The sequence below is a fragment of the Halorubrum trueperi genome (genome assembly GCF_042662525.1).
GTDB lineage: Archaea > Halobacteriota > Halobacteria > Halobacteriales > Haloferacaceae > Halorubrum > Halorubrum trueperi.
The window spans coordinates 577,100-687,529 of the sequence record NZ_JBHSXI010000001.1 but is presented as its reverse complement, the minus strand read 5'-3'; the positions used below and the strand labels follow the sequence as shown (position 1 = coordinate 687,529).

The window sequence follows — 110,430 nt, the reverse complement described above, 5'->3', positions numbered from 1 at the left end:
CCGCGCTCGCCTATGAAGACGGCCACAGCGAGTTGTACCCGCTCAACTGCTTGAAACAGGACGACTACTACTTCAGCAAGCGGATCGCTCGGTGTGACGACTCGGACTCCGAGCAGGCTACTCGGCTGAATCAGAAGAAGTCGACCCGCCGTACCCATTACTTCCACACCCTCTCCAAGCATATCGTCCAGCGGTGTGTTGAGGAGGAAGTTGGAACTATCGTGGTGGGCGATCTCTCCGGCATCCGTGAGGATGAGGAGAACAGCGAGTCAACAAACTGGGGCAAGCATGGTAATCTTGACCTGCACTCGTGGGCCTTTGACCGGTTCACCGACCTTCTCGAATACAAAGCCGAGATGGAAGACATCACAGTCGAGCACGTGTCTGAGCGGGATACCTCGAAGTCGTGTTCGTACTGTGGCCGGAAGCGTGAGGCCAACCGTGTTGAACGCGGACTGTATGTCTGCGATGAGTGCGGTACAGTGGCGAATGCAGATGTGAACGGGGCCGAGAACATTCGGCAGAAAGTATCTCCGAGTTCACCGAATCTCTCGGTGAATAGGAGTAACGGCTGGTTGGCACAGCCATCGACGTTCTTGTTTGACAAGGAAACTGGCGCATTCGCGCCTCAAGAACAAGTAACGTCGTAAACCACAATATCCCAACCCAGCGGTACGGTGCCGTGGGAATCCTTGCGCTTTAGCGCGGGGAGGATGTCAATTATAAACGGAACGTGCGGTGCGGTGGCGTCGCCGCACCACGTCCGGCTAGCAGCCGGAATCCGTCTGAGTCTGGCGACATTACCGGAACGCATTGCGGTCCGGTTAGCAGTCAGAACGCTTTGCGTTCTGACGACATCGCCGCACCCCGTCCGGCTAGCAGCCAGAATCCTTCGGATTCTGGCGACATCCCGAAAATCCTTGATTTTCGGGCGACAGCGAGCGTGCGCACTCCTCGCGGCGGGGATTTAGGAGTGTTCACCGCCGATCCGGCGACAACCATTTATAAGCAAGCGGCTGGGCGTTGGAAGTGGTCACCGCAGCGGCCACGGTTTATAAGTGAAGGACACGGAACACACGGCTATTCACCGCGCGATCAACGCCGACCCCTAACTATTACTACATCAATTGCGAATAGTTGGGTATGGCAAGAACCGTCGCGGATGGCAGACGGGTCCTCTGCGCCGGTGGGGATCAAGTGACCGCCGATCGCATCGAGGCAGTCCTCGAACGGGAGGCCGGCGGTTGGACCGTCGAGACCGCGACGGACGCATCGAGCGCGCTCGAACGAATTCGGTCCGAATCGTTCGACTGCGTCGTCTCCGAATACGACCTGCCCGATAGCGACGGAATCGAACTCCTCGAACGCACTCGGACGGTGGATCCCGATCTACCGTTCGTTCTCCACGTGATGGACGGCTCGGAGGCGATCGCGAGCGAGGCAATCTCCGCGGGCGTCACCGACTACGTTCGTCGGAGCCGTGACAGCGACGGCGACGGCGACAACGACAGCGACGGCGACAACGACGGCGACGGCGCGGCCCTCACGAGGGCGGTGCGAAAGGCCGTTTCTGGCCGTCTATCCCCTCGCACGAACGGCGCAGAGGGGACGAGCGCGAGCCGACACGCCCGACGGATGGAGACGCTCATCGGCAACCTCCCGGGAATCGTCTACCGCTGCCGGAACGAGCCGGAGTGGCCGTTTGAGTTCGTGAAAGGCGAGAGCCGATCGCTCACCGGCTACAGGGCAGCGGAGTTGGAGAGCGACGAGGTTGCGTGGGGCGGGGACATCGTGCATCCCGACGATCAGGACGCGGTGTGGGAGGCGGTGCAAGAGGCGGTCGATCGCGGCGAGGGATTCGAGGTCACCTACCGGATACGCACGAAGCACGGAACGACGAAGTGGGTATGGGAGCGGGGGGAGATCGTCGATCCGACGGTCGACGGGCGGGCGATGCTGGAGGGGTTCATCACCGACATCACTGAACGGAAGCGGTACGAGCGGGAACTCGAACAACGAAACGGGGAGCTCGAACGGTTCACCGACATCGTCTCGCACGACCTCCGAAACCCGCTGAACGTGGCGCGCGGGCGGGTCGAGCTGGCACAGGACGGGTGCGAGAGCGAGCACCTCGATCGGGCGATCGCGGCCCACGATCGCATGGAGGAGCTCATCGACGACCTGCTCACGCTCGCGCAGAGCGGCGAACGGAAGACCGAGACGGAACGGATCGCGGTGTCGGTGGTCGCCGAGCGGGCGTGGCGAAACGTCCCCACCCGGGACGCGACCCTGTCGACGTCGATCGATCGGACCGTCGAGGCCGACCCCGGGGGGCTCACGCAGCTCTTCGAGAACCTCGTGCGCAACGCGGTCGAGCACGGCGGCGACGACGCGGCGGTGACGGTGGGCGAGGTCGACGGCGGCTTCTACGTGGAGGACGACGGTCCGGGGATCCCCGAAGACGACCGCGAGGATGTGTTCGACGCCGGATACTCGACTGCCGACGACGGGACGGGATTCGGACTGGTCATCGTCGAAGAGATCGCGGCGGCGCACGGATGGAACGTCGAGGCGGTCGACGGCGAGGACGAGGGCGGCGAGGACGAGGGCGGCGAGGGCGGCGGTGCCCGGATCGAGGTGACGGGCGTGTCGTGGGCGCAAGCGTGAGTTCACCCCGGTCACGCGACTGAGAACGCCCGGATCGCGCGCGGCGGTCGCCGATGCGGCTGCGCGCACACCGTCGCCGCCACGCCGTTTAAGCCCTCGCCGGCACAACGGTATCGTATATGCCATCCACGATGGAGGTCGCGTGCGAGGACGACGACTGCGAGCTCGACATGTTCGAGAACCACTACACGTACGACGTTCCCGACGATCACGCGGTCGAAGACCTGACGTGTCCGTACTGCGGCGGAAGCGATCTCGCCGAGATCGAGGTGTAGCCCGTGACCGGACTCGTCGAGGCGGGACGGTCAGCCTTCCGGAGGGCCCTCGCACGCGTCGGGCGTGGCTGGAGCAAGATGCAGGAGCGTCGGCCGCTCTCGTATGACCTCCTCGAAAGCGACGATTCCTACCTCGTCGTCTTCGACGCTCCCGGCGTCCGGGGCGAGGACCTGAACGTTACGTTCCTCGACCGCACCGTCGAGGTGCAACTCGACCGGTTCCGCGGCTTCTACGACGGCTACGAGATGCTGTTTCCCGGCCGCGGCGTCTCCCTCTCGGGGAGCGCGGAGCTCCCGCGAGACGCGGACGTGACCCCGCAGGGCGCGAACGCGACGCTCACGCGGAACGGGACGCTCCAGGTGGAGATCCCGAAGACCGAGGACGCGCGGGACGTCGAGGTCGTCGAGGAAGACGGCCCCGACGAAGAAGACGATCCCGTCGAGGAGGACGCCCTCGACGACGAGGACTGAGTTCCCGCTACTCCCGCGGGCGCTCTTCCCCGGAAAATCCGTCCGCGATCGCGACCGTCTCGTCTCCGTCGAAGCGTCCGGGATCGAAGGCGGCGATCCACGGCGACTCGGGGTCCCCGGGAACGACGCCGCCGAGCGACGCCAACACGCCCTCGGCGACGAGTTCGCCGATCGCCGGTGCCCGCATGAACCCGTGTCCCTGCCACCCGGCGGCGACGAACACCCGGTCGGCGGGGACGGTACTCGGATTGTGAGCGGTGTCGGTACACGGATCGTGAGCGGTGTCGGTTCCCGTACCACGGCCGGCGTCGGCTGCCGTTCCGTCCAGGGGCCCGACGAGGGGGTCGCCGTCGGGAGTCGCCGTGCAGAGCCCGGCCCACGCGCGCTTCGCGTCCGAGGAGCGAGCGCTCACGGCGTCGATCCGCTCGCGGAGCGTCGCCGAGACGGACTCGACGAACCAGTCGTCGGCGTCGCGATCGTAGTCGTCAGGGTCGGCCGGAACCGGCTCAGTCCCGTCGCCGGCGAGCAAGCCGGTTGCGTGCGGTCGAAGGTAGACGCCCGCCGTCGCGTCGTACACCATCGGACCGTCGTACGGAGTCCGGACCGTCACCGCCTGCACGCGGTAGGGGACGACGGGGACGGCGATCCCCGCGTCGCCCAGGAACCCGGCGGTGTGGGTGCCGGCGGCGACGACGATCGCATCGAACTCGCGGCGGTCGGGTCCGGAACCGTTCCCCTCGACGAGCCGCAGTTCGGCCCTCCGCTCGGCGAGCGCGACCTCGATCCCCGTTCGGATCGCGACCCCCTGGCGGCGCGCCCGCTCGCCCATCGCGTCGACGTAGCTCGCGGAGTCACACCACCCGGCGTTCTCCGCGACCGCGGCGACCGCGAGGTCCTCGGTGGCGATCGGGAACCGGTCGCCGAGGGCGGCCGGTTCGACGAGCGAGACCGCTCGTCCGTGCGCGCGCATCCGATCGACCATCGCCGGCAGGGCATCGGCGTCGGGGTCTCCCTCGCGGACCGCGATGACGTACTGACAGGGGGTGAACGAGAATCCAGGGAGCGTCCGGTCGAACGCTCGAAATCGCTCCATCGCGCGGGCGGCGAGCGCGGCGTCGACGTCCTCCGCGTACGCGTCGTACAGCACGCCGGCGGCGCGTCCGGAGCTCTCGCCGCCGAGAGGGCCGCGTTCGAAGAGCGTCACCTGGGCACCGCGGGCCGCGAGGTCGGCGGCCGCGGTGACGCCGACAGCGCCGCCACCGACGACCGCGATCGTCGGTGAGGCTCGCACCGGCAGAGACCCGGAGCGATTCATACACCCACCATTCACCGAGGATGATTAAAAACAACGAGCCCGCTTCTCGAGAAGCGATCGGACGGATCCGAAATCCGCTGACACAGTTGTCGTAGACGAAACTCACGTCGCGATCGTGCAGGGATCAAGTTGAACGATGAACTCGGTGTCACTCGTGATTACGCCCGAAACTGGCGTGTTGTCCATCGTGGACGTCCGTTCGAGGTCGTCCTCTGAAGCAGTGATCACCTGTCGGACGTCCTCGACGAGCCATCCGACAGCGCCGTCACTCTCCGTCAGCTCGTCGGTGTCGAGCACGACGATATGTGAACGATCGCTGTCGTAATCGACATCCAGCACGACGCTCGGGTCGATGACGGTCGTGGTTCGCCCTCGGAGATCTGTGACGCCAACGACGTGTTCCGGAGCGGTCGGAAGCGAACGAATCTCGTCCATGTTGACTATTTCGTCGATGTACGCGATGTCGATACAGTACCGCTCGCCTCCCAATCGGAATTCGAGGAGCTGACCCAGCGGCTCAGTCATGTGATGATTCCCCCGCAAGCAGCTCCTGGAACCCCTCGTTGACCTCCGAGACCATTGATGACTGTTCTTCGACGGCAGCGCTGATGTTATCCGTCTCGCCGCTGATCTCCTCGGCGTTGGATGCCGTCTGATCGATCATCGAAGCAATCTCCTCGGTGCTCGCCGCCTGTTCGTCGGTCGCGTGTGCGACTTCTTCGATACCGATATTAAGCTCACCGACCGAATCGCCGATCTCCTCGAACATCGTCAGCGTCGACTGGACCTCCGAGATCCCATTTTCAACCGCTTTCTCGTTGTCTTCGAGCCCCTCGACAGCCCGTTTGGTGTTGTGTTGTATTCCGTCAACGAGCTCTTCGATGTCGTTTGCGCGCCGCTGAGACTTCTCTGCCAGCGATTTGATCTCCTCCGCGACGACCGCGAACCCAGCTCCAGCCTCACCGGCGCGTGCGGCCTCGATCGAGGCGTTGAGTGCGAGGAGATTCGTTTGGTCCGCGATATCGTTTATCACTGCGACCATGTCGTCTATCTCTTCGACGCTATCGTCGATCCGATGGACCCGCTCGTTTATCTCGGCCGAGGAATCGTCGATTCGAGTCATTGCCGTCCGCGTGTCACGTGCGGCCGAGCGACCCTCAGAGGCAAGCTCGTTTACCTGTTCGCCCTCACTTGCGACCTCTTCAGCAGAAGACGCGATCTGCTCAACGGCAGCGCTCATGTCCGACACCTCGTTTTGGACTTCCCCCATGCCGTCGGCTTGCTCGCGGGACAGCGCAGCGATTTCCTCAGTTCGAACGGCAATATCCTCCGACGCGCTCTGTAGCTCCGCCAGCGCGTGTGCGGCGTTTTCGATGTCGTCGTCCTCGTGATCTCGTGCGACCTCAACGGTTTGTTTGGTATCTTCTGTCGTAGCCATTGCGGTCGCAACATAGAATAATTTGTATTTAGCTATGTCTGTCGAATTGATATGTATGATAACCATTGCTTAATGACTGAGACACGATATCAGAACAGATACCTCGTTTTGAGGATCGAAAGCGGCTGGCGAACGGCGTCTCACAAACTATTTCGGGCCCTTAGACGATCGACGAAAGCGGTGACGACCGCCTAAAATCGACTGCGTTAGGTCCCGTCGAACAGCATCGAAAGGAGTGCATTAGTTCCTCGACGGAGTCGTTGGGAAACTGCCGAATCGGAAACGTCCAGTTCGTCGCTTAGCTCCTTGAGCGAACTCTCTCGGGGGACACAGAAGTACCCGGCGTCACAGGCGACCCGGAGCGCAACCTCCTGTTGCGGCGTGAGAACGGCGTTGAGAAGCCCCTGGTCACTGGCTGACTCGTACACACGTTCGACGTGAACGCCGTGGTCGTTTCGTTCACACCGCTCGACGAATTCGTGTAATATTTCGTAGTTCGGACACCGAAGCCGAAATAGCCACGTTTCAGACGTCTTGACCGCCTCGACGATTTCGACGCGCAAGTTGGCAATGTTCCCCAGCAGTGATCCGGTACGTAGCGGAAGTTCGAGCGAGACGAGCAGCGCGTTTGCAGGTCGATCGACGATCCGTATCGAGGTTATGGTGTCCTCTTTTCTGAGGGAGTCAACACTCTCCTCGGCTCCGTCACCAATAAAAACGCTATAACAGACGATCGAGCGTTCGAGGGTGAGCAGCAGCGGAACTCTAATCACGAGTTCGGAATTAGATTCCGCGATCGATTCCAATACGGAATCCGTCGGTGTGAATTCGAAATCAACGAATAGATTCATTGAAGTTGTGCGTCGGTATCGTAATCGATCTTCGCATTTTCGTGATACTAATAGACATACCATTCGCATACAAAACAGTTGCTTACGGAGAACAAATACGCGACCAGACCAACGAAACCAGTGTTTTCGCGCAATCAAATATTCTCCCGGTGGTAATTGGGAACTCTACAAAGGCTCGAAGAACTCACTCACAACCATTCCACAATTCCCGGAGGAGCTGAGCCTGTCGATCCGGGCGGTGACCCGCACGTCCCCGGCCACGTTATGAGGCTCGCGCCCGTTGGTCCGGTATGAACAAACTCGTCGACGGCGAGTGGCGAACGGACGCATACGAGACCACGAACGAGGACGGTGCCTTCGAGCGCGGCGAGACGACGTTCCGGAGTTGGATCGCCGGCAGCGACGTGCCCGACCACGTCGACGACGAGCCGGACGAACGGTTCCACCCCGAGGCGGGCCGGTATCACCTCTACGTGTCATACGCCTGTCCGTGGGCCCATCGGGCCCTGCTCGCGCGGTCGCTGCTCGGGTTGGAAGACGCCATCGGCGTGAGCGTCGTGGATCCGTGGCGGGGCGACGACGGCTGGCAGTTCTCCCCCGAGAAGGACGGGTGCACCCGGGATCACCGCCGCGGCAGCGACTACCTCCGGGAGCTGTACGTCGCGGCCGACCCGGACGCCACCTGCCGCGTGACGGTCCCCGTGCTGTGGGACACCGAGACGGAGACGATCGTCAACAACGAGTCTCGCGAGATCCTGCGAATGCTCTCGACCGCGTTCGACGACCTCGGCAACAACGTCTCGCTGCTGCCGGACGGTGGCGGAACGGAAGAGACCGACGAGGCGACCGTCGAGCGCGTCGACGAGGTCGTCACCGAGATCTACGAGCCGATCAACAACGGCGTCTACCGCGCCGGGTTCGCGACGTCCCAGGGGGCCTACGACGAGGCGATCGACGAACTGTTCGGAGCGCTGGATCGCTGGAACGACCGCCTCGCAGACCGGCGCTACCTCGTCGGCGACTCGCTCACGGAGGCCGATGTCTGCATGTTCACGACGCTGGTCCGTTTCGACCAGGTCTACCACACGCACTTCATGTGTAACCGGCGATTCATTCACCAGTACGAGCACCTCTGGCCGTACCTCCGGGATCTCTACCAGACGCCGGGGGTTGCCGAGACCGTGAACATGGACCATATCAAGGAGCACTACTACACGACTCATCCCGACGTGACGCCATCCGGTATCATCGCGCGCGGACCCAATCTCGACTGGGAGGCGGAACACAACCGCGATCGACTCGGCGGCGACGCACCGACGCCGAACGCTGCGGACTGAGTCCGCGAGGACCCGCCCAGCGGCGACGTTCGCGTCCGTATCACCTCGACTGCGACGAGTGAGACGCAGCGGCGACGCGGCGGACACGCTCGCCGAATCACCGAATCACCGACGGAAACGACGGAAACGACAGAAAAGCAGTGACCCGGCTTCCGACGATGCCGAACGCGTCTATTCGTCTCCCTGCGCGTCGACGATGACGACCTCGCCGTCCTCGACGGAGACGTTGATGAGGGTCTTGACGTTGTAGTCGGTGTCGTCGAGCTCGTTCTCGCCGGCTTTCTTGATCACGGCGACGACGTCGACGACCTCCGCGCCGACCTCGTTCGTGAGCGCGTCGAGGATCGCCTTCATCGTGCCGCCGGTCGAGAGCACGTCGTCGAGCACGAGGACGCGGTCGCCCTCCTCGACGTCGTTGATGTACATCTCCGACTCGGAGTAGCCCGTCTCCTGGAACAGCGGGACCTCGCCGTCGAGGCCGTACTGGCGCTTGCGGATGACGACGAGCGGGATGTCGGTCATGAGCGAGAGCGCGGTGGAGATGTGGATCCCCATCGCGGCCGGAGTGACGATCTTGTCGACGTTCTCCAGCTCCGCCTTCCGGATGATCCGGATGACGATCTCCCGGAGCAGTTCGGGTTCGAGCATGGGAACGCCGTCGCTGATCGGGTGGACGAAGTACTGGTACTCGCCTTTCTCGATGATCGGCGCGTCGAGGAGCGACTGCCGCAACTGGTCCATGTCGCCGGTACTCGGGCGGATTAATAAAGCGTGGCGATCCCCCGATTCCGTGGACGCCGATGGCACGGCCCGTGATTGTGACGTCGCTGGGGCGGGCCGAGGTGCCGCGGTCGAGATCGTCGTCACCCTCGACCGCGACCTACTCGAACTCCGGCTCGCGCTTCTCCAGGAACGCGCGCATCCCCTCGCGCTGGTCGTGCGTGCCGAACAGTCCCGACCACGCCCGGCGCTCCAACGCGAGTCCCGCCGACCCCGTTCCTTCGTCGGCCGCGTTCAGTGCCTCCTTCGCGGCCCGCATCGCGAACGCCGGCTTCGCGGCCAGCTCCGCCGCCAGCCCGTCGATCCGAGCGTCGAACTCCCCGTCGGGGACGACCTCGCCGACGAGGCCGATCTCGGCCGCCTCCGCTGCACCGATTCGCTCGCCAAGGAAGACAAGTCGCTTCGCGGTCTCGTCGCCGACGAGCCGCGAGAGCCGCTGGGTGCCGCCCCAGCCGGGGACGATGCCGAGGTCGATCTCGGTCTGCCCGAGCACCGCGCTCTCGGCGGCGACCCGGAGGTCGCAGGCCAGCGCGAGCTCGCAGCCCCCGCCGAACGCGTAGCCGTCGATGGCCGCGATCGTCGGTGCCGGAAACGACTCGATCGCGTCGGCGACGCGGTGGCCGAGCTCGGCGTACGCCTGCGCCGCCGGGGTCGACAGATCGACCATGTGGGAGATGTCCGCGCCAGCGACGAACGCGTCGTCGCCCGCGCCGGCCAGCACGAGCGCGCGGACGTCGGCGGACGCGGCCTCGGACAGGGCCGCCTCGATCGCTTCGAGCGTCTCGACGGTGAGAGCGTTGAGCTGGTTCGGTCGGTCGACGGTCAGGGTCGCGACATCGCTACCGGCGTCGACGTCCAGCGTGATCGTGTCCCACGTCATACCGGCCCCTCGCGGAGGAGGGTGAAAACGGTTCGCCAGCCGGAACGACTGCGGCGTCGCCGCCACCCGACCGCGACCGGGTTACGTTCTGATCACTGCTCAGGTCTCCTCGCGGCTGTCAATCTCGCTGTAGATGAACCACGCGGTCGCGTAAGCGCCGACGAACAGCAGGTACCCGACGACGAGTCCGACAAGCTGGCGGTCGCCGAGCCCGTCCGGCAGGGTCGTCGAGAGGATCGCCAGCGCGACGACGAACACGACGAGGGAGAACAGTCCGGAGAGGGCGTACACGCCGAGGTCGGAGGTGAGGCGATCGCGCACGGCTAGACGATCGCGGCCCGTTGATAAACTACCACCGGTCGCGGCGACGGAGCGGGAGTCGTCGGGCTGACCGCTCGCGCGGATTGCAATCCCTATATGCCCTCGGCTATACGGTCGGGTATGAACGGGAATCGGTTCGGTCGGCTCTTCCAGCTGACGACCTACGGCGAGAGCCACGGCGACGCGATGGGCGTGACGGTGTCCGGCGTGCCCGCGGGCGTCGAACTCGACGAGGAGGCGATCCAGGCGCAGCTCGACCGGCGCAAGCCGGGCCAGTCGATGATCACGACCTCCCGGGGCGAACCAGACGAGGTCGTCGTCAACTCCGGCGTGCAGGACGGGTACACCACCGGGACGCCGATCGGCATGGTGATCCAGAACAAGGACGCGCGCTCGGGCAAGTACGAGCCGTACGTCACCGCGCCGCGTCCCTCGCACGGCGATTACACCTACTCCACGAAGTTCGGCACGCGCAACTGGGGCGGCGGCGGACGCTCCTCAGCGCGCGAGACGGTGAACTGGGTCGCGGCCGGCGCGGTCGCCGAACAGGTGCTCGACGCCTCGGCGCACGACGTCGAGATCAAAGCGCACGTGAACCAGATCGGTGACGTCGAGGCCGCCGACGTGAGCTTCGAGCAGATCCTCGCAAACAGCGAGGAGAACGACGTGCGCTGTGCCGACCCCGAGGCGGCCGCCGAGATGCAGGAGCTGATCGAACGGTATCAGGAGGAGGGCGACTCCATCGGCGGCTCCATCTACTTCGAGTGCCGCGGCGTCCCGCGAGGGCTCGGCGCGCCTCGGTTCGACGGCTTCCCGAGTCGACTCGGACAGGCGATGTTCTCCATCCCGGCGACGACCGGCGTCGAGTTCGGCCTCGGCACGGCCGCCGTCGACGTGGCCGGCAGCGACCGGAACGAGGACTGGACGTTCGACGACGGCGAGTCGTTCGACCACGTCGAGAGCGAGGAGGGCGACCCGGTCCCCGTCGGCAACGACCACGGTGGGCTCCAGGGCGGAATCACCACCGGCGAGCCCATTTACGGCGAGGCGACGTGGCACGCGCCCACCTCGATCCCGAAAAAGCAGCGCTCCGCTGACTGGGAGACGGGCGAGGAGAAGGACGTGCAGGTCGTCGGCCGCCACGACCCCGTCCTCCCGCCGCGGGCCGTCCCCGTCGTCGAGGCGATGCTGTACTGTACCGTCCTCGACTTCATGCTGCTCGCCGGCCGTATCAACCCCGATCGCGTCGACGGCAACCCGGGGCAGTACGACACCGACTACCACCCGAGCAGCCCGGACAACGAGTAGCGAGCGACGGTCGTCCGGTCCGTCGGTGCTCACTCCTCAGGCGACCACTCGCAGGCGTCCCCCGCGGTGAGGTCGTTATCCTCGACGTGCGCCGAGAGGCAGGCGTAGTTGCAGAAGTACGTGGGCGAGCCGCAGCCGTCGTCGCAGTCGCGCACGCAGATCGGGTCGTGGTCGAAGATCCGCGAGCCGCAGTGCGCACACGTCTCGTCGGCGTCGGGCGTCGACACGGTCGTGGACATGTCCGGAAGAAGGACACGCTCGGTTGAAAAGCCGTCGTGGTCCTGCGCGACTCACACCACGACGAGTTCGTCGACGACGACGAGTAGCACGAACCCGACGAGGAACGCGCCGGTCGCCGCGTCGGCGTGGCCGTGTCCGTGCGAGGAGGGGATCAGCTCGCGGAAGACGACTGCGAGCATCGCGCCCGCGGCAAAACCGGAGGCGACGGGGAAGAGTCCGGCGGCGAGCGAGACGAGCGAGAAGCCGAAAGCCGACGCGACTACCTGCGGGACGACCCCCGAGAGCGTGGTGTACCAGAGCACCCGAAGGTTCGACATCCCGGTGTCGGCCATGGGCACCGCGAAGGCGAATCCGTCCGGCACGTTCTGGAGGCCGATCACGACCGCGAGCAGCAGCGCTACCTCCTCTAATCCGGACGCGAAGGCGACGCCGATAGCCAGCCCCTCGGGCGCGTTGTGGAGGGTGATCGCGCCGCCGATGAGCAGCGCCTTCCGGAACGTCACCTCGCGGGCGGCGCGCTGCTCGCGCTCGGTGTCAGCCGCGGCGGCCGTCCCGGTGTCAGGTCCGTCGGCCAACTCAACGGGTCCGTTTGTCAATTCCACGGGTCCCGAAGCGAACGGACTCCCGATCGACGCCGCGTCGTCGCTCGTCGCGCCTCCTTCCGGGAGCCAGGCGCGGTACTGGGCGTGGAGGTGTGGGATCGCGTAGTTCCCGCCGAGCAGCGCGCCACCGCCGAGGAGCAGTCCGACCATGACCTCCCCGAGGGTCCCCTCCTCCATTCCGGGGAGAATCAACCCGAAGACGCTGGCGGCGACCATCAATCCCGCCGCGAGCCCCAACGCGGCGTCGTAGATCCGGTGGGTGACGCGCGCGCGGACGAACACCGGAAGCGCTCCGAGACCCGTCGCGACCCCCGCCACGCCGCTGATGGTCACGACAGCCGGAAGGGTGGTCATGTGGCGCGGTTTCGGCCGCTTGTATTTAAATTCGGCCACGGCAGACTCACCGCTCGATCACGCTTCGGAGGTCCCGCCCGTACGCGCCGGCGGCGACCGCGGCGGTCGCCAGCGCGCCGGAAGGAATCACCGCGAACAAACCGGACGTGGTTCCGACGCCGAACCGCGCCGCGAGGCCGACGGACACCCACAGGCTCGCGGCCGCCGCGAGTGCGAGCAGCCCACCGGTGACGCGCCGGTCCTCGCGGTCGAGTGCCACGCCGGCGGTCGCGCTGGCCGCGGCGAGGAGGTGGAAGCCGATCGCGAGAGGCCACGCCCGGATCGACGCCGGGAGCGACGCGAAGGGACGCGACTGATCGAGGAAGTAGGTCCACACCGAATACCCGCCGAAGCTGAGCGACCCGCCGACCGAGCCGGCGGCGGACCCGCCGGATTCCGCCGCGGTGAGGAACCCCCAGAGGCTCACGACCGTGAGCCCGTCTCCGACGGGGACCACCACCATCGGAACGGCGAGCAAGCCGACGACGAGGACCCACCCCAGTCGGCCGTCGATCCGCCGGTCGTCCTCACCGGTGGATCCCGCCGAACCCTCGAGCCGACGTGGACCTCCGGACATGATGTCGTCTCGAGCGGCCGTAGATAAGTATCGCCCGGGACGCACTCGTCCGTTCGGAATCGGGACGGTACCCACCCGAGAGGGCACAGTTCGTCTCGATCGGACGCGCAACGCTCTTTGAGTCGGGGGGCGCGTACTGTAGTATGCAAGTCACAGTCGTCGGAAGCGGGTACGTCGGGACCACCCTCGCGGCCTGTCTCGCCGATGTTGGCCACGACGTGACGGCCGTCGACATCGATCCGGACGTCGTCGCGGCGGTGAACGACGGCCGCGCGACGATCCACGAACCGGGACTCGACGACCTGCTAGCCGATCACGCGAACGACCGGCTTCGCGCGACTACCGAGTACGACGGCGTCCCCGACGCCGCCGTCACGTTCCTCGCGATCGGGACCCCCTCCCGCGAGGACGGGAGCATCGACCTCGGCCCGCTCACCGCGGCCGCCGAGATGACCGGCGAGGCGATCGCGGCCGCGTCCGAGGACGACGGGGCGACCCCCGAAGGCGACCGCCACCTCGTTGTCGTCAAGAGCACGGTCACGCCGCCGGGGGTCCGCGAGATCCGGGAGGCGCTCCGTGCTGGCGCGGGCGAGGCCGCCGATCGCGTCGAGCTCGCGACCAACCCGGAGTTCCTCCGAGAAGGGTCCGCCGTGGACGACTTCCAGCACCCGGACAAGCTCGTCTTCGGGACCGAGTCTGGGTGGGCCGCGGAGCGGTTGGAGACCCTCTACGATCCGCTGCTCGCGTCGACCGACGCGGACGTGCCGATCGTCCGAACCGACCCCGAGACGGCCGTGATGATCAAGTACGCGAACAACGCCTTCCTCGCGTCGAAGATCTCGCTCGCGAACGACCTCGGGAACATCTGCAAGCGGTTCGGAATCGACGCGTACGAGGTGATGGACGCGGTCGGGCTCGACGACCGAATCGGGGCGAAATTCCTCCGGTCGGGGGTCGGCTACGGCGGGAGCTGCTTTCCCAAGGACGTCGACGCCATCCGGGCCGCGTCCCGCGAGGCCGGGTACGAGCCCGCGCTCCTCGACGCGGCCGTCGCGGTGAACGACGGGCAGCCCGAACGCATGCTCGACCTCCTCGACTCCCACGTCGACGTCGCGGGCGAGCGCGTGGCGGTACTCGGCCTCGCTTTTAAACCCGGGACGGACGACGTCCGGAACTCCCGGGCGATCCCGATCGTCGAAGGGTTGCGCGAGCGCGGCTCGGAGGTCGTCGGTTACGACCCCGTTGCCGCCGAGAACGCGCGCGAGCTGTTCCCCGGGATCGAGTACGCGGACTCGGCCGACGCGGCCCTCGACGGCGCGGCGGCCGCGCTCGTCGTCACCGACTGGGACGAGTTCGCGGCGCTCGGCGACGCCTTCGACGCGATGACGATCCCAAACGGAGCGGACGGTCCGGTCGTGATCGACGGGCGGCGAGTGATCGAGCGGCGCGAGGGGCTGACGTACGAGGGGCTTACGTGGTGATCGAGCGGTTCACGAGGTGATCGGGCGTTGGGAGGGCGGTCGACTGAGCCGGATTTATATACCAGCCGAGAAAGTATTTCGCATGGCGGCCCTCCAATCCATCCGTCCGGCAGTCAGTGGCGTCGTTCGCAACCCGATCCTCGTCGCGGTCACGGCGCTGTTCGGGCTCTCACAGCTTCCCAACCTGCTCGTACAGCCCGGGCAACCGATCCTCGCAGGGGTGTTATCGCTCGCCACGTTCGGCGTCATGGTGCTCGCACTTCCGTTCTTCCAGGGCGGGGTGCTCGGCATGGCCAGCGAGGCGCTCGCGGGGCGAACGAGCCTCGGAACGCTGGTAGCGACCGGAAAGGCGAACTACGTTTCGTTGCTCCTGGGCTACTTCGTCCTGCTGGCGCTGAACCTCGTCTTCGGGTTCGTCACCTTCATGGGCGTGCTCATCGCCGTCGTCGGCGGCTCCGTCGGCGGCGTAGACGCTGCGTCGGGCTTCGGGGCGAACACCACGCTGCTGGTGGTCGCCGCGATAGTCGGCGTCGGTCTGCTCCTCGCGTACATCGTGGTCACCGTCTTCATTCAGTTCTACGCGCACGCGGTCGTACTCGACGGAACCGACCTCGTCGCCGGCTTCCGTCGGAGCGCCGGACTCGTCCGCTCGAACCTCCTGAGCGTGATCGGATACACCGTGATACTCGGCGCGGGAAGCCTCCTCGTCGGCACGCTGGCCGCCGCCGCGTCGTTCGTCTTCACCCCACAACCGCCGGGCAGCCCGGCGGTGTCGCTCATTTCCATCGACCAAACCCCGGCGCTCCTCGTCGCTGGCGCGGTCGGATACATCCTCCTGACCGGGGTGTTCGGCGCGCTCTACGCGACGTACTCCGTCGCCTTTTACGAGCGGATCAGCCCCGGCCCGGTCGCGGGCGACGCCTGATCGATCGATACCAGGCCGCCGGCGGGGAACTGTTGCTGTGTCGTTGATGATGCGATGAATTGGCATCTGCCGGCTATACATCGCGACTAACTCGACGCTGACACGGTGACCGCTTCCAACGCCCCAGTCGCCGGCGACAGGACTCGTTTATTTATAAGCAGCCGTCGCTGTCGCGCTCGGTTCTTTCCGTGGCATAGCGGCGGCGACGGTCTGTAACACTCGCTCCCGCTAGCGATTTTCCACCATCGATCCTCCGTCGGACTGAGCGGTTCGCGCGGTCGGTGACACCGACGTGAGTCAGAGCCCCGCAACGCGCAGCCGCTCGGGGACGAACGTCCGCTCCGCGAGCGCAACGATGCCCGTCCCGAGCGCCACGCCGGCGAGGAAGCCGGGGCCGTACGGGAAGAGCCGCGGTGCGAACGCGAGCGCGACGCCAAGCCAGACCGACGCGACGAGAAGCCCGACGCCGAAGGCGACGTACATCAGCGTCGCTCGCCGGTCCGCCGAGAGCCTGTCTCGCGCCAGCCATGCGACAGGCCCGAGGACGAGGGCGGTGGCGACCGCCCACGCAGTCGCGAGCCCCCACGGTTGCGGATCGGCAGCGTAGAACTGGACCGCCGCGAAGGCGCAGACCGCGACGAGCGCGGCGGACCGTCCGAGTCGCCGTCTGCGAGAGGACGCTTCGGAGGGCATCATAGAGGGTACAAGCGTCGGTTTCGGCCGAATCCTCATAAGCGATCTGGCGAGCCCACGTGTTCCGCACGCTTTTCCCGTCTCGGCCGACTACGGTGGGGCAACATGACCGATTCGCCCGCGTCGGATCGGGGCTCGCTCCCGCCCGACCCGAACGACCTCTCCGTCACCATCGTCGACGGCTACGTCGACGAGCCGGCGCACTTCGGCGTCCCGCCGTACATCTCGACGTATCCACGGTACACGGCCGGCGCACTCGTCGACGCGGGCGTTCCCGAGACGCAGATCACCTACCACACCATCGACGAACTCCGGGAGGATCGGGGCAAGCACGCCGACGTCGCCGACGCCGACCTGTTCGTCTACGTCGGCGGGATGACCGTTCCCGGCAAGTACGTCGGTGGCACCCCTGCAGAGCCCGACGAGGTGCGCGAACTGGGCTGGACCGCGGACGGCGTCACCCTGCTGGGCGGTCCCGTGCGGTTCGGCGTCGGCGAGGAGAACGCGGGCGCTCAGGAGACGGAGCGCGACGACCTCGACTACGACTTCGTCGCCATGGGCGACGTGGAGGCGGCGGCCCACGACCTCGTCCGCGAGGGGTTAGAGGGGTTCGGTAACCGGATGCGGGACAACCCGGAAATCGACCGGTGGGCCGAGAAGGGGGCGTTTGTCGTCGAACAGCACCCGAACCACCCCGACTACCTCATCTGCGAGATGGAGACCTCTCGCGGGTGCGCGTACCGCTGTTCGTTCTGTACCGAGCCCCTCTACGGGAGCCCGGCGTTCCGCGAGGCCCAGTCCGTCGTCGACGAGGTCGACGCGCTCTCGAACCGGGGAGTCAAACACTTCCGTCTCGGCCGACAGGCCGACATCCTCGCGTTCGGCGGCGACGGCGAGGCACCGAACCCCGACGCGCTTCGCGAGCTGTACGGCGGGATCCGCGACGTCGCGCCCGACCTGCGGACGCTCCACCTCGACAACATGAACCCGGTGACGATCACCGATTACCCCGAGGCCTCCCGCGAGGCGATCCGGGTCATCGCCGCGCACAACACGCCCGGCGACACTGCCGCCTTCGGGCTCGAATCGGCCGACCCGATAGTCCAAGAGCAGAACAACCTGCTCGTCACCGCCGAGGAGTGCCTGGAGGCCGTACGCGTCGTCAACGAGGAGGGCGGGTGGCGGCCGGGCGACGCCCCGGAGACGACGCCCGGTACCGACGACCGGGTGACGGGGCCGTCGACCGGGCCGGACGCCTCGCCGCGGCTCCCGAAGCTGCTCCCCGGGATCAACCTCGTCCACGGGCTCGCGGGCGAGCGGCCGGAGACCTACGAGCACAACAAGGCGTTCCTCCAGACCGTCTACGACGAGGGGCTGATGCTCCGCCGGATCAACATTCGGCAGGTGATGGCGTTCGCGGGCACGGAGATGGCCGAGACGGGCGCGGACATCGCACAGGAGCACAAAGACCAGTTCCAGGCGTACAAACGCGAGGTCCGCGAGACGGTCGACAACCCGATGCTCGACCGGGTCGTCCCGCCGGGAACGGTCCTCCCGGACGTGCACCTGGAATACCACCAGGACGGCAAGACGTTCGGTCGCCAGCTCGGCACGTACGCCCTCCTCGTCGCGGTCCCCGGCGAACGCGAGCTCGGGACCGCGATCGACGTGGCGATCACCGACCACGGCTACCGCTCCGTGACGGGGGTCCCGTACCCGCTCGACGTCAACGCCGCGTCGATGGACGAGCTGACCGCGGTCCCCGGGATCAACCGGAGCACGGCCGGGGACGTCGTCGTGGGGCGACCATACGGTTCGCTCGACGAGGTCGACACCGGCGTCGCGGACCTCTCGCGATTCGCCGTCGTCGACGACGTCGACGTTCCGATTCCCGGCCGCGACCGGGCCGGATCGGGTCCCGGGCCGGCGGCGCGCTCCGGACTCGATCGCGGCGAGTCCCCGGCCGACCGCGGCGATCGCTCACCCGCCGGCCGCGGCGACTGAGACCGATGCCGTCGTCCGAAGCGTCGCTGCCCGAATCGCCGCCGTCGATCACCCGCATCGAGGTCGAAGTGGATACCCGCGCGCCCGAGGGGACGACGAACGCCTACGTGATCGGCGGGCTCCTCGTCGACCCCGCGGCCCGCACGGGAGCGTTGGACCGTGCGATCGGCGTCCACGGATCGAGGTCCGCCGACGGGGACGCCGATGTCGACGAGACGGACCCCGCTGGAGTGGACGCGATCGCGGTGACGCACACCCATCCGGATCACGTTGGCGCGGTCGCCGAGTACGCCGACCTGACCGGCGCGACCGTGTTCGCGCACGCCGACCACGTCGATCGGTTCGCGGACGCGACGGGGATCGATCCGGACGGCACCTTCCGAGACGGCGACCCGGTCGGAGGGGCCGGCGTGCGCGCGTTCGAGACCCCCGGGCACGCGCCGGACCACGTCGCGTTCGCGGCGGAGGTCGCGGTCGAGGAGCCTGGGACTCCCCGCGACGGTACCGCCGACGGCGACAGCGACGATGGCAACGAACCGCACCGCGAACTGGTCTGCGGCGACCTCGCGGTCGCAGAGGGGAGCGTCGCGGTCGGTGCGCCGGACGGGGACCTCCGCAACTACCTCGCCAGCCTCGAACGAGTCCGTGACGCCGGATTCGATCGACTCCGACCCGGCCACGGCCCGCCGATCGACGACCCGGACGCCGTCTGTCGGCGGCTTATCGATCACCGGCTCTCGCGGGAGCGAGCGGTCCTCGACGCGGTCGCCGGCGGCGCGAACGACGTGGACGCCGTCCTCTCCTGCGCCTACGAGAAGGACCTGACGGGCGTCGAGGACCTCGCGCGGGCGACGGTGGTCGCCCATCTCGAGAAGCTCGTCGCGGAGGGGGAAATCGGAGGGGAGTGGACGGCGCGGATCGGCGGCCGATAGACCGACGGAGGGCGGGGCCCGGCCGCGCGGTCAGGGCTCGGGTTCAAGCTCAGCGGCGACCGCCGACAGGGGGGTTTCGGTGACGTCGACGAACCGTCCGCCGACGTCGACGACGCCGCCGTCGGTCTCCGGGTCGTCGCCGACGTGGACCAGCGTCTCGGATGAGACTTCGAGCGCGGCGGCGACCGCCTCGAACGCGTTCGGGTGCGGCTTTCGCCAGCCGCAGCCGACGCTGGTCGTGACCGCGTCGAACTCCCCGCGGAGTCCGGCGCGGATCAGCGTCTTGGGAACGAGCTCCGGCACCGCGCAGTTCGAGAGCAGGCCGACTGGGCCGTGCGCCGCCACGTCTCGGACCGCGGTCAACGCGCCGTCGCGTCGGGTCACGTCTGGATCGAACGCCGCTACCACGGCGTGGCGGACGATGTTCCCCGGGGCGTCGACGCCGCGGGAGTCGAGCGCGTGCGCGACGTGGGCCGGGAGCGGGACCTCTGCGCCGGTCGGAGCGTCCACGTGCCGCTCGCCGTACGCGACGTGCCAATCGTCAGGCACGGCGACGCCTCGCGACTCGAGTTCGCGCGCGACGACCTCAGCGGGGTCGACAGGGTACTCGACGTCGACGAGCGTCCCGAACAGATCAAAGGTGACTGCCACGATATCGTCCCTAGGACGAAAACGAGATTGAAGCTGTCGGTCCGCGCGAAGGCCGATCAGCCGGTGGTCACGGCCGACCCGGCACGTCACAGAACTGGTGCGACGTGAATGGAGTAGAACCGATAGAGTCCGGTGACCCACGCGCAGAGCCAGAGGAGCAAGAACCCGGCCACCCCGATTCGGAGCCGGGCTCGCCAGTGACCCATGTTCTCGTGTAACTCGTCGATGTCGGCGTCGGGGTTCTCGTACGCGTCCGCGTTGCGCTTCGCCTGAAAGATCCTCACGATGCCGGTGAGCGCGAACGCCAACAGCGCGTACGCCTGGAGGCCGAAGAACGCGTGGATCACGGCGAGGCCGGTGAGGCGTCTGAGGACCCGCGGTATCATCCACGCGACGATCGGAACCGTCGTCAGCGCTAGCCCGACAGCGATGTACCGCAGGTGGTGCGTGAGGACGTTCCATGTCACGGTCTCGGCGTCGATCATGATCCACGCCCCGTACAGGAGAAACGGGAGGCTCGCCGTCACGGACAGCCCGGCCAGCGTCGCGATAACCGACGGATCCACCATTGATCGCCGCTACGATCCCCGGCGCGTAAAGCTCCCCGATCCCAGCGCCTCCTCGCGAGGATCGGTTGCAGTAGTCGTCGATCGGACGCGGTTTGTCGCGGTCGGTCGCGGTAGTCGTCGATCGGACGCGGTTTGTCGCGGTCGGTCGCGGTAGTCGTCGATCGGACGCGGTCGGTCGCGGACGAAAACAGTTAGCGTCCGGAGCCCATACACCCGAGCAATGGAGGACACCTCGACGGGATCGGAGCCGGATCGGCGGCCGGATCGGGTACCGGACGAGCCGGATGGAGACGTCGACGACGACGGTCTCGGCGACTCCGACGCCCCCGAGAACGCCGACAACGCCGACGACCTCGACGAACTCCGGGAACGGGTCGAAGCGGAGTACGACTTCGACGACTTCGGGCCGTCGGACATGGCGCGCATGAGCGCCGAGGAGTGGGACGCCGCCTTCGATCCGGATTCGTGGATCACCGGAGATCGGTTGCTCGACCGCGTCGAGGCCGAGTTGAAGTCTCGGATCGCTCGACGAGAGGTGTTCGGCGTGCTAGAGCGCGTCCGCGCCGACGGTGACGAGCGGATCCTCGTGTACTCCGACGAGGGATACGCGATCGTGCGGCCGACCGGCGAGGTGGCGGGACAGGGAACCGTCCTCAGAGATCTCGAACCGATCGTCGCGCTCGCGGCGATGGAGTCGTACGACGTGCCGGAGCCGCCAGACGACTGGTCGCTCCCGCATCCCGACACGGTTCCCGAGGGCTCCGGCGAGTTCGGGAATCTGATCGTTCAGATCGTCGCGACCGTGCAGGTTCTCGCCGGCGGTGCGCTTCTCGTCGCCTCGGTCGTCACCGATCTGAACACCATCGTCGCCCCCGCGGTGGGGATCGTGTTCCTCCTCGTCGGCCTGTTCCTGTTCGTGATGGTGGCGAACGCTCGCCTCTCCGATCGGTTCCGATCCGAGGAGTATCGCGAGCGGCTTCGGGCCCTCCGCGAGGCGAAGGAGCGACCCGACTTCGTGCCGGTCGAAAACGGTGTCATAGAGGAGAGCGAACTGGACGAATAAACCGCCGATATCGGCGGGCACAGACCGTGTAAACCCTTCCACGTCGGCGGGTTCAGTCGGTGGGTTTAAGCGCACCCCGTTCTGAGTGAACCTGTATGAAAAGGCGGGATTTCGTGCGGACGGCCGGCGGTGCGACCGCCGCGGTCGCGGCCGGGGCCGGGGCGACCGGATCGGCCGCCGCACAGGAGGAGCAGCCGGACTGGCCGAGCGGGGTCACCAACGGGAACCTCGGCGAGTACGTGGACGCCCGCGGGGAAAGCGAAGTGACCGTGGAGGTCGGCGCGGGCGACGACGGGCTCGCGTTCAACCCGACCCAGCTGTGGGTCGATACGGGCACGACGATCACGTGGGAGTGGACCGGCAGCGGCGGGAGCCACAACGTCGTCACCGTCGAGGGCGCGGCCGACCTCGATAGCGGCGACGCCGTCGGCGAAGAGGGATACACCTACGAGTACGAGGTGACCGAAGAGGACGCCGGCATCACTCACTACCACTGCGTCCCCCACGACACGACGGGGATGCACGCCGGCATCGCCGTCGGCGAGGACGTCGAAACGGTCGAAGTGGGCGGCGCGTCGACCGGATGGCCCGAGGACATCGCGTACGTCGGCGTCGTGCTTCACCCGCACTGGATCGGGATCGCGGCGATCCTCGGTGTCGGACTCTCGTTCGTATTCACCTTCTACCTCCTGAAGTACGGCGAGTCGTCCCACACCGGCCACGGAGGGTCCCAATGAGTTCCGGCGACTCGTCGTACGGCGACATCCACCGGTACGAGCCGGCGAGGGAGAGCACCGCCGCCGCGATCGCGATCGTGCTGCTCACCGTCATCGAAGTCGTGTTGGTCTCGCTGTTCGTGTACGGGCTCATGTCCGCGTGGGCGTCGACGGAGTTCGGGAACATGTTCGCCGGGGCACTCTTGGCGATGATCTTCATCGACCTCGCGTTCATCCTCCTGTTGTACCGCAAAGAGTTCCTGCCGGACGTGATGATCGTGAAGAAGCGTCGCCGCAAGTGGGAGGACCTCTACGTCCGCGAAGACGAGAAAGACGGCGTGACGATAGATACCGGCAGCGCGATGGAGACCCTCAAGCGGACGGTGTACCCGTACTACAAGAAGTGATCCCACAATGAGTCTCAAAAAACAGGACGAGATGGACCACAACGCGTGGCTCAAAACGCAGGATCTGACGGTTATCGAGACCGCGTTCCTCACCACGCTCATCTGGCTGGACAAGCGGCTGCGCATCGTCGACTACCTCGAACTGCTGGAGACGATGTACTACCGCGCGAACCTCCAGATGCCGAAGAGCCACACCGAGCAGTACGATCTAGACAACAAGTTCTGGTACTGGTACCCCCTGTACTCGCTCGGTTCCCTCTCGATCATCGCGTACTTGGTCGCAGCGGTCACCGGCGCGCTGTTGGGGTTCTACTACTCCCCGTCGACCGCCGGTGCGGCGGCACAGGGTGACCCGACCGCCGCGTACGACTCGCTCGTGATGATCATGACCGACGTTCAGTTCGGCTTCATGCTCCGGTCGATCCACAAGTGGGCGGCCCAGTTCATGACGGCGGCGGTGTTCCTCCACATGCTCCGCGTGTACTTCACCGGGTCGTACAAGGAGCCGCGCGAGGTCAACTGGGTGCTCGGGGTCGTCCTCATCGCGCTGACGCTGCTCTTCGGGTTCTCCGGTTACGTCCTCCCGTGGAAACAGCTGTCCTTCTGGGCGGCGCAGATCGGCGTCGAGATGGCCCTCGCGACGCCCATCGTGGGCGAGTGGGTGGCACAGCTCATGTTCGGCGGCTTCACCCTCGGACAGGCGACGCTCGTGAGAATGTACATCCTGCACGTATTCGTGTTGCCGTTCGTGGTGACCGGGCTCATCGCGCTCCACGTCGGCATCGTCTGGGTGCAGGGAATCGCGGAACCGCACTAATCCAATGACTGACGACGACACTCTCATGACGGACGGCGGCACCGACGAGAAAGCGCGAACAGACGGCGGCCCGCCGGCAACGGTCCCGTCGGACGACGAGACGCCGACCTGGTCCGAGCGCAAGGAGCGCTCGCAGGGGCTCGCGCAACTCACCTACCAGTACTTCGAGCGTTCGCGCCGGGAAGACGAGGATCTTCGCGCCGAGTCGACGTACGTCGAGCGCGACGTGCTCGGATTTCCCGCGTGGCCCCACGAAACCCTTCGGAACCTCGCCATCACGAGTTTCTTCGTCGGGATCATCATCCTCGTCGCGGCCGTGCTCCCGGTTCACTTCGGAGCCCCGGCGAACCCCGGATCGACGCCTTCGGTCATCCTGCCCGACTGGTACCTCTACTGGTCGTTCGGGCTGCTGAAGCTCAATCCGATGAACCCCGAGCTCGCGGTGCTGGGCGGGAACATCCTCCTCGGAAACGAGTTCCTCGGGATCATCGCGCACGGCGTCATCTTCGGAGCCATCACGCTCGTTCCCTTCCTCAACAAGGGGAGCGCTCGCCGTCCCGTCGAGCAGCCGTTCTGGGCCGCGATCGGCGTGACCGGCGTGGTCCTCTCGATCACGCTGGCCGCGCTCGCCATTCAGAACTTCTTCCCCATTCAGCTCGATCTGCTGTTCACGCTCACGTTCCTGCTGCCGGCCGCCGGCGGCATCATCACCTACGCGGTGTTGAAGACGATGCGTGAAGGGTACATGTACGACCTGAACCGCCGGTACTACATGCTGCGGCCGCCGAAGTAACGCCGCTCGGAACCCCCTCCAGCGACCGTTCGCAGTGTGCACTGTCCATGTCATCATCCTCCGACAACGACGATCCGCAGGCGTTCGACGAGACGGGCGACCCGATCGCCGCGAACGACGCGGACGATCCGCGCAACGAACCGACTGGTCCGCGAACTGGCCCGGCGGGTCGCGAGGTCGTCGTCCCGTTCAGGCTCTACAAGGTCGTTACCGTGTTCTCGACGCTGGCCGCCGTCCTCGCGTACATCGTCGGATTCACGCTGATCGACGCGGCGACGCTACAGCTGAGCGTGGTTCGGACCGTGATCGTGTATCTCCTCGGCAGCGTCGGTCTCGCGCCGTCAGACGACATGCTCGTCGCGGGTCTTTCGATCGCTGGAGTGGCGTTCATCGTCGGCGGAACGGCGGTGTACGTCCTCGGAACGCGCTTCCGCGGACGCGGGATGGGAAAGTCTCAAGACGGGTCCAACGAATCATAGGGTAATGGCAGACGAGTTCATCAAGGGCTTCACCCTGTTCGCGATCGGGGCGCTCGCCTGGTTCACGTTCGGCGGGTGGTACCGGACGCCGTCGTACTACGAAATCGTCCAGCTGGTCAACCCGGCAGAGGGCGTCAACACCGCCTACGGGCAGATCGGCCTCCTCGCCGGCGACGTCGCCTTCTGGCTCATGATCGTCGGTCCGCTCGTGTTCTGGGTGCTCGTCCCGGCCAGCCGCGAACTCCGAGACGCTCTCGACGACGACGCCGAGGCGGCGAACTGAACGACCGGTAAGTCTTTCTGCACGATCGGTCACCGACAACTTCCGTCGGGCTCCGTCGCGTTCGTACAACGCTGTTCCGTATTCGCCGGGATTTTCACAATTTCCGACGACACGATAGTCCTCACAGTCCTGCAGTTCGGCCCGGTCTCTCGCAATCGGCGCGTCGCCACCGGCGGTGCCGGTCCCGTTTGATAGTAGTCGCCGGTCCGTTCCGCTCCGAGACGAGAGTTCTCGGCGCACCGATCGAGGGTCGCGGTGCGGGCCGAGTTCGTTGACGGTGCCCCGCTCCGATTCCGCCGCCGTCCGCTCCCCGGATCCGGCCGCGATCCGCTCGCTCCGACCGCGTCACGGCGCGCCCGAGAACGCTGCTATCCGAAGTTCGAAAAAGTCGGTGAACCGCAGTCGACGCCGAACGTCCGACTGACCGTCCGCTTTCCGGAGCAAACGGCGGGGGAGAAACGGGAGCACAGAGCGCCTGTCGTCAGACGTAGCGTCTCACGCGACGTGGCGTCTTACGCGACGATGTACTGGTTCCAGAGCCCTTCGACGAGGAAGAACAACGCGTAGTAAGATGCGTACACCAACACGAGCCCAGACGCGGCGATCGCACTTTTCGGGGCCTCGATCCGCATATCGTTGCGCGCCTCGACGTTGCGCGCCTCGAGTTCAAACAGGTCGGCGATGAGCATCGTGATGACGAGCACCGAGAGGATAACGCCGCTGATCGGCGAGTCGAGCACGAACAGGAAGCTTAACAGAACGAGTCCGACGTTCGTGAACGCGTGGGGCGCGTACGGTTCGACGCTCTCGCCGTCGGTTCCCTGCTCGACGTGCCGTCGGTGCGCGAGGTGGCGCGTCGCGAGATTCGCGATCGCCATCACGAATATCGCGTACGGCAGCATCGGTCCGACATCGGCCAGCCAGCCGAGTGGCACCAGGAACTGCAGTGGGTCCATACCGACAGATCAGTTCACGAGTTATTAGAGTGTTTCCGATCGTCGCGCTCGCCGCGACGCCGTTGCGGCCGAAACGACGATCTCGACTCGTTCGACCGCTTCGATCTCGATCGCTCGGTGCGGCGCGACGGTTCGGCGTTTCGTTCCGTCGACGACGAGCGACACCGGTTCGGTCTCTCGCTCGACCGAGAGCGTCGCTCGGTCCGCGGCGACCCACGCGTCGGTGTGGGTGCTGAACGGAGCGATCGGGACGACCGAGAGCCCGCCGCCCGGTTCGACGACCGCACCGCCGGCGGCGTTGGCGTACGCGTCGCTCCCGAGCGGCGTCGCGACCACCGCCCCGTCCGCGCGGAACGACTCGGTTCCACCCTCCGGGAACGAGACCGCAAACTCCGAGATGCGCGCCGGTTCGTCGGTGACGAGCGCGACGTCGAAGGCGGCTCGGCAAGCACTCCCCGAACCGCCCTCGGAATCGACCGCGAGGATCGGATGCGTGACGCGCCGGAGTCCGTCGGACGGTTGGTCGCCATCGTCGCGTGCCGGATCGTAATCGTCGAACAATCGACGAGCGCAACGCTCCGCGTCGGCGACGTCGAGCGCGAATCGAGGTTGGCCGACGGGGATCACCGGCGCGGCCGGCGCGTCGACGAGCACGTCGCGGACCGCGCGTTCGCCGACCGCGACGACCGCAGCGATCGCGTCAGCAGGCGGGTTCGCGTCTGCGATGTCGCCGACTCGCCAGCCGAGGTCTCGGATAGCCGTCCGGAGCTTCGCCGTCCGGTCGTCGTCGCCGACGACGACGACTCGGCGTTCCGCCCGTTCCATACGCGAGGAGTGCGCCGGCACGCGTGAAAACCTCCCGGTTCGCGTCGGGGCAACGACGGTCAGAACGGCCAGTCGCCCGTGATCTTCATCCCGGTCGCCTTCCCCTCACGTTCGAGCGCCGCGGCGATCTCCTCTCCGCGCTTCCGCGACGTGTTCACGTCGTCGGCGGCGAGTTCGACGACCAGTTCGGTCAGCAGGATCGCCTGTTCTCGGAGGTTTCTCGACTCCAGTTTGTCGAGCGTGTCCGCGCCGGTGTGGCCCCACCCTCGCCCGCGTCCCTCCGTCTCTCCGGAGACCATGTATCCCGGGATTCCCCGCTCGACGAACGGCCAGTGGTCGCTGTGCGGAACCAGTTCCCCGCCGAGCGCTATCGGGTGATCGAACCGGTCGCTCACGCGCTCGGCCGTCGCCTCGAGCGCGTCGAATCCGTGGTGATCGAGTGTAAGCGTGCGACCGAACACGTTGCTGTCGACGTTGACGACGGCTTTGACGCGCTCGGGATCGACCGCCTCGGCGAACAACGACGAGCCGACGAGGCCGACTTCCTCCGCCCCGAAGCCGACGAACCGGACGCGAGTATCGAGTTCGTCCTCGCGAGCGGCGAGCGCGCGGGCGACCTCGACGATCGTCGCCGTGCCGGCTCCGTTGTCCATCGCGCCCTCGGCGATGTCGTGTGCGTCGACGTGCGAGGACGCGACGAGGTAATCGTCGGTGTCCGGACCGACCTCCGCGACGACGTTCCCGCTCGTGGCGTCGGGGATCTCACAGTCGACGTCCACGAGGAGTTCGTCGCCTTCGTATCGCCGAATGAGGCGGGAGCCGGTTTCCTTGGAGACGCCGACGGCGGGGATCGCACCGATCGGATCGTCCGCGGTGCCGACGCTCCCGGTCGGCGGAAGGGTTCCCTCGACGTGGTTCACGAAGACGAACGCCGCGGCACCCGCCTCGACCGCATGGTAGTACTTCTCTCGGCGGTGGACGAATCGATCGACCGAATCGGGCGTCGTCGAGGAGACCACCACGACCGCGCCCGCTACCTCGCCGTCCTCGAAATCCTCGGGGAGTCCGTATCCGAGGTCGACGAGCTCACCGGCCGCCTCCCCGCTCGGGCTCCGCGGAAGGGCGATACAGGCGCTTCGACCGCTCGCGACGGGCTCGCCCCCGCGACGGATCTCGCTGTCGCCGCGCTCCCACCCTTGGATGTCGAACGCTTCGATTCGCGCGTCACGCGCGCCGGCGGCGGCGAGCGCGTCTCGGGTCAGTTCGAGTCCGGCGCGCTCACCGTCGGATCCCGCCATCCGGTTCCCAACGTCGACGAGGGATTCGAGGTGGGTCCAGCCGACGTCGCTCGTGAAGGTGTCGCCGATCCAGTCGGTCATGCGTGTGGGTGACCGGGGCAGGGGTCAAGCGTTTCGGTGACGGCGGCGACAGCCTATATCCCTGAAACCGCGGGGAAAAGCACCGCCGCGGCCTCCGCGGCCGCGAACGTCGAGTCGTACAGGTGATTGAGGAGGAGGTAGGTGACGACGCCCAAGATGAGCGAGAGGAGCCACGCGCCGGCGGCGATCCGGCCGACGCGTCGGTGGGGGGTCGCGTTCCGGAGCTCCGCCTCGGTGTGCGTGAGCCCGAGGACGAGGGCGTAGAGGACGACCGGGACGGCGACGACGGAGAGCACGATGTGGATCGCGAGCATGATCAGGTACGCCGGGTACACCCACTCCCACAGCGGGACCCAGCCGTACGCCGAGTCGAGGACGAACTCCCGCGTTCCACCGCCGGCGACCTTCGGGAGGTACATTCCGAGAAACAACAGGATGAGGACGAACGAGGTCGTCATCGCCGCCGCGTGTTTTTTCACCTCGCCGCTGCGGATCCAGTACCAGCCGAGCGAGAGCGTGGCGATGGTGACGGTGTTGACGGCGGCGATCGCGTGCGCGAGCAGGTCGACGGTTCCTCGGGTCAGCGTCGGGAACAGCGCCTGGAACTGCGGGACGAGGAACACGCCGCCGACGGCCCCGTAGCCGACGACGGTGAGGAGCAGGGTGATCGCACCGGCCCGCTCCTTGGCTCGGTCGCGAACGCTAGCGGTGGACATACGCGGGGTTATCGCGGGACCGTTAACTCGCTTTCGAGCGCGGAATGGGTCGCCGGCCGTCAGTGGTTCGGTTCGCCGACGAGTCAGGTCACCCGTCGATGACGCCGGTCGCGGTCGCGACCTCGATCGCGGCTTCCTCGTTGATCCCGCCCTGGAGGATCGTGTAGCGGTCGCGGATCTCGTGGGCGCTGGTGAGCGCCGCGATTAGCTCCGAGTCGTCGATCCCGAGCTCCGCGGCGGTCGTCGGGGCGTCGAGCTCGGAGAGTGCTTGTCGGATCGCGGTCCACTCTCCGTTCTCGCCGCTGTGAAGGTACTCGGTCACGATCGAGGCGACGCCGACCTGATGGCCGTGGAGCGCCCTCCCCGGCGCGATCCGGTCGAGCTGGTGGGAGATCAGGTGTTCCGCGCCCGAGGCGGGCCGCGAGGAGCCCGCGATCGACATCGCGACGCCCGAGGAGACGAGCGCCTTCACGACGACCCACGCCGACTCCTCTAACCCTGGGCGGATCATGTCGGCGTTCTCGACGAGCAGCTCCGCGGTCATCTCCGAGAGCGCGCCCGCGTACTCGCTGTATTCGACGTTTCGAAGCCGGCGGGCGAGCCGCCAGTCCTTCACGGCGGTGTAATTCGAGATGATATCCGCACAGCCCGCGGTGGTGAGCCGCCACGGGGCGTCGGCGATCAGCGTCGTGTCCGCGACGACCGCGAGCGGCGGGTCCGCGGCGACCGAGTGGCGCGTGTCGCCCTCGGGAATCGACGACCGGCCGGAGACGATCCCGTCGTGGGAGGCGACCGTGGGGACCGAGACGAAGCCGACACCGAGGTGGTCAGCGGCCATCTTCGCGATGTCGATCGGCTTCCCGCCGCCCAGGGCGATCAGGTAGCCGGGATCGATCGCCTCCGCGGTCGCGGTGAGCCGCTCGACCGCGTCGAATGAAGCCTCCTCGACGACGGCGGTCGCGGGGTCGTCGAACTGTGCCCGCACCCGGTCGCCGGCGATGTCGTTCGGCGTCGGGCTCGTCACGATCAGCGGCCGTCCCGTGAGGTACAGCTCCCCGACCGCCTCCCCGAGGTCGTCGACGACGTCGTGGCCGACGAGGACGTTCCGCGGGAGCTTGATCCACGTGGACTTCTCGAACATACGTGGCCTTCTCCGTAGAAATATTTAGAAGATGAGGTCTCGGTCCTGAGATGTATTTTCCGTGACGACTGCGCTCTTCGACGCTGTTGGATTCCTCGGTGATCGGTACAGTTTGCCAGTGTGGGGGTCAAGGCAGGTGTGGCGATGGGCGACGTTGTCTGTAAGAGAGCGAGCGCAAGCGCGACGACTGCTTATAAATGGACGGTGCGGCGCTGTGCGGTGGCGCGCCTCCGAGCGCCCGCAGGGCGCGAGTAGGGAGGGACCGGAGGTCCCTCTGACAGCCGGCGGCGAAGCCGCCGGCGACACCGCAGCGAGTGAGCGAAGCGAGCGAGTGAGGCGCGCAGCTAGGCCACCGAGTCGTCGCGGCTGGGGCTTTGTGAGTGTTCACCCCGCCAGCAACGATATATAAACAGTCGTCAGCAACACCACTCGATCACTCATAAACAACCGCCTCATCCCACCGAGACACCCACTCCTGCTATCGAACTAACACCTCGGATTCAACGCACACATTCAGAGTGCCGTCAGCGTCGTCGCAGCGTCGTACAGAAAGAAGACGCCGAACCCGGCGAGCACGGCGGCGGAGCCGACGGCGACGGCCGGTGCGAACGTCTCGATCCGGCGCTCGGCGGCGACGAGTCCCGACGGGAACCCGACGATCCACGTCAACACGCCGAGGAAGAAGCCGCCGATGAGCGCCGGCGATCCGGTGGCGACGACGAGCGTCCCGGCGAGGTCGTCACCGACGACCGGGAGCCGCGCGAGCACGTCGAGCTCGCCGGGGCGGAGGAGACCGACCCCAATCGTCAGCCAGAACAGCACCTGATAGGGGTTCGTCAGCGCGAGCACCAGCGCCTTGCGGAATCCCTTCCCCTCCGTGAGGACGGGCTCGTCGCCGGAGGTTGGTCGAAACGATGCCCGGGCTCCGCGAGCCGCGCCGACGGCGAAGTACAGCATCAGGACGCCGCCGACGGCGATCATAGCGCCCTGTAACAGTGGGAACGACTCGACGACCGCGACGACGCCGAGGTACGCGAGGACGAGGAAGATCGCGTCGGCGGTCGCCGCGCCGAGGCCCGCGCGGAAACCGGCGAGCCGACCGCGAAGCACCGATTCCTCGGCGATCACGGCGTTCATCGGCCCGGGCGGAGCCGCGAGCGCCAGTCCGAAGACGACCCCTGCAGCGAGCGTGACGAGGAGGTTCACACCGCTTCTGACGGCCGGTTTCGTGAAAAAGATCGCGAACGAAACGTGACCGTCACGGTCGGGGAACCCCCACAGATGGACACGTCTGGGCGGTGGATCTCACGTGTCGGGGTCGCGACCCTCCGCCCGCGTTCAGTCGGTCGTACCTCCGCCCGCGTTCAGTCGGTCGTACCTCCGCCCGCGTTCAGTCGGCGTCCTCGACGCGGATCGATTTGGCGATCTCGGCGGGGAGGCTCTGCTCGCCGGTCGCCGTCGACACGGTCACCATCCCGAACGGAGCGACGTCGACCACGTCGAGTTCGGTCCCGGGCGTGATCCCGGCGTCGGCGAGGTACGCCAGTTCGGCCTCGTCGCGGTCGGAGACGCGCGTGACCACCACTCGGTCACCCTCGTCACGATCCGAGAGCCGGGAGGACCCGCCCTCGTCGACCGGTTCGAGGTCCGCGCTCGGAATCGGGTCGCCGTGGGGGTCGACCGTCGGGTCGCCGAGCGCCTCGGCGACGCGCCGTTCGAACTCCTCGGAGATGTGGTGTTCCAACGCGTCGGCCTCGTCGTGGACCTCGCTCCAGTCGTAGTCGAGCCGCTCCGCCAGGAACGCCTCCAACAGCCGGTGGTGGCGGACGATCTCCAGCGCGACGGCCTCCCCCTCGGGCGTGAGTTCCGCGCCCTGATACGGCTCGCGCTCGACCAGCCCGCGATCCTCGAGTTTTCCCAGCATGTCCGTGACGGTGGGTGACGTTTTATCGAGGTACTCCGCGATCGCGGACGTCGAGACCGGCGGGCCCCGCTCGGACTGGAGGACGTAGATAGCTTTTAAGTAATCCTCCATCACGTCGCTCAGCATTTATAAGCGATCGCGGCCGGCCGCGGAAATAGCTACCGGGAATCGACGAGGGAGCGGTCTCGCGGACCCGCTCGCGTCACTCCTCTTGGAGTTCCGCTTCGCGCAGCGCCTCATTGAGGTCCTCGCGGACGCGCTCGCCGGTCTCGCGGTCCATCGCGGTCGTGACGATCCGGTTCTCCTGGACGCTGGAGCCGTCACGCAGGAGGAGACGGACGTTCCCGTTGGTCCCCGCGCGGGTCGCCTTCGCTCGCAGGCCGGTCCGCGATCCGGTGCCGCCGGCGTCGATCGGCCCCGGCACGATCTTCTTGACGTGCGGGTGGTTCGCGACCGTGCTGACCGCCTTCCGTCCCTTGCGGTCGCCGATGAGCGTCGAGTGCGAGCCGCCAATCTTCTCGCGCGGCGGCGTCTCGACCACCTCCAGCGTGCGCTCGCCGCGGCGGTCGAGGACCCACGAGACGACGGGACTCGCGTCGCTTTCGGGATCGCTCCCTCCGTTTCCGGTGTTCGATGTCGCGCCCGCGTCCGGCACGCGGTAGAACTCGTGGTGGAGTTGCGCGCGGGTCTCGCGGAGGGGCTCGCGTTCGCCGGCGGCGTAGACCGTCTCGGGCCGTTTACGGCGGATCTCGTCGGCGACGCGTCCCGCGAAGTTCCGGAGCTGGATCTCGCTCAGTCGCTCGTCGCGCTCGGGTCGCGTCGTCACCGTCGTCTCGCCGACGACGTCGTCCTCGTCGAGCATCGAGAGCCGGGCGCGGTCCGCCGCGAATTCGGCGACGACCGCGTCCGCGTTAGCGGTGTTGCAGGTGAGACAGTAGTCCCCGGGCTTGCGAAGGGGAGTCCCGCACCGCCGACAGTTCATATCGATCGGAGGCGCGTGTCGGATAAAAGGGCGTCCGTTCGGTGCGCGTCACGGAGCAACCCATATTAGTGCCCGCCGTCCCCACGGTCGGTATGGACACCGACCGATCCGCGACGAATCCCGCCGGCGAAAACGGTGAGTTCGATGCGGACGGGACCGTCGGCACCGACGCGGGCGACTGGAGCGACGAGGAGCGCTCCGACGAGCCCGATCCCGAGGTCCCCAACGGGTTGGAGCCCGACGTTCCCGACGGCACCGCCATCGAGGACCGGCTGGCACGGCTGTTCCGCAGCGGGCGGACGAACGCGCTCGTCGCGTGGGCGATGGTCGCGGTGCTCGTCGGGGTGTTCATCGAAAGCCTGATCGCGTTCGACCTCCTGCCGCTCCTGCTCGTCGTCGCCATGAGCGCAGTCGTGGTCGCCCCGGCGGTCTCGGCGCGCGATCCGCGAGTGATGCTCCCGTGGGAGGTGCTCGGTCTCGCGCTGTTGCCCGTACTGGTTCGCGCGCTGTTCGGCGGCGAACTCGGCGTCTTCGCGACGTACCTCGCCATCGCGGCGCTGGCGCTGGTCATCACCGTCGAACTCCACATGTTCACCACGCTGCGGGTGACGCCGTGGTTCGCCGTCGTCTTCGTCGTGATGACCACGATGGCGACGGCGGCCGCGTGGACGATCGTCCGGTGGAACGCGGACCGGCTGCTCGGGACGACCTACCTGACGACGAACGACGCGCTGATGATCGAGTGGATCTACGTGACGCTGGCCGGGGTCGCCGGAGGCGTCCTCTTCGAGTCGTACTTCCGGCGTCGGGGGCTGCGACTCCGCCGCGCGATACGGCGGGTGGTGCGGCGATGACGCGACGATCGTTCTCGCTCCGGCCGTCCGTTCGGAACCAGCGGCGACTCACCCGCACGATGCAGATCGTCCTCGTCGCCATCGTCGGCTACGGCGTCCTCGCCGGGGTGCCGAAAGCGATCACCAACGGAAGCCTGGCGCTCGCAGTCACGTTCGTCCCGGCGGCGCTCGAACGGAACTACGACATCCCGCTCGATCCGTGGCTCGGCGTGTGGATCACGGCGGCCGTGTTCCTACACACTCTGGGGTCGGCCGGGTTCTACGCCCGGGTTCCGTGGTGGGATCACCTCACGCACGCGCTCTCGGCGACGCTGATCGCCGGTGCCGGCTACACGACGCTCCGCGCCGTCGACCTCCACACCGACGCGATCCGGATCCCAACGCGCTTCGCGTTCGTGTTCATCGTCGTCGTCGTGCTCTCGTTCGGCGTCCTCTGGGAGCTGTTCGAGTTCGGCCTCGACATCGTCGCCGACGAGACCGGCGTCTCCATGCCGCTGGCGCAACACGGGCTCGACGACACGGTGCTCGACCTGACGTACAACTCGATCGGGGCGCTCGTGGTTGCGGTCTTCGGGCAGGCGCACCTCTCCGGCGTCGCGGAGCGCGTCCGTGAGGGGCTGTTCGGAACGACAGAAGAGTGAGACCGCGCTCCACAGGGGAGCCCCGACTCACCGAAGACACGCCGCGACGACCCGCAGCGCGGCTTCTCCGCGGACCTCCTTCGCGAGCAGCGGCACGCGCTTCACGTCGCGGCCGCGGAAGAGGTCGGTCGCCCGCCGGAGCGCCGCCTGCTGGACCTCCCAGCGGCGGGCGCAGAACTCGCAGGTGTCGGGATTCGGCTCGACGACCCACTCGGAGTCGACCGCGGTCGCGTCGGCCACGTCTCCCACGCCCTCCATCACTCGGTTGACCACCAGCGTGTTCACTGGAATGCCGAACTCGTCGAGTCGGGCGACGAGCCGCTCGGACTCGACGACGCTCATCTCCTCGGGAATGGTCACCACGCGGAAGTCGGTCTTCGAGGGGTCCCGCAGGACGCTCCGGAGGCGCTCGATCCGTTCCCGGAGCTCGTCGAGATCGGCGGAGGGGTCGGGGTCGCCACCGCCGCCGAACATTCCCTTGAGCCCGTCCATCATCCCCGAGAAGCGCTGTCGGAGGCTCATCACGCGCCCGATCATGGAGTCCATGATCTCGGGGAGCTGCAGAAGACGGAGGGTGTGGCCGGTCGGCGCGGTGTCGACGATCACCCGGTCGAACCGCGGGTCGTCGAGGTACTCGAGGAGCTGGCGCATCGCGGCGGCCTCGTCCGCGCCGGGCATCGTCCCGCCGAGCAGCGATCCGAGACCGCCGTCTGCGTCGCCCGCTGCCTCTCCGGTCGCCCCGCCGGGCGCGTCCCCGGCCGCATCGCCGAAGCCGCCTTCGTCGCCGGCGCTCCCCGCCCCGCCCAACATCTCGCCCATCGCACCCATCCCGCCAAGCGGATCGCCGTCGGCCCCGAACATCCCCTCCTCCATCGCGTCGTCGGGGTCTATCTCGGCGGCGAAAAGCGGCACGTCCTCGCGGATGCGCGTGGGGTGGGCGGGGATGTCGGTTCCGTAGGTGTCCGACAGCGAGTGGGCCGGGTCCGTCGAGACGACGAGCGTGCGGACCCCGCCCGCGGCCGAGGAGAGTCCGGTCGCCGCAGCCATCGTCGTCTTCCCGACGCCGCCTTTCCCGCCGTAGAGGACGTACTCGGGCGCGTCGACGCCCGCCGGAAGGTCCGTCTCGGACTCGCCCTCCGCGAGGCGCGCCGCTCCGTTCGGCGACCGCTCCTCGACGTCTTCGCCGCCTTCGCTGCCATCGTCGTCGCTGCCGGCGGTTCCGGCGGTGCCGTCGCCGTCGGGGTCCTCGACGCGATCCACGGGCTCGACGTCGATGTCGTCCATGCCGGATGATGGGCGGTGCGGGTTTGTGTACCCGTCGGTCCGGTCGAGCCCACCGACACCGAACTCCGCCTGAGCCTAACACCGATCCTCGGCCCGGAGCGCTTATTCTCGTGCGAGCGTCAGCCACGGTATGGCACCGACGCTGGTCAGCGCGGCCGTGGGTGCGCTGCTCGCGGCGGCCCTGCTCGGGGGCGCGTTCGATCGACGGTCCGTCGCGGTCGTCGTCGCGGCCGCGGTCGCTCCCGACCTCGACGCCGCCGCGAGCCTCGCGGTCCCCGGTGCGACGAACGCGGTCCTCCACAACATCTGGATTCCCCTCGCCGTCGGCGGAGCGCTCTACTGGGACACCGCGGTGCGCGACCGCTCTCGACTCCGCGAACGGGCCGGTCGGGAGGGCGTGCGAGTCGCGTGGGTCGCGCTGGCGGCCTTCATCGTCGCCGGCGTCGGTCCCGACCTGTTCTGGCGGGAGGGGGCGAATCTCCTGTACCCGATCCACGACGCCTACTACCTCGTCGCGGGGCGATTCGTCCTCTCGACGCAAGACGGAATCGTCCAGACGTTCGTCGCCCTCGGCGCGCAGGGTCCCGGAATTCTGCCCCTGGAGAGCCTTGGGACGACCGCGTCGTACGCGATCCCGACGTGGGTGAACCCCGACGGGCGACCGGGGCTCTCGCTCGACGCCGACAGAGATCTGTACCTCGTCCGAACCGGCTGGCAGTTGGTCGTCGTCGCCGCCGCGGCCGCGACGCTCGCGGTCAGATTCCGTCGGCCCGGCAGCGAGAGCCGCAGGCGGCCCGGCGGTGAGAGCCGCAAACAGCCCGGCGGTGAGAGCCGCAAGCGGCCCGACGGCGAGAGCGGCAGGCGGCGTGACGGCGAGAGCGCCGGTCCGCCTGGCGGTGAATATGACGACGCACCGAGTGGGGAGGCGGCACCGTAGATGCCCTCGACGATCGTCCACGCCGGCTTCGCGCTCCTCATCGCCGCCGCGCTGCTCGGCGACCACTACGACCGGCGGGCGCTTGCGGCCCTGCTCGTCGTGGTCGTGCTCCCCGAAGCGGACAGCCTTCTCGGCCCGATCATGCCGGGAGCACACCGGACCGTCGGCCACACCCTCGTGATCCCCGCGGTCGCGGCGCTCGTTCTGTACTACGATACTCAAATCCGGGATGACTCGCTCATGCGCGATCGTCTCTCGGAGCGGTGGATCGCCGTCGCGTGGGTCGCCCTTTTCGTCCACGTCTTCGCGCACGTCGCGCTCGACTGGACACACCTCGACGGGGTGAACGCGTTCTGGCCGCTCCGCGACCAGTTCCTCCAGCTCGACGGGGAGATCCTCGTTTCGACCGCCGACGGGTTCGTCCAGACGTTCGTCGACGTCCGGATTGACCCGGAGACGGGGAGTCGAGCGATCGACGCCGGCGAGACGGGCACCACCGAATCGATCCACGTCAACAATCCGGTCGAGCCCCGGGATCCGGCGGACGTCACGGACGAGCCGGTCGACCGGCGGTTCCCGATCGCGAACAGCGGGTGGCGGCTCTATCTGACCGCCCTCGGGTGCTTCGCGCTGATCGCGCGGCGGTTCCAGACGGAGCTCTGATCCGGCGACCACGGACGAGTCTCGGGGGCGCAAGGGGCGAGAGAGCGCGAGGGTGCGGGGGGAGAGGGAGTGCGGGAGTGCGGGGACGAGAGAGCGCGAGGATGCGGGGGGAGAGGAAGTGCGGGGTGCAGGGGCGCGGAGGCGGCTACGGCGTGATGACGGCGCGTCCGTCGATCTCGCCGTGTTCGAGCTTCTCCGCGACCGTGTTCACGTCGCCGAGATCGTACCGGCTCGTGTGAAGATCCACGTCGCCCTGTTCGACGAGCGCGACGAGTTCCTGTAACTCGGCGTACCGGCCGACGATATTGCCGACGAAGGAGAACTCACCGTTTACGAGCGCCTGCGCCGGCTCGTGAATGTGACCGCCATAGCCGATGATGTGGTGATCGCCGCCCGCGGCGGTGATGTCCGGTGCGTACGCGGTCGTCACGTCTTCGCCGACGAAGTCGAGTACCTGTGCTGCGCCCGTACCGTCTGTAATCCCGTCGATCTCGGCCCGTACGTCGTCCTCACTCGGGTTGACGACGTGGTCTGCGCCGTATCCCGTCGCGAGATCGAGCGCGGATTCCTTGAGGTCGACCGCGGTGATCCGGGCCGCGCTCATGGCGCTCAAACACTGGAGTCCGATGTGTCCGAGCCCGCCGACGCCGACGACGACGGCGTGGTCGCCGGGATTCAACTCGGCGGCCGCTTTCTTGACCGCGTGATACGCCGTGATTCCGGCGTCGGCGTGCGGAGCGATGTCGATCGGCTCGACGTCGCTCGGCAGCGGGATCACCGAGCGCTCGCTCGTGTGGAGGTACTCGGCGAAGCCGCCGTCGGTTGTGAGTCCGTTGAACGCGTCGTTCTCGCAGTACATCGTCTCGCCAAGCCGGCAGGGACGACAGGTTCCGCAGGTCTGCACCGGGTGACAGATCACCGGATCGCCCTCCGAGACGATGTCGACACCGTCGCCCGTCTCGACGACCGTTCCCGCGTTTTCGTGTCCGAGCGTCAGCGGGAGATCCTGCGGAACGTACTCCGTCCACATACCCTCGATAATGTGGTTGTCGGTCTGACACCACCCTGCCCCCTCGACTTCGACTATTACGTCGCTCCCGCCGGTCACTTCCGGACGATTGACATTGTCGATCGCGAGCCCTTCGGTCATGTCGTCGGTGTACTCGTGGAGCCTCGCTGCTTGCATATGTGTATCATCGTCACGGTTCCTCGCTCATAAACGTTCGTTATAGTTTGGCCGGATCGGGGGAGACGGCCGCGGCAGTCGTCGAAAACGGAGAATATACTGAGTTTCGAACCGTAATTATCTTGAACGATCCTTATAGTTATACGTCACCACTCCTCACGATGATACGTATGTACGAGAAGGACGGCGAGGAGATATTCGTCATCGACGGCCACGTTCACCTGTGGGACGCCCGACGAGAGAACATCACGCACGAGGGGGGTGAGCAGTTCATCCAGTGTTTCTACGATTACCACACCGGATTCACGCCGGAGGAGAATCAGTGGGACATGGACGAGTACCGTCATTACGGTGCCGATCGGATGGCCAACGACCTCTTTTCGAACGCGGCGGTCGACATGGCGATCTTCCAGCCCACGTACCTCACGGAGTTCTACGACGAGGGGTTCAACACGACGGAACAGAACGCCGAACTCGCCGAGGAGTATCCCGAGCGGTTCGTGCTCAACGGGAGCTTCGATCCGCGCGACGGCGAGGAGGGCCTGCGGTACCTCGAAGACCTCAACGAAGAGTACGACATTCCCGGCGTGAAGCTGTACACGGCCGAGTGGCGCGGTGACTCCAAGGGGTGGCGGCTCGACAGCGACGACGCCTTCGAGTTCTTAGAGAAGTGCGCCGACCTCGGCATCGAGAACATCAACGCCCACAAGGGACCGACGATCCGACCGCTCAACCGCGACGCGTTCGACGTGAAAGACGTCGACGACGCCGCCTCGTCGTTCCCGGAACTCAACTTCATCGTCAACCACGTCGGGCTACCGCGGCTCGACGACTTCTGTTGGATCGCGGCCCAGGAACCGAACGTGTACGGGGGACTCGCGGTCGCCTCGGCGCTGTCCACCCACCGCGATCGGAAGTTCGGCGAGATCATGGGCGAGCTTCTCTTCTGGCTCGGGGAGGATCGGCTGCTTTTCGGTTCCGACTACGCGCTGTGGAACCCCGACTGGCTCGTCGACCAGGTGATGAACGCAGATCTCACCGACGAGCAGAAAGACGAGTACGGCGTCGAGCTCGACGTCGACACGATGAAGAAGATCATGGGCGAGAACGCCGCGGAGCTGTACGACATCGACATCGAGGAGAAGAAACGGCAGTTCCGCGAGGACTCCATCACCGAGCGGTTCGACCTGGCCGACCACTACGGCGGCGACGCGGGGGCCGCGGCGGACTGATGTCGGGGAGCAGCGCGGACGCGGCTGGCGATCCCACCGGCGTTCCGGCCGTTAGGAGCCGACTGGACCGCGTCGAGGACCCGGAGCTCGCCCGCTCCATCGTCGAACTCGACTACGTCGACGCGATCGAGATCGACGGGGGTCGCGTCGAGGTCCGGTTCACGCTGCCAACCGCGTGGTGTTCGCCCGCCTTCGCGTGGATGATGGCAACCGACGCCCGCGACGAGATTGAGGACCTCGGCTGGGTGAGCGAGGCCCGGATCGAGCTGTGCGACCACATGCACGACGGGGAGATCACGACGGGGGTGAACGCCCGCCAGACGTTCGGCGAGACGTTCCCCGACGCGGACGGCGGCGTCTCGGAGGTCCGGGCAGCCCTCGCCGACAAGGCCCGCGTCTCCCGACAGCGCGCGGCCGTCGAGAGCCTCCTCGACGCCGGCGTCGACGCCGAACAGGTCGTCTCGCTGGAGCGCGCGGACGTGACCGTCGACGGCGACGCGGTCCAGGTCTCGCTCGACGGGCTGTCGGTGGTCATCGACCGGGATCCCGTCGAGGAGTACTTGCAACGCGCGACGGAGAGCGGCCACGTCACGGAACCCGAGGATGCGCTGTTCCTGACGCCGGAGGGCGAGCCGATCCGAGCCGACCGACTCGACGTCGTCCAGAAGCGCTCACGGCTCGCCGACGTCAACATGGACGGACAGGGTGCGGTGTGCGACGCGCTCCACGAGGCCAGACGCGGCTCGGGCGGCTCGAACGATTCGGGCGGCTCGGGCGATTCAGGCGGCTCGGGCCGCTCGGACGGCTCCGATACGTAGCGACGCCTCGCGCCCTCGACTCCCGCGTCGCCTCCGAACCGTCGGTCTCCTCACAGAATCGGGCCGAGTCCCCCGCTCCGGCCGCCCCCGCCGCTTCCGTCCGAACTCGAGCCCCGCTCGGGTTCGCCGTGTCCATCCTTCTCCAACCCGTGCCGGCCGCGTGCGACCCAGTCGTCACGGGTCCACCCACACTCGGGGCACGCCCCGTCGTCCCAGTCGAACGGCTCGCCGCAGCCGAGACAGGCGTTCTCCGCGTTCATAGGCACTGATACGCGCGGAACGACAAAAGCGATCGCTCGCCGAACGTACCGCGGAGTCTCGCCAGCGAGTCCCCGATCATCGACCGAACCCGGTCGGCGGGTCGGAGCGGTCGGTGCGGCGGACGCCCGTCGCGCGGGCGGTTCGGGCGGTGCGCCCGTCGACCTCGCCGACGTGGTTGCGCGCGGTCGCGTACGCCTCGCGGACGCGCCGAAACGACTCCTCATCGCCGCCCCGATCGGGGTGCGTCTCCTTGACTCGCGTGCGGTAGGCGCGCTTCACCGCGTCGGCGTCGGCGTCGCGGGCGACGTCGAGTTCGGCGAACGCGGCGGCGACCGGGTCGCGTCCGGACCCAGCCGTGGCACCTCCTCGTCGCGGTCCGCGTTCGGGTTCGGGTTCGACCACGTCGAATGGAAGTCGTCGACCGAGCCCGCGGCCGGGCATCTCGTGCTCGCAGAGGACGGTGTACACGCCCTCGCCCTCCAGTCTGAAGTAGTCGTGCGCGTCGAACGTGACGGCGACCTCGCGCTCGGGGAGGTAGAACGGGACCGCCACGTCGCCGAGCGCGTGTTCCTCGCGGAACCGTTCGCCGATCGCCGTCAGATACGCGCGGATCTCCCGTCGCCGCCGCTCGTCGACCGTTCGTGTCCGTCCGTCGTCGCTCGCCGCGGTGTTCGGGCCGATGAACCGGTCTCCGAGGTAGAAGGCGAGCGCGACGAGCGCGGACGCGAGGAGACCCACCGCGACCCCGAGGAGGACCCACGTCGGTAGCGCGCTGAGAGACTCGGCGATCACGCCCGCAGTAACCGCTCCGCGCGTATCAACCCCACGCCAACTCGATCTCCTCGACCATCTCCTCGGCCACGCAGCCGCTCAGTCACCCGGTCGACGTCACGGCGATCGCACCGCCGCTGTCGATCGAAGGGACGTGATGGAGTTGTGGAGGAGTATCGCTAGGACGGACCGGTCAGATCATGCCCTTCGCTTCGAGCCCGTCGAGGATGTCGTCGACGAGCGACTCGGCGTCGTCGTAGGGGAACTCCTGTTCGCTGCCGAGCTTCGCGGCGAGCTCCATCGCGGTGAGGCTCACGTCGCCGGCCTCGAACTTCGTCGCCGGGCCGTCCGGCAGCGCGGGGACGAGGTCCATCTGGTTCTCGACGGGGTAGTCGGCACCCTCGAACGCGTCGAGGAACTGTTCGCGGAGTTCCGCTCTGACATCACTCATACACCCTCCTCCCGCGAGGGGCCGCAAAAGCGTTCCGGAACAACGCTAAACTGGTTGTGGGTTCTTGTCTGATGCCGGCGAGGACGAAGCCCGCAGAACGGTGTCGATAGCGGCCGCTCCCCGGGATGTCGTCACCCCCAGGCGATGGGTCGAGGGCGTGGGATACACACGCGTACCGTTCCCTCTGCGACACGGACCTCAGTCGAACGGGTACCGCGCCGTCGACCCGCACTCGCGACAGCGGACGACGACGCGGCTGGACTGCAGCCGGACGCGGCTCGTCTTTCCCGGGCGGAGGTAGACGTCGCAGTCGTCGCAGGTTCGCCGGGAGAACGCTGGAGGGACGCCGCAGCGGTTCCGCTCGGCCACCCGCCGCGCGAGCGCGACGTACTCCCGCGCGCGCTCGTACTCGTCGTCGACGACGGCCTCGCGGGCGAGCGCGAACAGCCGCTCGATCCGTTCCGACGGGATCCCCATACCTCGCTCGGCGTGACGGACCGGCAAAGACGTTGCCATCGACCGTGGGTCCGCCTCCGGCGACCCGCACGCTTTTTTACCGGTCCGCGCGAATCGGACTGCATGAAAGAATCCCTGATGGACGTCGTCTGCTGTCCGCTCGACAAGGCCGACCTCGACCTCGACGTCGCCGATCGAGACGAGGAGGAGATCCTCGACGGGACGCTCACCTGCACGGAGTGCGGAGAAACGTACCCCATCGAGGACGGGATCCCGAACCTCCTTCCGCCGGACATGCGCGATGAGGCGGCCGCCTGAGCGAAAACGTACTGCATCTTTTTTTAGTGTGGGTTCATCGACCCACACGTGCCGACACTCGCCGTCGAGTTGAACGGGGACGCGGTCCACGCGATCCGGGCACCAGACCGGTTCGCGACGAGCGGACCGTTCGCGGTCGCGTTGGAGAACGAGGGTCGTTCAACTCACGTTCACTTGCACTTCGACGACGAACTCGATCGGGTCGCCTCGATCGACGAGACGAACCACTTCGTCGACGACGAGGCGACGAGACGCGTCCACGTGTCGGTCGCGGCCGCCGACCTCCGGGAACCGATCCAGGGGAAGCTGAAGGTAGTCACCGGCTACGGCTCCGAGACGCGGTACGTCGACGTCAGGATCGACCCGCCGCCGGAGTCCGCCCCGGACGAGGTCGCCGTCGACGAGACGTTCGCGAAGCCGCCGGAACGCCCGCCGGAGGCACCGCCCGCACAGCGCGCCGCGACCGCGATCGATCGGCTGATCGAACGCGGCGGCGTCGCCGCGGCGCTCCTCGCGTTCGTCGCCGTCATCGCGGGCGTCGCCGTCGCGCTTGCGATCGACAGCGCGGTCGTCTCCGTCGCCGTGGGACTCGTGGTCGCCGTCGCGCTCGGGGCCGCGCTGCTGGCCGTGTGGTGAGCCGGACGGATCGGCCGCTCCGCACCGAGTCTCCCGCACTACCCTGTCCGTTCAGCTTCGGTAACCGACCTCTCCGTTCGGCCTCGCCGGCGGTCACCTGTCGCCCCGGATCCACGCGCTTTTAACCGTCCCAGCGGAACGAAGACGCATGAGCTTCGAGAAGGAAGACGAGGTCGTGCTCCACGACAAGCACAGCGAGTACGACGGCGAAGCGGGCACGATCACGCAGGTCATGGAGACGATGTTCGGCGACGCGACCTACACGGTCAGCTTCGAGGACGGTCAGGAGACCGGCGTCCCCGAGGACGCCCTCGACGCCGTCGAGAGCGAGGAGTAACTTCCCCCTTTTCCGACCCGCATGCCAACAGTCCCGTTCCACTACGTCGATCTCCGGGCGTTCGCGTACGCCACCGAGGACGAAAAGCGGGTCGAAGACGCACTTCGGACGTTCCTCCCCGAGGACGTCGAGATCGACCGCGTCGAAAACGTCGGCCACCACGGCGACCGCATCGTCGTGCTCTCCGCCCGAATCGAGAACGCCGACGGGATGCGCCACGTGCTCGACCGGCTGTCCGCCCTCGACGACGTCGACCGCCTACTCGACGAGCTCGACCAGCGGGTCGACGACAATTGTGCGCTGTTCATGCGCGTCGACAAGCAGGCCGCGTTCCGCGGAGACGTCCGCCTCGGACCCGGGATCACCGTCCGCGCGAAGGTCGAGGCGTACCCGGCGAAGAAGGCCGCGGCGGTCGAGAACGCCCGGAAGACGCTGTCGCGGCTGGCTGACGGCGACGGTGGCGACGGCGGCGACCCCGGCGAGTGACCGACGGCGAGTGATCGACGGCAATACCGGTAGCGCGCACACGACGCCGAACGCGGAACTGCGCGCACTCGATGACGAACGCGGGACGGCGTCCGACCCGCATCCCCGGCGTGGCTTTTTGTGAGTGTCCGCCGTCGATACGTCCATGAGCGATCCGTTCGTCGTCGTCGGTGCCGACGCGGCAGGGCTGAGCGCGGCCAGCAAGTTCCGCCGCGAGGCCCCCGATCGCGACGTCGTCGTCTTCGAGAAGGGCCGGTGGATCTCGTACGCCTACTGCGGGATGCCGTACTTCATCGAGGGACGCGTCGAGCGCATGTCGAACCTCCTCTCGCTCTCTCCGAGCGATGTCGACGAGCGCGGGATCGACCTCCGACGGGGTCGCGAGGTCGTCGCCGTCGATCCGGACGGGAAGACCGTCACCGTCGAGACTACTGAGGGCGACACCGTCGAGCAGGCCTACGGCGACCTGCTCGTCGCCACGGGCGGGCGCGCGACGACCGGTCCGTTCGACGTGGAGGGGGTCGACGGCGCTTTTACCCTGCACGACATGGACACCGCGGCCGCGATCGACGCGTACGTCGCCGAACCGGACGCGTACGACCCCGGCCGCGCGGACGTGAGCGCGGTCGACCGCGGCCGCGTCGAGCGCAACGCCGCGATGACGGCCCCCGAGACGGCCGCGATAGTGGGCGGCGGCTACGTCGGCGTCGAGATGGCCGAGGCGCTCCGCGGGCGCGGGCTCGACGTCCACCTCTTCCAGCGCTCCTCCCACCTTCTCCCGCCGTTCGGCGAGGCGGTCGGCGAGCGCGTCGCGGATGAACTCGACGCAAAGGGCGTGACAGTCCACGCGGGGACGCCAGTCGAGGAGCTCGTCGGCGACGACAGGATCGAGGGGGTCGCCGTCGGCGACGGATCCGGCAACAGAGGCGATCCGCTCTCAGTCGACCTCGCGATCGTCGGCGTCGGGATCCGCCCGAACACGGAGCTGCTCGAGGGGACCGGGGTCGGCCTCGGCGAAGGTGGCGCGATCCGCACGGATGAGTACGGGCGCACGACCCTTCCGGACGTGTACGCCGCCGGCGACTGCGCGACCGCGATCCACGCCGTCACCGGCGAGGAGGCCTGGATGCCGCTGGGCCTCACCGCCAACCGCGCCGGCCGGGCGGTCGGCAGCACCGTCGCCGGAAACCGCTCACCCGTGGGCGACATCGCGGGCACCGCGGCCGTGAAGGCGTTCGACATGGAGGCCGGCCGGGTCGGACTGGTCGAGGACAAGGCGGCCCGAGAGGCCGGTTTCGATCCGGTCCGGGAAACGGTGACCGCCGGCTCCCGATCGGGCTACTATCCGGGCGCGTCTCCGACCGACGTGACGCTCGTCGCCGATCGGGACTCGGGCCGGGTTATCGGCGGCAGCATCGTGGGTCCCGACCGCGCCGCGGTGCGGATCGACACGCTCTCGACCGCGCTGGAGGCGGACATGACCGTCGCCGAGGTCGAACGCCTGGATCTGGCGTACGCGCCGCCCTTCTCCCCGGTGTGGGACCCGGTCCTCGTCGCCGCGAAGGTTCTCAACGGAACGCTCGACGGCGACTGAGTCGTTCGCGTCAGTCGTCGCGTCAGTTGGCCGCGTCAGTCGTTCGCGTTCGCGTCAGCGCGCTCTTCCGCTTCGGACGCCCGCTCGGTCTCGCTCGGGTCGCCGGCTCCTTCTCCGGCGCTTCCGACGCCGGCGACGACGCGCCCGACCGCGTAGCCGGCGACGCCCACCGCGACCGCGGCTGCGACGGAGACGCCGAGCGGTTCGACTACCGCGGCGAGGAAGGAGACCGGGGCGGCGAGCGGGAGCGCGTACGGTTCCGGGCCGATCGTCCGCAGGAGAGCCGCCGCGAAGGGGCCGTACGCGAGGAGGATCGCGGGGACCGCGCCGCCGCCGGTCGCGGCGAAGGCGACGACTCCAACCGCGGTCAGGGCCGCGACGATCCCGAAAACGGAGCCGGTCAGGGTCTGTGGAACCGTCGTCGCCCCCAGCGATACCGCCGTCCCGACCGCGATCTCGGCCATATCGAAGGCGACGTACGAGCAGGCGAAGCCGACCGCGCTCCAGACGGCGGCCCGCTCGAACCCGGTCTCCCCGAGGGCGATCCGAGCGAGGTGGGCCGAACGGCCCGATCGCGTTTCGCGGCTCATTCCGGCCGAGTCGCGCCCCGACCCTCCCGGTCGGGGGTGAGGGCTCCGTGCTCGTCGATCTCGCCGGCGACGATCCGCGTCGAGGAGATGCGATCGCCGTCATCGGCCTCGACGTGATCGACGACGACGACTTCGAGTGGGTCGTGTCCGCGCGCCGTCCGGATCTCGTTGATGCGCTCGCCGCCGTCTCTGGTCTCGGGTGAGACGATCAGCGCGTCGAACTCGGGCTCGACGGCGATACCGGTCGGCTCGGTCAGTTCGCGAATCGCGAACTCGCGACCGTACTTCTCTGCGCGCGGTGCCAGTTCGGCTTCGAGGTCGCGCTTCCGGCGGTCGTACGGACGGACGTACCGCTCGACGTGTCGGGTCTTCGGCGCGAGCTCGTCGGAGGTGAGTCCCACGGTCACGTCCCCCAGCTCGAACGCCCGTTCGAACAGCTTCCGGTGGCCGTCGTGAACGGGATCGAACGTACCACCCAGCGCGACGTTCATGTACGTGAGTTGCGCGGCCGCAACTTAAATGATCCCGAACCGCGAGCGGGAGCGAGAGCCGCCCGATCGGGCTGGAGCGTTAGCTGTCGGTGTCGCGGCCGTCGTCACTGTCGCCGTCCGCGTTGTCACCGTCCACGTCGTCACCGTCCACGTCGTCGCCGTCCACGTCGTCGCCGTCCGCGTTGTCGCCATCCGCGACGTCGCCGTCCACGTCGTCGACGGGACCATCGTGATCCCCGTCGCCTTCCTCAGCATCGCCGACCGAAATTCGCACCGGCTCGGCGTCACCGTCGGGCGATTCTCCCCCGAGCCGGCGGTCGAGGTTGAAGACGGCGTTCAGCTCGCGCTGGACGTCACCGACGACACCCTGGACCAGCTCGCTCGGCGCGATGGCCTCGTACTCGTAGGGGTTGTTGCCTGCGCCGCTCGCCTCGCGCTTGTCGCGCTCGACGGTCCCCTCATCGTGGAGCTCCGCGAGCGCCTCCCGGACAGTGCTTGGATAGAGGCCCGTGCCGTCGGCGATTTCGTCGCTCGTGCTGTGCGGGTTTTCCCGGAGGAAGACGTAGATCCGCGCGCGGGTCTCGGTGTCCAGCAGCCAAGACAGGAGGTCGACGATGTTGTCGTCGAACCCCTTCACGGCCTTGTCGGCTCCCTCGCCGATCCGCTCTTTCGTCTTCCGGAGCTCCTCGCGAGTCCGCTCCGCCGGCGATTCGTCGTCGGAACCGTCGGCCGGCTCGGAACCGGAGCCATCGGGGTCGTCTACGGGATCGTTCGTGGTCATGTCCGAGACTGGGGTCCGCGCGCCCAAAAGCATTTCTCGTCGTTTCCGTTCCGACGAAACTGTTCGTACGACCCGGTCGCACGACCGGTTCGCACGAACGAGCCGAGCGGCGGCCGCTACGGCGACACGATCAGGTCGGCACACAGCGCGTCGATCCCCTCCTCGTCGCGAAGTCGCCGCTGGCGCTCGCTTCCGCTCTCGGCCGCGTACACGTCCCGAATACCGTCGATTCCGAGGCGGTCGCACTCCTCGTCGACGACCTCGGCGAGCGAGACCGTCTCCTCGCCGTCGCGGGCGACGAAAGAGGCATCGTGGCCGTGGCGGATCGCCCGCCACTTGTTCTCGTCCAGCAGCTCCCGGCGGAGCGTCGGGACCGACTCGCCGTCCGCGTAGCGCTCGGCGTAGTCGACGACGAGCGCGTGGACGTACTCGACCAGCGCGAGCGTGACGGCCGGGTCGCGCTGGGCGTCCGGCGCGCGCACTTCGACGGTACCGTGACCGGTGTGGGGACGCACGTCGAACCAGAGCTCGCCGCGGTCGGCGATCGACCCGAGTTCGACCATCCGGCGCTCGTACCGCTGGAAGGCGTCGAAGTCGTCGAACGCGGAGGGGATCCCGGTGTTCGGGAGGTTCTCGAACACCTTCGCGCGGGCCGACGCGAGCCCGGTGTCGAAGCCGTTCCAGAACGGGGAGTTCGCCGACAGCGCGAGCAAGACGGGACAGTGCCACCGGAGCCGGTTAGCAATCTGCACGGCCTTATCCGCGTCGTCGACGCCGACGTGGACGTGGAGTCCCGCCGTGGTGTTTCGGTGTTGGGGGTACTGAATCCGGTCCAACTGCGCCCGGTACCGCGGCTTTTCGGCGTGATCCAGCTCGCGCCAGTTCGCGGCCGGATGGAGTCCCGCGGCCGCGATTCCGTAACCGTCGGCGGCGGCGTGGTCCACGAGCGCCTCCCGCACCGTCGAGAGTGCGTCGGCCGCGTTCGTCGGGTCCTCGATCAGCTCCGTCTGGGCCTCGATGGTGCACTTGAACAGCTCGTGATCGAAGCCGTCCGGGACGGCCGCCGGCGGGTCGCGACCGTAGACAAGATCGTCGGTCCCGGAGGTCGGGCGGCCGTCGGCATCGACGATGTAGAACTCCTCTTCGATGCCGAGGGTCCCCATCCGGGCGAACGCGTCCCGCGAACCGAGTTCCATTACCGCTCCGTATCGGCCGCGCGGTCTTATAAGGATTGGAACCCGAAACGGAGCGCCGGTGTCGCAGACGGGTATTTGAATAGTCGACGCGATCGGGACGACCGCGGTGGCGTCGCCGCCCTCGCGGCTGGGACGTTGGAGGTGGTCACCGCCGATCTCTGCTCGCCCGTTTAGAAATCGGCAACCCGTACCGCTCGCTACTCGCTGTCGAACGCGCCGAACCGCTCGTCGAAGACGGCGATCACGCGCCGCTCGATCTCGTCGCGAATCTGACGGACCTCCTCGATGGGACGCTCTCCCGGGTCGTCGAGGTCCCAGTCGTCGGTGTCGACGCCGGGCAGGTCGAGCGTCGAACAGCCCATCGTGGCGACGAAATCGGACGCGGCGAGCGCCTGCTCGGAGACGTGCTGCGGCGTCCGCCCGTTCACGTCGAGGCCGACCTCCACGAGCGCCTCCACGACCACGTCGTGGACGCCGTCCGCGGGCATCGTTCCGCCCGTCACGATCTCGACGCGGTCGCCCAGTCCGCGGCGGTCGCGCTCGCGCTCGGCGAACGCCGTCGCCATCTGGCTCCGGCCGGCGTTGCGAACGCACATGAACGTGAGAGTGGTCGCCATCAGTAGATCAGCTCGTCGTCGTTCTCGACCATGTACAGGGTGCGAGCGGCGATGTTGACCGCGTGGTCCGCGACCCGCTCGAGGTCGCGTACCGCGAGCAGCGCCCGAGAGACCTCGTCGAGGGACGCCTCCAGCGCGTCGGTGTCGGACGCCTCGTCGTGGGCGTTGAGCGCATCCGCCGCCTCGGCGCGTTCGCGGTCGGCCGCGAGAAGCTCCCGGACCACCGCCTCGCTCGCCACCCGACACCGCTCGTCGAAGTCGTCGTCGCGCGCGGCGATCTCCCGACAGGCGTCGGTGTCGCCCGCCTCGTAGGCGGCGACCGCGTCGCTGACCATCTCGCCGGCCCGGTCGCCCAGTTCGCGGAACTCGACCGCCGGGTGAACCCCGCCGTCCGGCCCGCCGTATCCGGCGAGGTTCGTCGCGAGATCAGCGACGCGTTCGAGGTCCGTGATCACCTTGAACGAGGCCGCGACGAGCCGCAGATCGCCCGCGACGGGCTGCTGGAGCGCGAGGAGGTTCGTACACTCGTCCTCGATCGCGAGGTACTGCTCGTTCACCTCGTAATCGCCGCCGATGACCTCCTGTGCGAGCTTCTCGTCACCGACCTCGGCGGCCTCGACCGCGGCGTCGTACCGTTCGCCGACGAGCTCGCCCATCGCGACCACCTCGGCCCGGAGATCGTCGAGCCGCCGTTGGTAGTTCTCGCGGGGCATCTATCCGAACTTCCCCGTGATGTAGTCTTCGACGCGCTGTTCCTCCGGGTCCTCGAAGATCTTCGCCGTATCGTCGTACTCGACGAGCTGGCCGCCGGTGAGGAACACGGCGGTCCGGTCGGAGATTCGCGCTGCCTGCTGCATGTTGTGGGTGACGATGATGACCGTGTACTCCTCGGCCAAGTCGTCGATGAGATCTTCGATCTTCGAGGCCGCGACGGGGTCGAGTGCCGACGTCGGCTCGTCCATCAAGATGACCTCGGGGTCGGGCGCGATCGCCCGGGCGATACAGAGCCTCTGTTGTTGCCCGCCGGACAGATCGAGCCCCGAGGAATCGAGCTGGTCTTTCACCTCGTCCCAGAGCGCCGCCCCCTTCAGCGACGCCTCGACGCGCTCGTCGACGTCGCCGTCGTATCCCTGAATCTGCAGGCCGTACGCGACGTTATCGCGGATCGATTTCGGGAACGGATTCGGCTTCTGAAACACCATCCCGATCTTCCGGCGTAGCGCGACGGGGTCGACGTCGTCGTCGTAGACGTTCTTCCCGCCGAACTCGACGTCGCCCTCGACCCGGCAGACCTCGATCATGTCGTTCATCCGGTTGATACATCGGAGGAACGTCGACTTGCCGCAGCCGGACGGACCGATGAGGGCCGTCACCCGCTTTTCGGGGATCTCGATCGACACGTCGTCGATCGCCTGTTCCTCTCCGTAGAAGACGTTCAAGTCGCGCGCCGCGACCGCGGTCGCCTCCGCGCCGGTCGGTCGGTCGGTCGACTCGGTCTGTACGTCCGTCGTGATGAGCGAATTGCTCGATGGTGTGTTACTCATGTTAGGTCCCTCGCTCCGCACGGTTCCGGAGCAGTATCGCCGTTCCGTTCATGCCGACGAGGATGATCAGAAGCGTGATCACGCCGGCCGCGACGACGCCGTACCGGAACTCGGCCTGTGGGAAACCGGCCCACGCGTAGATCTGCATCGGCATGGCGCTGAATCGGCTGAAGAGGCTGTCCGGCGCACTGAACACGGTCGTCGCCGCACCGATCATGATGAGCGGCGCGGTCTCGCCTATCGCCCGCCCGAGCGCGAGGATCGTCCCGGTCAGGATACCGGGCAACGCCTCCGGCAGGACGACGTTCTTGGTCGTCTGCCAGCGCGTCGCGCCCATCGCGTCCGATCCCCGCCGGAGGTCGTCCGGGACCGACCGGATCGCCTCCTGCGCGGAGATGATCGTGATCGGGAGGATGAGGAGCGACAGCGTCAGCGACGCGGTCACGGCCGTCCCGTACCCGAGCCCGAGGAGATTGGCGAACAGCCCCAGCCCGAGCAGTCCGTAGACGACCGACGGGATGGCGGCGAGGTTCGCGATGTTGACCTGCAGCAGCCGCGTCAGCGACCCGACGAGGCCGCTCCCGGCCGTGTACTCCTCCAGGAAGATCGAGGTGCCGACGCCGAGGACGAACGACAGCACCGCGACGAGCGCGATGATGATCACGGAGCCGACGATCGCCGGATACAGCCCCGCTTCGAGGGCAGTCCGCGACGGTGACTCGGTGACGAACCCGACGTCGAGCCACGGGTCCGGCGCGGGAACGCCCAACGTTTCGACGACGAGCGCCCCCGCGAGCGCGCCACCGACCAGAAGCGCCGGCAGCGCCATTCCGACGAGCCCCTCGCCGGCGTCGACCACGCGGTGAACGTAGACGGCGGTCGGCACGCCGGTCACGACGAGCACGATCAGCGCGGTGGAACCGGGGATTCCGACGCTTCTGGCGAGGAATCCACCGGCGGTCGCGACGGCAAGCGGAACGCCGCCGGCCGCGGCCGCCGCGGTCCGACTTCCGCGATCGTCGACGACGAGCGCGCCGACGGTCGCGATCGGGACCGCGAGCGTCCAGAGGTAGATGATGAGATCCGACGGGTACGTCCGAACCACCTCCCGGAGGATCACCGCGACGACGGTGCCAGCGAGCCAGACGGGTATCGCGGCTGTCGTCGCTCGGTCCGCCGAGCGCCAGCGGCCGTACGCGTACAGCGCCGCGGCCGGGAGAACGCCGAGCGTGTACGCGAGGAACCACACCAGCTCGTCGAACACCAAGAACAGGGTCCCGACGGCGAGCCCGATCGCGATCCCGCCGATGAGTCGACCCAACAGTCCGAAACCGACGGTACCGGCGCGCCCGCGGCTCCCGACGTACGCGAGGTACGCCGTGACTGGCGTGGCGACGACGAAGAGATACGCGAGCTGCCAGGAGAGCCGCGGGATCTCCGCGACCAACGCTTCGACGGCGGTGAAAAGCACCGCGACGACGACGAGGCCGCCGCCGAGCACGCCGAGCGCCCGTCGGGTCACCGCTCGGTCGTCCGCGCTGTACAGACAGAATGCGAGGAACGGGACGACGAGCGTGAGGAAGTACGTCAACAGCCACTCCGGACTGGCGTTCGCCAGATCAAAGGCGTCGATCGCGACGTACACCAAGAGCACGCCGAGCGCGACGAGACCGGCGACGCTCGCACCGAGCGAGAGGTATTCGAAGACGACCCCTCGGATCCGGCTCACTTCACCGAACCCGTCCGCGTTCGCGTTGTCCGTCGCCATCAGTACTCCTCCCGGTAACGTTCCGCGATGATATCACTGAACACGTTCATTACGAGCGTCACCACGAACAGCGTGAGTCCGAGCGCGAACATCGAGTCGTACGGGATCGTCCCGCCGGTGAGGTCGCTCTGGGCGATCTGCACCATCGCGACGGTGATCGTCATCCCCGACTCCAGGAGGACGTCCGCGGGATTGATGTACGGGATCCCGAGGGCCGCCTCTCGAACCGCCGGCATCCGGGCCTGCGCGCCCATCGCGACGACGACGATCATCGTCTCGCCGATCGCGCGCGAGACGGCGAGGATGTACGAGGAGGCGATCCCGGAGATCGACGCGGGGACGACGATCCCCGTCGACACCTCGAACTTGGTCGCGCCGAGCCCGTACCCGGCCTGTCGAAGCTCGTCGGGAACGGCGCTCATCGCGTCTTCGGAGATCGACGACACCATCGGGATGGTCATGATCCCGACCATGATCGACGCCGACAGCGCGTTGAAAGTGCTCATCTCCGGGAACAGCGTCGCCTTCAGCGCCGGCGTGATGTACACCAGCGCGAAGTACCCGTACACGACCGTCGGGATACCGGCGAGGATCTCCAAGAGCGGCTTGAGTATCGAGCGCGCGTTCGGCGTCGCGTACTCGCTGAGGTAGATCGCCGTCAGCGTCCCCACGGGGAGCGCGATGCACGCCGCCGTGATGGTCACGGTGAGCGTCCCAATCAGAAGCGGGATGATTCCGAAGGCCTGCCCGCCGCCGGCCGGATTCGGGCTCCAGTTGATGCCGGTCAGGAACTCGGCGATCGCTATCTCTCGGAAGAACACCGCCGCGTCCGACAGCAGCGTCACGAAGATCGCGACCGTCGTGAGCAGGGTGACTGCCGCGCACGCGGCGAACAGTCCGCCGTAGGTCCCTTCCTTCAATCGTCTGAGCCCGCTCCGTCGCTGGAGATCGGGACTCTCGGTACTATCTGTCACAACCGATAAGGTATCGCACGCTGTCGTAAATCAATACACCGGTTCATCGCGCTGAGTCAGCCCTGCGCCTGTTCGATGGCGTCCTCGAGGATCTCCATTTGCTCTTCTTGTGTCTCCTCGGTCGCGGGGACGTATCCCACGTCACCGGCGACGAGGTCCTGGTTGGTCGTCTGCTCGACGAAGTACCGGGCGAACTCCGCGATGTGCTCCTCGCCGAGCGACTCGATCGAGGGGTAGGTGAACAGTGACCGCGAGAGCGGGCTGTACTCGCCGCTCGCTGCGGTTTCGAGGCTCGGCTCGACCGGACCGTTGCCGTCGTCGATACCGAGCGCCTTGAGCTGATCGGGGTTCTGGAAGTAGTACGCAAAGCCGAAGTAGCCGATCGCGTACTCGCTCCCCATGACACCCTGGGCGATGCTGTTGTCCTGCTCGGTCGCCTGGTAATCGCCGGTGTGGCCGCGCTCGCCCATGATGTTCTCGATGAAGTAGTCGTACGTTCCCGAGGTGTCGGCAGCGCCGAACCGATCGATCTCTTCGTTCGGGAACTCGTCGCGGACCTCGTCCCAGGTCTCGACGGCGTCGGCCTCCCAGATCGTCGCGAGCTCCTCGACGGTGAGCGAGTCGATCCAGTCCGCCTCGGGATTGACGACGACCGTGAGCGCGTCCGTCGCCGCTATCAGTTCGACGTACTCGACGCCGTTGTCGGCACAGAGCTGCTCTTCTTCCTCCTGGATCGGCCGACTGGCGTTGTTGAAATCGGTCTCGCCGACGCAGAAGTAGTTAGAGAAGCCGCCGCCCGACCCGGTGGAGCTGATGTCGGGGTCCACGTCGGGGTGCTGTTCGGCGAAGTCCTCCGCGATGGCGCTCATCAGCGGAAAGACGGTGCTCGACCCCGCGATGTTGATCGACCCGGACAGCGACCCGCCCCCGGAGCCGCCGTCGGAACCGTCTCCGGAGCCGCCGTCGGAGCCGTCTCCGCCGTCGGAACCGTCTCCGCCGTCGCCCGTGCTCTGCGTACATCCCGCGACCGCCAGCGCCCCCGCGCCGGCGAGTGTCGCGAGCGATTTCCGACGAGTGATCCCCTCGGTATCCGCGTCGTGGCTTGATGCCATCACCAGATTGTGGACGTTTGCCGGTTAAGTAGTATGCTATGAGCGGTACGGGTCCGGCGATATCCCTCGATTGTGACACGGATTCATGTTTGTTGTATATATCACTATATAGATTCGCTGACGATGCGCGAAGTGGGTGCGAGGCGACTGCGCTGGTCGGGACGAGACGACCGCGCGCGTCGGTGATCCGACCGGTCGCACCGACCGGGAGCGCGGGCGTATTTTTAAGACCCTCCGTGCGAAGACGGGGACGATGTCCCCCTCGACGAACGGGAACCGGAGCGCGCTCTCGCTCAGCCGCGAGGAGGCGTGGGTCGCTCACGCCGCCCTGCTTGACGCGGGCGCGGCCGCCGTCGACGCCGGCGACGACGCACCTCCCCAGTGCCGACCGATCCGGCGCATCGAGCGCGGCGGAGCGCTCGCGCCCCGCGGCGTCCGCCTCCTGCGCGACGCGCTGGTCGAGTACCTCGGCGACGCGCCCGTCCGCGACCGCGCGCCGGGGCGGTCGCTGCTCCGCCGGATCGACGACGCGGTCGGCACGCCCGACGCGAACGAGTCGGTCGATCCGGACGAGACCGTCAATCCGGACGAGACCGTCAATCCGGACGAGACCGTCGATCCGGACGAATCGGTCGATCCGGACGAATCGGTCCGCAGATACTGAGACGCACCTGCCCGCGTTCAACACGTTGAGCCTCCGCGTCCGCGATACGCCTCTCAGCCCTCCACACCCGCGTTAAGGCCGGGATTACGCCTCCACCGCCTCGATCAGTAGCTCCGCGACGTCGACGATCTCGACGTCGTCTTCGAACCCGCCGGTCTTCCGTCCGTCCTCGAACATCGTCGTACACATCGGGCAGGCGACGACGAACTTCTCGACCGCGTCGCCAGCGGCGGTGTCCTCGAGCGCCTCGCGGAGCCGCTCCTCGCTCGGCTTGATCTCCTCGTCGTGTTCGGTCCAGAGCCCGCCCCCGCCGCCGCCACAGCAGAACGAGTCCTCGCGGGAGCGCGGCATCTCGTGCAGGTCCGCGCCCGTCGAGCGAATCAGCTCGCGGGGCGCGTCGTACTCGTCGTTGTACCGGCCGAGGTGACACGGATCGTGGTAGGTCACGGTGTAATCGAGCTCGTCGCCCGAGAGGCCGAGCCGCCCGTCGCTCACCAGGTCCTCGACCACCTGCGTCCAGTGGAACACGTCGATCTCGCCGTCGGCGTTCCACGACTCCTCGCGGTCGAACGGCATCATCGGATCGTCGGCGAACTCGGCGAAGTCGACCTCGGGGTACTCGTGTTTGATGGTGTTATAGGAGTGCGGGTCGGTACAGACGATCGAGTCGAACTCGCAGTCGGCGAACGTCTCGACGTGGTGGCCGGCGAGTTCGAGATAGAGGAATTCCTCGCCGATCCGGCGGATGTCGTTGCCGTCGGTCTTCTCGTCGTCGAAGAGGATACCGAACTCGACGCCGGCCTCGTCGAACAGCCGGGCGAGCGCGCGGGCGACCTTTTTGTTCCGATCGTCGAAGCTCGGGTAGTCGCCGACGTACCAGAGGTACTCCACCTCTCTCTCGCGGGCGTCCGGGACGTCGACGTCGTCCAGTTCGTCGGCCCAGTCGCCGCGAGTCGCCTGCGACTCGCCGAAGGTGTTGCCCTTCTGCATGACATCCTGGAACACGCCCTGGAGGTTCGAGTCGACCGCCCCCTCGTCGACGAGCTGACGGTTCAGCTTCGTGAACGACGTGAGGTGTTCGATATCGACCGGACAGGCGTCCATGCAGGCCATACACGACATACAGGACTCCATCGATTCGCTGGCTATCACGCCGCCCTCGTCTGCGACGATGGGGACCGTGCCGCCGTCGTTGACGGCGGCGGAACCGGCCACGCCGCCGTCCGTCGCGACCGAACCGGATCTGTCCGTCCCGACCACCGGGTCGTCGCTCACGGACTCGCGGTACGCCTTCAGATCGAGGATTACGTCCCGCGGGTCCAGGTTCCGACCGACCGTATCGGCCGGACAGGCGTCGGTACACCGACCGCACTTCGTGCAGGCGTCGCCGTCCATGAGCTCCTTCCACGTGAAGTCGTCGAGGGACTCGGCGTTGGTGTGATCGAGGTCGGCGGGGACGTTGGGGAGCCGCGCACCGGCCTTCTCGTCGCGGGCGACGACGTTGGCGAACGAGGAGATCATGTGGAACGGCTTCGCGTACGGGATCCACGCGATAAAGGCGAACGCCAGAAGCGAGTGGCTCCACCAGACGACGCCGTAGATCGCCTCCGCGCCCGCGGGGGTCAGCCCGGCCCACCGGAACACGGCCGCCATCGCCATGCCGACGAAGCTCACCGTCTCCGTCGCCCGCGCGGGCTGCCCGACGATGCCGAGCGCCTGCACGACGAACCCGCCCACGCCGAGCGCGAAGAGGGTCCAGACGAACGCGTCATCCTCCAGCGAGGTGTGTTTCCCCCACAGCCGCCCATCGCGCTCGCGGTAGCGGCGGTACGCCGCCATGCCGACGCCGACGACGAACAGCAGGCCGAACGCGTCGACGGTGAACTGGTAGGCCAGGTAGAAGTCGCCCACCCAGAACGACTCGCCGGCGAGCGGGCGGTACACGTCGATGTCGAACCCGAGGATCGTCGTCGCGACCAACAGGACGAGGAAGCCCCACAGCACGAACGTGTGCATCACGCCGGCGTACAGATCCCGGTCAAACTGGTTCTCGTTCGTGAGCACGGTTCGCGTCGCCGCGACGGTGCGCGTCGGGAGGCTCGACAGACGGTCGCGCGGGTCCTCGCTCCCGCGAGCGTACGCCGCGAACCGGGCGTACACCCCGTACAGGAACACGAGGATCGCGACGGCGGCGAGCCAGTAGAACGCGGCCTTCCCGACCGGGCCGATCGTCCAGAACGTCTCCCGGGTGGCCGCCTGCAGCGGAATCATGATAGATACGCGGGATACGTCCCGGTTAAAGCTTGTCACAACGAGGAGCGCGCAGCGGGCGGTTTCTACTCGCGACCGACGAGCCGACTACGGGCCGCCGATCGCCGCCGCCAACAGCCCGCCGGCGACCGCGAGCGCGACCGCGTCGGCGCGCCTGAGTTCGAGTCGAGGCAGCGTCGGATTCCACGCGAAACACCGGGCGGAGAGCGCGATCCCCAGCCGGTCGGCTCGCGCGAACGCCCGGTTGAGTCCGGCGGCCGCGACGATCCGCATCCGCTCGCGGACCGGGAGCGCGCCGCCGCCGCGAGCGCGGACCGCCTCGCGAGCCGTCACCAGGTCCCGCTTCAACAGCGGGAGGAACCGAAACACGAGCGCGACCCCGGTTCCGAGAAAGTGCCCGGGTCGCCCCGGCACGGTGTGCTGGATCGCCGCTCGCGACTCCCGGACGGGCGTCGAGCGAACGTAGCCGGCCGCGACGACGAGGATCAGCGCGACCCGGTAGCTCGCGAGCGCGGTGTCGCCGGCGGGGCCGACTCGGAACCACGGCGTCCCGAGCGTCGCGCCGGCGACGAGGGGGGCGACGGCGAGTACCGGGAGCGCGAACCGGTACGTCCACAGGTCACGGGGGCCGCCGCCGGTGAGGCGCAACCACCCGACAGCGACGAGCGTGAGCGCGGCCAGCCCGCTCGGACTCGTGTACGCGTACGCGGCCGCCGCGAACGCGATCTGCACGAAGAGCTTCGAGCGCGGATCGAGCCGGTGGGCGAGCGACTCGGAGTGAACGTACGCGAGGGTCACGGGTCGGCTCCGAGATCCCCTGCGGTCCCGCCTTCGACTCCGAGATCCTCTGCGCTCCCGCCCTCGGCTCCGAAATTCCCTGCGCTGCCTCCCTCGAGCGAGTCTGGCGCGCGCACGTCGAGCCCCGGCAGCTCCGCGACCGCCTCCTCCGGGGGCGCGTCGACGGCGACGCGTCCCGCAGACAATCCCACCACTCGATCCGCGAGACCGAGCACGTCTCGGAGGTCGTGTGTGACGACGATCGCGCTCGTTCCGGCGTCCCGGAGGTCCCGGAGGCGGTCGAGGACGGAACGACGGGCCGGTTCGTCGAGCCCGGTGAACGGCTCGTCGAGGACGAGGTGATCGGGGTCCATCGCGAGCGCGCCCGCGATCGCGACCCGCTCGCGCTCGCCGCCCGACAGCGATTGGATCCGGTCGGCCCCGCGATCGGCCATGTTCACGGCCGCGAGCGCGTCGGCGACCCGCCGGTCGATCTCCTCGTGAGGGAGTCCGAGGTTCTCCGGTCCGAAGGCGACGTCAGCCCCGACGGTGGCCGCGACGAGCTGGTCGCGCGGGTCCTGGAACACCATCCCGACCGCGGTTCGGGCGGCGACGAGATCCGCACCCACGGGCGTCCCGTTGACGGCAACCGTCCCCTCGTCGGGCGTCACGAGCCCGTTGAACGTCCGGACGAGCGTTGTCTTGCCCGAGCCGTTCGCGCCGGCGACGACGAGGAACTCGCCGTCGGGGACCGACAGGGTCACGTTGTCCACGGCGACGACGTCGCCGTCGGCAGCCCTTCCGGGGGCCTCGAACCGACACGTGACGCCCTCGACGTCGATCACGGTCTCACCTCGGAGCCGATCACGGGCTGGGTCACGCGGCCGCGACCGCGTCCGATCTGACGATTCCGACGGCGGCGGCGATCTTCAGCGCCTCGGCCGGGAGGAACGCGGCGGCCCCCACCGTGACCGCCTCGACGGGGCCGAGCGACAGCACGAGCGCGAGCCCGGCGACGCCGAGTGCGTAGATGACGACGGTACCGAGGATCATCGCGCCCGCGAGCGTCGGGACGCCGACGGTATCGAGGTCGCGGAGGGTCGCGCCGCGGTGGACGACCGCGCCGACGACCGCCGCGGCCAGCGGGTACGACCAGAGGTAGCCCGCCGACTGGCCGACCAGCTGGCCGACGCCGGCGGAGCCGCCCTGGAACACGGGCGCGCCGAGCGCCCCGGCAGCGAGGTACAGGACGAGCGACGCAGGACCCCACACCGGACCGAGGTAGATCCCGGCGAGGAATACCCCGAGGACCTGCAGAGTCACGGAGACGGGCGAAACGGGGTTCGGGAACGTCACGTACGCGAACGCGCCGACGAGCGCGGCGAACAGCGCCGCGCGCGCGAGGTTCGTCGCGGCCTCGTCGCCGACCAGATCGACGGATTCCGTGTTCGTTGCCATGTCCACGACACGCTCGTAAACCGACTTGAATATACTGGTTTACAAAAGGGCGCTCCTTCGAATCTGGAGGCCGATCCGCCGCCTCCGCTCCCGCGAGGCAGTCGAAATCGGGTGCAGGGCAGCGAAACCGGACGCAGGGCAGCGAAACCGGACGCAGGGCAGCGAAACCGGACGCGGGGCTTTTCTACCGGGAGCGCGTATCTCCGCGTCCATGGACGAGAAGACCTCGGATCTCCGCGACATCTTCGTCGACGCCACCGGGTCAGACACCGTCACCGAGCGGCAGTCGGAGTCCCGCGGGACGCTCACCGGTCGCGACGAGGCGGCGGTCGACGATCGCGTCCGCGAGCTGATCGCGACGATGCGCGACCGATACGGCTTCTCGACCGGCCTCGACGACGGGGCCTACGCGCGAATCGCTCGCGGTCGATTCGAGTTCGACGACGATGAGGCGCTCTCCGCCGCGCTCGCCGCCGATGACTCGCTCGCTCTCGACGTCGACTCTGACGCTCTCGACGCCGATGACTCGCTCGCTCTCGACGTCGCCCCCGCGACCGTCCGCGACGCCCGGCTCGACCTCCACCTCGTTCGCGAGACTGACCGCGAGGTCGACGACGCGGCCTTCGAGTACGCGGACCTGAAGGCGTTGACAGCCGAGGGGAACTCGATCGTGGAGTGCGCGGACGAGCTCGACGCCGACCCCGACACCGTCGCTAAGTATGCGCGGGTCGCTCGCGTCGATCTGACGTCGACGCGCGCGAACGACCGGTACCGCGACGAGTTCCGCGACCTCCTTACGGACGCCGAGATCGAGGGATCACACGCCGCCGCCGCTCGCGAGGACGGCCTGAAGGAGGCGACCGAGGATATCGAGACCGACGTTTCACTCTAGATCGAGACCATTTCACAGTCTAGAAACCGAAACCACTTCACAGAAACCGGTCCGGTGCGCAACGCTCCGTCGGCATCGCCGAGTGCGGCGGCCGATCGAACGGCGCTCGTCGTCGATCATATCTCGATCCGCATCCCGTCCGTCGCGCACTCGTGCTCGACCTCGTCGAGGTGATCGAGCATCGGGTTGCTCATGTGCGTCAGGACCACCCGATCGGCGTCGATCTCGTCCTCGTGTTCGAGGAGCGTGGTGTACGTCATGTGGTACGGGATGTCCGCGTCGAAGGCGTACGCTTCGCAAACGAACAGGTCTGCGCCCGCAGCGGCCTCGACGAGGTCGTCGGTCCACTCCGTGTCGCCGGAGTAGGCGATCGTCGCGTCGTCGACGTCGACGCGGAGCGCGTACGAGGGGGCACCGCTCGGATGGACGGCGGCGTACGGCCGCACGTCGATCGCGCCGACCCGGGTCGCGTCGCCGGTCTTGATCTCGACGAAGTCGACGTCGAACGCCTGGTCGACACTCGACAGCCCCGGGAACAGCACCTCCATCGCCTCCGTGACTCGCGTTTCGGTTCCGGGCGGCCCGACGACGGTGAGCGGTTCCGTGCGCTCCGACGCGAACTGCGCGTCTAGGACGAAAAACGGGATGCCGCCGAAGTGGTCGCCGTGGAGGTGGGTGAGGAGGATCGCTTCGATCTCATTCCGGTCGATGTCGTAGCGGTTCATCTCGGAGAGCGCGGACGCGCCGCAGTCGATGAGAAATCGCGTCGAACCGGTGTCGACGTGGATGCTCGTCTGCAGTCGTCCGCCGCTTCCGAGCGGGTCGCCGGTGCCGAGGAACCTGACCGTCGTCTCGTCCATGGCGTCGGGATGCGACCGAGACTCAAATAGGTATCCGCCCCGCGTCGCCCGCGTTTCGACCCGTTTATAATCGCCGGCGCGCGCCTCAACAGTATGACCGACGACGAGCGACGACGCGAGCTCATCGCCGCGCTCCGGGCGGCCGACGCCGTCAGGTTCGGCGAGTTCGAGCTCTCGCACGGCGGTACCAGCGATTACTACGTCGACAAGTACCTCTTCGAGACGGATCCGGACGCGCTCACCCTCGTCAGCGAGGCGTTCGCCGACCGGCTCGCGGGGACGGACGCGAAGCTCGCGGGCGTGGCGCTCGGCGCGGTCCCGCTCGTGGCCGTGACCGCGGCCGAGATGGGTCGCCCGTACGTCATCGCCCGCAAGCAGGCGAAGGAGTACGGCACGGGCAATCGCATCGAGGGCAGGCTCGACGAGGGGGAGGAGGTCGTCGTGTTGGAGGATATCGCCACGACCGGGCAGTCAGCCGTCGACGCTGTCGAGGCGCTTCGTGAGGCGGGCGCGACGGTGAACCGCGTGCTCGTCGTCGTCGACCGCGAGGAGGGCGCGTCCGAGCTACTCGCCGACCACGGTATCGAGCTCGAGTCGCTGCTCACGGCGACGGAGCTGCTGGCGGAGCGAGACGCAGAGTAGCGCACTCCTTTTTTAAGCTCGTTTGGCTTCGTTGAACTCACTCGCACGTCCACACGCGCCCGCGGTCGTGCAAGCAACGGTGGCGATTGATCTCGGGAGTGGGTATTGCAGTCCGCCGCTGGCGACGTGGTATTTAAGGAAGAGAGCCCGGTATCGATGTCTACTTATAAATGATCGAGCGGTTGGCGCGCCTCCGAGCGCCCACAGGGCGCGAGGAGCCCGCGAGGGACGCCGTGAGCGCCTTTATAAGGCGCGAAGCGGCGAGGTTGGGGAGGCGTGAGGTGCGGTTGCGGTGCTGTGCGGGGTGGGATTCAAAGGGGGCAGCCGCGAGGCGGACGCAGGCGACACAAGCACCGCAGCGAAGGAGCGAACGAAGTGAGCGACGGAGTGAGGAGCGCAGCGAGCGTGCGCCCGCCTCGCGGCTGGGGCTTTGGAAGTGGTCACCGCACCAGCAATGATTTATAAGCGAGCGGCGGGGGCTTTGAAGAGGTTCACCGCGCAGTCAACCTCTTATGAGCGATCGACGCCAGATACACAGCAGTTTACCGCGCCAGCAACGATATATGAACAGCCGACAGCAACACCACTCAGTCATTTATAAACGATCACCCCAACACAATGAGATCCCTACTCCCGTGTTCGATCAACAGATCGTCGTCGATGACTGATTAGTTCGGGTGAAGACGGAGCCGAAGAAGCTGAGATCGACGGAGGCGCGTATCTGGAGTCACACGAACCAGCTCCTCGCAGGTGAAGCAGGCGGATCGACCCAACCGACCTTTCCCGATCGAAACGCATAACAGCGGTACCGCTCAACGTCGAAGTGAGCCGAGGTAGCCTAGCCTGGCCAAGGCGGTAGATTCGAAATCTACTGTCCATTCGGACACCGGAGTTCAAATCTCCGCCTCGGCGCTTCTTTCGCGTCTCCGACCGAGAGCGCAGCCTTCGGTCGATCCCGCGCGTCGATCCGGCGCTCGGCGTCAACCTCAGGGGTGATGCGTCCGGCATCGTCACCCCTGTCGACACCGGTAGCGAAGATGGTCGGCGAGGAGGGAGACGACCATCGCGAACGCGTTCGCTTCGGAATCCGAGCCACTGGGAGCTGGAACAAGGGTCTTTAACAACCGTCCGCAGATTCGACCGTGAACGAGCACACGCTCTACGAACGGCTGGGCGGACGCGAGGCGATCGGCGCGGTCGTCGACGAGTTCTACGACCGGGTCCTAGACGACGACCGGGTCGCACACCACTTCGAGGACGTCGACATGACCGCACAGCGGGCGCACCAGACGCGATTCCTGAGCGCCGTCGCCGGCGGTCCCGTCGAGTACGACGGCGACGGTATGGACACCGCCCACGACGGGATGGGGATCACCGAATCGGAGTTCGGTGCGATCGCGACGCATCTCGACGGTGCGCTTGCCACGTTCGACGTCGACGGCGAAGACCGATCGGCGGTGATGGAGGCGGTCACTGAATACGAAGACGTGATCGTCGAAGTGCCGGCCAAGTAGCGGTGAGGCGGCCGCAAACGACATCGTCGCGGCCGGAATCTATCGCAGTTGATACCGTCGCGGCCGGAATCTATCGCAGTTGACGACGCTACGACTGACTGCCGAGCGACTCCTGCTCGGGTGCGGGACCCCCTCGGAGCCGCCGGCGACGCTTGTCGTAGGCCGCCTCGAGCTTCGCGTTCGTCGCCCGCGAGACGAGGTACAGGTCGGCGTCGCCGTCGTCACGGGGATGCGCGCTCGCGACCCAGACGTGGCCGTCGCCCGTCGAGAGGTCGTCCGCCCAGCGCTCGGCGGCCGCGCGACTCTCGAAGGCGTGCTCGGTGCCGTCCTCGAAGACGAGCCGGCCCACCTTCGCGTTGCGCTTCCTGGCGGAGGGTTTCACCGCAACGACGACGCTCACGGGTGACGTTGGATCGGCATCGCTTAAAAACCCCGTCAGACGGGGCCGCGCGGCGTCGGTCGCTCCGTGACGCGGACGTCCGAGCGCGGTCGACGCTGAAGAGACGGAACGCGGTCGACTCCGAACGAGACGCAGCTCAGTCGTCCGCAAACGAGACGGTTCCGGCCTCGGCGTCGCCCTCGGCGGCCGCAGAGAGCAGCCGATCGAGTCCGTCGACCATGGCGACGACGCTTGCGCGGGTGATATCCGCGTCGGTCGAGGAGACGCTCACGGACCTGTCGCCGCGCGAGAGGTCGACCTCGACGGTGACGACCGCGTCGGTCCCGCCCGTGATCGCGTCGACGTGGTAGGAGTCGAGCTCGAAGGAGACGCCGCCGACGCCGTCGCCCTCGGCCCCGCCGGTTGCCCCGCCCTCGCCACCGGATACCGCGCCGCCGTCGGATACCGAACCGTCCCCGCCGGAGAGCGCGGCCCGGACCGCTTCGAGCCCGGCGTCGACCGGGCCTGCGCCGGTCCCGGAGGCGACGCGCTCGGCGTCGCCGACGCGAAGGCGGACCGACGCGGTCGGAAGGTTGCCTCCGGAGGTGGCCGACAGGTCGAGGAGTTCGACGTGACGATCGCGCTCGCGGCCCTGTACGTCCTCCGTGATCGCGAGCAGGTCGGCGTCGGTGACGCGCTTCCCCCGGTCGCCGAGGTCCTTCACGCGGCTCACGACCTCGCTCAACTCGTCGTCGTCGACCGCGACGTCCTGCTCCGCGAGCGCGGCCTGCACGCCCGCTCGGCCGGCGTGCTTCCCGAGGACGAGCCGGCGCTCCCGGCCGACCGTCTCCGGCGGGTACGGCTCGTACATCGTCCCGTCTTTGAGGGTGCCGTCGGTGTGGATCCCCGACTCGTGGGCGAAGGCGTTTGCCCCGCAGACTGACTTGTTCGGCGGGAGCGCGACGCCGGTGACCTCGCTCGCGACCCGGCAGAGGCGGTAGAGCCGATCCAGCTCGACGGTGTCGACGCCGTACGAGCGGTCGAGCGCGATGGCGACCTCCTCGAGGGCGACGTTGCCGGCGCGCTCGCCGACGCCCATCACGGTGCCGTGAACGGTGTCGGCCCCGGCCTTCAGCCCGGCGTGGACGTTCGCCATCCCGAAGCCGAGATCGTCGTGGGTGTGGAGGCTCGTCGGACCGAGTTCGGCGAGCCGGGACACGACCTCTGCGGTGCGCTCCGGATCCGCCGCGCCGACGGTGTCGCAGTAGCAGATCCGGTCCGCGCCCGCGTCGAGTCCAGCGCCGAGCAGGCGTTCGAGGTAGTCGAGGTCGGCGCGGGAGCCGTCCTCGCCGAGCACCTCGACCCACAGTCCGTGGTCCGTGGCGTACTCGACGAGTTCCACGGTCGTCTCGATCACGTCGTCGCGGGTCGAATCGACCTTCGTCTCGACGTGCTTGTCTGAGGCCGGAACGACGAGGTTGATCCCGTCGACGTCGCAGTCGAGCGCGCGGTCGACGTCGGACCGGACGCCGCGGGCGAAGCTCGTCACGGTCGCGTCGAGTCCCTCGCTCGCGACCCGGCGGATTGCCTCGCGCTCGCCCGCCGAGGTGCACGCCGACCCGGCCTCGACGACGTGCACCCCGGCCGCGTCGAGTTCGCGGGCGACCTCGACCTTCTCCGCGGGTGCGAGCGAGACGCCGGGCATCTGTTCGCCGTCGCGCAGCGTGGTGTCTAAGAGCTGTACCTCGTCGAGTGTGGTGAGTGGTGTTCGGGTCAAAAGGGAGTCCGTCGGCTCGTCGGTGGATTCGGGGCCGGTACCGCCGCGGGGCGGTCGCGCCCCGGAGTCGTTATCGTCGGAGAATTTCGCGGCCAGCCGCCGCGAGGCGACTTCCTCTATCCTCCGAACGACCTCGATCGTCTCGTGTCATTCGTGTCCACGGCGAGGGGTCACACACACATAAGTCGTCGGATCGAGACAGGTATTGACTGCCGTGGCCACGCGTCCGTGCCGCGACGGTTCCACACCCGTCGAGTGGGCCGGATCGCCGCTACGTGGGCGGTACAGAAGCCGCCCGTAGACGACACGGTGGTCTCCGGGCTCCCGAACCGGCGAACTCTGCTCGGAGGGACGGAGTTAACTCCGTCCATGTGACTTGGTAACATGTGATTCCGTTCGTTCGATCGGTCGCCGCGCGTCCCCTTCTCCGGCGCGTGCTCCGTCCGGTGGGGACGTTCCTCGCCGTGGCGCTGACGGCGATCGCGGGATACGCAGCGCTCGGGGACGTCGGCGTCGTCGAAGCAGCGTTCTGGGTGGTCGACCCGACGAGTATCGACCTTCACTTCCGGGACCACGCCGGCCCTGAGCGGGCAACGAAGGGGTTCGCCGTGCTGGTGACGGTCGGGTTAGTGCTGTCGGGCGTGTGGATCGGCGAGACCGTCCTGACGACGGCGTTCGGCGGACGAATCCGCGACGAGGTGAAACGGATGCAAGATCGCAAAACTATCGAGACGCTCGAGGATCACGTCGTCGTCTGCGGCTACGGGATGTTCGGGCGCACAATCGCGGCACAGCTTTCGAACAACGGTCACGATGTGGTCGTGATCGAGACCGATGAGACGCAGGCGAACCGCGCGGACGATGACGGCCACCTCGTCGTTCTCGGCGACGCCCGCCACGAGGGGGTGCTCGCGGACGCCGGCATCGGACGCGCGGCGACGGTCGTCGCCGCCATCGACGACTCCAACGCCAACATCCAGATCGCCATCGTGGCCGAAGAGCTGTCCGAGGATCTGAATATCGTCGTGCGCGTCGGCGACGAGATGTACGAGTCGCTCGCGCGCCGGGCCGGGGCCGACACCGTCGTAATCCCCGAGATAACCAGCGGACAGAACGTGGCGAACTTCATCTGACCGCCCCGGGCTTGCTCGGTGATCCGGGCGATCGCCGCCGGAACGCTTTCCCGGTGGGCCGCAAACGGTCGAACGTGAAGCGAGTCGCGGTCGACGACGTCGACGTCGTCACGAACCCGATGGAGGTCCACGACGTGCGCAGGCCCGTCTCACGAGTACTCGGCACCGAGCACGTCGCGATGAACTACTTCGAGCTCGCGCCCGGCGACGCCTTCTCCGGGGGGCTCCACACGCACGGCGACCAGGAGGAGGTGTTCTACGTGCTCTCGGGAACCGCCACCTTCGAAGTCGGCCGGAAGCGCGAGCGCGTCGACGTCGGGGCGGGCGAGCTTATCCGGTTCGCGCCCGGGGAGTTCCAGTCCGGGTTCGTCTGCGAAGACGCCACCGAGGACGTCGCCGCGTGGGCGTTCGGCGCGCCCGGTGCCCGCCACGACTGGGACCAGATCGAATCGCTGATCGAGTGTCGGACCTGCGGCGAGGAGCACCCGCACGCGACGGAGCTGACCGACGAGGGACGGTTCCGATTCACCTGCACCGAGTGCGGCACCTCGTTCTCGCCGTAGGGTGTTCTCGCCGTGGGACCTCTCACCCCAGAAGCGATCGGAACGACCGCCGACTGGTGCCGCACCGGTTCCGGTAGTCGCACGCGGAACACCGGTCGTCGCCGACGCGGGCCGGCGGACCGTCGATCGCGCGGACGGCCCGTACCGCCCGCCGGTAGGCCGCCTTCTTCCGCAGCGTGAGTCGAACCGACCGGACGACGCCGACGCTCGGGTACTCGACCAGCGCGCGCGGCACCGCCCGCTCGCGCTCCCACGCGACCGCCTTCGCGGCGGCGACCGCCCTGACCGCCTGCGGCTCCCAAACGCCGTTTTCGGGAGGTTCGCCCGACGAGACGACGGTGGGGACGGGCGGGTCGGTGGTGGCTGGAGAATCGGAACCGTCGCTCTCGCCGGCGAGTACCTTGTGAACCGTTCCGTGGCAGTCCTTTCCAGAGACGAACGCGCGCTCGCGATCGGGGTCAGCGAGCCGGGTGTAATCGTCGCGATCGCGGAGCCGATCGAGGTTCCGGCGGTACGCGGCGGGTGAGCGCCGGATCGGGAGTCGCCGGAGGGTCGCGTCTGGTGCGTCGACGAGCGTGGGGTACCGAAATGCGAGATCGATCCGGGCACGGGCCTCCGACGGAACGCTTCGGTCGTCGTCGCGCCGCGCGTAGTAGAGCTGTCGCGGGCAGTAGGCGGCCCGGGCCACGTCGCTGAAGGGGATCACGGGACGTCTGGCGTCGGTTCGATTGAAAAGAAGTCGGTCGCCGCCTCACCCGAACGGACCCTCACCTCGTCTCACCCGAACGGACCCTTCCCGCCGCCCATCATGTCGCCGAGGCCGCCGCCACCGTCGCCGCCCATCTTCTTCATCATGCGCTGCATGTCGCCCTCGCCCATCCCCTGGAACTGGCTGATCGTCTGTTCCATCATGGAGTGCTGTTCGAGGAGCTGTCGCACCGTCTCCTCGTCGGTGCCCGAGCCGCGGGCGATCCGCTCCGTGCGTGACTGGCCGACGACGCGGGGGTTCGTCAGCTCCTCGTCGGTCATCGAGTCCATGATGCGCTCGAACTTGCGCATCCGGTCCTGGGTGACGTCCATCGCGTCGTCCGGGAGCTGGTCCATCATCCCGCCGCCCATCCCGGGGATCATGTCCATCACCTGGTCGAGTGGGCCCATCCGGTTCATCGCGTCCATCTGCTTTTTCATGTCCTTCAGGGTGAACTCCCCCTGCAGCATGTCCTCGGGGTCCCAGTCCTCGTCCTCCTCCTGGGCCTCCGCCATCGCGCGCTCGACGCGCTCGGAGAGCTGCTTGAGATCGCCCATCCCGAGGAGCCGCGAGATGAACCCGGACGGCTCGAACCGCTCGATGTCCTGGACCGTCTCACCGGTCCCGAGGAAGGCGATGGAGGAGTCGGTCTCGTTGACGGCCGTCAGCGCGCCCCCACCCTTCGCCGTCCCGTCGAGCTTGGTGATCATCACGCCCTCGATGCCGATCGACTTCTCGAACTGGCGCGCCTGGTCCTTCGCTCCCTGACCGATCGCGGCGTCGAGCACCAAGAGGGAGCGGTCGGGGTCGACCGCCGACTCGATCTCCTCGATCTCCGCGATGAGGTCGTCTTCGAGCGCGTGGCGTCCGGCCGTGTCGACGATGTGCACGTCGGCGTCCGCGGTCTCCTCCAGACCCGTCCGGGCGATGTCGACGGGGTCGTCGCTGTCGGGGTCGCCGTAGAAGTCGACCTCCGCGCGCTCGCACATCTGTTTCGCCTGGTCGTACGCGCCGGGACGGAAGGTGTCCGTCTGGATGACCGCGGGGCGGAGGCCCTTCTTCGAGAACCACCACGCCATCTTGGCGGCGGAAGTGGTCTTCCCCGACCCCTGTAACCCTGCGAGCAGAATCGTCTGGTTCTCCAGGGGGAGCTCCGTGGAGTCTCCCACCAGTTCGACCATCTCCTCGTAGACGATCTTGAGGACGTGGTCCTTCGCCGTGGTGCCCCCCGGCGGCTCCTCTTCGAGCGCCCGGGATTTGATCGAATCCGACAGGTCCATCACGAGGGAGACGTCGACGTCGGCGGAGAGGAGCGAGCGCTGGATCTCCTTGACGATCTCCTCGACGTCGCTCTCCGAGAGCCGGCGTTTCCCCTGGAGCTTGTCGAGGCTGCTCCGGAGAGACGTACCGAGGTCGTCGAGTACCATTTGCCGGAGGTAGGCGGGCCACGCGGTAAAGCTTTGTTCGTCGACGGTCGGGAGTCGTCGTCGACGGTTGGGGTCGCCGTCGACAGTCGGGAGTCGTCGTTGTCGACGGTCGGGGTCGCCGTCGACGGTCGGGGCCCGTCCCTCACTCGCACTCGGCGTCGCGGACGAGCCGCGCTCCCGCCGTGTCCGTTCGACAGATCGACGGGTCGTAGCCGGCGTCGGAGAGCCCGGTCCCTATCGCGAAGACGGTGCGGCCGAGCATCGCCATGGCGGCGTCGCCGCCCGCGTCGTCGACCGCCTCGATCGCCGTCGCGACCTCGGGGACGAGGAGGTCGGCGTCGGCCGCGAACTCCCGGGCCTGCGCCATCAACGTCGGGAGTCGCGGGTCCTCGCAGAGCCGGCCGAGGGCACGCTCGCCCGCCGCGGAAAGGGCCGTCGTGTCCCCGCCGAGGACCGCCTCGGTCGACAGTTCCCCGTACGTGACGTACTCGACGCGGGAGTCGGCCGGGATCCCGTCGAGTTCGCCGACGCCCGGGGCACCGGGTTCCAACCGAATCGGGACCCCGCCGCGCGCCTGGGCGACCACGTCGCCGAGCCCGGTTCCGCGGCCGACCTCGGCCTCGTGGGCGATTCGGATCAGCTCGTTCTCGGAGCGCCCGCAGTCGAAGGCGGCGTTCGCGGCGATGGCAGCTCCGAGCGTCGCGGCACCGGAGACGCCGAAACCGGCCCCGATCGGGAGGTCCGTCTCGACCGCGACGGCGACGCCGTCGGCTCCGACGCGTTCGCCGGCGGTCACACCCAACGCCCCGAGCGCGTCCTCGACCGCGCCGATCGTTCCCGGCTCACCGCGGATCGTACGAGGCTCGACAGCGGCTGCGGCGGCTCCGCTCCCGTCCGTCGTCGACACCCGGACCGTGACGCCGTCCGTCAGCGTCAGGCCCGCCCCGCGCGACCCGGCGGCAACCGGCCGATCGTCCGGGTGCGCGCTGAAGAAGGCTGTGACGTGACCGGGAACGAACGCGGTCGCCCGCTGCCTGCTCATGCGCGGTCGGAGGGGTGGCCGTCGATTAACGGTTGTTATCCGCGGCGACGGTCCGGCCGGGGACGTTCCGTGGATCGCGCGCCGCCGCCCGACACCGCAGGCGGTAAATAGCGCCCACTCGAATCCGGAGCGTATGCGAGATCAGTTGCGTCCCGTCCTCGCCGCCGTGCTGGCGATGGCGTTTCCCGGACTCGGCCACCTCGTCTTGCGGCGATGGGGGCGGGCGCTGCTGTGGCACCTGACGATCGTCGGGGGCGGCGTGGCGCTTCTGGCCCTCTACGACGTCCGCGTCGACGAGTCGATCTCCGCGCCCGCCGAGGCCGCGGAGGCCGCCGCCGCGCTCCCGACCGACGTCGCCCTCCCGCTCGCCCTGCTGTACGGGCTGTCCGCGCTCGACGCGTACCTCGTGGGTCGGTCGGACGTCGCCGAGCGTGAGCGTGCCGACGCCACCGCCGAGGCGATCCGCCGCCGCGCCGCGAGCGCGGCCGATGACGCGACCGGTGCGGAATCCCCGGCCGCCGCCGTGACCGGGGAAGACGGCGAAACGCTGCAGGTCGAGTGTCCCGCCTGCGGCAAGGAGACGGACGCAGACCTCGACTTCTGTCACTGGTGCACCGAGCCGCTCCCGTGGGCGGACGAGGAGTGAACGCGAGGCGGATTTCCTTCGGAGCGCTCGGACGTTACGAACGCTCCAGTCGCGACCGAACAGCCGGCGACCGCTCGATGACGGCGTAGTTTCTCATCGATGATAACTGCGGAGGAACTATCATATGTCCTCACGGTGACGCCCGTGTACGGACGCAACCGACGGACGGAACATGAGTCTGAATCCACGGAGATACGACGTGCGAGAGCTGCGCCGGATCGCGGATACACCGCGGGAAAGCGCCGACGGAGCGCCTCGGGAGCGGTCGCTTCGTCAGCCGGATCGGAACCGAGCGGAGCAGGCCGCCCGCTCGGCCGCGTTCACCGAACTGCTCCAGCGTCAGCGAGGGCTGCGGCTGTCCGGTGGCGACGATCGAACGCCCTCCGGCGATCGAACGCCCTCCGGCGACGAGGCGGGCGATCGTCCGTACGTGACGGCGATCCCCGCTTCGCCGGAGGCGGAGCACGAGATCGGCGAGTGGCTCGGTTACCTCGTCGACGTCGGCGGCTGCCTGCGGAGCCGCGACGCACTGGCCTACTACGCCGAAATCGGTTGGATCGCCCCGGACGCGGTCGACGCGCTGACGCGTCGCCTGGAGGGGTTCGACGGCCCGCGTTACGATCGGCCGTTCACCCCCGCGGACCACCGGATCAGCCTCGTCTCCATCGTCCGGATCGCTTCGTGTGCGGGTGACTCGTGAGCGACGACGAATCATGAGCGACGACGACTCCACGGATATCAACGAGGCGGACGAATCGGCAGCTGTCGGCGTGAAACTCGGCAGCACCCGGACGGTGTTCGACATCTCTGACGGACGGGGCGGCCGTGAGCGGCACTTGACGCTGACGTGTCTGGCGACCTACGAGGACGCCATCACAGGAGACGAGCGGGTGCTGTTCGGTCGCGAGGCCGCTATCGAGTACCCCGACGCGGTGCGATTCATCCTCCGATCGGGGCTCCCCGAGGACGACGAGAGCGTCGCCGACGCCGAGCGCTTCTTCGAGGCGATCGTGGACGCCCACGACGTGTCCGCGGAGAGCGCGGTCGTCTACGCGGTCCCCACCATTGATAACGAAGCGGGCGTCGAGAATCTCAAGTCGGTGATCGAGGGCTCGTCGATCGGGCGGGGCGAGACGCGGTGCTACCCCGAATCGCTGTGCGGGGCGCTCCCCGCCTACGGCGACGGGCTCGACGCGATCGGCGAGGTGTTCGTCTCGGTCAACATGGGCTCGACGACGCTCGAAGCCTGCGCGTACCGCCGCGGTGAGCAGCTCTCGCCGTTCTCGACCGGCTCGGTGACGGGAAACGAGGTCGACCGTTGGATCGTCGCGGCCATCGAGGAGGAGAGTCAGGACCGCGTCCACGTCGACCGGACGACCGCCCGGGAGTACAAAGAGAAGCACGCAGACGTGGACGATTTCGAGCCGTTCGCGGACGTGGTCCAACAGCCCGGCGGCGGAAGCCACGAGTTCACCGTCGACCGCGGCGTTCGGGAGCCGATCGACCGCTACATCGACGACGCGGTCGACGCCGTCGCCAACGAGTTCCTTCCCGCGCTCGCGAACGATTACACGAAGCCCTATCAGCTCGCGCTCGGCCGGCCGATCGCCGTCACCGGTGGAATGGCTTGCATCCCCGGGCTCACCGAGGAGTTCGAAGCTCGGCTGAGCGCCGAACTCGACCGCGACGTCGAGGTCGTCTCTCCCGACGACCCCGCGACCGCCGCGGCCGAGGGAGCCGCTCGGATCGCCGAGCGCCTGATCTGAGCCGCCGCTCGGTCACTTTTGCGGTTCTCACATCGACCGGCCGCTCCGCGTCAAAGATCTGTTGGGGCGGCTTCGGCGACAGCTACGGCAGATGAAACGCTCCGACTCGCCTGATCAGTCCGAGAACAGCGGTGAGCGATATCGAAAGTGGTGTCGCAGACCGCAATCGGCGAGGCGGTATATAAAAACCCGAGCGTCACAGCGACAATTGCTTATAAATTAACGAACGGTGCGGTGGCGTGCCTCCGAGCGCTCACTTTGAAGCGAGCGCGAGGAGCCCGCGAGGTCGCCGGCGGCTGGGACGTCGGAGGTGTCCACCGCGCTCGCAACGATTTATAAACAGTCGCCGGCAACACCGTTCATTCACTTATTAACCATCACTCCGATCGCACGCGACGCGTACTCTCGCCATCAATCAGGCGACAATCGTCGCCGGGCGACAGATTATCGCTCGTCGATCGGGACGAACTCCGCGTCCACGGGACCGGTGTAGCGCGCCCGCGGGCGGATGAGTCGGTTGTCCTCCTGGTACTCGACGACGTGAGCGATCCAGCCGCCGGCGCGGCTCATCGCGAAGATCGGCGTGTACATGTCGACCGGGATCCCCATCGAGTCGTAGACGGAGCCAGAATAGAAGTCGACGTTCGGGGCGATCCCCTTCTCTAAGAGCCCCTGATCGGTGAGGTACTGCTCGATCGCGGTGGTGTAGTCCAGCCACTTCGTGTTGCCGGAGGACTCCGCGAGATCGCGGAGCTTCTCCTCGAGGATCCTCGCGCGCGGGTCCTTCACCTTGTACACGCGGTGGCCGAACCCGGGAATCCGCCGGCCGGCGGCTCTCGCGTCTTTCACCCATTCGACGGGGTCCTTCTCGGATTCGTCGACTTCGTAGAGCACTTCCATCACGTCCTGGTTCGCGCCACCGTGGAGCGACCCGGAAAGCGCACCGATGCCGCCGGTGACGCCGGAGTAGACGTCGGCCATGGTGGAGCCGATCACCATCGCCGTGAACGTCGAGGCGTTGAGCCCGTGGTCGGCGTGGAGCGTGAGCGCCATGTCGAACGTCTCCTCGCTGACGGCGTCGGGCTCGGTACCGGTGAGCATGTAGAGGAAGTTGCCGGCGTGCGAAAGGTCTGGGTCCGGGGCGATCGGCTCCGCTCCCTGACGCGCACGCTCGAAGGCGGCGAGGATCGTCGGAATCTTCGCCGTGATCCGGCGACCCTGCCGGAGCGACGTCTCGGTGACCTCCTCGTCAGGATCGTCTCCGGCGTCGGGATCGTACGCCGAGAGCATCGAGGTCGCCGTCCGGAGCGCGGCCATCGGGCGTTCGTCCGCGTCGGCGAGCGCCCGGACGACGTCGAGCACGCCGTCGTCGACCGTCCGTTCGGCGGCGAGCTCCGCGGCGAACGCATCGAGCTCCTCCCGCGTCGGCAGCGAGCCGTACCAGAGGAGGTACAGCACCTCCTCGTAGCTCGCGCCGCGCGCGAGGTCCTCGATGTCGTACCCACGGTACACGAGCTTGCCGACCTCCCCGTCGACGTAACTCAGATCCGACTCCGCGACGAGGACGCCTTCGAGCCCGCGCTTTAACTCGTCTGACATGGAGGGGAGTTCCGACCACCACCAAAAAAGCGTTATCTTTCAGGAGGGATACGTTACGACGATCGACGAACATCATGAAGTCGAACGACGGGCCACCGTCCGGCGATCGCGCTCATCGAATCGCGTTAGCGCGCCGGAACGACCGTCACCGTCCGCTTCCGATCGATCGCGTCCTCCAGCTCTTCGGCGATCGCGGAGCCGCGGGACACCTGCACCTCGCCGCCGCGGCCGACGGTGGCGGTAAAGAGGTACTCGCCGTCCGCACGCACCTCGACGGTCTCGCCGACGCCTCCGTCGACGTCGATGACGACGTGTCGCGACGTGATCTCGGGCCGGACGACCGTGCCGCGCTCCTCGCCGACCTGTCCACCCCGACCGTCGCCCTGTCCGTTCCCGCCGCGCTCGGAGTGTCCCCCCGATCCGGCCGCCGCTCCCGAGCCGTCGCCCCCGCGACCGTCCGGCTTCTCGGAGTGCGTGCGGACATCGATCTCGATCCCGAGCCGGTTCTCGATATCGTTTATCCGGCCGCCGCCCTTCCCGATGACGGTGCCGATGTCGCCCTCGGAGACGTACACGATCGCCGTGTCGTTCCCCTCGAGCTCGACGTCGACGTGGCCGTGCGCGACCGAGCGGATCTCCCGTTCGATCTCCTGTTTCGCGATCCGGCCGACGCCTGTCTCGGACTCGCTTTCGCCGCCCTCGTCGTCGAGCGGCACCGTGACGACCTGCCGGTTGAACGTGTAGATCTCGTACTCCGGCCGTCCCGTCTCGAAGTTCGACACCTGGATGACCGGGCGCGCGAGGTCCTCGGCGGTGAGCCCTGCGGGAACCTTCACCTCGGTCGTCACGTCGTAGACGGTGTGAACTTCGCCGGCCTCGATGTAGACGACCGTGTCGACGATCTGCGGGATCATCCCGAGTTCGACGCGGCCGACGAGCCGCTGGAGCGCGTCGATGGCGCGGGAGGCGTGAACGACGCCGACCATCCCGACGCCGGCCATCCGCATGTCGGAGAACACCTCGAAGTCGTTCGTCTTGCGGACCTCGTCGTAGATTGTGTAGTCGGGCCGAACCAAAAGCAGCGAGTCAGCCGTGTTCTCCATCTCGCCGCCGAGCGCGCCGTACTGCGTGATCTCCGGCCCGACTTGGAGGTCGCGCGGCTTCTCCATCGTCTTGACCGCGTAGTCGTTGTCGTTGAGGAACTCCGCGACCGCCTGTGCGAACGTCGACTTCCCGGCCCCGGGCGATCCGGAGATGAGCACGCCGCGTTTCCGCTCTTTGAACCGCTCGCGGAGCTCGTCGGCGAACTCGTAGTCGTCGAGCGTCGTCTTCGCGATGGGACGGACGGCCGTGATCTCGATCCCGTCTGCGAAGGGGGGACGCGCCACCGCGATCCGGTAATTGCGGAACTGGACGATGTCCATGCCGTCGTCGGAGAGCTCGATGAACCCCTCGTTCGACTGGCGCGCGAGGTCGACGATTGCGGTCGCCCACTCCCGCATCTGCGCCTCGTCGGTCAGGTCCTCGTCGATGACGACGTACCGCATCTCGCCGAGGCTTCCGCGTTTCGCCTTCGGCTTGGTCCCCGTCTTGAGGTGGACCGACATCGTCTCGTCGGTGAAGAAGTGCTGGATCGGCAGCTCGTCGACGACGCCGCGAGCGACCGGCTCCACGTACTCGACGGCGAGCCCCTTCGCGCGGGCGACCTCGGCCTGCACGATGTCGCTGGAGAGAAGCGTCGCGTCGTGGTCGGCGGCGAGGTCACGGATCAACGCGTCGACGTCGCCTTCGTGGGCGTGCGACCGGGCGTCGCCGTCGGCGCGCTCGCCGACGTACCGCAGCTCGATCGTCCCCTCGTCGGCGTAGTCTGCGAGCCGCTTGAGCTCGCTCAGCCCATCCCACCCCGATTCGAGACCGTCGTTCGCCTGCGACTCCAGTTCGCCGACGACGGCCTCGGGGACGAGCACCGTCACCTCCTCGTAGGTCCCGTCCGTGACGCGTTCGGACACGCGGCCGTCGACGACCGCACTGGTGTCCGGTACTACGTTCATACGGTCGATCCGAGCGGGAACCGTATAAGGGTGTTCGACCGGATGGCCGGACCTCAGTCGGTTCGGCGGGACCCGTCGTCGTCGCGGTCGAGCGCATCTCCGCCATCGATCACGCTCGGCCCATCGTCACCGATCGCCCCCGGCCCATCGTCGCCGATCGCCCCCGGCCCATCGTCACCGATCGCCCCCGGCCCATCGTCACCGCCGTCGCCACCGACGACGTCGGTGACGGTGTCGACGACCCCGAACTCGCGCCGTTCGTACGCCACGACGACTCGGTGGGCGGCGACGTAGCTGATCCCGGCGGCAACGACCGCGAGGATCAGGTTGCCGAGAACGAGCCGACCGACGATGGCCGGCCCCGCCGACAGCGACACCGACGACGGGGTCACGCCGGGGACTGGTCCGAGGATCGTCGTCCCGAGCGCGAAGCTGGTGCCGTATACGCCCCACTTCACGACCGGGTTGAAGACGATCACGGACGCGAACAGGGCGATGCGGTTGATCCGGCTGAACAGCCACGCGAGCACGACGAACGCGATCAACCCCGTCCCGAGGGTGGGCAGCATCGTGATGAACACGCCGAGCGAGAAACTCCCCGCGGTCTCCCGCGAACTGTACTCCTCGGTGAAGGACCGGTGAAGCTCGGCCTTCGCACGGGCGAGCACTCCCCTCGCCCGGCGCAGAATCATTACCCACGGTACACCCTCCGTCGGAAAGTAGCTGTCGCCGACGAGGCGGACCGCTTTCGATCGCAGGAGGGACGAGACGCCGTAGTCCGCGCGCGCTCGGTCGGTCTCCGATCCGTTCGGTCGGTCGCCGACCTAATCGTCAGCGGGTGCCGCGGCGTCGCGTTCCGCCTTCAGCCGTCGGGCGTATTCGACGAAGTTATCGAACACGGCCTTTACCTCGCAAGTCTCGGCATGCGCCTCCGGGGTTATTTCATCGAGCACGGCGTCGACGCGGGCGTCACCGATGCGCTCCCGCTTCCCGCCGGTCACCTCACGGGCCGTTTCGACGTCGTACTCGGGGTGGAACTGGACGCCCCAGCAGTGACCGTCCCGGAACGCGTGGACGCCGTGCTCGTTCTCTGCGAGCAGCGTCGCATTCGGCGGGAGGTCGACGACGGCGTCACCGTGCGTCGTGAAGGCGGTGAACTCCTCGCTCACGTCCGCGAACAGTTCGTCGTCGTCGCGCCGACGGATCGCGTTGTACCCGATCTCGAAGCTGTCCATGCCGGCGACGCGTCCGCCGAGCGCCTCCGCGAGCACCTGGTGGCCGTAGCAAACGCCGAGGATCGGGACGCCGGCGTCGGCGGCGTCGGCGACGTAGTCGACGAGCGGCGGGATCCACGCCTCGTCCCAGTAGACGGACGAGCGGGAGCCGGTGACGACGACGCCGTCGAAGTCGGCGTGTTCCGGGAGGTGACCGTCGCTGGCGTCGAACTCAGCGAGGTCGGCGTCGAGCTCCCGACGGAAGTTCCGCCGGGTGTTTCCGCCGTCGTGGGCGGCGTTCAACAGTGCGAACCGAAGCCGTGTCATTAACCGATCCGAGGCGCGACGGGACCAAAACGGTTGCGACGACGCGAAGCGCTACCGGCGTCTCGGACCGCGGACGTTCGGCGGTGAGTCGGAATCAGTTCCGATCACCCCACCGCTTCCAACCGCCTCACCTCTCCCAGCCGCCTCACCGCTCCCGACCGACCGTTGTCGCTCAGTCGGAGAACGGGTCGGCGGCGTGTTCGGCGAGCCACCCGCTGATCGCGTCGTTGACCGCGGCGGACGTCTCTACCCCGACGAGGTGTCTCGCACCCTCGATCGCGTGCGGCTCGCCGCGAGGGATCCCCGCCGCAAGCGTCTCGGCGGCCGACCGCGGACACGTCGCGTCGCCGGTCCCGTAGACGACGAGCGTCGGCGTCGTGATCTCGTACAGCCTGTCCGACAGGTCGAATCCCTCGACGGCCGCGCGGTGGGCCTCGAACGTCTCGCGGTCGGCGTCCTCGCCGAGTCGCCACTCGACGATCCGCGTGATCGCGTCGGGGTGTCGCTCGCGAAACGACTCGGAGAGCAGTCCGTTCAGCGACCCTCGCACGGCGTCCGAGGACGCCGGATCGGCCCACACGCCGTCGGGATTGTAGCCGTCGCCCGAGGGCGGGGTACCGAGGACCGTCAGACTCGCCGGACGGGACGACGCGAGAGCGAGCGCGAGCGTGACCATTCCGCCGAGGCCGTAGCCGACGAGGTGAGCGTTCCGGATCCCCTCGGCGGCGCAGACGGCCTCGACGTCGCTCGCCAGCTCCTCGACCGCGTACGGCCCCGGCGGGGCGTCGGAGCGACCGACGCCGCGGGTCTCCGGGGTGATCACGGTGTACGGCCCCGCGAGGGCGGCGTGTTGCCAGCCGAACTGCCACGCGCCGAGTCCGACGTCGCCGCAGAACACGACCGCCTCGTCGGGACCCCCGGCGTCGGGGGCGTCGACCTCGTACCGGATCGAGACGCCGGCGTTGTTCGCGTGCGGCATGGAACGCTCTCGGGGAGGCCCTCAGGCCTCTTGGAGACTGCGAAGGACGTCCGGGGCCGCTGCGAGCGCGTCGTCGAGCGCGTCGACGTCCGGCCCGCCGCCCTGCGCGAAGTCCGGCGGTCCGCCGCCACCGCCGCCGACGCGGGAGGCGAGCTCCGAGACCACCTGACCTGCGTTGACGCCGACGCCGTCGGGGACGCCGACGACGAAGCTCGCGGAGTCGTCCGCGCCGCTCCCCACGACCGCTATCTTTCCGTCGTCGACGTGGGCGTTCGCGGTCGCGCGCAGCTCGTCGGCGTCGCCGTCCAGTCGCTGGATCACGGCCGTCGTCCCACCGACGTCGACCTCCTCGGCGTCGGCTCCACCGGAGGCTCGCGCCGCCGCGAGCTCCTTTTTGAGCGACTCGATCTCCTTGCCGCGCCCCTTCCACTCCTCGAAGAACCGGTCGGCCGTGTCGGGGACGTCGAGCGGGTCGACGTCGAGGGCGTCCGCGGCGTCGTACAGCGCGTCCTCCGTCCGCTGGGTCGCCTCGATCGCCGCGCCGCCCGCCGCGAAGACGATCCGCTCGACGCCGTCCTGGACCGGCTCCGTTTTCAGTACCTTCACCGCGCCGATCGAGCCGGTTCGGTCGACGTGGGTTCCGGCGCATGCCTGCACGTCGGCGTCGCCCACGTGGATCAAGCGAATGTTCGTTCCCGGCGGGACGCCGCCCTGATACAGGTCGAACCCGTGTTCGGCCTCCGCCTCGTTGCGGTCGGGCCACTCCTGGCGAACCGGCACGTTCTCGCGGACGAGTTCGTTGGCGACGCGCTCGATCTGCTTGACCTGCTCGCGGGAGATCCGATCGTAGTGACGGACGTCGAGCCGGGAGGAGTCGATCCCCTTCTGTGCGCCCGCCTGCCGGACGTGGTCGCCGAGCACCTCTCGGGCGGCGTGGCCTATCAGGTGGGTCGCCGTGTGGTGTGCGCGGAGCCGATCTCGGCGGTCGCCGTCGACCTGACCGCGGACGAATTCTCCCTTTCCGGGCTCGGCGTCCGTTCGGTGGAGGACGACCCCGTCCCGCTCCTGGACATCGACCACGTCGACTGTCGTCTCGCCGGCGGTGAGCTGGCCCCTGTCCGCGGGCTGTCCGCCGCCCTCCGGGTAGAACATCGTCTGGTCGAGAACGACGTCGTACCCGTCCTCGCGCTCGAACACGTCGAGGACGACCGCCTCGAACTCCGTTCGTCCCTGGTCGTCGTAGAACAGCTTCTCCGTCTCGGGGAGATCTCCGAACCGGTCGTCGCGATCGCTCGCGTCGTCGTCACCGTCGACCTCCTCGTGGCGATCGGCGACGAGCGCGTAGAAATCGTCCGGGACGTCGACGGCCGCGCCGCGCTCGTCGGCGATGTCGGCGACCATGTCCGGTTGGATCCCGTGAGAGTCGTACAGCTCCAGGAGGGCTTCGGTCGGGATCGGTTCACCAGTGCCGGCGTACTCGTCCGCGAGCGACTCCACCTTACGGGAGCCGCGTTCGAGCGTCTTCCGGTACTTCCGTTCCTCGGTGCGGACGATTTCGCGGATCGTGTCCCGGTTCTCGTAGCCGAGCCGATCGGCCTGCATGTCGACGAGTTCATCGAGCGGGGCGTCGACGTCGACCTCGTCGACGAGCCGCTTCATCCGACGGAGCACCATCCGCGCGAGGTAGCCGGTTCCGACGTTCGAGGGAACGATCCCGTCCCCGAACATGTACGCGAGCGTCCGCGAGTGATCGGCGATCGCGTAGATCGCTTCCAGCGGTTCGACCAGCTCGCGGAGGCGCTCGACGCCGACATCGAGGCGGTCGGCGATCTCGCCGCGGGCGGCTTCAACGTCGTCGACGTCGTCGATGTCGAGCCGACCCGAGAGCTTCGCGGCGCGATGGACGAGCTTCCGCTCGGCCTCGGTGTGTTCGATCCCCGCGTTCTCCTTCAGGAACTCGATCGCGTCGGGGTAGACGGCCTCGTACACCGTCGCGGTGCCCTGGCTCATCCACGTCCAGCGTTCGAGCCCGTACCCGGTGTCGACGATGTAGGTGTCCATGAAGGAGTACGTGTGACCGTCCTTCATCTCGTAGTCGCCCTCCGGGTCCCGCTCCATGCACATGAAGACGAGCGTCGCCAGCTCGGCACCCTTGTAGATGACCTCGATGGCGGGGCCGGCGTTCCCCCCGCCGACCCACGGGTCCTCGATGTAGGTGATCTCCTCCAGATCCGCGCCGAGGCTCTCGAACAGCTCGTCGCAGTACTCGACGGTCTCGTCTTTCCAGTACACCTCGCCGTGGTAGGCGTACTCGTCCTCATCGACATCCTCGCGCGTGTTGAACGCGTGGTGGGCCATCATCTCGAAAGCCATCGTATGTCGGCCAGTCTTGCCGACGTTGTCGATGTCCTGCATCCGGATGCAGGGTTGGGAGATGGTGAGTGGATTCGCCGGCGGCGGGGTCTGTCCCGACGTGACGAGCGGCTGGAAGTCGTAGATCGACGCCTGGGTCAGGAGCACGTCGTCGCGCCAGCGGTTCGCCGCGACCGGGTACGGGTCGATCCGCTCGTGATCGTGGTCCTCGAAAAAGGAGAGGAACGCCTCCCGCATCTCCGAAAGCGAATGTGGTTCCGGAAAGCCCGGGTCGTCGATGAAGCTGTAGTCCGCACACGGCGGCTCGCCGCAGAGGTCGCGGTCGCCGTCGCGGGTCCAGAAGTGAGCGCCACAGGAGGAACACTCCTTCCGTTCGAACCCCTCTTCCTCGAAGTAGTCGAGCCGGTACTCCGCTTCGAGATCGCTCATTACAGTCACGTGGCCCGTGTTGGTCCAAAAGGGTTCCGGGGTGTCTTCCGCCGGTTCGAGACGGGATCGCATCCCGGATCCGGACGCGTCACGCCGTGGGCTCGCGGCCGTCTCAGCGGCGAAACCGAGCGCACCGGCAGGAAAAATTTATGCACGCTGCGGGGAAAGGTGACGGTATAGTGAACACCGTGTCGAGCGAGGAGGTCCTCGTCCTCGCCGACGATCCGAACGCCGTGGCCGCGATTCCGGACTCGCTGAACGCACGAGTCGTTTCGCCCGACGACGCAGAGGGTACCCTCGACGGCGGCGAGGGCCACCCGGATGGTAATGAAGGACACTCAGATGGTGATGAAGGTCACTCAGATGGTGATGAAGGCCACCCAGATGGTGATGAGGATCGCCACGACGGCGGCGTGTGGGTCGTCGTCGATACGGCCGGGATCGATCGGCTCCGCGAGTGCCGCGGGGGCGGGCCGACCGTGGCGTTCGTCGACGACCCCACGGGGACCGTGGCGACCGATCCCGCCGTGGACGCGGTCGCGACGACGCCCGTCGACCTCGAATCGACGGTCCGCTGGCTCGCCGCCCGCGAGGAACCCGTCCCCGTCAGCGACGATCCGCCACGGACGACGTCGCGACTCGAACGACTCAACGAGGGCGCGGCGCGGCTGGCGTCGGTCAGGTCAGCAGAAGCGGCCCACCGCGCCGTCATCTCCGTCGTCGACGAGGTGTTTCCGGCGTCGTCTTGCGTAATCGGCGTCCGCGACGGTGCGCGGATCGAGCCGGTAGCGGCCTCCGCAGACGTTGCCGTGGAGGACTGCGACGAAATTCGGACGGACGGAAACCGCGACGCGCACATCATCTGTTCCGTGGGCGACGATACCGTCTTCCGGCTCGTCCCGACGGACGAGGGCGGGTTCGACGCCACGGACCGCCGGCTGGCGGAGCTCTTGGCCTCGCACGTCGAGGAAACGCTCGATCGGATTCGGGTCGACGAGACGCTCCGGACCGAGCGCGACCACCTCCTCGCGCTGTTCTCGAACGTCCCCGATCCGGCGATCGCGTACGACTACGTCGACGGCGAACCGATCGTGCATCGCGTCAACGACGCGTTCGAGGAGACGTTCGGCTACGACGCGGAGACCGTCGTCGGAGCCTCCGTGGACGACTACATCCTCCCGCCGAACGAGGAGGCGGAATCGGAAGCTACGGAGCTCAACGACCGGCTGCAGCGCGGGGAGAACGTCCGTAGAGAGGTGACGCGAGCGACAAACGACGGGCTTCGTCACTTCATCCTCCACGTCGTCCCAATCTGGCTCGACGTGGAGAACGTCTCGGGATACGCGATCTACACGGACGTGACGGAGCGGCGGGAGCGCGAGTCGACGCTCCGTCGCCAGAACGAGCGGCTCGACGAGTTCGCGAGTATCGTGTCACACGACCTCCGGAACCCACTCTCGGTCGCCGAGGGCTACGTCGAACTCGCGAAGGGAACGGACGATCCGTCGCACCTCGATGCGGCGGCGGACGCGCTCGACCGCATGGACGAACTGGTCGGCGACCTGCTCTCGCTGGCCCGCCAGGGGCGTGCGGTCGGCGAGACCGAACACGTCTCGGTGGAGGCGCTCGCGAGGGACGCGTGGGAGAACGTCGACACGGGAGGGGCCGAGCTGATCGTCGAGGACGACGTGACCCTCGACGCGAGCCCGACGCGAACCCGGGAGCTATTGGAGAACGTGTTTCGCAACAGCGCGGAGCACGGCCGTCAGGCATCCGACTCCGACGGGCCTCCTGCCGCCCCGGACTCGCTCACCGTTCGGGTGGGGGCGACGACGTTTCGCGGCGGCGACGTCGACGGAACGCCGGACGGATTCTTCGTCGAGGACGACGGCAGCGGACTTCCGCAGGGGGAGACAGACCGGATCTTCGAAAGCGGCTTCACCACGGACGAGAGCGGAACCGGCCTCGGCCTCGCGATCAGCGAGCGAATCGCCGAGGCCCACGGCTGGGAGATCCGCGCGCTCGCCGGTGAGTCGGGCGGTGCGCGCTTCGAGTTCCGCACCGGCTGACGCCGCGGTTCCGTTCGGTTTCCCGGACGCACGGTCGAGGCGGGTCCGAAACGACCTTACGCTGTGCGCACGGCTCTCCGATATATGGTCGAGAACGTCGTCTATCCCGCGTACTTCGACGCCGACCGTTCGCGGTCGGACGGACGCCGCGTCCCGACGGACCTCGCGGTCGAGGACCCCACAGTCGACGAGATCGCGAAGGCGGTCCAGCAGGTCGGCTACGACGCGGTGATCGAACGCGACACCACTTACTCCCGAGAGTTCGAACCGCGAGGATCGGTGATCGTGCGAGGAACCGAAGACACCGCCAAAAACGACCTCGTGCAGGCGATCGCCGCCTACCTCGGGGCCATTCGAGAGTGACGATGCGGCGCGTCGGTACCGTCGTCCGCACCGCCGGCGGACTCGCGATCGCGCGTGCGGAGGCCGGCGAGGACCCGCCGCGTATCGGGTCGTCGGTCGTCGACGAGTCGCTCTCGACAGTCGGGCGCGTCGTCGACGTGTTCGGTCCCGTCGACCACCCGTACGTCGCCGTGACCCCCGGGAGCGGCGTCGGACTCCCGTCGCTCGTCGGCGGAAAACTGTACGCGCGCTGACGGTCACTCTCCGATCGGCGCGTCTCCCTCCACCACGTCGAAGTCGTCGAGCGTCTTCGTCGAGCGGACGAGCCGCTCGGAGATGAACAATTTCTCCGTCCGTTCCAGCCGCTCCCAGTCGAGTTCGACCGGGGGCGACTCCTCGAACGCTCGGAACTGTCGGAACACCGCCTCGTTGACGAACCGCTCGAACGAGTCGCAGTTCGGACACGTCACCGAGAGGTGCGACGTGTCGAACTCCCGACTCGCGGTGTGTTCGAGACAGTTCAGACAGCGGTACGTCCGTGTTCGGCTCATAGACGAATCCACGGGACGACCGGGGGAATACTCATGGATACCGGCGGAACGGAACGTCGATCTCGATCGATTCTGGGAGTAGGAATCTCAGTGCGTTGGAGTGGACATTTATAAGTGAACGAGTGGTGTTGCCGGCGGCTGTTTATATAGCGTTGCTGGTGCGGTGAACTGCTGTGTTTCTGGCAGCAATTTATTGATCGTTGACAGCGCGGTGAACACCTTCAAAGCCCCAACCGTGAGGAGCGCGCACGCTCGCTGCGTTCCTCAGTCGCTCACTCCGTTCGCTCCTTTCGGTACTTACATCGCCTGCGCGCTCCTCACAGCTGCCCCTTTGAGTCCCACCCACACAGCTCCGTAACCGCACCTCATACCTCCCCAGCCTCGCCGCTCGCGCCTTTATAAGGCGCTCGCGGCGTCCCTTGCGGGAGGTTCGCGGCCTGGCGGCCGCTCACCGGCGCGCCACCGCTCAGTATCGAGTCGTTCATGTATAAGCAGCCGTCGCTGTCGCGCTCACTCTTTTAAATACCACGTCGCCGGCGGCGGTCTGCGATTCCTACTCCCGCAATCGTTCACTACTCGTCCTGTAGTGACGGCACCCAGGGCAGAAAATGGCTTTTGATGGAGTCAAGAGAGCCAAAAAAACCGATGTCGCGTCGCGTTGATCAGAACAGCGCCGACGCCGCCGCCTCGGCCGTCTCGATGACCGGACCGAAGCCGGGCAACAGGAGCACCGTCGCGACCGCCGCGAACACGACCGCGGCGTACAGCGCCGTCGGCCGCACGTCGATCGCGTCCAGCGCGCTCGACGACGCGGGATCGTCGATGAACAGTGCCTTCACGACCCTGCTGTAGTAGTACAGCGAGATCACGCTGTTGAGTGCGCCGAGCCCCGCGAGCCAGAGGAAGCCGTTGTCGATGGCTCCCATGAACAGGAAGTACTTCGAGAAGGACCCGGCGAACGGGGGGAGCCCCGCGAGCGAGAACATGAACACAGCCATCGCGGTGGACGCGACGGGCGCGCGGCGGGCGAGCCCGGCGTAGTCCTCGAAGGTTCGACCGACGCCCCACCGCTCCGCCATGGCGACGAAGAGGAACGCGCCGGTGTTCATGAACCCGTAGACGAGCAGGTGCGCCATCGCAGCGCCCATCACCGCGCCGTTACCGCTCCCGTCGGCCGAGAGCGCGGCGAGGCCGATGAGCGCGTAGCCCGCGTGACCGATCGAGGAGTACGCGAGCATCCGCTTGACCTCCTCTTGGACCGCCGCCGCGAAGTTGCCGAGCGTCATCGTCACGGCCGCGAGAATCCCGAACGCGAGGACCCAGTTGATGTCGGCCGCGAGCGACGCGCCGATCGGGAACGCCTCGGTGAACAGGCGGAACGCGACAACGAAGCCGGCTGCCTTCGACGCCGACGAGAGGAACGCGCTCACCGGTGCTGGCGCGCCTTCGTACGCCTCCGGTGCCCAGAAGTGGAACGGAACGGAGGCCGTCTTGAACGCGACGCCGCCGACGATCATCACGATACCGAGCCCGGCGACGCCCGCGAGCCCGTCGAGCGAGCCCATCGCGTCGGCGACGTCGCTCAGGATGAGCGACCCCGTCGCCGCGTACACGAGTGAGATGCCGAACAGGAAGATCGCCGATGAGAGCGCCCCGATGAGGAAGTACTTCAGCCCCGCCTCGACGCTGCCGCGGTTCTTCTTCAGGAACGCGACGAGCACGTACGACGGCAGCGACACCATCTCCAGGGAGATGAAGACCACCGCCAGCGAGTTCGCGACAGCGAGCAGCGCCATCCCGGTCGCCGCGAACAGCACCAGAGAGTAGAACGGCGCGGGGTTGGGGTGGTCGTGGAAGTAGTCGTGCGCGGCGACGACGACGAGCGCAGTCACCGACGCGAAGATCGCGGTGAAAAACAGCGCCAGCGTGTCCACTTTGATCGCGTCGGCGAACAGCGTGATCGCGCCGCCCGTGTCGGGGCTCCCGGTCCCGGACGCGACGAACCAAGTCGTTGCCGCGAGCGCGGCCAGCGAGCCGAGCGTGCTGACGACCGCCATCGAGGTGTTCGACCGACCGTCGGGACGCACCGTATCGACGAGCAGCAGCGCGAGACCGGTGAACGCTAGCAGGAACACCGACAGCAGCGCCGCGACGGTGGGAAGCGCGTTATCCATCGACGCTCACCCCCTCGACCACGGGAACGGCAGCGTCACGGATCATCTCGAAGAAGATGTCGGGCGCGACGCCGAGCACGATGATCGCCACCAGAAGCACCGCGAGCGGAGCGACGTCGTGGAACGGTGCTGGACCGACGTCGTAGTCGGTTTCGAGTTCGAACGGTCCGAACAGCGTGCTCTGCATCGCCGACAGCAGATAGCCGGCGACGATGACGATGCCGAACATGGCGAGCGCGGTGAACACCGGCGCATACGGGAGCGTCGGGGCGGACAGCGATCCCACGAAGATGAAAAACTCGCCGGCGAAGCCGGCCATCAGGGGAAGTCCCATGTAACCGAACGCGCCGGCGACGAGGATGCCGACGGTGATCGGCATCCGGTCGGCCATACCGGCCATATCGCCGACCATCCGGGTGTGCGTCGCGTTGTACACGACGCCAACGGCCATGAACATCAGTCCCGAGATGAGCCCGTGGGCGACCATCTGGAAGGTCGCTCCGCCGACACCGTACTCGGTGAACACGACGAGTCCGAGGATGACGTACCCCATCGACGAGACGGAGGAGTACGCGACGATCCGCTTGAGATCCTTCTGTGCCAGTGCCAACATCGCGCCGTAGATGACGCTGATGACGGCGATGGCGGCGATCGGTATCGCGAGCGCGGACGCCTGATCGGGGAGCATCGTGAAGTTGAACCGGAGTAGTGCGTACGTCCCCATCTTCAGGAGGACGCCGGCCAGAAGCACCGACACCGGCGTCGGTGCCTCGACGTGGGCGTCGGGCAACCACGTGTGGACCGGGACGATCGGGACCTTCACCGCGAACCCGGCGAACATCGCGAGGAACGCGACCATCGCGATCCGATCGGGCGAGATGCCGAACCACGTGCCGAGGTCGCCCGCCGCGATCGCCTGGGTGATCTCCGGGAGCGCGAACGAGCTCACGGAATCGCCGAGCGCGAACGTCAGCGACATGAAGCCAATGAACATCACCAGCGACGCCGCGTTCGTGTACACGAAGAACTTGATCGCGGCGTACTTCCGGCGCGGACCGCCCCAGACGCCGATGAGGAAGTACATCGGGACGAGGACGGCCTCCCAGAAGACGAACCAGAGGAAGAAATCGAGCGCGGTGAACACGCCGAGGAGATTCGCTTCCATGAACAGCATGAGCCCGTAGAACTGACTCTGCCGGTCGTCGATCGGCGTCCACGCGCTGACGATCGCCAGCGGAACGAGGAACGTCGTGAGCACGACGAGCGGGAGGCTGATCCCGTCCAGTCCGACGAACCACGAGACGGAGCGACCGCCGACTTCGAGCCACTCCATCTGGGTCTGGTAGGCGATGTCGCCGCCCGTGAGGGCGTTTCCGGAGCCGTCGAATCCGGACCAGAGGGACAGCGACCCGACGAAGGGGATCAGGCTAAGCGCGAACGCGAGGCGTCCGGCCCACTCGTTCGGTGAGAGCAGGACGACGAGCGCGCTCACGAAGGTGAACCCGATGAGCGCTTCGAGTATCACAGGAACCACCCTCCGGTCACGCCGAGCACCAGTATCAGTGCGACGAGTCCCAAGGTGAGCAGCGCGGCGTACTGCGAGACGACGCCGCTCTGTAGCCGCCGAACGCGGCTTCCGCCGAACAGACTCACCGAGGAGACGCCGTTGACGACGCCGTCGATGATGCCCTGATCGAAGGTGTCCGCAGCGCCGGCGACGTCCTCGGTGCGATACGCGAGCCAGACCTGCAGTTCGTCCATGTAGTAGTTGTTGTACAGCACGTCTTTGATCCCGCCGAGCTTCGCCGTGTGCTCCGTCGGCGACGGAACGTTGTAGAGCCGCCAGGCCACGAGGAGTCCGGTCAGCGCCAAGCCGAGCGAGACGGCCGCGCCGGCGAGCACCGTACCGACCTCGCCGCCGACCAGGTACTCGCTACTGTACGGTCCCAGGTCTGCGTAGTGGTGCGAGGAGAGTCCTTCAACGCCACCCCATTCGTTATCGAGCCAGCGATGAAGAATGTCTATCCCCTCGATCCCGAGGACCTTCTGGACCGGCACCATGTTGATGACGCCGGTGACGACCGCGAGCGAGCCGAGCACCGTCAGCGGCCCCTTCACGTTCCAGCGAACGGGTTCGGGGTCGCGTGCAGTGTCGCTCCGCGGCTCGCCGTGGAAGGTCAAAAAGACCATCCGGAACGTGTAGAAGGCGGTGACGGGGACCGCGAGCAGTCCCATTAGGTAGCCGCCGAAAAGCAGCGGTTCGCCGGGCGCGTGGATGAGCGCCTCGTAGAGGATCTCGTCTTTCGACCAGAACCCGGCGAACGGGAAGATTCCGGCGAGCGCGAGCGATCCGGCCAGGAACGTGTAGTACGTGACCGGCATCTTCGCTTTCAGTCCGCCCATGTCCCACATGTCCTCGTTGTGGTGCATCGCGATGATGACCGCACCGGCACCGAGGAACAGCAGGGCCTTGAAGAAGGCGTGGGTGGTCAGGTGGAACACCGCGGCCACGTACCCGCCCGCACCGAGCGCGAGCATCATGTATCCGTACTGCGAGATGGTGGAGTACGCAAGCACCTGCTTCAGCTCGTCTTTTACGACCCCCATCGTCGCCGCGAACAGTGCGGTGAAGCCGCCGATGAAGGCGATGACCGCGAGCGTTGTCGGAGTCAGCGCGTAGAAGCCGTACATTCGCGCGACGAGGTAGACGCCGGCCGCTACCATCGTCGCTGCGTGGATCAGCGCGGAGACCGGCGTCGGACCCTCCATCGCGTCGGGAAGCCACGTGTGCAGCGGGAACTGCGCCGATTTTCCGACGACCCCGCCGAGCACGAGCAGGCCGACGACCGTGAGCCACGTCTGGAGTTCGAGCCCGCCGGGAATCCACGCCGCCGACCCGGATCCGTTAAGCGCCGCATCCGCGAGCGCGGGGAACGATCCCTCACCGGCGAACTGCGCGGTGCCGAACGTCGCGAGCACGGCGACGACGCCCACGAGGAAGAAGTAGTCCCCGAATCGCGTGACGAGGAACGCCTTCTTCGCCGCCGACGGCGGCCCCGGCTCCCGGAAGTGAAAGCCGATGAGCAGGTACGAGCAGAGCCCGACCAGCTCGAAGAACATGAACGCCATCAGCAGGTTGTCGGCGACGACGAATCCGAGCATCGAGGCCGTGAAGAGCCCGAGCCCCGCGTAGTAGCGCGGCAGGCCCGTCTCGCCCTCGTCGTTCATGTAGCCGAGCGAGAACACGTGCACGAGCAGCGCCACGAGCGTCACGATGACGAGCATGAGCGCCGATAGCGGGTCGATCAAAATACCGAAGGACAGTTCGACGTCCGTCGGACCGATTCCGCCCGCGCTCGCCCACGTGTAGAGCGTGCGGTTCGCCGCTCCTCCACCCGCCACCGTCGCGAGCACCCACAGCGAGAGCAGGAACGATCCCGCCGTCGCCGCGATGCCGCCGAAGGCACCTCCCTTCGGAAGGTGCTTGCCGACACCGAGGGCGATCAGGAACGAGAAGAACGGGAGGAGAACGATCGCCGGAACGTATGAGAATACGTCTATCATGTTACCACCTCATCTCCGTCGGAACGGTCACGTCTGTAACCCCGAAGTTGCGGTACAGCACGAGGATGATGCCGATCCCGATCGCGACCTCCGCGGCGGCCAGCGCGATGACGAACAACGCGAACACCTGACCGGTGAGGTCGCCGTAGTACAGCGCGAACGCGACGAAGTTGATGTTCGCCGCGTTCATCATGAGTTCGACGCTCATGAGGAAATACAGCGCGTCACGGCGCGTGAGAACGCCGAATAAGCCGATACAGAACACGCCCGTGGCGAGCAGCAGATACCACTGCGGCGGGATCGAGGACGCGACGGCGGTCACTACCGCTCACCTCCGTCGCGGCCGCCGTCGGTGAACGCCTCGCCCACCGCGGCGACGATCGAACCGTCCTTCTCGCGTTTCGCCAGGTAAACGGCACCGTCGACGGCGACGTCGAGGGCGACCGCGGCGATCAGGAAGGCCGCCAGGAACCCCTCCGCGGGGATCGTCGCGATCTCGTACTCGCCGAGGTTGAACAGGGCGTACCCGACGTTGTGAACGATGGACGCGTCCGCGGGGAACCCCGACGCGGACCCGAACTCGGCCGAGAGGGCCGTCAGGGCCATCACGCCGAACAGGATTCCGACCGTGAGAGCCGGTACGAGCCGCCCTCGACTTCCGGTGCGTTCGTCGCTCATACGCTATTCACCTCCGTTTCCGTGTCCGATCGCGTGAGCATCACGGCGAACGTGACCAAGATCAGAACCCCGCCCACGTAGACGAGGATCTGCATGGCGGCGATGAACTCCGCCCGTAACATCACGTAGTGCACCGCGACGCTCGTCAGGGCACCGCCCAGAAGCAACGCGGCGTGGAACACGTCGCGCGCTAGGACGACCCCGAGGCCGAACGCCAGCGTGACCGCGGCGAACAGCCCGAACGCGATGGTAGCATAAGCCATTGTGTGTGTCTCCTATGAGAGTCCCTTTGAAGATTTCGAGACGCGCCCGTTACTGGTAGTCGACCTCGCCGTCTCCCTCCCCGATCCACGCGCCGCGATCGGGGTTCCGGGACTCCAGCGGGTCGATTCCCTTGTACCACGGGACGTTCTTGAGCTGTTCTTTGTTGTACACGAAGTCGTCTTTCGTGTCCGCGGTGAACTCGAAGTTCTGCGTCAGTAGAATCGCGTCGACAGGGCAGACCTCCTCACAGAGCCGGCAGTAGATACACTGCCCGATGTGGAGGTTGTACTGCTCGCCGTTGCGCTGGTCGTCCTGAACGATCTGTATCGTGTCGTTCGGACAGACGTTCTCGCACTGACGGCACCAGATACACCGCTCTTGACTGAACTTGTGGACGCCGCGGAAGCGCGGGCTCACTTCGGGCGCGTCCTCCGGATATTCCACCGTGAACGTCGTCCCGTCGAGCGCGTGCTTCATCGTCGTCGCCATGGATTTCATGAGTCCGATCATGTTACGCGATCACCCCCACGATTACGGCCGTGAGCACCAGGTTCGCGAACGACAGCACCAACATCCCCTTCCAACCGATCTCGATCAGCTGATCGATGCGGACGCGCGGTAGCGCGGAGCGGGCCCACTGCGTGAACAGGAAGAAGCCCCACATCTTCACCACGAACCAGATGAAGCCGATACTCTCCGGACCGGGTCCGGACGCGCCGCCGAGGAACGTCACGGCGAGTATCGCACCGCCGAGGAAGACGTGCACGAACTCGCCGAGGTAGAACAGCACGAAGTACGCCGAGGAGTACTCGGTCTGGTACCCGGCGACGATCTCCGTCGGTGCCTCCGGGATGTCGAACGGGTTCCGTCCGATCTCCGCCATGTTCGCCGTGAGGAACAGCACGAACGCGAACGGGTTCACGAACGCGTACCACGCCGGGATGTCGAATCCGGCGACCGTGACGAGCGTCTCCGTCTGCGCGCCCACGATACCGCTCATTTGGAGCGTCCCCGCGAAGATCACGACCGACATCGCGGTGACGATGAGCGGAATCTCGTACGCGAGGTTCTGCGCGACCGCGCGGAGCCCGCCGAGCAGCGAGTACTTGTTGTTCGACGCGTAGCCGGCCATCACCAACGAGATCGAGGCGATGGACGCGAACGCGAACACCAGCGCGAACCCGACTTCGGGATCCGCGAGGTGAATGTTAATCGGGCCGAGCCGCCCCATCGGAATCACGGCGAACCCGAGCAGCGCGGACGCCGGCAGGAGTATCGGCGCGATATCCCACGACGGGCGATCGACGGCATCGGGAACGATGAGCTCCTTCGCGAGGAGCTGCACCGCGGCCGCCGGAATGATGAGCAGTCCGAACGGGCCGACCCGGTTGACCGCGATCCGGTCGGTGAACGCCGCGGTGATCTTCCGTTTCGCCCACGGGCCTGCGACGCCGGTGAACGCGAGGATGATGTTTCCGACCACCGCCGCCGCGATCAGCGCCGCGACGATCTCGCCGAGCACCCCCGGAAGCCCGAACGTGTCGACGATGAACTCGGGAAACAGCTGTGCGGATGCGGCCCCCATCAGCGGTCAACCTCCCCGAGCACGACGTCGAGGCTCCCGAGCGCGGCGATGACGTCAGGGATGTACTCGCCGTTCGACATCTCCGGGAGCGTCTGGAGGTTCGAGAAGCACGGCGATCGGATCTTGAACCGCGCGGGTTTGTCGGTGCCGTCCGCGCGGATGTAGATGCCGAGTTCGCCCTTCGCGCCCTCGACCGCGCGGTAGATCTCGGTGTCGTCGTCCGGGCGGAGCGTGCGGGGCACGTTCGCCTGGATGGTTCTCTCGTCTTCGGGCCAATCCTCGAGTACGTCGACGCACTGCTCGATGATCTTCGCGGACTCCTCGACCTCGCGCATGCGGACGAGCAGCCGGCTGAAGTTGTCGCAGCCGTCCTCGGTGACGACGTCCCAGTCGAGTTCGTCGTAGTAGCCGTACGGGTCGTCGCGACGGAGATCGTAGTCGACGCCCGAGCCGCGAGCGACCGGTCCGGTCGCACCGTAGTTCTTCGCCACGTCCGGCGGGAGAATGCCCGTGTCGATCGTCCGCATCTGGAAGATCTCGTTCGAGGTGACGAGGTTGTGGTACTCCTCGACGGACTCGGGGAGCTGGTCGAGGAAGTCGCGGGTGTTCGAGAAGAACTCCTCGCGCGGCTCCGGCAGGTCCCAGACGACGCCGCCCAGCCGGAAGTAGTTGAACATCAGCCGCTGGCCCGTCAGATCCTCCAGCAGATTCTGGACGCGCTCGCGGTCGTTGATGGCGTACATGAACGTTGCCGTGAAGTCGCCGTTGATGTCGAGCGCGAAGGTTGCGAGCGCGAGCATGTGCGCGGCGATCCGGCACATCTCCGCGCCCATCGTCCGGATGACCTGCGCGTACTCGGGGACCTCGATGTCGGCGAGGTCCTCTGCCGCGCGAGCGTACGCCCACTCATTGAGCAGCCCGGCCGAGATGTAGTCCCAGCGGTCGGGGTACGGCATGATCTGGTGACGGTAGGTTCCGGACTGGGCCATCTGTTCTTCGCTACGGTGGAGGTAGCCGATATCAGGCTCGACGTCGATGACTTGCTCGCCGTCGAGCGTCGTCTTCAGGTGGAGGACGCCGTGCGTCGCCGGGTGGTGCGGCCCGATGTTGAGGAACATCGTGTCGGACTCGTCGTCCTTGTGGTGTTCCTGCAGCGGGTTCGCGTGCTCCGGCAGGGTGGCGATCTGCGGGCGGTCCTTGTCGTAATCCATCGACAGCGGGTGCCCCTGCCACGTCTCCGGCAGGAGGATCCGGCGGAGATCCGGGTGATCGTCGTACTCGATGCCGATCAGATCGTACGCCTCCCGCTCGTGCCAGTCGGCGGTGCGGAACACCGGCTCGGCAGATTCGGAGACGGGATCGTCCTTGTCGGCGGGGACGACGACGCTGACCTCTTGGGTGGGGTCGTCGTACTTTTTCAGGTGGTAAATCGACTCGTAGCGGTTCTCGTACTCTTGGGCGGAGACCACCGATAGGTGATCGTATCCCGCCCGCCGTTTCAGGATCGAGAGCGTCTCTTGGACGGTGTCCGGGCGGATGACGAACCCGGGCGCGTTCAGGTGGTCGTCGCGACCGACGACGAGGTCACCGAGGAGCGCCTCCAACTCATCCGGCGTGCGCTCCGGCACCGCGTCGTCGACGGTGTCTGGTCGTTCGAGGCTCATGGCGAATCAGCGAAGTTGTACCGCATGACGAGTTCGTCGTCGTCGACCTGGTCCGCGAGCGTGTCGACGAGTTCGTCGCGTTCGAGGTCGGAGAACTCCTCCAGCTCGTAGGGTTTGACCGTCACCGGTGCGGCCTCGCCGTTCGCGACGCGCTCCTGCAGCTTCACGACGCCGTAGACGAGCGCCTCGGGACGGGGCGGGCAGCCGGGCACGTGGATGTCGATCGGGATGACCTCCTCCGCGCCCTTGATAACGTTGTACCCCTCCTGGAACGGACCGCCGGAGATGGTACACGAGCCCATGCCGACGACGAACTTCGGCTCTGGCATCTGGTCGTACACGCGCTTCATCCGCGGGGCGAACTTCGAGACGATCGTCCCCGGGACGATCATCACGTCGGCCTGTCGCGGCGAGGCGCGAGGGACCCCGCTCCCGAACCGGTCGAGGTCGTGTTTCACCGCGTAGGTGTGCATCATCTCGATGCTGCAGCAGGCGATACCGAACTGCAGCATGAACATCGAGGAGCCGCGACACCAGTTGAGGAACTTGTCGAACTTGGTGAGGATGAAGGGCGAGGAGCCGAACGCCTCACGGAGCCGGGAGTTGAACCGGTCTCCCTGACCCGACATGCGGCTGTCGCGGGTCTCGGTTACGACTTGCGATTCGTCGGTGATGAATGGTTGATCGCTGCTCATTAGTTGAGATCACGCTCCGTCTTTCTGCTGGTCGCGCGGGGGCTCCGGGCCCAGCTGATGGCTCCGGACCGCCACGCCCAGACGAGCCCGATCGCGAGGATTCCGACGAAGGCCAACATCGGCCACAGCAGGGCGATCATCGGTACGTCCGCCTGGATGGCGGGACGGTAGATGACGGCCCACGGGAACAACAGCACGGTCTCGATGTCGAACACGACGAACAACAGCGCGACCATGTAGTACTGGATGTTGAACCGGATCCGCGTCGTGCCCGTCGGGGTCTCGCCGGACTCGTAGGTGGTACTTTTGCCGGTCTCAGGCACGCTCGGTCGAAGCAACGCCGACACGGTCATCATCCCTAACGGGATGAGCAGGCCGACGGCCGCCAAGGCGCCGATCGCTATCCAATCGCTCATATAGGTCTCCGTAACGTGCTGGGATTTGGACCGCCCCCTCATAAGCGTTGAGTCTTCGAGGCATCGGTCCAGCGTCGCGGAAAAACGGCCGCACGCAACTCGGACGGATAGACGAGATCGGTCGCGTGGATCCGCCGTTGACGCTCGACCTCGGAGTCTCCAGCCGTCACCGATCGCGGAATACGTTGCCGAACGTCACCGATCGCGGAACCCGTCGATGCCGAGATCGTGGAGGTCCGCGGAGACGTCGGCGACGCCCGATTTCTGTTCATCGTGAAGATCGATCAACCGATCTTCGACCGTCCCGTGCTCGCGAGCGAGCACCTGCGCGGCCGAGAGGGCGGCATTGTACGACTTGCCCGCGTCGACGGCGACGATCGGTGCGCCGGTCGGCATCCCGATGACGGAGTCGACCGACTTCTCTTGGACCGGAACGCCGATAACCGGGATCGGATACGCGATCGACGCGGTCATGTTCGGGAGGTCGGCGGACTTCCCGCCCGCGCCCGCGATGACGACATCGAGACCGCGGTCGGCGGCCGTCTCGCCGTAGACGTACATGAGTTCGGGGGTACGGTGCGCGGAGACGACGTAGCTCTCGTAGGTGAACCGGGCGTCCGGTGCCTCGTGAAAGTCCGTCTGCTCGGCGAATCCGAGTTCGTCGAGCGCGTCGTACGCGCCCTCCATGGTCGGGAGGTCCGAGTCCGACCCCATGATGATCCCCACGTCGGGTGTCGTCTCCGGATCGGCGTCGGCGTCCGCTTCCGCTTCGAGCCGGTCGATGAGGTCCTGCACCGTGGTCATGCGAGACGATTCGGCGGAGGTCGGTAAGGAAGTGCCGGATCCGGCGGCGGGAGATGAGACCACGAGACGATCGTACAAGAGATGATAGATACCGGGAGTAGGTATATCAATTCGGAGGAGTGGTTGCTTATAAGTGACAGAGTGGTGTTGCCGGCGGCTGTTTATATATCGTTGCTGGCGCGATGAATTGCTGTATTTCTGTCGTTGAGCGTTTATAAATGATTGATAACGCGGCGAACACCTCCAAAGCCCGCACAGCACCGCACCCGCACCTCACGCCTCCCCAGCCTCGCGATTCGCGCTCTCCGAGCGCTCACCGCGTCCCTCGCGGGCTCCTCGCGCCCTGTGGGCGCTCAGAGGCGCGCCACTGCACCACATTATTCATTTATAAGCAATCGTCGCCGTTACGCTCGCCTGTTTAAATACCTCGTTGCCAGCGACGGTTTGCAATACCCACTCCCGCAGTCGTTCGAGGTGAGAGCGGACGTCTCGTACTCTCGCCACTACGAGTCGCGGAACGTCAGTCCGTCACGAAGCGCTCGCGCCCGTGAGAGCAGCGCGTCGCGGTCGACCTCGCCGTTGGTGTCTCCGTCGGTGTCCGCACCATTATCTCGATCGGTCACCGTGAGGTGTCCCATCTTCCGGAGCGGGCGCGCGTCGTCCTTCCCGTACCAGTGGAGGTCCGCGTCGGCCGCGGCGACCACGTCGTCGACGCCTCTGAGCGTCGCGGGCTGCGTCTCTTCTACGTCGCCGAGGATGTTCGCGGTGACGGCGGGCGCGACGAGGTCCGTCGGGCCGAGCGGCCAGCCGAGGACGGCCCGCGCGTGGTTCTCGAACTGCGAGGTGCGAGCGCCCTCGATGGTCCAGTGACCGGAGTTGTGCGGGCGCGGCGCGATCTCGTTGACGAGCACCTCGCCGTCCCCGGTCTCGAACAGCTCGATCCCGTAGACCCCGCGGCCGTCGAGGAACTCGAGCACGTCGCGGGCGACCGACGTTGCCTCCTCGATCACCGTGGCGTCCGCCCGCGCCGGGGCGACGCTCTCGCGGAGGATCTCCTCCCGATGAATCGTCTCGGTGACGGGATACGTCCGCGTCTCGCCGTTCACGCCCTTCAGACCCATGACGGCGATCTCGCGCTCGAAGTCGAGGAACTCCTCGGCCATCGCGTTCCCGCCGACCCCGTCGAGCGCGGTGGCGGCGTCTTCGGGGTCGTCGACCGGGACGTTTCCGCGGCCGTCGTAGCCGCCCTCGCGGGCCTTCAGCATGACGCCGCCGAACTCCTCGACGACGCGTTCGAGCCCCTCAGCGGTTGCGACCGCGACGAACTCCGGAACGGGGATCCCGGCCGCGGCCAGCGCCTCCTTTTGAACGAGCTTGTCCTGGATGGTCCGGAGCGTGTCGGGGTCGGGCTGGACGGGCACGTCGTGTTCGGCGGCAGCCTCGGCCAGCAGGTCGGGGTCGGCCAGTTCGATCTCGAAGGTGAGCGCGTCCACGCGGCTCGCGAGCTCGTTGATCCCGTCGGCGTCATCGAAATCGGCGACGATCTGGTCGCGGACCACGGGTGCCGCGGGGCAGTCCGGCGTCGGGTCCAGGACGACGACCTCGACGCCCAGCGGCGAGACCGCCTCGGCCATCATCCGACCCAGCTGTCCGCCGCCGACGACGCCGAGCGTCGGTCCCGGCAGAGTGATCGACATACACGGTTGCGTACCGGACGTTACTGCATAAATATTCTCACATTGGTCGGAGTAATACCCACGATCGTGCGTATTCTTCCGATCCGTGGACGAGGATACTCAAACGACGATACCCGAGCGGCGAAACGCGGATGGCACGAGGCCGGGGCGACGACCAGCCTACAGCGACGACCAGCCTACAGCGACGACCAGCCTACAGTTCGACGGTCGCGAGGTCGCTCTCTAGCTCCTCGACGAACTCGTTGTACGCCGCCACGAACCCGCGGAACGGCTCGGCGTACTCGCGCACGTCGGCCGCCGACGGGGCCCCGTACTGCGAGAGGAGATAAAGGCCACCGGATCCGCCGACGCGGAGGTACGAGACGGCTCCCTCGTCCCACTTCAGTTCCCATCGGTCGCCGTCGACGCGGGCCGTGTACGTTCCGTAGTCGTCGCCCTCGTAGCGGTGGATCTCCCCGGCCATCACCGTGCAGGCCTCCCGGATAGCGCCAAGCACGCGGTCGCGCTCGGCGACCACGTCGTCCGTCGATGTCGGCTCCGGGAACTCGGCGCTCACGCCGTCGAGAACGCCCGACAGCGACGAGATGTACTCGTTCCACGCGGTGACCATGTTCGGGTAGTCCCCGAGCGCGTCGGCGAGATCCCCCGGATCCGGCGGCTGCTTCGTCGAGATCACGTAGACGTCCGAGCCCGATTTCGGCGAGAAGAGTAGGAACTCCAGCTCGCCGGCCTCGTGTTTGACGGTCCACGCTCCGCCGGCCGTCGACAGCTCTTGGCGGCCGTACTCGCCCCCCTGCAGTCGGGCGAGCTGGTAGGCGATCGTTCCGGCGTGGTCCCGGACCGCGGCGACGAGCTCGTCGCGCCGGTCGGCGATCGCATCCGCGTCGCGCACGTCGAGGTCGAGCCCGAGGTCGGCGTGAGTGGTCACGGACGAGATGGGCCCCTCAAGCGGTTAACGAGTTCGGGTTTCGGTAACGGTACGTAGCGCACGCGCAGCCGACGGCCCGCACAGACGGCCGCACGCGCGTCACGCGATCGACTCCCGGAGCTCGCGGATCCGATCCGGCTCGTCGATCCCCGAACGCACCACGACCGCGAATACCTCGTCGCCGTCCGGAACCGGTGCATCCCCGCTCAGGATGGCTCCAGAGTCGGTCTCATCGGCGAGCCATCGGCGACCGTCGGCGATCGCCTCGCGGTTGAGCCACGGCGGCGGCCCCCCGATCACGAGCAGCGCGCGGTCGGCTCGACCGTCGGGCACGTCGACGGTTCCCTTGCCGCGGGTCGCCTTCCGAATCACGGTCTCGATCGCCGACACCGCGGCGCTGGTGTCAACCTTCGCGGGCTCGGAGGAATCGAACAGCCCGAGCCCGAACCGCGATTCCGTCTCCGGCGGCTCGACCGCCTGGGTGGCGTGGCCGATCGCGGCGATCTCCCCGTCGCCACCGACCGCGCGGGCGACGTCGCTCGCGTCGAGCACCTGTTGGGGGGTCGACTCGGCCTCCTCGAACTCGCCCGCGCCGAACAGCGCCGCGACGCGCTCGGTCACGACCGCGTTCAGGCGGGCGCGCGCGTCCCCGAGCGTCTCTCCGGGGCGGAGCCACGCGTCGTTGTCGAACGGGAAGACCGCCGAACAGCGGTCCGAGAGCGCGTCGAGCGTCCGGGCCGCGTTCTTCTCCGCGAGCGGACGCTTCGGCGGACGCTCGTCGGGGGCAGCCGCGCCTGCCTCGACGGGGTCCGGCTCCCGGGCCATCGACTCCGCCGGCGTCGGGAGGAGACCGAGGGCGTACACCTGCGCGTCGTAGAGCCGCGACAGCTCCTCAGCGAGCGCGGGAGCGATCCCCGCGCCTGCGCCACCCCCGAGGCCGACGACGAGCAGGAACGCCTCCGCGAGCGACGGCTGCTGATCGTCCATCGCCCGTCCGAGCTCACTCGCGTGGGCGTCGCCGAGCCGGCGGGCCGCGTGGAGATCGCCGTCGAGACCGTCGCCGCCCGCCGCGTCACCGAACCGGTATCGCCGCGACCCGTCGAGCGATCGGAGGGCGTCGAGCGCGTCCGCGTCGGTGTCGAACGCGTTGACGCCCCGGAGGAACCGATCCCCCTCGTAGTCGGCCGCGAGCCGGTCGGCGATCCGGCCCCCGGCACCGCCGAGACCGATGACGTGTACACGCATACGTCACCTCGGTCGTCGAGCGGGGGCTTATTCCTTCGGTCGGCGCGTCGGTCACCCCGGTCGCGACCGGCGCATGCCCGTCGCCCGGATCGGCGGATCAGAACTCGTCGAGTCGACGCTGTCCGCGAGGTACCGCGGGCCCCGCTTCGTCCGGATCCCCGCCGAGCAGTCGTATCAGCGCCGTATCTGCGAACGTGAGCGCCAGCACAAGCACGATCGGCGCGAGGAACAGCCCGTGGAACCCGAAGACGACGGGACCGAAGATGTACGCGAGCATGAGCAGCCCGACGTGCGTCGTCTTCCCGCTGAAGTACGGGCGGAGCACGATGTCGGGGATCGTGTCGACGACGACGGCGACGACGACGAGGAAGCCCGCGACGTACACGAGCAGGGCGAGGTCGTCCCCGAGGATCGGCTGGATCGTGGTCACGGCAGCCAGCGGGACGTACACGATCTTCATGCCGATCACGGGGATCAGACTCGCGACGCCGGTGAGCGCGCCCGCGAGCGCCGGGTACGGTACCTCGACCGCGGCCGGCGCTATCACGTTGTACCCCGTGTACGTCACGACGGCGATGATCGAGATGGCGATGACGTTGAGCAGATTTCCGTACAGCACCGCTTCCAGCTCCGCGTCCGCCGCTTCGAGGTATTCGCGGACCATCGCGTCGTCGTCGAACGTGAGCAACCACTCGTGGAACTTCGAGCCGTCGAGAAGGAGGTAGTAGGTGACGACGATCGTGATGAGGAGGTTGAGCACCAGTCCGGACAACGTGCTCGCCAGCAGGGACGCCTGCTCGGAGACGAACTCGATCAGTGGATCGAGCTGGCCGGAGCGGTACGCCGCGACGATCCCGTCGAACGTCGGATTGGAGAGTTCGGCCAGATCGCCGACCCACGAATTCTCCGCGCCGACCGTCTCGGCGACGGGATACTGGCCGATGAATCGACGGGCCTCCAACAGGAGGAGCAGCACCGTGTAGCTCAACAGTCCGATCAACGGAACCCCGATGAGCGACAGGGAGACCATCGCTCGTACGCGCGCAGGCAGCCGAAACCGTTCGAGACGGTGGAAGAGCCGACGGGTCGAGTAGTACAGGAAGACGGCAACCGTCAGGGGGGCGACGAACCGGTAGGCGATGAATCCGACGATGAGGGCGATGACGAGCCCGAAGAGGGCAATGACGAACCGCTTCTCGTCCATGCCCGTTTGTCTCCGTGCCTCGACATAAACTATTGGGCTCGACCGGTCCGAGCCTCAGCCGCCGTGAGCCGCCGCCGCCGTGAGCCGCCGCCGCCGTGAGCCGCCGTCTCCGCGAGCCGCCGCCGTGAACCCCCGCCGCCGTGAGCCTCCGTTTCCGCGAGACCCGATCGTCGTCGCCGCGGGCCTCAGTCGTCGTTGCCGTCGATCGCGCGTTCGTACCGTGCCACCTGTTCGCGGTGCAGCGAGAGGATCATGTCGGCGAGAAATCCGAAGATCAGAAGCTGGATCCCGAGAAGTGCGGCTCCGACCGCGCCGATCGCGATGACCTCGTGGGTGACACCGTGAACGAACCACCGATAGAGGACGTACGCGGTCATCGCCGCCCCTGCTGTCGTCGAGAGCGCCCCGAGACTTCCGAAATAAAACAGCGGGTTGTTGGTCTTCGCCTTCCGGTACAGCTCGATGAATATCACGCCACCGTCGCGGATCGGATGGAGGTTGGTCGCGGAGCCGCCGGGTCGCTCCCGGTAGGTTATCGGGACGACGGCTACCGGAATCCGGTTTTTCACGCACTCGACGGCCATCTCAGTCTCGATACCGAACCCGTCGGCGGTGAGGTGCAGCTTGCGGAACGATTCGCGGGTGAACGCCCGGTATCCCGAGAGGATATCGCGGTAGTTCTCGCCGTGGATCGCGCGGAATGAGAGATTTATCAGCTGATTCCCGATCCGGTTCAGCCGGGTCATCGCCCCGGATCGCATGTCAGCGAACCGGTTCCCGATGACGTGGTCGGCCTCGCCGGCCACCAGGGGATCGAGCATCGCGTCGACGTCGGCCGCGTCGTACGTCGCGTCCGCGTCGGCCATCACGACGTAAGTGGCGGTAACGTGGTCACAGACGGCTTCGCGGATGGCCTGTCCCTTGCCGCGGCCGGACTGCTCGACGACGCGAGCGCCCGCGTCGCTGGCTGCGTCGCGGGTCCCGTCCGTCGACCCGCCGTCGATCACGAGGACGTCGTCCAGCCCGACGTCGCGGAAGGATTCGACGACGCGCGCGACCGTCTCGACCTCGTCCATCGTGGGCAACAGGACGCAGACGTCGTCGTAGTCGCTCATTACGGGGTCGATATCGGGGCAGTCGCTAAACTCTGTCCTTCCGTCTCCGCTTCCGCGGTCGGTACTGCGGCCACCCATACGCTCATGTACCAGACGATCGATCGTGATAGCATGTCTCATCCACCCGATCCACACGTCGACGAGCTGCTCAGCGCGGCGCGGACGGCGACCGGCGACGAGCTTCGGAGCCTCACCTACTTCACCGCGGACGACGTTGATCAGCTGTACCTTCGCAGCGATCTGAACCGGACGGCCGACCTCGTCGGCTTCGCGGAGAACGAGCGGCAGGGGTTCCACGCGCAGTCGATGTACGCCGACACCCAGCTTGGCGACTACCTGTTCACCGTGCGGGTGTTCGAGAACGGGTACCTCACGCGGGTGATCGCGGGAGACCACGGGGTGTGGGTGACGACCGATTCGATGGAAATCGACCGATTCGAAGAACTCGCGAGCGCGCTCGCGGCGATCCTCCGATCATTCGAACCGGCGTAGCTGATCCTTTCGACCCTCCGGTCGTTCGAGCCGGCGTAGCTGATCCTTTCGACCCTCCGGTCGTTCGAGCCGGCGTAGCTGATTCCTTCGATCGCTCGATTCTCTGAGAGGGCGCGGCCAACCCTGAATCCCGCACGACGGGAGGTTCTGCAGTTCCGGAATCAGTTTGTTCGGATCGGCGGGTTTCATCCCGTCGCCATCGGTATCCCACCTGATCCCATCGGAGGGTCTTCCGAAGAGACGCTTCGGAGGGATAGTGATGATCGGAAGTAACCTGACGTTCGATCAGCAACCCGGCAACGAATGCACAATCCCTTGTACATTCGGTAAAGCATATAATGGACATAGGAACAAGGTTAAGGTGTATCCCGCGATACGAACGGACATGGAAACGCGGAAGGTCCAACGGTTGGGTCCGTCGACGCTGGCGATGACGCTCCCTGCCGAGTGGGCGAAGGAACACGGCGTCAACAAAGGCGACGAGGTGTCGCTGCGGATGGGTGGGAAGGGAACGCTCACGGTCCTCCCGGAGTCGGTGAGCACGGAGGAGTCGGAGGCCGTCATCAACGCGGACGGGCTCGACGCCAGGTCGCTGGAGCGAGCCATCGTCGCGCAGTACGTGCTCGGGCGGCGGGTGATCCACGTCCGGAGCGAGGGGACCCTCGACAGCGAGCACATCAACGCCGTCTACAAGGCCGAAACCCAGCTGATGGGACTCGGCGTCATCGAGGAGACACCAGAGGACATCTCCATCCGGTGTTCGGTCGATCCCGAGGATTTCACCCTCGACAACCTGCTCGAACGGCTGGAGAACACGGGATCGACGATGCGCGGCGAAGCGGTGAAGGCGCTCGCGCACGGCAACCCCGACCTCGCGCAGCGCGCGCTCAACCGCGAGCGCCAGGCGAACAAGATCTTCGTCCTCCTCCTGCGGCTGATCTTCACGGCCTACCAGAACCCCAACCTCGCCCGCGCGGTCGGGCTGGAGGAGGGGTTCCCGCTCATCGGCTACCGCTCCGTCGCGAAGAACCTCGAACTCACCGCCGACAACGCGGAGGACATCGCCGACATCGTGATGGAGGCGGACGGCCACACACTGGATGTCGACAGCGCGACGATGCGACAGATCCGGGAATTCACCGATCAGGTCGACGAGCTGACCGCGCTCGCCGTTCGCGCCGTCGTCGAACGCGACTACGACCTCACGGTCGAGTGCCGGGAGCTGTTCTCGCGGCTGGAGGACCGCGAACAGGAGATCCTCGACGAACTCCCGAGCGACCTCGAAAACGAGACGCTGTTGATGACCCGAGAAGTGCTCGTCAGCCTCCAGCACACCGCGGAGTACGCGATGCGAAACGCCGAGATCGCCGCGAACCTCGCGCTGAACGAGGCGTCAGACCACGTCGAGATCATCTGATCGGGGCGATAGACGACGACGTCGTCGGCCGTATCTCCCGGTTCGCATGAACTACCGCGTCGACCGGTTCGCATGAACTAAGTACTCGCCCGCAAAGCGACGCGTATGAGTGAGGGATCCATCGAGTCTGACAAGGAGATCGGCGTGGCGCTCGCGCTGGGGGCCGTCGCGCTCGTCGGGGTCGTCGTGATGCTCGGGTACCCGTCGCAGATCGGGCGCGCGTGGGGCTTCGCGGCGGCGTTCGTCTTCGCACTCTGTTCGATCGTCGCCGTACAGGTGTTCGACTGACGCGACGACCGACGAGAAACCGTTAAGGACGTCTGACACCTAGCTTCCGGACATGAACGAGTACACCGAGGAAGAACAGCGGATCCTCGCGTACCTCACGGATAGCGTCACCCGTGGCGATCGGTACGTCCGGTCGAAGACGATCGCCGACGCGATCGGCCTCACCGCCAAGCAGGTCGGCTCGCGGCTCCCGCGGCTCGCCGAGAAGTCGGATAACGTCGACATCGAGAAGTGGGGCCGCGCGCGCTCGACGACGTGGCGCGTGACCCCGCAAGGGTGATATCGCCGGTGCGGGTCGCTCGCGGACTCGCGTGTTTTTAACCCTCGTCGTCCCAAGTGAAACCATGACCGTCCGAGTCTCCCGGACGTTCGAGTTCGACGCGCCCGCCGAGGACGTGTGGGCGTTCATCTCGGACGCCGAGCAGCGCGCAGGGGCGATAAGCGTGGTCGACACCTTCGAGGTGCACGGCGACGGGCGCGCGACCTGGCACGTCGCGCTCCCGATACCGATGATCCGATCGACGATCTCCGTCGAGACGGAGGAGGTCGAGCGCGACCCGCCGCACCGGGTGAAGTTCGTCGGCCGGTCGAGCGCCTTTCGCGTGACCGGCGAACACGCGATCACCGAGACGAACGACGGGTGTACGCTGGCCAACGAGTTCGTCGTCGACGGGCGGTTGCCCGGCGTCGAATCGTTCTTCAAACGCAACTTCGACGCGGAGCTGGACAACCTGGAGGACGCGCTCCGTACATCGCTGGGGTCGACGGCGTGAGACTCGCCTGCGTGCAGCTCGGCGTCGAGGGGGGCACCGTCGAGGCGAACGTCGACCGCGCCATCGAGCTGGTACGCGAAGCCGCCGCGTCGGACGCCGACCTCGTGGTGCTCCCGGAGCTGTTCGACGTGGGGTACTTCGCGTTCGACGCGTACGCTCGGGCTGCCGAGAGCCTCGCGGGCGATCGGCTGTCGCGGTTCGCGTCGTTGGCGGCTGACGCCGGCGTCAACGTGCTCGCGGGGACCGTCGTCGAGGACCTCGCCGCGTCCGCGGCCGACGGGATCGACACGCCGGCTACCGACGGACTCGCGAACACGGCCGTCCTGTTCGATCGCGACGGCGAACGCCGGCTCGTCTACCGGAAGCACCACCTGTTTGGGTACGGTTCCGAGGAGACCGACCGGATGGTCCCCGGCGAGTCGGTGCCGGTCGTCGACGTGGAGAGCGTTCGCGTCGGCGTGACGACGTGTTACGATCTGCGGTTCCCGGAACAGTTCCGAGAGATGGTCGAAGCCGGCGTCGAGTGCGTGCTGGTGCCGAGCGCGTGGCCGTACCCGCGCGTCGAGCACTGGCGGACCCTCGGCCGCGCGCGGGCCATCGAGAACCTCGCGTACGTCGCCGCGGTCAACGGGAGCGGCGAGTTCGGAGACGACGCGCTCTGCGGGCGGACGACGGTCTACGACCCGTGGGGAACGACGCTGGCGTCGGCCGGCGAGGAGCCGACGACGGTGACCGCCGAAGTCGATACCGACCGCGTCGAGGCCGTCCGCGAGGAGTTCCCCGCGCTGCGCGACCGGCGGTAGCGACCGGCGGCAGCGACCGGCCCTGAAACCGGCTCGCTCTCGCTTTGAACCTTCCGGGAATCGATCCGCTCTCGCGGCGACCGACCGTCTCATTTATACGGGAGAAGCGACAACGTTCGGATGCCGGAATCCGACGCTTTTCTCGTTGGAGTTCGGCGACAAACCACGCGCCCGTCCCGACCGCTCGGGCGGCGACGCCGCTGACAGCCCGGGGGTCCGCTGTTCGGCCGCCGCCCGCCCGCCTCCCGTTCGTCTTTCGCCCGATCGACTCCGATCTGCCGACGTCCCACCTCCCTTTCGCCTTTCGTCGACATCTCTCGCTCCGTCTCTCTACGTGCCGAGATCCGTCTCTCACTCCGGATGGACGATAGCTCGGAGCCAACCGGACCTCCCGCCGAGCCTCCAGTCGGCCGCCCCCCGAAGTATCGTTTACGATAATTCGGCCAATAACTTCTTGAGTCGCTCCGAACGTATCGTAATCGCCGCGGACGAAGCCGGCCGGCCCCATCCCGTTTCCGGGTGGGTCGGCCGGACACTCGCTTCCACCGTCCGTCGTCCGTCGGCTCACGGGCTCGGGTCCACCCGCTCCCACCCCGTACCCGAACCCGTTTCACGGTACCCGAAATCACCCTGTCATCGACGTTCGCGGCACCGATCCCCCCACTTTGTTCCGACGCGACGAAACCGTCGGCGACGGCTCGGGCAGCCACGAGTCGACGGCGGCGGCGTGGACGACCACGAGTCGACGGCGGCGGCGCATTCCGATAGCGGGGCCGAAGCGCAAGGACGAAACCCCCGGATCCCGAACCGTCGGTCGAATGTTCCCCCGTGAGTACCGCGGCGTCGCCTTCGTCGTCGGGCTGTTTCTCGTCGTGCAGCTCGGCGCGCTGGCGCTGGTCCCCGAGTTCGTCGAGAGCGGGTACCAGGCGGTCGAGGACCCCGAAAATCCGACGAACAGCCTCGTGTACATCCTCGCGATCCTCGCCATGACGGGATTGATGCTCGCCGCGTTCCGGTACGACCTCGATCAGGCGATCCGGCTGTTGATCGTCGGCGTCTCCGCGTGGCTCTCCTGGTACGTCTTCTCGGCGCTGCTGTCGCCGCTGGCGGCGGCCGTGCCCGCTGTCGCGGTGGGCGTCGCGCTGCTCGTCCACCCCGAGTGGTACGTTATCGACGCGGCCGGGGTGTTGATGGGCGCTGGCGCGGCGGGACTGTTCGGAATCTCGTTCGGGCTGTTACCGGCGTTGCTACTGCTGTCGCTGCTCGCCGTCTACGACGCCGTCTCGGTGTACGGCACCGAGCACATGCTGTCGCTCGCGGAGGGGGTGATGGACCTGAACATCCCCGTCGTCCTCGTGATCCCGCTGTCGCTGTCGTATTCACTGCTCGACGGCGAGGAGACGGAGGCAGACGAGGAAGGATCGACTGACAGCAGCGGCGAAACCGGCGGCGGAGAGACCGATACTGACGAAACCGGCGACGAAGAAACTGACGCCGAGCCGGCGGGAGCGGACGTCTCGGAGCCGACTGCCATCGAGGACCGCGACGCGTTCTTCATCGGGCTCGGCGACGCCGTAATCCCGGCGGTGTTGGTCGCGAGCGCGGCGACATTCTCGCCCGCGGCGGCCCTCGCGGTGCCGCTCGTCGGGATCAACCTCCCCGCACTGCTCGCGATGGCCGGCAGCCTCGCGGGGCTGCTGGTGTTGATGAGCTGGGTCATCAAGGGACGCCCGCACGCCGGGCTCCCGCTTTTAAACGGCGGCGCTATCGGCGGTTATCTGATCGGCTCGCTCGTCGCCGGCGTGCCGCTGATCGAGGCGGTCGGATTGAGCGGGTTCTTATAAGTATCTGGTTCTGTAGAATTCGCCTTTTCCAGACACAGTGTCGTCCGAATCAGCTTGTCGCTGAACGGTGCCTCTTGACGGATTTCGGGAATAGGTGTATCATTACGGTGGAATGGGCATTTATAAGGGAAAGAGTGGTGTCGCTGACGTCTGTTTATGTATCGTTGTTGGCGCAGTAAATCGCCGTGTCGCTGGTGCTGATTGTTTATAAGTGGTTGACTGCGCGGTGAACCTCTTCAAAGCCCCAGCCGCGAGGACGGCGCAGGCGACGTAAGCACCGCAGGAACGAGCGCAGCGAGTGACGAGGAGCGCAGCGAGCGTGCGCCGTCCTCGCGGCTGCCCCTTTGAGTCCTACCCCGCACAGCACCGCAGCCTCACACCTCCCCAGCCTCGCCGCTTCGCGCCTTTATAAGGCGCTCGCGGCGTCCCTCGCGCGGTGTCGTTCGCGGCCTACTGGCCGCTCACGAGCACGCGCCACCGCCACGTTCATTTATAAGCAGCCATCGCTTCCACGCTCATCGCTTTTAAATAACACGTCGTTATCGGCGGTCTGCAATACCTACTCCCGGAATCGTTCGCCGCAGTGTCTGTATAGACTGTACTCAGGGCAATAGATATCTTCCGATGAGGGCTTCAACAGAGCCAAGAATATCCGAGACCGGTTCGGACGCTACTCGCCCGCGTTTGCGTCGTCTTCGCTCGCGACGCCGTTGCGCACCGAGACGGCCGCGCCGCTCGCGAACGCCTCGGCTTCCGCACCGGAGAGTTCGGCGCGACCGACCGCGAACAGCGCGTCGTCGTCGTCGACCACGAGCACCTCGTCGCCCGGGCGGATCCCGTCGTCGGCCGCGCTGACGAACTTCGCGAAGGCGTTTCGCCCGTCCCGGACGAACGGCTCGCTCTCCTCCCCGACGACGACCCGGTGTCGCGGTGCCGCGAACGCGGCTTGGATCCGTCGACCGCCGGCGACGCCGAGCGTGAACCGCCCGTCGGTGCCGTACGAGACGAGCCGAGCGCCCTCGGAGCTCCCGGGCGTGTCGTCGACGTCGCCGACGATCACCTGTCGCGGGCGACCGCCGCTCGATCGACGGAGCGTCA

Annotated in this window: 117 protein-coding genes, 1 tRNA gene and 2 pseudogenes (1 of these 120 running past the window's edge); 48 read left to right on the top strand and 72 right to left on the bottom strand. The window is 67.3% G+C overall.

Annotation, left to right across the window (positions count from 1 at the left end; genetic code table 11):
• The 4 genes from ACFQEY_RS03550 to ACFQEY_RS03535 form a co-directional block, all read left to right on the top strand.
• Positions 1–650 carry the 3' portion of an RNA-guided endonuclease InsQ/TnpB family protein gene (locus ACFQEY_RS03550; RefSeq protein WP_379764848.1) on the top strand. 631 nt of this gene lie to the left of the window's left edge, so the window shows 650 of its 1,281 coding nt (coding positions 632–1,281); its start codon lies off the left edge, out of view; its stop codon occupies positions 648–650.
• Positions 651–1,143: 493 nt separating this feature from the next.
• On the top strand, positions 1,144–2,667 hold the full coding sequence (locus tag ACFQEY_RS03545) for an ATP-binding response regulator (RefSeq protein WP_379764846.1): 1,524 nt from the start codon (positions 1,144–1,146) through the stop codon (positions 2,665–2,667).
• Positions 2,668–2,786: 119 nt separating this feature from the next.
• Positions 2,787–2,942: a DUF7559 family protein gene (locus tag ACFQEY_RS03540; RefSeq protein WP_379764844.1), complete on the top strand. Its 156-nt coding sequence runs from the start codon at positions 2,787–2,789 to the stop codon at positions 2,940–2,942.
• A gap of 3 nt (positions 2,943–2,945) precedes the next feature.
• Positions 2,946–3,413: an Hsp20/alpha crystallin family protein gene (locus tag ACFQEY_RS03535; protein WP_379764842.1), complete on the top strand. Its 468-nt coding sequence runs from the start codon at positions 2,946–2,948 to the stop codon at positions 3,411–3,413.
• Between the two features lie 7 nt (positions 3,414–3,420).
• On the opposite strand, the gene ACFQEY_RS03530 is transcribed toward ACFQEY_RS03535, so the two are convergent.
• The 4 genes from ACFQEY_RS03530 to ACFQEY_RS03515 all read right to left on the bottom strand — a co-directional run bounded on the left by ACFQEY_RS03530 (position 3,421) and on the right by ACFQEY_RS03515 (position 7,017).
• Positions 3,421–4,728: an NAD(P)/FAD-dependent oxidoreductase gene (locus ACFQEY_RS03530; protein WP_379764841.1), complete on the bottom strand. Its 1,308-nt coding sequence runs from the start codon at positions 4,726–4,728 to the stop codon at positions 3,421–3,423.
• A 102-nt stretch (positions 4,729–4,830) separates the two neighbouring features.
• Positions 4,831–5,253 (bottom strand): chemotaxis protein CheW, encoded by a 423-nt coding sequence (locus tag ACFQEY_RS03525; protein ID WP_379764839.1) that lies wholly within the window; start codon positions 5,251–5,253, stop codon positions 4,831–4,833.
• Positions 5,246–6,166 (bottom strand): methyl-accepting chemotaxis protein, encoded by a 921-nt coding sequence (locus ACFQEY_RS03520; RefSeq protein ID WP_379764837.1) that lies wholly within the window; start codon positions 6,164–6,166, stop codon positions 5,246–5,248. The genes ACFQEY_RS03525 and ACFQEY_RS03520 overlap by 8 nt, the downstream gene beginning before the upstream one ends.
• A gap of 206 nt (positions 6,167–6,372) precedes the next feature.
• A complete protein-coding gene (locus ACFQEY_RS03515; protein WP_379764835.1) occupies positions 6,373–7,017 on the bottom strand; it encodes a helix-turn-helix domain-containing protein in 645 nt (214 codons plus the stop codon).
• 290 nt (positions 7,018–7,307) lie between these two features.
• Here ACFQEY_RS03515 and ACFQEY_RS03510 point away from each other — a divergent pair, with 290 nt between their 5' ends.
• Positions 7,308–8,354, top strand: a complete 1,047-nt coding sequence (locus tag ACFQEY_RS03510) for a glutathione S-transferase family protein (protein WP_379764833.1) — start codon at positions 7,308–7,310, stop codon at positions 8,352–8,354.
• A 171-nt stretch (positions 8,355–8,525) separates the two neighbouring features.
• Here ACFQEY_RS03510 and hpt read toward each other — a convergent pair whose 3' ends face one another.
• The 3 genes from hpt to ACFQEY_RS03495 all read right to left on the bottom strand — a co-directional run bounded on the left by hpt (position 8,526) and on the right by ACFQEY_RS03495 (position 10,335).
• Complete coding sequence (gene hpt / locus ACFQEY_RS03505; RefSeq protein ID WP_379764831.1) at positions 8,526–9,095, bottom strand: hypoxanthine/guanine phosphoribosyltransferase; 570 nt, start codon at positions 9,093–9,095, stop codon at positions 8,526–8,528.
• Positions 9,096–9,234: 139 nt separating this feature from the next.
• On the bottom strand, positions 9,235–10,014 hold the full coding sequence (locus ACFQEY_RS03500; RefSeq protein ID WP_379764829.1) for an enoyl-CoA hydratase/isomerase family protein: 780 nt from the start codon (positions 10,012–10,014) through the stop codon (positions 9,235–9,237).
• Between the two features lie 99 nt (positions 10,015–10,113).
• On the bottom strand, positions 10,114–10,335 hold the full coding sequence (locus ACFQEY_RS03495) for a hypothetical protein (protein ID WP_379764827.1): 222 nt from the start codon (positions 10,333–10,335) through the stop codon (positions 10,114–10,116).
• 120 nt (positions 10,336–10,455) lie between these two features.
• Between ACFQEY_RS03495 and aroC the strand changes: the two genes are divergently transcribed.
• Positions 10,456–11,643, top strand: a complete 1,188-nt coding sequence (gene aroC, locus ACFQEY_RS03490; protein WP_379764825.1) for a chorismate synthase — start codon at positions 10,456–10,458, stop codon at positions 11,641–11,643.
• A 29-nt stretch (positions 11,644–11,672) separates the two neighbouring features.
• On the opposite strand, the gene ACFQEY_RS03485 is transcribed toward aroC, so the two are convergent.
• The 3 genes from ACFQEY_RS03485 to ACFQEY_RS03475 are packed head-to-tail and all read right to left on the bottom strand — an operon-like array spanning position 11,673 to position 13,455.
• Positions 11,673–11,882, bottom strand: a complete 210-nt coding sequence (locus tag ACFQEY_RS03485; RefSeq protein WP_379764823.1) for a hypothetical protein — start codon at positions 11,880–11,882, stop codon at positions 11,673–11,675.
• 51 nt (positions 11,883–11,933) lie between these two features.
• Positions 11,934–12,839, bottom strand: a complete 906-nt coding sequence (locus ACFQEY_RS03480) for a ZIP family metal transporter (RefSeq protein ID WP_379764821.1) — start codon at positions 12,837–12,839, stop codon at positions 11,934–11,936.
• Positions 12,840–12,885: 46 nt separating this feature from the next.
• Positions 12,886–13,455, bottom strand: coding sequence for a TIGR04206 family protein (locus tag ACFQEY_RS03475; protein ID WP_379764819.1), 570 nt, complete (start codon positions 13,453–13,455; stop codon positions 12,886–12,888).
• Between the two features lie 143 nt (positions 13,456–13,598).
• Between ACFQEY_RS03475 and aglM the strand changes: the two genes are divergently transcribed.
• Together aglM and ACFQEY_RS03465 are read left to right on the top strand one after the other, a co-directional pair.
• Positions 13,599–14,936: a UDP-glucose 6-dehydrogenase AglM gene (aglM, locus tag ACFQEY_RS03470; RefSeq protein ID WP_379764817.1), complete on the top strand. Its 1,338-nt coding sequence runs from the start codon at positions 13,599–13,601 to the stop codon at positions 14,934–14,936.
• Between the two features lie 82 nt (positions 14,937–15,018).
• Complete coding sequence (locus ACFQEY_RS03465; RefSeq protein WP_379764815.1) at positions 15,019–15,861, top strand: DUF7847 domain-containing protein; 843 nt, start codon at positions 15,019–15,021, stop codon at positions 15,859–15,861.
• Positions 15,862–16,158: 297 nt separating this feature from the next.
• On the opposite strand, the gene ACFQEY_RS03460 is transcribed toward ACFQEY_RS03465, so the two are convergent.
• Positions 16,159–16,554: a hypothetical protein gene (locus tag ACFQEY_RS03460; protein ID WP_379765107.1), complete on the bottom strand. Its 396-nt coding sequence runs from the start codon at positions 16,552–16,554 to the stop codon at positions 16,159–16,161.
• Positions 16,555–16,659: 105 nt separating this feature from the next.
• On the opposite strand from ACFQEY_RS03460, the gene ACFQEY_RS03455 reads away from it, so the two are divergent.
• Complete coding sequence (locus tag ACFQEY_RS03455) at positions 16,660–18,558, top strand: radical SAM protein (RefSeq protein WP_379764813.1); 1,899 nt, start codon at positions 16,660–16,662, stop codon at positions 18,556–18,558.
• Positions 18,559–18,563: 5 nt separating this feature from the next.
• A complete protein-coding gene (locus ACFQEY_RS03450) occupies positions 18,564–19,490 on the top strand; it encodes an MBL fold metallo-hydrolase (RefSeq protein ID WP_379764811.1) in 927 nt (308 codons plus the stop codon).
• 30 nt (positions 19,491–19,520) lie between these two features.
• Here the strand turns inward: ACFQEY_RS03450 and ACFQEY_RS03445 are convergent, their stop codons facing one another.
• Entirely contained in the window at positions 19,521–20,141 is a 621-nt protein-coding gene (locus ACFQEY_RS03445; RefSeq protein WP_379764809.1) for an HAD family hydrolase, read from the bottom strand.
• A gap of 86 nt (positions 20,142–20,227) precedes the next feature.
• Positions 20,228–20,710 carry a DUF7321 family protein gene (locus ACFQEY_RS03440; protein ID WP_379764807.1) on the bottom strand — a complete coding sequence of 161 codons (483 nt, stop codon included), beginning with the start codon at positions 20,708–20,710 and terminating at the stop codon, positions 20,228–20,230.
• Positions 20,711–20,930: 220 nt separating this feature from the next.
• On the opposite strand from ACFQEY_RS03440, the gene ACFQEY_RS03435 reads away from it, so the two are divergent.
• From ACFQEY_RS03435 to ACFQEY_RS03405, 7 genes are all read left to right on the top strand, one after another.
• Complete coding sequence (locus ACFQEY_RS03435) at positions 20,931–21,773, top strand: DUF2304 domain-containing protein (protein ID WP_379764805.1); 843 nt, start codon at positions 20,931–20,933, stop codon at positions 21,771–21,773.
• Between the two features lie 95 nt (positions 21,774–21,868).
• Positions 21,869–22,510 carry a halocyanin domain-containing protein gene (locus ACFQEY_RS03430; RefSeq protein WP_379764803.1) on the top strand — a complete coding sequence of 214 codons (642 nt, stop codon included), beginning with the start codon at positions 21,869–21,871 and terminating at the stop codon, positions 22,508–22,510.
• Positions 22,507–22,896 (top strand): DUF7318 family protein, encoded by a 390-nt coding sequence (locus tag ACFQEY_RS03425; RefSeq protein ID WP_379764801.1) that lies wholly within the window; start codon positions 22,507–22,509, stop codon positions 22,894–22,896. The genes ACFQEY_RS03430 and ACFQEY_RS03425 overlap by 4 nt, the downstream gene beginning before the upstream one ends.
• A 7-nt stretch (positions 22,897–22,903) precedes the next feature.
• Entirely contained in the window at positions 22,904–23,713 is an 810-nt protein-coding gene (locus ACFQEY_RS03420; protein WP_379764799.1) for a cytochrome b, read from the top strand.
• Positions 23,714–23,717: 4 nt separating this feature from the next.
• Entirely contained in the window at positions 23,718–24,506 is a 789-nt protein-coding gene (locus tag ACFQEY_RS03415; protein ID WP_379764797.1) for a cytochrome b family protein, read from the top strand.
• Positions 24,507–24,553: 47 nt separating this feature from the next.
• Positions 24,554–24,985, top strand: a complete 432-nt coding sequence (locus tag ACFQEY_RS03410) for a DUF7315 family membrane protein (protein WP_379764795.1) — start codon at positions 24,554–24,556, stop codon at positions 24,983–24,985.
• A gap of 4 nt (positions 24,986–24,989) precedes the next feature.
• The gene (locus tag ACFQEY_RS03405; protein WP_379764793.1) at positions 24,990–25,268 is read left to right on the top strand and encodes a DUF7314 family protein; all 279 of its coding nucleotides are present in this window, start codon (positions 24,990–24,992) and stop codon (positions 25,266–25,268) included.
• A gap of 512 nt (positions 25,269–25,780) precedes the next feature.
• Here the strand turns inward: ACFQEY_RS03405 and ACFQEY_RS03400 are convergent.
• The 8 genes from ACFQEY_RS03400 to ACFQEY_RS03365 form a co-directional block, all read right to left on the bottom strand.
• Complete coding sequence (locus tag ACFQEY_RS03400; RefSeq protein WP_379764791.1) at positions 25,781–26,224, bottom strand: DUF7313 family protein; 444 nt, start codon at positions 26,222–26,224, stop codon at positions 25,781–25,783.
• A gap of 24 nt (positions 26,225–26,248) precedes the next feature.
• Positions 26,249–27,049 carry an NAD(+)/NADH kinase gene (locus ACFQEY_RS03395; protein ID WP_379764789.1) on the bottom strand — a complete coding sequence of 267 codons (801 nt, stop codon included), beginning with the start codon at positions 27,047–27,049 and terminating at the stop codon, positions 26,249–26,251.
• Between the two features lie 59 nt (positions 27,050–27,108).
• On the bottom strand, positions 27,109–28,428 hold the full coding sequence (locus ACFQEY_RS03390) for a M28 family peptidase (RefSeq protein ID WP_379764787.1): 1,320 nt from the start codon (positions 28,426–28,428) through the stop codon (positions 27,109–27,111).
• A gap of 53 nt (positions 28,429–28,481) precedes the next feature.
• Positions 28,482–29,144 carry a DUF420 domain-containing protein gene (locus ACFQEY_RS03385; protein WP_379764785.1) on the bottom strand — a complete coding sequence of 221 codons (663 nt, stop codon included), beginning with the start codon at positions 29,142–29,144 and terminating at the stop codon, positions 28,482–28,484.
• A gap of 88 nt (positions 29,145–29,232) precedes the next feature.
• Positions 29,233–30,285 carry an NAD(P)-dependent glycerol-1-phosphate dehydrogenase gene (locus ACFQEY_RS03380; RefSeq protein WP_379764783.1) on the bottom strand — a complete coding sequence of 351 codons (1,053 nt, stop codon included), beginning with the start codon at positions 30,283–30,285 and terminating at the stop codon, positions 29,233–29,235.
• Between the two features lie 513 nt (positions 30,286–30,798).
• A complete protein-coding gene (locus ACFQEY_RS03375; protein WP_379764781.1) occupies positions 30,799–31,491 on the bottom strand; it encodes a LysE family translocator in 693 nt (230 codons plus the stop codon).
• 184 nt (positions 31,492–31,675) lie between these two features.
• The gene (locus ACFQEY_RS03370; RefSeq protein WP_379764779.1) at positions 31,676–32,335 is read right to left on the bottom strand and encodes a metal-dependent transcriptional regulator; all 660 of its coding nucleotides are present in this window, start codon (positions 32,333–32,335) and stop codon (positions 31,676–31,678) included.
• 76 nt (positions 32,336–32,411) lie between these two features.
• Positions 32,412–33,191: a DUF2103 domain-containing protein gene (locus ACFQEY_RS03365; protein WP_379764777.1), complete on the bottom strand. Its 780-nt coding sequence runs from the start codon at positions 33,189–33,191 to the stop codon at positions 32,412–32,414.
• A 92-nt stretch (positions 33,192–33,283) separates the two neighbouring features.
• On the opposite strand from ACFQEY_RS03365, the gene ACFQEY_RS03360 reads away from it, so the two are divergent.
• Together ACFQEY_RS03360 and ACFQEY_RS03355 are read left to right on the top strand one after the other, a co-directional pair.
• Positions 33,284–34,045, top strand: coding sequence for a hypothetical protein (locus tag ACFQEY_RS03360; RefSeq protein WP_379764775.1), 762 nt, complete (start codon positions 33,284–33,286; stop codon positions 34,043–34,045).
• Entirely contained in the window at positions 34,042–34,686 is a 645-nt protein-coding gene (locus ACFQEY_RS03355) for a DUF2238 domain-containing protein (RefSeq protein ID WP_379764773.1), read from the top strand. Before ACFQEY_RS03360 ends, ACFQEY_RS03355 begins: the two co-directional genes overlap by 4 nt.
• A 27-nt stretch (positions 34,687–34,713) precedes the next feature.
• Here ACFQEY_RS03355 and ACFQEY_RS03350 read toward each other — a convergent pair whose 3' ends face one another.
• Positions 34,714–35,970 carry an ArsA family ATPase gene (locus ACFQEY_RS03350; RefSeq protein ID WP_379764771.1) on the bottom strand — a complete coding sequence of 419 codons (1,257 nt, stop codon included), beginning with the start codon at positions 35,968–35,970 and terminating at the stop codon, positions 34,714–34,716.
• Between the two features lie 130 nt (positions 35,971–36,100).
• On the opposite strand from ACFQEY_RS03350, the pseudogene ACFQEY_RS03345 reads away from it, so the two are divergent.
• Both ACFQEY_RS03345 and ACFQEY_RS03340 read left to right on the top strand, forming a co-directional pair.
• Positions 36,101–36,772, top strand: a pseudogene (locus tag ACFQEY_RS03345) (hypothetical protein); the annotation flags it as partial.
• A 135-nt stretch (positions 36,773–36,907) separates the two neighbouring features.
• On the top strand, positions 36,908–37,570 hold the full coding sequence (locus ACFQEY_RS03340) for a metal-dependent hydrolase (protein WP_379764769.1): 663 nt from the start codon (positions 36,908–36,910) through the stop codon (positions 37,568–37,570).
• Between the two features lie 145 nt (positions 37,571–37,715).
• Here the strand turns inward: ACFQEY_RS03340 and ACFQEY_RS03335 are convergent, their stop codons facing one another.
• Entirely contained in the window at positions 37,716–38,756 is a 1,041-nt protein-coding gene (locus ACFQEY_RS03335; protein WP_379764767.1) for an NAD(P)-dependent alcohol dehydrogenase, read from the bottom strand.
• A 170-nt stretch (positions 38,757–38,926) separates the two neighbouring features.
• Between ACFQEY_RS03335 and ACFQEY_RS03330 the strand changes: the two genes are divergently transcribed.
• Together ACFQEY_RS03330 and ACFQEY_RS03325 are read left to right on the top strand one after the other, a co-directional pair.
• A complete protein-coding gene (locus ACFQEY_RS03330; RefSeq protein WP_379764765.1) occupies positions 38,927–39,988 on the top strand; it encodes an amidohydrolase family protein in 1,062 nt (353 codons plus the stop codon).
• Entirely contained in the window at positions 39,988–40,806 is an 819-nt protein-coding gene (locus ACFQEY_RS03325; protein WP_379764763.1) for an iron-sulfur cluster assembly protein, read from the top strand. The genes ACFQEY_RS03330 and ACFQEY_RS03325 overlap by 1 nt, the downstream gene beginning before the upstream one ends.
• 50 nt (positions 40,807–40,856) lie before the next feature.
• On the opposite strand, the gene ACFQEY_RS03320 is transcribed toward ACFQEY_RS03325, so the two are convergent.
• The 4 genes from ACFQEY_RS03320 to ACFQEY_RS03305 all read right to left on the bottom strand — a co-directional run bounded on the left by ACFQEY_RS03320 (position 40,857) and on the right by ACFQEY_RS03305 (position 42,766).
• On the bottom strand, positions 40,857–41,066 hold the full coding sequence (locus ACFQEY_RS03320) for a hypothetical protein (RefSeq protein ID WP_379764761.1): 210 nt from the start codon (positions 41,064–41,066) through the stop codon (positions 40,857–40,859).
• A gap of 76 nt (positions 41,067–41,142) precedes the next feature.
• Positions 41,143–41,859: a DnaJ domain-containing protein gene (locus ACFQEY_RS03315; protein ID WP_379764759.1), complete on the bottom strand. Its 717-nt coding sequence runs from the start codon at positions 41,857–41,859 to the stop codon at positions 41,143–41,145.
• A gap of 172 nt (positions 41,860–42,031) precedes the next feature.
• Entirely contained in the window at positions 42,032–42,289 is a 258-nt protein-coding gene (locus ACFQEY_RS03310) for an MTH865 family protein (RefSeq protein WP_379764757.1), read from the bottom strand.
• 198 nt (positions 42,290–42,487) lie between these two features.
• Positions 42,488–42,766: a ribonuclease P protein component 4 gene (locus tag ACFQEY_RS03305; RefSeq protein ID WP_379764755.1), complete on the bottom strand. Its 279-nt coding sequence runs from the start codon at positions 42,764–42,766 to the stop codon at positions 42,488–42,490.
• Between the two features lie 102 nt (positions 42,767–42,868).
• On the opposite strand from ACFQEY_RS03305, the gene ACFQEY_RS03300 reads away from it, so the two are divergent.
• The 5 genes from ACFQEY_RS03300 (at position 42,869) to ACFQEY_RS03280 (ending at position 46,116) form a co-directional block, all read left to right on the top strand.
• A complete protein-coding gene (locus ACFQEY_RS03300) occupies positions 42,869–43,063 on the top strand; it encodes a methytransferase partner Trm112 (protein ID WP_379764753.1) in 195 nt (64 codons plus the stop codon).
• 48 nt (positions 43,064–43,111) lie between these two features.
• On the top strand, positions 43,112–43,699 hold the full coding sequence (locus tag ACFQEY_RS03295; protein ID WP_379764751.1) for a DUF7524 family protein: 588 nt from the start codon (positions 43,112–43,114) through the stop codon (positions 43,697–43,699).
• A 148-nt stretch (positions 43,700–43,847) separates the two neighbouring features.
• Complete coding sequence (locus ACFQEY_RS03290; RefSeq protein WP_280587452.1) at positions 43,848–44,036, top strand: DUF1918 domain-containing protein; 189 nt, start codon at positions 43,848–43,850, stop codon at positions 44,034–44,036.
• 21 nt (positions 44,037–44,057) lie between these two features.
• Positions 44,058–44,522, top strand: a complete 465-nt coding sequence (locus ACFQEY_RS03285; protein WP_379764749.1) for an RNA-binding protein — start codon at positions 44,058–44,060, stop codon at positions 44,520–44,522.
• A gap of 145 nt (positions 44,523–44,667) precedes the next feature.
• On the top strand, positions 44,668–46,116 hold the full coding sequence (locus ACFQEY_RS03280) for an FAD-dependent oxidoreductase (RefSeq protein ID WP_379764747.1): 1,449 nt from the start codon (positions 44,668–44,670) through the stop codon (positions 46,114–46,116).
• A 35-nt stretch (positions 46,117–46,151) separates the two neighbouring features.
• Here the strand turns inward: ACFQEY_RS03280 and ACFQEY_RS03275 are convergent, their stop codons facing one another.
• The 10 genes from ACFQEY_RS03275 to ACFQEY_RS03230 all read right to left on the bottom strand — a co-directional run bounded on the left by ACFQEY_RS03275 (position 46,152) and on the right by ACFQEY_RS03230 (position 55,189).
• Complete coding sequence (locus ACFQEY_RS03275) at positions 46,152–46,706, bottom strand: hypothetical protein (RefSeq protein ID WP_379764745.1); 555 nt, start codon at positions 46,704–46,706, stop codon at positions 46,152–46,154.
• A complete protein-coding gene (locus tag ACFQEY_RS03270; protein ID WP_379764743.1) occupies positions 46,703–47,197 on the bottom strand; it encodes a phosphopantetheine adenylyltransferase in 495 nt (164 codons plus the stop codon). The genes ACFQEY_RS03275 and ACFQEY_RS03270 overlap by 4 nt, the downstream gene beginning before the upstream one ends.
• A gap of 79 nt (positions 47,198–47,276) precedes the next feature.
• Positions 47,277–47,978 carry a helix-turn-helix domain-containing protein gene (locus tag ACFQEY_RS03265; RefSeq protein ID WP_379764741.1) on the bottom strand — a complete coding sequence of 234 codons (702 nt, stop codon included), beginning with the start codon at positions 47,976–47,978 and terminating at the stop codon, positions 47,277–47,279.
• A gap of 116 nt (positions 47,979–48,094) precedes the next feature.
• Positions 48,095–49,174, bottom strand: a complete 1,080-nt coding sequence (locus ACFQEY_RS03260; RefSeq protein WP_379764739.1) for a glutamate--cysteine ligase — start codon at positions 49,172–49,174, stop codon at positions 48,095–48,097.
• 197 nt (positions 49,175–49,371) lie between these two features.
• Positions 49,372–49,791 carry an arsenate-mycothiol transferase ArsC gene (locus ACFQEY_RS03255; RefSeq protein WP_379764737.1) on the bottom strand — a complete coding sequence of 140 codons (420 nt, stop codon included), beginning with the start codon at positions 49,789–49,791 and terminating at the stop codon, positions 49,372–49,374.
• A complete protein-coding gene (locus ACFQEY_RS03250; protein WP_379764735.1) occupies positions 49,791–50,504 on the bottom strand; it encodes a phosphate signaling complex PhoU family protein in 714 nt (237 codons plus the stop codon). Before ACFQEY_RS03250 ends, ACFQEY_RS03255 begins: the two co-directional genes overlap by 1 nt.
• Positions 50,505–51,335 carry a phosphate ABC transporter ATP-binding protein PstB gene (gene pstB, locus ACFQEY_RS03245; protein ID WP_379764733.1) on the bottom strand — a complete coding sequence of 277 codons (831 nt, stop codon included), beginning with the start codon at positions 51,333–51,335 and terminating at the stop codon, positions 50,505–50,507.
• A 1-nt stretch (position 51,336) separates the two neighbouring features.
• The gene (gene pstA, locus ACFQEY_RS03240) at positions 51,337–53,103 is read right to left on the bottom strand and encodes a phosphate ABC transporter permease PstA (RefSeq protein ID WP_379764731.1); all 1,767 of its coding nucleotides are present in this window, start codon (positions 53,101–53,103) and stop codon (positions 51,337–51,339) included.
• Positions 53,103–54,077, bottom strand: coding sequence for a phosphate ABC transporter permease subunit PstC (pstC, locus tag ACFQEY_RS03235; protein ID WP_379764729.1), 975 nt, complete (start codon positions 54,075–54,077; stop codon positions 53,103–53,105). The genes pstA and pstC overlap by 1 nt, the downstream gene beginning before the upstream one ends.
• Positions 54,078–54,133: 56 nt before the next feature.
• Positions 54,134–55,189, bottom strand: coding sequence for a PstS family phosphate ABC transporter substrate-binding protein (locus tag ACFQEY_RS03230; RefSeq protein ID WP_379764727.1), 1,056 nt, complete (start codon positions 55,187–55,189; stop codon positions 54,134–54,136).
• Between the two features lie 253 nt (positions 55,190–55,442).
• On the opposite strand from ACFQEY_RS03230, the pseudogene ACFQEY_RS03225 reads away from it, so the two are divergent.
• Positions 55,443–55,727, top strand: a pseudogene (locus tag ACFQEY_RS03225) (DUF7853 family protein); the annotation flags it as partial.
• Between the two features lie 210 nt (positions 55,728–55,937).
• On the opposite strand, the gene ACFQEY_RS03220 reads toward ACFQEY_RS03225, so the two are convergent.
• The 4 genes from ACFQEY_RS03220 to ACFQEY_RS03205 form a co-directional block, all read right to left on the bottom strand.
• Entirely contained in the window at positions 55,938–58,124 is a 2,187-nt protein-coding gene (locus tag ACFQEY_RS03220; RefSeq protein ID WP_379764725.1) for a heterodisulfide reductase-related iron-sulfur binding cluster, read from the bottom strand.
• 87 nt (positions 58,125–58,211) lie between these two features.
• Positions 58,212–58,922, bottom strand: a complete 711-nt coding sequence (locus ACFQEY_RS03215) for an energy-coupling factor transporter transmembrane component T family protein (RefSeq protein WP_379764723.1) — start codon at positions 58,920–58,922, stop codon at positions 58,212–58,214.
• The gene (locus ACFQEY_RS03210; RefSeq protein WP_379764721.1) at positions 58,919–59,746 is read right to left on the bottom strand and encodes an energy-coupling factor ABC transporter ATP-binding protein; all 828 of its coding nucleotides are present in this window, start codon (positions 59,744–59,746) and stop codon (positions 58,919–58,921) included. Before ACFQEY_RS03210 ends, ACFQEY_RS03215 begins: the two co-directional genes overlap by 4 nt.
• A gap of 31 nt (positions 59,747–59,777) precedes the next feature.
• Complete coding sequence (locus ACFQEY_RS03205; protein ID WP_379764720.1) at positions 59,778–60,359, bottom strand: biotin transporter BioY; 582 nt, start codon at positions 60,357–60,359, stop codon at positions 59,778–59,780.
• A gap of 211 nt (positions 60,360–60,570) precedes the next feature.
• Here ACFQEY_RS03205 and ACFQEY_RS03200 point away from each other — a divergent pair, with 211 nt between their 5' ends.
• A complete protein-coding gene (locus tag ACFQEY_RS03200) occupies positions 60,571–61,251 on the top strand; it encodes a hypothetical protein (RefSeq protein WP_379764718.1) in 681 nt (226 codons plus the stop codon).
• Between the two features lie 116 nt (positions 61,252–61,367).
• On the opposite strand, the gene ACFQEY_RS03195 is transcribed toward ACFQEY_RS03200, so the two are convergent.
• Positions 61,368–62,111 (bottom strand): MBL fold metallo-hydrolase, encoded by a 744-nt coding sequence (locus ACFQEY_RS03195; protein WP_379764716.1) that lies wholly within the window; start codon positions 62,109–62,111, stop codon positions 61,368–61,370.
• Positions 62,112–62,204: 93 nt separating this feature from the next.
• Between ACFQEY_RS03195 and pyrE the strand changes: the two genes are divergently transcribed.
• From pyrE to ACFQEY_RS03180, 3 genes are all read left to right on the top strand, one after another.
• The gene (gene pyrE, locus ACFQEY_RS03190) at positions 62,205–62,753 is read left to right on the top strand and encodes an orotate phosphoribosyltransferase (RefSeq protein ID WP_379764714.1); all 549 of its coding nucleotides are present in this window, start codon (positions 62,205–62,207) and stop codon (positions 62,751–62,753) included.
• Between the two features lie 827 nt (positions 62,754–63,580).
• A tRNA-Ser gene (locus tag ACFQEY_RS03185) sits at positions 63,581–63,665 on the top strand.
• Positions 63,666–63,895: 230 nt separating this feature from the next.
• Positions 63,896–64,267 carry a group I truncated hemoglobin gene (locus tag ACFQEY_RS03180; protein WP_379764712.1) on the top strand — a complete coding sequence of 124 codons (372 nt, stop codon included), beginning with the start codon at positions 63,896–63,898 and terminating at the stop codon, positions 64,265–64,267.
• 88 nt (positions 64,268–64,355) lie between these two features.
• Here the strand turns inward: ACFQEY_RS03180 and ACFQEY_RS03175 are convergent, their stop codons facing one another.
• Both ACFQEY_RS03175 and ACFQEY_RS03170 read right to left on the bottom strand, forming a co-directional pair.
• Positions 64,356–64,667, bottom strand: a complete 312-nt coding sequence (locus ACFQEY_RS03175) for a DUF8081 domain-containing protein (RefSeq protein WP_379764710.1) — start codon at positions 64,665–64,667, stop codon at positions 64,356–64,358.
• Between the two features lie 136 nt (positions 64,668–64,803).
• Positions 64,804–66,423 (bottom strand): alpha-isopropylmalate synthase regulatory domain-containing protein, encoded by a 1,620-nt coding sequence (locus tag ACFQEY_RS03170; RefSeq protein WP_379764708.1) that lies wholly within the window; start codon positions 66,421–66,423, stop codon positions 64,804–64,806.
• 386 nt (positions 66,424–66,809) lie between these two features.
• Between ACFQEY_RS03170 and ACFQEY_RS03165 the strand changes: the two genes are divergently transcribed.
• Together ACFQEY_RS03165 and ACFQEY_RS03160 are read left to right on the top strand one after the other, a co-directional pair.
• Positions 66,810–67,556, top strand: a complete 747-nt coding sequence (locus ACFQEY_RS03165) for a potassium channel family protein (RefSeq protein WP_379764706.1) — start codon at positions 66,810–66,812, stop codon at positions 67,554–67,556.
• Positions 67,557–67,630: 74 nt separating this feature from the next.
• On the top strand, positions 67,631–68,119 hold the full coding sequence (locus tag ACFQEY_RS03160) for a cupin domain-containing protein (protein ID WP_379764704.1): 489 nt from the start codon (positions 67,631–67,633) through the stop codon (positions 68,117–68,119).
• Positions 68,120–68,141: 22 nt separating this feature from the next.
• Here ACFQEY_RS03160 and ACFQEY_RS03155 read toward each other — a convergent pair whose 3' ends face one another.
• The 3 genes from ACFQEY_RS03155 to ACFQEY_RS03145 form a co-directional block, all read right to left on the bottom strand.
• A complete protein-coding gene (locus tag ACFQEY_RS03155; protein WP_379764702.1) occupies positions 68,142–68,825 on the bottom strand; it encodes a CRISPR-associated protein Cas4 in 684 nt (227 codons plus the stop codon).
• Positions 68,826–68,896: 71 nt separating this feature from the next.
• Complete coding sequence (locus ACFQEY_RS03150; RefSeq protein WP_379764700.1) at positions 68,897–70,294, bottom strand: signal recognition particle protein Srp54; 1,398 nt, start codon at positions 70,292–70,294, stop codon at positions 68,897–68,899.
• 142 nt (positions 70,295–70,436) lie between these two features.
• On the bottom strand, positions 70,437–71,336 hold the full coding sequence (locus ACFQEY_RS03145; protein ID WP_379764698.1) for a pantoate kinase: 900 nt from the start codon (positions 71,334–71,336) through the stop codon (positions 70,437–70,439).
• Positions 71,337–71,469: 133 nt separating this feature from the next.
• Here ACFQEY_RS03145 and ACFQEY_RS03140 point away from each other — a divergent pair, with 133 nt between their 5' ends.
• From ACFQEY_RS03140 to ACFQEY_RS03130, 3 genes are all read left to right on the top strand, one after another.
• Positions 71,470–71,982: a DUF7575 domain-containing protein gene (locus tag ACFQEY_RS03140; RefSeq protein WP_379764696.1), complete on the top strand. Its 513-nt coding sequence runs from the start codon at positions 71,470–71,472 to the stop codon at positions 71,980–71,982.
• Positions 71,983–72,154: 172 nt separating this feature from the next.
• Positions 72,155–72,682 (top strand): FlaD/FlaE family flagellar protein, encoded by a 528-nt coding sequence (locus ACFQEY_RS03135; protein ID WP_379764694.1) that lies wholly within the window; start codon positions 72,155–72,157, stop codon positions 72,680–72,682.
• Positions 72,683–72,695: 13 nt separating this feature from the next.
• On the top strand, positions 72,696–73,748 hold the full coding sequence (locus tag ACFQEY_RS03130) for a hypothetical protein (RefSeq protein WP_379764692.1): 1,053 nt from the start codon (positions 72,696–72,698) through the stop codon (positions 73,746–73,748).
• A gap of 444 nt (positions 73,749–74,192) precedes the next feature.
• On the opposite strand, the gene citZ is transcribed toward ACFQEY_RS03130, so the two are convergent.
• The 6 genes from citZ to alaS form a co-directional block, all read right to left on the bottom strand.
• A complete protein-coding gene (gene citZ, locus ACFQEY_RS03125) occupies positions 74,193–75,347 on the bottom strand; it encodes a citrate synthase (protein WP_379764690.1) in 1,155 nt (384 codons plus the stop codon).
• Between the two features lie 125 nt (positions 75,348–75,472).
• A complete protein-coding gene (locus ACFQEY_RS03120) occupies positions 75,473–77,398 on the bottom strand; it encodes a PINc/VapC family ATPase (RefSeq protein WP_379764688.1) in 1,926 nt (641 codons plus the stop codon).
• A gap of 53 nt (positions 77,399–77,451) precedes the next feature.
• The gene (locus tag ACFQEY_RS03115; RefSeq protein WP_379764686.1) at positions 77,452–78,090 is read right to left on the bottom strand and encodes a DUF2062 domain-containing protein; all 639 of its coding nucleotides are present in this window, start codon (positions 78,088–78,090) and stop codon (positions 77,452–77,454) included.
• 132 nt (positions 78,091–78,222) lie between these two features.
• Positions 78,223–78,939 carry a type 1 glutamine amidotransferase gene (locus ACFQEY_RS03110; RefSeq protein WP_379764684.1) on the bottom strand — a complete coding sequence of 239 codons (717 nt, stop codon included), beginning with the start codon at positions 78,937–78,939 and terminating at the stop codon, positions 78,223–78,225.
• Positions 78,940–79,111: 172 nt separating this feature from the next.
• A complete protein-coding gene (locus ACFQEY_RS03105; RefSeq protein ID WP_379764682.1) occupies positions 79,112–79,918 on the bottom strand; it encodes an alpha/beta fold hydrolase in 807 nt (268 codons plus the stop codon).
• 21 nt (positions 79,919–79,939) lie between these two features.
• Positions 79,940–82,720, bottom strand: coding sequence for an alanine--tRNA ligase (gene alaS / locus ACFQEY_RS03100; protein ID WP_379764680.1), 2,781 nt, complete (start codon positions 82,718–82,720; stop codon positions 79,940–79,942).
• A gap of 179 nt (positions 82,721–82,899) precedes the next feature.
• On the opposite strand from alaS, the gene ACFQEY_RS03095 reads away from it, so the two are divergent.
• The 3 genes from ACFQEY_RS03095 to ACFQEY_RS03085 all read left to right on the top strand — a co-directional run bounded on the left by ACFQEY_RS03095 (position 82,900) and on the right by ACFQEY_RS03085 (position 85,385).
• Positions 82,900–84,789: a PAS domain-containing sensor histidine kinase gene (locus ACFQEY_RS03095; protein WP_379764678.1), complete on the top strand. Its 1,890-nt coding sequence runs from the start codon at positions 82,900–82,902 to the stop codon at positions 84,787–84,789.
• An 84-nt stretch (positions 84,790–84,873) separates the two neighbouring features.
• Entirely contained in the window at positions 84,874–85,152 is a 279-nt protein-coding gene (gene srp19 / locus ACFQEY_RS03090) for a signal recognition particle subunit SRP19 (protein WP_379764676.1), read from the top strand.
• A 2-nt stretch (positions 85,153–85,154) separates the two neighbouring features.
• Positions 85,155–85,385, top strand: a complete 231-nt coding sequence (locus tag ACFQEY_RS03085; protein WP_379764675.1) for an H/ACA ribonucleoprotein complex subunit GAR1 — start codon at positions 85,155–85,157, stop codon at positions 85,383–85,385.
• Positions 85,386–85,388: 3 nt separating this feature from the next.
• Here ACFQEY_RS03085 and ACFQEY_RS03080 read toward each other — a convergent pair whose 3' ends face one another.
• The 18 genes from ACFQEY_RS03080 to aglJ form a co-directional block, all read right to left on the bottom strand.
• Positions 85,389–85,682, bottom strand: a complete 294-nt coding sequence (locus ACFQEY_RS03080; RefSeq protein WP_379764674.1) for a hypothetical protein — start codon at positions 85,680–85,682, stop codon at positions 85,389–85,391.
• A 662-nt stretch (positions 85,683–86,344) separates the two neighbouring features.
• Positions 86,345–87,856, bottom strand: a complete 1,512-nt coding sequence (locus tag ACFQEY_RS03075; protein WP_379764673.1) for an NADH-quinone oxidoreductase subunit N — start codon at positions 87,854–87,856, stop codon at positions 86,345–86,347.
• Positions 87,849–89,381 (bottom strand): complex I subunit 4 family protein, encoded by a 1,533-nt coding sequence (locus tag ACFQEY_RS03070; protein ID WP_379764671.1) that lies wholly within the window; start codon positions 89,379–89,381, stop codon positions 87,849–87,851. Before ACFQEY_RS03070 ends, ACFQEY_RS03075 begins: the two co-directional genes overlap by 8 nt.
• Positions 89,378–91,420 (bottom strand): NADH-quinone oxidoreductase subunit L, encoded by a 2,043-nt coding sequence (gene nuoL, locus ACFQEY_RS03065; RefSeq protein ID WP_379764669.1) that lies wholly within the window; start codon positions 91,418–91,420, stop codon positions 89,378–89,380. Before nuoL ends, ACFQEY_RS03070 begins: the two co-directional genes overlap by 4 nt.
• A 1-nt stretch (position 91,421) precedes the next feature.
• Positions 91,422–91,742 (bottom strand): NADH-quinone oxidoreductase subunit NuoK, encoded by a 321-nt coding sequence (nuoK, locus tag ACFQEY_RS03060; RefSeq protein ID WP_127116930.1) that lies wholly within the window; start codon positions 91,740–91,742, stop codon positions 91,422–91,424.
• A complete protein-coding gene (locus ACFQEY_RS03055) occupies positions 91,742–92,098 on the bottom strand; it encodes a hypothetical protein (RefSeq protein ID WP_379764666.1) in 357 nt (118 codons plus the stop codon). Before ACFQEY_RS03055 ends, nuoK begins: the two co-directional genes overlap by 1 nt.
• Positions 92,095–92,361: an NADH-quinone oxidoreductase subunit J gene (locus tag ACFQEY_RS03050; RefSeq protein ID WP_379764664.1), complete on the bottom strand. Its 267-nt coding sequence runs from the start codon at positions 92,359–92,361 to the stop codon at positions 92,095–92,097. Before ACFQEY_RS03050 ends, ACFQEY_RS03055 begins: the two co-directional genes overlap by 4 nt.
• Positions 92,362–92,410: 49 nt before the next feature.
• A complete protein-coding gene (locus ACFQEY_RS03045) occupies positions 92,411–92,872 on the bottom strand; it encodes a NuoI/complex I 23 kDa subunit family protein (protein ID WP_379764662.1) in 462 nt (153 codons plus the stop codon).
• A 1-nt stretch (position 92,873) separates the two neighbouring features.
• Positions 92,874–93,947 carry a complex I subunit 1/NuoH family protein gene (locus ACFQEY_RS03040; RefSeq protein WP_379764660.1) on the bottom strand — a complete coding sequence of 358 codons (1,074 nt, stop codon included), beginning with the start codon at positions 93,945–93,947 and terminating at the stop codon, positions 92,874–92,876.
• Positions 93,947–95,611 carry an NADH-quinone oxidoreductase subunit D gene (locus ACFQEY_RS03035; protein ID WP_379764658.1) on the bottom strand — a complete coding sequence of 555 codons (1,665 nt, stop codon included), beginning with the start codon at positions 95,609–95,611 and terminating at the stop codon, positions 93,947–93,949. Before ACFQEY_RS03035 ends, ACFQEY_RS03040 begins: the two co-directional genes overlap by 1 nt.
• Entirely contained in the window at positions 95,608–96,306 is a 699-nt protein-coding gene (locus ACFQEY_RS03030; RefSeq protein ID WP_379764656.1) for an NADH-quinone oxidoreductase subunit B, read from the bottom strand. Before ACFQEY_RS03030 ends, ACFQEY_RS03035 begins: the two co-directional genes overlap by 4 nt.
• Positions 96,306–96,722, bottom strand: coding sequence for an NADH-quinone oxidoreductase subunit A (locus tag ACFQEY_RS03025; RefSeq protein ID WP_379764654.1), 417 nt, complete (start codon positions 96,720–96,722; stop codon positions 96,306–96,308). The genes ACFQEY_RS03030 and ACFQEY_RS03025 overlap by 1 nt, the downstream gene beginning before the upstream one ends.
• 195 nt (positions 96,723–96,917) lie before the next feature.
• Entirely contained in the window at positions 96,918–97,526 is a 609-nt protein-coding gene (gene purE / locus ACFQEY_RS03020; protein ID WP_379764652.1) for a 5-(carboxyamino)imidazole ribonucleotide mutase, read from the bottom strand.
• Between the two features lie 503 nt (positions 97,527–98,029).
• Positions 98,030–99,223, bottom strand: a complete 1,194-nt coding sequence (locus ACFQEY_RS03015; protein WP_379764650.1) for a 5-(carboxyamino)imidazole ribonucleotide synthase — start codon at positions 99,221–99,223, stop codon at positions 98,030–98,032.
• A gap of 193 nt (positions 99,224–99,416) precedes the next feature.
• Entirely contained in the window at positions 99,417–100,151 is a 735-nt protein-coding gene (locus tag ACFQEY_RS03010; RefSeq protein WP_379764648.1) for a hypothetical protein, read from the bottom strand.
• A gap of 99 nt (positions 100,152–100,250) precedes the next feature.
• Entirely contained in the window at positions 100,251–101,396 is a 1,146-nt protein-coding gene (locus ACFQEY_RS03005; protein ID WP_379764646.1) for an FtsZ/tubulin family protein, read from the bottom strand.
• A 97-nt stretch (positions 101,397–101,493) separates the two neighbouring features.
• Positions 101,494–102,600, bottom strand: a complete 1,107-nt coding sequence (locus tag ACFQEY_RS03000) for an AI-2E family transporter (RefSeq protein ID WP_379764644.1) — start codon at positions 102,598–102,600, stop codon at positions 101,494–101,496.
• Between the two features lie 185 nt (positions 102,601–102,785).
• The gene (aglJ, locus tag ACFQEY_RS02995; RefSeq protein WP_379764642.1) at positions 102,786–103,715 is read right to left on the bottom strand and encodes an S-layer glycoprotein N-glycosyltransferase AglJ; all 930 of its coding nucleotides are present in this window, start codon (positions 103,713–103,715) and stop codon (positions 102,786–102,788) included.
• A 111-nt stretch (positions 103,716–103,826) separates the two neighbouring features.
• Between aglJ and ACFQEY_RS02990 the strand changes: the two genes are divergently transcribed.
• From ACFQEY_RS02990 to ACFQEY_RS02960, 7 genes are all read left to right on the top strand, one after another.
• On the top strand, positions 103,827–104,207 hold the full coding sequence (locus ACFQEY_RS02990; RefSeq protein ID WP_379764640.1) for a DUF7522 family protein: 381 nt from the start codon (positions 103,827–103,829) through the stop codon (positions 104,205–104,207).
• 385 nt (positions 104,208–104,592) lie between these two features.
• Positions 104,593–105,624: a PhoU domain-containing protein gene (locus ACFQEY_RS02985; protein ID WP_379764638.1), complete on the top strand. Its 1,032-nt coding sequence runs from the start codon at positions 104,593–104,595 to the stop codon at positions 105,622–105,624.
• 105 nt (positions 105,625–105,729) lie between these two features.
• Positions 105,730–105,912 (top strand): DUF7525 family protein, encoded by a 183-nt coding sequence (locus ACFQEY_RS02980; protein ID WP_379764636.1) that lies wholly within the window; start codon positions 105,730–105,732, stop codon positions 105,910–105,912.
• A gap of 52 nt (positions 105,913–105,964) precedes the next feature.
• The gene (locus tag ACFQEY_RS02975; protein WP_379764634.1) at positions 105,965–106,192 is read left to right on the top strand and encodes a DUF7123 family protein; all 228 of its coding nucleotides are present in this window, start codon (positions 105,965–105,967) and stop codon (positions 106,190–106,192) included.
• A 64-nt stretch (positions 106,193–106,256) separates the two neighbouring features.
• Positions 106,257–106,685 (top strand): CoxG family protein, encoded by a 429-nt coding sequence (locus ACFQEY_RS02970; RefSeq protein ID WP_379764632.1) that lies wholly within the window; start codon positions 106,257–106,259, stop codon positions 106,683–106,685.
• Positions 106,682–107,488, top strand: coding sequence for a carbon-nitrogen family hydrolase (locus ACFQEY_RS02965; protein WP_379764630.1), 807 nt, complete (start codon positions 106,682–106,684; stop codon positions 107,486–107,488). The genes ACFQEY_RS02970 and ACFQEY_RS02965 overlap by 4 nt, the downstream gene beginning before the upstream one ends.
• A gap of 818 nt (positions 107,489–108,306) precedes the next feature.
• Positions 108,307–109,332 carry a presenilin family intramembrane aspartyl protease PSH gene (locus ACFQEY_RS02960; protein ID WP_379765105.1) on the top strand — a complete coding sequence of 342 codons (1,026 nt, stop codon included), beginning with the start codon at positions 108,307–108,309 and terminating at the stop codon, positions 109,330–109,332.
• Between the two features lie 670 nt (positions 109,333–110,002).
• On the opposite strand, the gene ACFQEY_RS02955 is transcribed toward ACFQEY_RS02960, so the two are convergent.
• A partial coding sequence (locus tag ACFQEY_RS02955; RefSeq protein WP_379764628.1) for a PUA domain-containing protein occupies positions 110,003–110,430 on the bottom strand: 428 nt, incomplete at its 5' end.

Excerpts from the sequence above, each read along its gene's own strand:
- ACFQEY_RS03545 (WP_379764846.1), top strand. The coding sequence starts at position 1,144 with ATGGCAAGAACCGTCGCGGATGGCAGACGGGTCCTCTGCGCCGGTGGG.
- ACFQEY_RS03540 (WP_379764844.1), top strand. The coding sequence starts at position 2,787 with ATGCCATCCACGATGGAGGTCGCGTGCGAGGACGACGACTGCGAGCTC.
- ACFQEY_RS03530 (WP_379764841.1), bottom strand. The coding sequence starts at position 4,728 with ATGAATCGCTCCGGGTCTCTGCCGGTGCGAGCCTCACCGACGATCGCG.
- ACFQEY_RS03525 (WP_379764839.1), bottom strand. The coding sequence starts at position 5,253 with ATGACTGAGCCGCTGGGTCAGCTCCTCGAATTCCGATTGGGAGGCGAG.
- ACFQEY_RS03520 (WP_379764837.1), bottom strand. The coding sequence starts at position 6,166 with ATGGCTACGACAGAAGATACCAAACAAACCGTTGAGGTCGCACGAGAT.
- ACFQEY_RS03515 (WP_379764835.1), bottom strand. The coding sequence starts at position 7,017 with ATGAATCTATTCGTTGATTTCGAATTCACACCGACGGATTCCGTATTG.
- ACFQEY_RS03510 (WP_379764833.1), top strand. The coding sequence starts at position 7,308 with ATGAACAAACTCGTCGACGGCGAGTGGCGAACGGACGCATACGAGACC.
- hpt (WP_379764831.1), bottom strand. The coding sequence starts at position 9,095 with ATGGACCAGTTGCGGCAGTCGCTCCTCGACGCGCCGATCATCGAGAAA.
- ACFQEY_RS03500 (WP_379764829.1), bottom strand. The coding sequence starts at position 10,014 with ATGACGTGGGACACGATCACGCTGGACGTCGACGCCGGTAGCGATGTC.
- aroC (WP_379764825.1), top strand. The coding sequence starts at position 10,456 with ATGAACGGGAATCGGTTCGGTCGGCTCTTCCAGCTGACGACCTACGGC.
- ACFQEY_RS03485 (WP_379764823.1), bottom strand. The coding sequence starts at position 11,882 with ATGTCCACGACCGTGTCGACGCCCGACGCCGACGAGACGTGTGCGCAC.
- ACFQEY_RS03480 (WP_379764821.1), bottom strand. The coding sequence starts at position 12,839 with ATGACCACCCTTCCGGCTGTCGTGACCATCAGCGGCGTGGCGGGGGTC.
- ACFQEY_RS03475 (WP_379764819.1), bottom strand. The coding sequence starts at position 13,455 with ATGTCCGGAGGTCCACGTCGGCTCGAGGGTTCGGCGGGATCCACCGGT.
- aglM (WP_379764817.1), top strand. The coding sequence starts at position 13,599 with ATGCAAGTCACAGTCGTCGGAAGCGGGTACGTCGGGACCACCCTCGCG.
- ACFQEY_RS03465 (WP_379764815.1), top strand. The coding sequence starts at position 15,019 with ATGGCGGCCCTCCAATCCATCCGTCCGGCAGTCAGTGGCGTCGTTCGC.
- ACFQEY_RS03460 (WP_379765107.1), bottom strand. The coding sequence starts at position 16,554 with ATGCCCTCCGAAGCGTCCTCTCGCAGACGGCGACTCGGACGGTCCGCC.
- ACFQEY_RS03455 (WP_379764813.1), top strand. The coding sequence starts at position 16,660 with ATGACCGATTCGCCCGCGTCGGATCGGGGCTCGCTCCCGCCCGACCCG.
- ACFQEY_RS03450 (WP_379764811.1), top strand. The coding sequence starts at position 18,564 with ATGCCGTCGTCCGAAGCGTCGCTGCCCGAATCGCCGCCGTCGATCACC.
- ACFQEY_RS03440 (WP_379764807.1), bottom strand. The coding sequence starts at position 20,710 with ATGGTGGATCCGTCGGTTATCGCGACGCTGGCCGGGCTGTCCGTGACG.
- ACFQEY_RS03435 (WP_379764805.1), top strand. The coding sequence starts at position 20,931 with ATGGAGGACACCTCGACGGGATCGGAGCCGGATCGGCGGCCGGATCGG.
- ACFQEY_RS03430 (WP_379764803.1), top strand. The coding sequence starts at position 21,869 with ATGAAAAGGCGGGATTTCGTGCGGACGGCCGGCGGTGCGACCGCCGCG.
- ACFQEY_RS03425 (WP_379764801.1), top strand. The coding sequence starts at position 22,507 with ATGAGTTCCGGCGACTCGTCGTACGGCGACATCCACCGGTACGAGCCG.
- ACFQEY_RS03420 (WP_379764799.1), top strand. The coding sequence starts at position 22,904 with ATGAGTCTCAAAAAACAGGACGAGATGGACCACAACGCGTGGCTCAAA.
- ACFQEY_RS03415 (WP_379764797.1), top strand. The coding sequence starts at position 23,718 with ATGACTGACGACGACACTCTCATGACGGACGGCGGCACCGACGAGAAA.
- ACFQEY_RS03410 (WP_379764795.1), top strand. The coding sequence starts at position 24,554 with ATGTCATCATCCTCCGACAACGACGATCCGCAGGCGTTCGACGAGACG.
- ACFQEY_RS03405 (WP_379764793.1), top strand. The coding sequence starts at position 24,990 with ATGGCAGACGAGTTCATCAAGGGCTTCACCCTGTTCGCGATCGGGGCG.
- ACFQEY_RS03400 (WP_379764791.1), bottom strand. The coding sequence starts at position 26,224 with ATGGACCCACTGCAGTTCCTGGTGCCACTCGGCTGGCTGGCCGATGTC.
- ACFQEY_RS03395 (WP_379764789.1), bottom strand. The coding sequence starts at position 27,049 with ATGGAACGGGCGGAACGCCGAGTCGTCGTCGTCGGCGACGACGACCGG.
- ACFQEY_RS03390 (WP_379764787.1), bottom strand. The coding sequence starts at position 28,428 with ATGACCGACTGGATCGGCGACACCTTCACGAGCGACGTCGGCTGGACC.
- ACFQEY_RS03385 (WP_379764785.1), bottom strand. The coding sequence starts at position 29,144 with ATGTCCACCGCTAGCGTTCGCGACCGAGCCAAGGAGCGGGCCGGTGCG.
- ACFQEY_RS03380 (WP_379764783.1), bottom strand. The coding sequence starts at position 30,285 with ATGTTCGAGAAGTCCACGTGGATCAAGCTCCCGCGGAACGTCCTCGTC.
- ACFQEY_RS03370 (WP_379764779.1), bottom strand. The coding sequence starts at position 32,335 with ATGCTGAGCGACGTGATGGAGGATTACTTAAAAGCTATCTACGTCCTC.
- ACFQEY_RS03365 (WP_379764777.1), bottom strand. The coding sequence starts at position 33,191 with ATGAACTGTCGGCGGTGCGGGACTCCCCTTCGCAAGCCCGGGGACTAC.
- ACFQEY_RS03360 (WP_379764775.1), top strand. The coding sequence starts at position 33,284 with ATGGACACCGACCGATCCGCGACGAATCCCGCCGGCGAAAACGGTGAG.
- ACFQEY_RS03355 (WP_379764773.1), top strand. The coding sequence starts at position 34,042 with ATGACGCGACGATCGTTCTCGCTCCGGCCGTCCGTTCGGAACCAGCGG.
- ACFQEY_RS03350 (WP_379764771.1), bottom strand. The coding sequence starts at position 35,970 with ATGGACGACATCGACGTCGAGCCCGTGGATCGCGTCGAGGACCCCGAC.
- ACFQEY_RS03340 (WP_379764769.1), top strand. The coding sequence starts at position 36,908 with ATGCCCTCGACGATCGTCCACGCCGGCTTCGCGCTCCTCATCGCCGCC.
- ACFQEY_RS03335 (WP_379764767.1), bottom strand. The coding sequence starts at position 38,756 with ATGCAAGCAGCGAGGCTCCACGAGTACACCGACGACATGACCGAAGGG.
- ACFQEY_RS03330 (WP_379764765.1), top strand. The coding sequence starts at position 38,927 with ATGTACGAGAAGGACGGCGAGGAGATATTCGTCATCGACGGCCACGTT.
- ACFQEY_RS03325 (WP_379764763.1), top strand. The coding sequence starts at position 39,988 with ATGTCGGGGAGCAGCGCGGACGCGGCTGGCGATCCCACCGGCGTTCCG.
- ACFQEY_RS03320 (WP_379764761.1), bottom strand. The coding sequence starts at position 41,066 with ATGAACGCGGAGAACGCCTGTCTCGGCTGCGGCGAGCCGTTCGACTGG.
- ACFQEY_RS03310 (WP_379764757.1), bottom strand. The coding sequence starts at position 42,289 with ATGAGTGATGTCAGAGCGGAACTCCGCGAACAGTTCCTCGACGCGTTC.
- ACFQEY_RS03305 (WP_379764755.1), bottom strand. The coding sequence starts at position 42,766 with ATGGGGATCCCGTCGGAACGGATCGAGCGGCTGTTCGCGCTCGCCCGC.
- ACFQEY_RS03300 (WP_379764753.1), top strand. The coding sequence starts at position 42,869 with ATGAAAGAATCCCTGATGGACGTCGTCTGCTGTCCGCTCGACAAGGCC.
- ACFQEY_RS03290 (WP_280587452.1), top strand. The coding sequence starts at position 43,848 with ATGAGCTTCGAGAAGGAAGACGAGGTCGTGCTCCACGACAAGCACAGC.
- ACFQEY_RS03285 (WP_379764749.1), top strand. The coding sequence starts at position 44,058 with ATGCCAACAGTCCCGTTCCACTACGTCGATCTCCGGGCGTTCGCGTAC.
- ACFQEY_RS03280 (WP_379764747.1), top strand. The coding sequence starts at position 44,668 with ATGAGCGATCCGTTCGTCGTCGTCGGTGCCGACGCGGCAGGGCTGAGC.
- ACFQEY_RS03275 (WP_379764745.1), bottom strand. The coding sequence starts at position 46,706 with ATGAGCCGCGAAACGCGATCGGGCCGTTCGGCCCACCTCGCTCGGATC.
- ACFQEY_RS03270 (WP_379764743.1), bottom strand. The coding sequence starts at position 47,197 with ATGAACGTCGCGCTGGGTGGTACGTTCGATCCCGTTCACGACGGCCAC.
- ACFQEY_RS03265 (WP_379764741.1), bottom strand. The coding sequence starts at position 47,978 with ATGACCACGAACGATCCCGTAGACGACCCCGATGGCTCCGGTTCCGAG.
- ACFQEY_RS03260 (WP_379764739.1), bottom strand. The coding sequence starts at position 49,174 with ATGGAACTCGGTTCGCGGGACGCGTTCGCCCGGATGGGGACCCTCGGC.
- ACFQEY_RS03255 (WP_379764737.1), bottom strand. The coding sequence starts at position 49,791 with ATGGCGACCACTCTCACGTTCATGTGCGTTCGCAACGCCGGCCGGAGC.
- ACFQEY_RS03250 (WP_379764735.1), bottom strand. The coding sequence starts at position 50,504 with ATGCCCCGCGAGAACTACCAACGGCGGCTCGACGATCTCCGGGCCGAG.
- pstB (WP_379764733.1), bottom strand. The coding sequence starts at position 51,335 with ATGAGTAACACACCATCGAGCAATTCGCTCATCACGACGGACGTACAG.
- pstA (WP_379764731.1), bottom strand. The coding sequence starts at position 53,103 with ATGGCGACGGACAACGCGAACGCGGACGGGTTCGGTGAAGTGAGCCGG.
- ACFQEY_RS03230 (WP_379764727.1), bottom strand. The coding sequence starts at position 55,189 with ATGGCATCAAGCCACGACGCGGATACCGAGGGGATCACTCGTCGGAAA.
- ACFQEY_RS03220 (WP_379764725.1), bottom strand. The coding sequence starts at position 58,124 with ATGATTCCGCTGCAGGCGGCCACCCGGGAGACGTTCTGGACGATCGGC.
- ACFQEY_RS03205 (WP_379764720.1), bottom strand. The coding sequence starts at position 60,359 with ATGGCAACGAACACGGAATCCGTCGATCTGGTCGGCGACGAGGCCGCG.
- ACFQEY_RS03200 (WP_379764718.1), top strand. The coding sequence starts at position 60,571 with ATGGACGAGAAGACCTCGGATCTCCGCGACATCTTCGTCGACGCCACC.
- ACFQEY_RS03195 (WP_379764716.1), bottom strand. The coding sequence starts at position 62,111 with ATGGACGAGACGACGGTCAGGTTCCTCGGCACCGGCGACCCGCTCGGA.
- pyrE (WP_379764714.1), top strand. The coding sequence starts at position 62,205 with ATGACCGACGACGAGCGACGACGCGAGCTCATCGCCGCGCTCCGGGCG.
- ACFQEY_RS03150 (WP_379764700.1), bottom strand. The coding sequence starts at position 70,294 with ATGGTACTCGACGACCTCGGTACGTCTCTCCGGAGCAGCCTCGACAAG.
- ACFQEY_RS03145 (WP_379764698.1), bottom strand. The coding sequence starts at position 71,336 with ATGAGCAGGCAGCGGGCGACCGCGTTCGTTCCCGGTCACGTCACAGCC.
- ACFQEY_RS03140 (WP_379764696.1), top strand. The coding sequence starts at position 71,470 with ATGCGAGATCAGTTGCGTCCCGTCCTCGCCGCCGTGCTGGCGATGGCG.
- ACFQEY_RS03135 (WP_379764694.1), top strand. The coding sequence starts at position 72,155 with ATGAGTCTGAATCCACGGAGATACGACGTGCGAGAGCTGCGCCGGATC.
- ACFQEY_RS03130 (WP_379764692.1), top strand. The coding sequence starts at position 72,696 with ATGAGCGACGACGACTCCACGGATATCAACGAGGCGGACGAATCGGCA.
- citZ (WP_379764690.1), bottom strand. The coding sequence starts at position 75,347 with ATGTCAGACGAGTTAAAGCGCGGGCTCGAAGGCGTCCTCGTCGCGGAG.
- ACFQEY_RS03120 (WP_379764688.1), bottom strand. The coding sequence starts at position 77,398 with ATGAACGTAGTACCGGACACCAGTGCGGTCGTCGACGGCCGCGTGTCC.
- ACFQEY_RS03115 (WP_379764686.1), bottom strand. The coding sequence starts at position 78,090 with ATGATTCTGCGCCGGGCGAGGGGAGTGCTCGCCCGTGCGAAGGCCGAG.
- ACFQEY_RS03110 (WP_379764684.1), bottom strand. The coding sequence starts at position 78,939 with ATGACACGGCTTCGGTTCGCACTGTTGAACGCCGCCCACGACGGCGGA.
- ACFQEY_RS03105 (WP_379764682.1), bottom strand. The coding sequence starts at position 79,918 with ATGCCGCACGCGAACAACGCCGGCGTCTCGATCCGGTACGAGGTCGAC.
- alaS (WP_379764680.1), bottom strand. The coding sequence starts at position 82,720 with ATGAGCGATCTCGAAGCGGAGTACCGGCTCGACTACTTCGAGGAAGAG.
- srp19 (WP_379764676.1), top strand. The coding sequence starts at position 84,874 with ATGGTCGAGAACGTCGTCTATCCCGCGTACTTCGACGCCGACCGTTCG.
- ACFQEY_RS03085 (WP_379764675.1), top strand. The coding sequence starts at position 85,155 with ATGCGGCGCGTCGGTACCGTCGTCCGCACCGCCGGCGGACTCGCGATC.
- ACFQEY_RS03080 (WP_379764674.1), bottom strand. The coding sequence starts at position 85,682 with ATGAGCCGAACACGGACGTACCGCTGTCTGAACTGTCTCGAACACACC.
- ACFQEY_RS03075 (WP_379764673.1), bottom strand. The coding sequence starts at position 87,856 with ATGGATAACGCGCTTCCCACCGTCGCGGCGCTGCTGTCGGTGTTCCTG.
- nuoL (WP_379764669.1), bottom strand. The coding sequence starts at position 91,420 with ATGATAGACGTATTCTCATACGTTCCGGCGATCGTTCTCCTCCCGTTC.
- ACFQEY_RS03055 (WP_379764666.1), bottom strand. The coding sequence starts at position 92,098 with ATGAGCGACGAACGCACCGGAAGTCGAGGGCGGCTCGTACCGGCTCTC.
- ACFQEY_RS03050 (WP_379764664.1), bottom strand. The coding sequence starts at position 92,361 with ATGGCTTATGCTACCATCGCGTTCGGGCTGTTCGCCGCGGTCACGCTG.
- ACFQEY_RS03045 (WP_379764662.1), bottom strand. The coding sequence starts at position 92,872 with ATGATCGGACTCATGAAATCCATGGCGACGACGATGAAGCACGCGCTC.
- ACFQEY_RS03040 (WP_379764660.1), bottom strand. The coding sequence starts at position 93,947 with ATGGGGGCCGCATCCGCACAGCTGTTTCCCGAGTTCATCGTCGACACG.
- ACFQEY_RS03035 (WP_379764658.1), bottom strand. The coding sequence starts at position 95,611 with ATGAGCCTCGAACGACCAGACACCGTCGACGACGCGGTGCCGGAGCGC.
- ACFQEY_RS03030 (WP_379764656.1), bottom strand. The coding sequence starts at position 96,306 with ATGAGCAGCGATCAACCATTCATCACCGACGAATCGCAAGTCGTAACC.
- ACFQEY_RS03025 (WP_379764654.1), bottom strand. The coding sequence starts at position 96,722 with ATGAGCGATTGGATAGCGATCGGCGCCTTGGCGGCCGTCGGCCTGCTC.
- purE (WP_379764652.1), bottom strand. The coding sequence starts at position 97,526 with ATGACCACGGTGCAGGACCTCATCGACCGGCTCGAAGCGGAAGCGGAC.
- ACFQEY_RS03015 (WP_379764650.1), bottom strand. The coding sequence starts at position 99,223 with ATGTCGATCACTCTGCCGGGACCGACGCTCGGCGTCGTCGGCGGCGGA.
- ACFQEY_RS03005 (WP_379764646.1), bottom strand. The coding sequence starts at position 101,396 with ATGCGTGTACACGTCATCGGTCTCGGCGGTGCCGGGGGCCGGATCGCC.
- ACFQEY_RS03000 (WP_379764644.1), bottom strand. The coding sequence starts at position 102,600 with ATGGACGAGAAGCGGTTCGTCATTGCCCTCTTCGGGCTCGTCATCGCC.
- aglJ (WP_379764642.1), bottom strand. The coding sequence starts at position 103,715 with ATGAGCGACTACGACGACGTCTGCGTCCTGTTGCCCACGATGGACGAG.
- ACFQEY_RS02990 (WP_379764640.1), top strand. The coding sequence starts at position 103,827 with ATGTCTCATCCACCCGATCCACACGTCGACGAGCTGCTCAGCGCGGCG.
- ACFQEY_RS02985 (WP_379764638.1), top strand. The coding sequence starts at position 104,593 with ATGGAAACGCGGAAGGTCCAACGGTTGGGTCCGTCGACGCTGGCGATG.
- ACFQEY_RS02980 (WP_379764636.1), top strand. The coding sequence starts at position 105,730 with ATGAGTGAGGGATCCATCGAGTCTGACAAGGAGATCGGCGTGGCGCTC.
- ACFQEY_RS02975 (WP_379764634.1), top strand. The coding sequence starts at position 105,965 with ATGAACGAGTACACCGAGGAAGAACAGCGGATCCTCGCGTACCTCACG.
- ACFQEY_RS02970 (WP_379764632.1), top strand. The coding sequence starts at position 106,257 with ATGACCGTCCGAGTCTCCCGGACGTTCGAGTTCGACGCGCCCGCCGAG.
- ACFQEY_RS02960 (WP_379765105.1), top strand. The coding sequence starts at position 108,307 with ATGTTCCCCCGTGAGTACCGCGGCGTCGCCTTCGTCGTCGGGCTGTTT.